Here is a 97,733-nt window from a genome sequence, read left to right on the forward strand (position 1 = left end):
TAAGCATAGTCATGATCACCCGAGGGAGCCGTATTTCAGACAGCACATACCAATGGGTGGTGTTTGCTGCCGTATTTTCTACCGTATTTGCGCCGCTAATGAAGTATCTAAGTTGCTGTTCGATATCAATTGGTAAACTGCCGCGGGTTAACCCCACATAAGCACAGGTCAACAGCAATAAGAGTAGTATTCCCATGCCAATACGTTTTCTCTGTGCGCGGGCATTAATAAGCTGAAGTACAACAGGCGTCAATGAGTAATCGCTTGGGTTATCGCCTAGGTTACCGCTTGGGTTATCACTGTGCTTAGCTGCGGAAGATAACTGCATTATTGACTCGTTCCACTGTAAGGAGCTTTTTGCGTTTGCTTAATTTCAATGGCTTTCTCTGCATACTCTGCAACATGCTGAAGCGCCACATGAAAGCGCGGTGAAAGCCCTAAGCTTATGCTGCTATCCATGGCTTCAACTAGGCAATGTTTACCAGCAAACGTGGCAGCTAACGCGTGATGTGTGCAAAGTGCCTCCTTCGCACTTTTGCCACGAAGCATGTGCCCTGCTGCAATTACAACATCGGGGTTTTGCATAAGCACAGACTCTGCATCCATCACTTTGTAACCTTCCACAGCTGAACCAATATTAACGATACCAAGAGTATCGAATAGCGCTTGAGGCACGGTATCTTTACCAGCTACCGTTATTCCCCTGTCATTGTTCGCCACCACAAAGAGCGCTTTGATTTGTGTATTGAACGCTGAGTTTTTATGAGCGTAACGCGCTTTTTGTTGCTCTATCTTCTTTTCTATATGGTGAATTAATTCAATGGCCTGCTCGCTAGCCGCAAGTTTTTTGCCAATGTCTATCACCAAGGCTTTCAAGCCGCTAAGGTTTTTATCCACGTCAAAAGTAGTAACATCTACGCCGGCATGGGCTATTTGTTCAAGCGCAACGCTTGGGCCTGATGCCTCAGCTCCTAATAGCATTGTGGGCTGCTGGGCCAATACCCCTTCCGTGCTAAGCTGACGAAAGTACCCAAGCTTAGTCAAACTTGCTGCTTCTTGTGGAAACATACTGGTACTATCGGTCGCGATTACCCAGCCGCCTCGCCCCAACGCGAACACAATTTCGGTGATACTGCCGCCAGCAGTGATTATTCGAGGCGGCGCAGTTTGCGTTTCATTTAAAGGGGCGCTAAACGCCCCTACAGCAAACAAACACCACCCTACCATCACCGTAGAAATAGCTTTTGCGGCTATTGAAGAAAGTGAGAGAGTGTGTTGCAGCATCATTTACTCTCCGGTCACAGGGTCAACGCGGAAGCTATAGGCACCTGATGTACCCTCTTCATCGTAATAGCTGGTAATTTGAAACTTATACGTGGTGTCGCCAGCCTGAATTAAATAAACCCCAAACTGTGAGTAAAGTAAGTGGCTGGTGCTGTCGTAGAAATACCAGTTGTTCGTACTCATCGCGTATTCACTGACCATCTCTTCACTGAAGCCATAATACTGCGCCGCTTCTGTGTCCACGCCGTTATACGTTTGTGCATCGGTGCGAAGTACAGTGGCGTCATCCGCAATAGTCAGTGTAAATTTGCCCGCGCCGTCTGCGCACGGAATAGTGAGGTCCCAGCCGTCAGCTTGTGTAACCACCTGCTGCAAATCAAAATCTACGTAGACAGCGTCGCTACAACCTACCGCATCAAGGGTCAGCGCGACTTCTTCGGCAAAAGTAGTTTGCCCATCAAGAACGCTTTGGTGCATAACACCAAGGGTTATTTCACCAATACCTCGCCCTTCAGTGACGATATCGGTAACGTGAAACTTTGTGTAGTTGCCGTCTGAAAACACGATGTAATACGTCTCTTCATTTGGCGTTACTACGTGAGTGGTAAAGTCGTAATTGTAAAAGGTATCGCCGATGACTTGGGTTTCTGTATCCGTGCTGAACGCTTCAGCTTCTGGGATATCGCTTTCGGTAACAGCCAAGTAATCGTCTAGTTCGCTGTCTGCGGTCGCATTTAGGAACAGTTCAGATACTGGCGCGCCAGTATCATCATAAAAGTCGCTGTTATTTCCAGTAAAATATAGGCTTACTGGCGTGTCTTGATGCGTATTTAAGAACACATTAGTACGTTTAAAACCAATATCCCATGTGGTATCCGTTGCGGCTTCTTCATCGGAAAGCGTAAGCTGCGTCTGCGTATCTAAGTCAAAGTAAACTGCAACAGGCTCTGATGTAGACCCTGTACTAAACGGCCCATAAATGGTTGCTTCTTCGTTTCCACCGTCAGTACTTCCGTCACCTGAATCTCCGCTGCCATCGGTTACTTCGTCAGGTGTTTCAACTGGGGTGTCATCGCTACTTGAGCCACCACACGCAGTTAGGCCGAATGTCATAGCAAGCAATAACGCTAAATAGGTCTTATTCATGTGTTTTCCTTTTTTTAAATTCGCTGTGTTAAGCAGCGGGTTTTATTTATTGGTTTAATTTGTTGGTCTAGGTTTTTAACCTAAGTTTTTGGTCCGATTTTTTTTGGGGCCGTTTTTTTTGGGGCCGTCTTTTTGAAAGTGGCGCCTTGTCAGTTTGATATCTGTCGTTAGGTGTTTTTTTGTTCTCAAACGTTTTTTCTATGTCGGTGCTTTCGTTTTATGGTCATTTCAATACTGGTAACTCACGCCCAAATATAATCGCCTTGCAGCAATGGGCCTTGCGTCGAAAGCCCCCGCTAAAAGTGCCTCGGTTGAGCGATGTTCATCGGTGAGGTTTTCAAGTCCGAGGCGCGCTTGCCACTGAGGCGTGAACTGGTGCTGTACGACCGCGTTTAGCGTGGTAAAGCTATCTTTCGCTATTGAGCTATAGCCAATAGAAGGTGACACATTTCCCTCATGCACACCGTAAAGCTGTAGACTGGTGTCGGTATGACTAAACTGATAGGTAACAGACGCTTTAACTAAGTGGGTAGGACGTTCAGGCAAGCGCTGCGAACTGCCGTCTTCGGCAACTAGGTAGCTGTAATTCAATTGCCACTGCCAATTGTCATCTTGCGCGCTAGCGCTTAAATCAGCGCCGTATAGGGTAGCTTCATCAATATTTTGATAAACAGAGATATCTAAACCCGCGTCTTGCGATGCATCGAGGTCTACCGCCGTGGTAATGAAATCATCAGCTTTGGTGTAATGAAGGTTTATATCGACCTGATATAACCAGTCACTTTTGGTAGGCGTTAATCTAAGGTTTGTGCCTACGTTAGCATTTAGCGCTGTTTCAGGCGTAAGTGCGTCGTTGCCAAGCACCATGTAACCTAAGTTACTGTGGTCGAATACGTAATAGCGCTCCTTAAGATTGGGCACGCGATAGCTACTGCCCACGCCAGCACGAAGTTGCCAAGAAGTATTTTCAGCGTTAAATGACTGGCTTGCACTTGCTTTAAACGCGGTATGCCAGCCAAAATCAGAATCGTTTTGTATTCTTGCGCCCGCTAAAAGCTGGGTGTGGTTTTGCTGCCAGTTCCCTTGTAAATAAAGCTCGGCACTTTCCCGGCTCACATCGTCAACTTCAACCGTGCCAGTACTGAGGTTTAGCTGGTCCAGCGAGTCGCCATGTAAAACAACCCCGCCTACCCACTCAATATCTTTGGTAGAATAAATTTTCTGCGCTTCTAGTTCCGCAAGCTGGATATCGGTTTGACGCAACCCATTGCTGTTACCGCTTTCTTCATCATGTGAAAGATAGCGCGTATTGATATGCCAATCGTATTGTTGCTCTAAGCGGATATCATGCTGCCATTGGGTAACATTAGAAAGGTAGCTGATGATAGTGGCTTGACCGGGTATTGATGATTGAGGCTTGTCTTTTTGTTCATCCAACCACTGCCCTTTGTATTGAACGCTCACGCTGTTTATCAATGTAGATAACGACATTTGCACGAAGGATTTATCTACCGCGCCTCCATCTTGTGATGTAGTTTCGCCGTCGTAATCAAAACCCGGGTTGGTAATCTTCTGAGCCGTTATGCCAAGCTGCCAATCACTAATTGCTTTCGCTGCAGTGATCCTAGCCGTGTGCCCGAATTCATCACCTTCAATTGCATCATCGGTAAAGTATGATGCCTCGTAATCTGCTGAGAACTGCGACCCTTCCACCTTCTCGGTAATGATATTGATAACACCACCCATGGCAGAGCTGCCGTAAAGTACTGATGCCGCGCCACGCACTATTTCAATTTGTTTAATATTGGCAACGCTAATTTGGTCAAGGTCGACGGAAGAGCCTGTGGGAGAAATAATAGGTTGGCCGTTAATTAACACCAACACATGATCGCCATTGAAGCCGTTTAGCTGAACGTTGTAGCCGTCTTTTTGACTTCGCCTAACCACAACGCCCGGCATCACCTCAAGCACTTGGCGCAAGGTACCTTTACTTAGTCGCGTAATCGCCGCTTTATCTACTACATCAACCTTTACGGGCGAAGAAGCCAATAGTTTAGGTGTCCTAGTACCTGTCACCACAACGCGCTCAAGGGCATCTTCTGCTAATACTGGAAAAGACAAAGGAAGGCTAACGACGACCAGAAGGGAAGGTACAAAGCGGGCTTGTTTCATCAATAATTCTTTTAATGCAAATGATAATGATTTGCGTTTGATCTTATTTATTTAAAACCGCTTTGCAAGGGAAATTGTTAACCGCTCTCATGAAAAATGCCTAAACCTCTAATAAATAAGACTTTTAAAATGCTATTTAGAGGGTAAAAAAAGAAATCGAGGAGTAAACAAACTTGGCAAGAAAATTGATTCACAAGGTAGGTATTAATGTAACAACAACGAGATTTTGACACTATGCGCCTACCTACTAAACAACTTATCAATAAAATCGAAAACCTGTCTAATGGCCTTACGCCGGCACAGTTATCTAGCTTCCTTGATATTATTGATGCTATGACAGCATTAGTTGAAGAAGCAGGCGAATTTAAGGAAAGCAATAAGGATAACAAAAAGGCGAAAGCTGCACCCACGCCAGTAGTATCTAACGCTGTTCATTAGTCGGATTGAGCGAGCCTTTTCAACCAAAGGTTGATTAAAGCTGTACATTGAAATACTTTAGCGCGCGTCTTATTTTGAAGAAGAGAATCGCGTGTTTTATTTAATAGCAGTTACCGTTCTATGGGCATTTTCCTTTTCGCTTATTGGTGAATTTTTAGCAGGCTCAGTAGACAGTTATTTTGCTGTTTTGACACGCATTGTGCTCGCCACACTGGTTTTCCTTCCCTTTCTTAAGCCGGCATTATTAAACCTTAAACAAAAGGCGATCCTGGCGAGTTTAGGTGCTGTGCAGTTAGGGTTAATGTACATCTTCTTTTATCACGCATTTTTGTTTTTAAGCGTGCCAGAAGTGTTGCTTTTCACCATTTTTACACCGCTTTACGTAGCCATTTTAAACGACGCACTCTTTAAGCGCTTCACCCCGTTTTACTTGTTGTGTGCACTTATCGCCACAGCAGGTGCAGCCATTATTCGTTTTAACGGCATTAGCGATAATTACTGGCTTGGCTTTGCCATTGTTCAAGGTGCTAACTTTTCCTTTGCGCTAGGACAGGTGGGTTATAAAAAACTTACCTCTACCTTCAAAACACAAGTGCCCTATCACAACGTGTTTGCGTGGTTTTATTTAGGCGCACTGGCTATAGCACTACCTGCTTTCTTCATTTTTGGTAACACTAGCCAACTGCCGCAGAATGCTCAGCAGTGGGGCATATTGTTGTGGTTAGGTATCGTGGCATCGGGGCTTGGGTATTACTTTTGGAATCAAGGCGCGCTGAAAGTATCAGGAGGCACATTAGCCATCATGAACAACGCGCTTATTCCAGCAGGGCTTGTGGTTAATTTACTTCTTTGGCAAAAAGACACTGACTTTTCTCGCCTATTTCTTGGCGGTGCTATCATTGCTTTTGCACTTTGGATGTCTCATCAGTACAGCAAGAAACAGCGGCTGTCGTAAACCGCAGCGAAGCGCTTGACTATAAAGGGCTATACTCGCTAATCATGGTATAGTCTTTGCGCGGGCCTTTGACCTGCCATGTTGAGCGCCACACTGGCAACTTTGCGAAGTCATAGCGCACTACGTAGTTGTCATCGCCGCATAAGTGTTCGGCATTCGGGTTGCTCGCACTAAATGTATGAAAATAACGTTCATCGTCAAACAAAACATCGAACACACCATGCTGTGACTGTTGCCAAAAATAGCGGCGCTCGGCAGGCATAATGTTTCCATTTGGCGCGGTTACTTCGCCCTGCTCGTAATAATTTAGCGTCGGTTTCTCCCACGCAGGCTCCCAACAAAAAGCAGCTGTCCCAACAAACGAAAAAGTATCCCCGTTTTGCTGGATAATTTCCCGACGCAAATGCCAGCGCCCTACGAAGTCGTCAAGAGACGCGGGGCCCTTAGAAGGCGCTGACAACGTCGATACGCTGGGGCTAGATGACACCTTAGAGCCTGTCATATAATACATCCAATCACTTCATAATTAATCAGACCAAGCAATAGTAAGCACTTACAATAAGCGTACTTCCCTACTACCAAAAATAGGTCACGGTAGCCGAATACTGTTCGCCCCGCCCTGGCGTACCGGGAATTTCTTCAAATCGTTCATCCCAAAAGTTATCAACTGCCAGTACTAGGTTTAACCCTTCAATTTGAGCCGGTGAATAGGTGAGCGTAACGTGTGAGAAGAACGCCTTATCACTGCCGTTTCTAAGCGCGTTGGTTTCTTGCTTGCGCCACTCGTTGTCTATGCGGATTTCAATCGTGTCGCTTGCAAACCATACCAGTCCAAGGGTTGCTCTATGCGGTGGATAGTTTAGCGCGTAAAAACTCGCATCCACACCCTCAATGCCGTAGTCTTCTGACTTATCAAGATAGGTATAACTGGCAACCACATCCGCATTATCAAAGCGCTTAATCGCAATTAATTCAAACCCTAGCGTTTCAATATCTACGGGGTTTGCGCTGCGTGCCGAGGTGGAATCGAAACTATAAGTCCAGTCGGTCAACTCGTTGTCCCAGCGATAGAAAACGGCGGTATCAACTTTCCATGATTGCTCATCAAACGACGCGCCAAGCTCGAGGTTTTTACTCACCTCTCGCTGTAGCTGATTATTACTTCTGAACAAGCCACTCGTGGTGCTGCCGCCCACTGCAGTATAGCCGGCCACTTGAGTCGCTTCTGCATACGAAAGGTATAAACTGCGCGAGGCATTATCGCCAGTTTGCGTAAACCAGTGAATATCGCCCACAAAAGACAGCCGGTCTTCATCGCGATTAGTATCATCAAACGCGCCACCTAAGCGCACGGTAATCGACTCCTTAGTGTTTAGCTGGGTACGATACTCTGGCACCACACTAATTTTGTAGTAGTCGCGGGAAGTGAAGTTATTTTCTAGCGTGGTCGATTCAATGTCGTCTGCGGTGATTTGCGCGGAGTAGTTGATACCCAATCTTGGCGATACGTTGTGCGCGCCAGAAAGCGCGAGTGATTTTACCTGCGTTTCGTGGAACGCCTGAAAACTTTCTGGGTTTTCGCGCGAAAATACATAGTGGTCATCGTTTTCCCTGTAATAACCCGATACCTCAAAGGCACTTTCATTACCCTTTTCACCGTAGCGCTGCTTATGATTTAGCATTACCAAACGCGTTTCAATATCTTCGGTTTCGTTAACGTCAAAGGGCGTATACAAATTAGGCCAACCGAAGAACTTTTGCTGATAACCATAAAACAAGTCGGTTTGCGAACGCTCGCTTGCTAACTGAACGCGACCTAACGCGCGTTCAAATTGGTGATCACCATTGGCAATAGTGCCATCGCTTTCAGAGCGAGAATACTCTCCTTCCACACCCACAGACCAAGCTGGATAGCTTTTAAGCTGTTGTTTTACTGCGCCGTGAACGCGCTGCAAATTGAAGTTATTGTTGCCCACGCCAACAGATACACTGCCAGCCTCTTGAATAGGTTTCCAACCGAAGGACACCGTACCAACAGAGCTATTTACACCATAAAGCGCGTTATCAACACCGGTGAAAATACTCGGCTTAGTCAACATTTCAGGTGCAATAGGAATTTCAGCAAAATAGTGACCGGTTTGCGGGTCGATTAGCGTTGCGCTACCTACGCGAAAGCCGGTATTTTCGAAGATACCACCGCGGATGGTGACATCGGCCTGTGCTTCAGCCATGTTTCTTGATTGCAAATCTACCCGCGGGTCGTACTCCAAATTTGAAATAGGCGAGTTAAACGTACCTACTGGCTTGTTATTCGCAGTCGCCGCCCCTTCAATCGTAATTTTTTCAACGTTCGCCTCAGCCGTTTCTGTAGATATAACATCTACGTTTTCCGTTGCGAAAACAGATAAAGGAAGCGCAGATAAAAATAGAGAAAATGTTTTATGAAACATTGAGTGTCCTAGTTCCTAGTGCTAGTTCATATTCACAAACGCTAAATGCTTTTCAGGCACCTGACTTTTGCAGGTGCGTAACACGTACTATCACCGATACTGACTTTTATTACGTCGGTTTATAGTGCGTAGTGTAAGTTATGGTTAAGTGTTGGCTTATCGCTTAAATAAGGTCGCGAAGTGTATAGCATATGTGAGCTTAGGAAAATGTCACTTTTCTGAGTTTAGACCAGTCTCCAACTATAAATTACCTTGCCAAAAGAAATGAGATAACATAACATTTGTAACCTTTACAAAACCTGTTGAAGACTCGTTAAACCTTCTTATGCTTAACATTAAAATACCGTTTTTATTTTCGTTAGTTGGACTATCTGTGAATGCCGCTGCGCAAAGTGATAGCACTCTAACTCAAAGTGCTCACGATGAACTAGAGCACATCGAAGTGAAAAGACACTTTCAGCCTTATCGTGGTAACGTACCGCTTATCGACACGCCGCAAGCAATTGACCGAATTACCGCCGATACATTAGCAAATGAAGGGATCACACGCTTCATCGATGCACTGGATTTTGCGCCGACTATCGTAAGGCAAAACAACTCGGGCGGTATGTTCGATAGCTTTGCTATTCGTGGCTTTTCTGGCGATGAAAACAATCCGTCGGGGTATCTGATAAACGGCTTTAACGTACGTGGCTACAGCGGCAATAGAAGTACGGTTAACGTTCAAACTATTGAAGTAATGAAAGGGCCAGGCTCTGCCCTTTACGGGCAAGGCGAGCCTGGCGGTACCATCAACATCATCACCAAAAAACCGCAGTTTGAAGAGCAAGGCTACGTTCAAGGCACAGTCGGTAATTTTGATAAGAAGCACGTAGAGTTCGATTACACGAACGGCATTAGTTCAGATATGGCGTATCGCGTTAACGGTTCGTACGAAGACTCTGATACTTATCGCGATAACGTGTTTTTCAAGAATTTAAACCTTAACCCTTCATTTATTTGGAACCTCTCTGATCACACCAGCTTAAGTTATCAGATGGAAATCTTAGATCAGGAAAAGCCTCTTGATCGCGGTGTATTTATCTTAAATAACGACTTTGATGCTGTAGATGCCGAAGACTTTTACGGTGATATCAGAGACGGTGCCCATGAAGTTAAAGCCTTTGGACATCAGCTAGTGTTAAATCACGAGTTGAATCACAATTGGCATTTTCTTAGTGGCTTTGCCTACAGAGACTCATCTTTTAAAGGACAGTCTTCAGATACCGAACTATCGGAAGGCCGTCAGCTTTTGTATACCGACCCATCTGTACTTTCAAGGCAGCGACGAACCCGCGACTATCAAGCGCAAGACTTATCGCTACGCTTTGAATTAAGTGGCGTGGTGGATATGGCAGGCTTTGTAAACAACGTCTTATTTGGTTTGGACTACTACAACTACCACATAGATACAGACTACCGTCGCTGGCGCGCGGCGTGGGGCGCGGGTGATACCACATATAGTATCAACCCTGAAAACCCAGACTACACCATTTTCAGACCTGACGTGACGCCCACTACACTCACGGCTGAAAAGCAAAAAGGGTTAGGATTTTATGCACAAAACGTTATAGAAATTACCGATGCCACCAAGCTTTTAGTCGGCTTTCGTGTGGACAAGTTCGAGCAAGACATTTTTAATAAGCTGAGCGAAGAAGGGCAAGAACAAGACCAAACGGAAGTGACGCCACGCTTCGGTTTTGTGTATGAAATCAATGACGCTGTAAGTCTATACACGAGCTATGCAGAAGGTTTCAGACCCAATCCAGGGCTTGATTCAGACCGCAACGCCTTTGACCCTGAAGAGACCACCTCTTTTGAAGTTGGTGCTAAGTGGGAAAACATCGCCGATAGGTTCTCAGGCAGCATTGCGATTTTTGATGCAGCAAAGACCAATATGCTAACCGCTGAACCTAACACGGGCTTTTCAGCCACGCTCGGTGAAGTTGAAAGCCAAGGGGTTGAATTCCAGTTAACCACTGACCTTACTTCAGACATTCGTCTTGATATGGCCTACGCATACATAGATGCTAAAACCGCGAATGAAGTCAACAATTTGGATTGGGGGGTGCCTATTCCAAAGGGTTCACGCTTAATCAATATTGCTAAACATTCGGGGTATATCTCGCTTAACCATTTCACCCGCGTATTTGAAAAAGAAGCGTTCTTTGGTGTGACCATGCGTTACGTGGGTGACCGCTTAGGCCAAACCACCGATCCAACATTCATTTTGCCGTCTTACACCCTTGTGAACCTTGCAGGGTCGGTGAATATTAGCGATGCGCTTTCTATGAGGTTTGACGTGAACAATCTGTTCGACAGGGATTACTTTGAGAACTCATACCACCAGCTTTGGACCATGCCCGGCTCACCGACTAACTATACGGTAAGCGTTAGGTATCAGTTCTAGCGGTTCATTGCGAAAACTTTTTGTTTGAGCAATGTTTTTCAACTGCGCTAGATGCAGGTTTAAAACCGTAAATAAAAGCCGGAAGTGTCTTAATCACTTCCGGCTTTCAGTTTTATAGCTTCAGCAAGAATAAAATTCGCTCGCCTTGCTACAAACGCTCTAAATCAAACGCGCCTTGCTTTGACAACTTTTCATTAAGCGGCTTCACTTCCTCACCAAACAAGGTTTCTAGCTGTACTTTATATTGCTGCCACTTTGACTCTAAGTCTTTCAATCGCTTCAGTGCACCAGCTTGTGCCGGCGCCCCCGTTCTGTCGAAGTTATCCATTAAGAAACGGACTTGTCTATCGAGCATATTCGGCCAGTTAATATCGTCTTCAAAGGTTTGATGTTTAGGCTGTATAACTAATGCTTCCCAGTCGTCGATTGCGCTAACAATACGCTCGATTGACGCCGACACATCGCTTGCCAGCATGACGTTGTCTTCCGAAACATCACTCAACTGCGCGCGCACATCACGGGCTTTTTGCAGGTGTGCAAACAAATCGTTTAACAAGGTTTCTGTTGCCTGAATGCTCTTTTCAACCACTTGAAGCTGCGCTTTGTCGGCCTCTTCTCTTGGGTCTGGAAGCACTTTAAACGCACGAGTTTGTGCAAGTTCTCCCAGGGTGATTTTCGCCTTGTAGTCGCCCGGCATCACGCGAGCACCTTTCCAACCGCCAAACAGTTTTACATTCTCAATGCAGTTTAGTGGCTCACGGCGAAGGTCCCACACGAACGTGTTGTACCCTGCTTTGGTCGATGGGTGTTTAAATTTGATAGGGCTGCGAACGTCTTCGTTACCTTTTGCGCATTTCTCAAAAGCACTCGGTGCTGATGACAGTGTACGAACCAACTCATTGTCTGCATTAAATATATCAATGCGTAGCGTTTGGTCTTCTTCTAATGCATCTTTCAGGTAATAGCGGAAAGTCGCGCCACGGGGTGGATTTTTCGCTTGTGGCTGATCGGTCATGCCGCCGCCAGATAACAAGCGAACGCCATCAACCGGTTCAAACTGAAACAGCGCTTCATCATCAAGGGACTTATGCACTTCGCGCAGGGGGCTAATGTCATCTAAAATCCAAAAGCCTCGCCCTTGCGTTGCAACAACCAGGTCGTCACCCTTTACCTGCATATCGGTGATCGCCACCGGCGGAAGGTTTAAATCTAGCTCTTGCCAGTGTTTGCCGTCATCGAAGCTAATAAACATGCCGCTTTCTGTACCCGCGAACAACATCCCTTCACGCTCTGTATCTTCACGCACAACACGTACAAAAGCGTCTTCAGGGAGCCCTTCGTCAATACGCTTCCAGCGCTTGCCGTAATTATCGGTTTTGTAGATGTAAGGTGTGTAGTCATTTAACTTATAGCCTGCTACCGCAACGTAAGCTCTGCCTTGTGCATGAGGGCTTAGCTCAATAGCATTAACCTGCGCTTCTTTATTATGTGGCGTAACATCTTTCCAGTTTTTACCTTCATCACGGGTAATATGAAGCTTACCGTCATCAGCACCAACCCAAAGCTCGCCTTTGTTAACCGCTGACTCAGCAATATAGAAAACCGTATTGTAGTATTCAGCCCCGGCTTGTTCATTGGTAATCGGCCCGCCGTTTAGCCCCTGTTTTTCAGGCTCGTTACGGGTTAAGTCTGGGCTGATTTCTTGCCAATTTACACCGCGGTCGGTGGTTTTTAAGATCATCTGCGTGCCGTAATACACCGTGCTAGGGTCGTGCTTTGAAACCAGCACTGGCGCGTTCCAATTCGTGCGGTACTTTTGGTCCCTCGCATTGCGTCCAAACACATATTCAGGGTATGGCATGATGGGGCGCGTAAGCCCAGTGTCGCGATTATACTCCGTTAACGTGCCATTGATGGTAGTGGCGTAAATAAGCGTTGGATCGTCAGGGTTAAACGCAATATGCGCACTTTCGCCACCGCCAACAGCAAACTGATCTTCTATACCCATACCGTCACCCCATGTCTCAGACGGCGTCGCCATAGTTGAGTTATCTTGCTGACCGCCATACACATAGTAAGGGTTTAAGTTGTCAGTGATTACACGATAAAACTGCGCCGTTGGCTGGTTGTAAATGCTTGACCACGATTCACCACCGTCGAAGGTAACCGTTGCGCCACCGTCATTAGCGTTGATCATGTTTAAGCTGTTTTCTGGGTTTATCCACATATCGTGGGTGTCACCGTGGGGCAGAGATTTAATTTCGAAGGTTTTACCGCCATCAATGGATTTATGCAGCTGCACATTCATCACATACAGGGTATTTTCATCTACCGGGTCAACCTTAATGTGATTGTAGTACCACGCGCGAGCTTTAAGAATATTGTCGCCGTTCATTAGCTCCCATGATTTACCTGCATCATCACTGCGGTATAAACCGCCTTCATCCGCTTCAATAATGGCGTAAAGACGCTTAGGGTTAGAAGCGGCAATATCAACACCTACTTTACCAATAAGCTTAGGCAGGCCTTTTTCAAGCTTGTCCCAGCTTTCACCACCGTCTGTTGATTTGTAAAGGCCACCGCCCTCGCCGCCTGATTTAATAAACCAAGGCGTTCTGCCGTGATGCCACATGCTCGCATAAAGAATTCTGGGGTTGGTTGGGTCAATAGCCAAATCAGCTGCGCCCGTGTCGGCATTCACTTTTAATACGTGCTGCCATGTTTCGCCGCCATCCGTCGTTTTGAATATACCGCGCTCTTCATTCGGCCCCCAGATATTGCCCTGCACTGCCGCCCAAGCTATATCAGGATTAGTGGGGTGTATGCGAATTTTAGGAATTTGACCCCGTTTATCTAAACCCACTAGTTTCCAGGTTTCACCGCCATCCGTAGATTTATAAACGCCTTTGCCGTGACTAGTGGTTACACCTCTAATAGGGCCTTCACCCGTACCTACGTAAATAACGTTAGGGTCTGATGGCGCAACCGCGATAGAACCTATGCTGCCTACTTTAAATGTTTTATCGGATATGGCTTTCCAGGATAAACCCGCGTTTTCGGTTTTCCAAACACCGCCACCTGCAGTACCCATAAAGTAAAGGTTGGTATTACCTTCAACCCCAGTGACCGCCACCGAGCGCCCACCGCGATAAGGCCCAATAAAACGATACTCCATTTTGTCGAAAAGTTCAGGGCTAACCGTATCTTCAAGTGCGAATGCAGAATGCGAGAAACTAGAAAGTGCGCTTACGCAGATAGCAAAAGCCGCCACCATTTTCCGAGAAACCAGTCTCTGTGAAACCATAGAAAGTGCCTTGTTGTGTTTTTATTTTTAATAAGAAGAACTTCTTATACTGCTTTGTTGAAGGCGTTATGGCAAAAGTTTTTATAACAAACGCTTTAGACGTTCATAGAAAGGGAATAGGAATAACGAAATATTGGATGCGGCGTCTTTTTACGCCGCTGCTGGAAACTAATGACGCAACTGCGCTACGGCAGGGCAGTTGCGTCTATAGAAAACTAAAGTGTGTGGCTTGCGAAGATCCAAAAGCCTACCGAAACAAGCACAATTCCACCAAATGCCTCTGCTCGTTTGCCAATCAGTGTGCCTAAAGCGCTGCCCAGCATAATTCCCATGGTAACCATCGAAAACGTCGCAACGCCAATTAACGCTGAGGCTATCGCAATGTTCACATCAATTAACGCGAGACTCGCCCCCACCGCCATGGCGTCTATGCTGGTGCCTAGGGCAGTAATACATAGCAAAATAAAGGATTGTTGTTGAGACGTTGACTCTTCTTCTGCGGGTTGGAAGCTCTCAAGTAGCATATAGACGCCCAATCCAGAAAGAATAATTAACGCAATCCAATGGTCCCACGCCTCAACATAAGAAGACGCTGCGCGACCAATCAGCCAGCCTATTAATGGTGTAATTGCTTCTATCGTTCCGAACAAAAGGCCAATTTTAAGGGCAAAGCTTAAGCGAGGGCGGTTGATTTTCACACCTTTACCGATTGCCGCGGCAAACGCATCCGTAGACATGGCAAAGGCTAGCAAGATGAGAGCGAAGATACTCATAGTTTTGAAACTCCGGCCAGGCTAATTGAGTCCACGATAAAACCACACGCCTGACCTTTAGGCATGGAATTATCGATGGTCTCGCCAACCAAGAGGTGTTTGTACCATGGTAATGTGACCAATTATGTTGATACAAACTTTTCCATCAGAAACGGAAACAGGCTACTCCCCAACGAAGAGTGCAAATGTAAAACCCTTGCTGTCAAATAATCAAGTAGATTGCGACAAAATGCCCACGTTGAGATATAAATGGCGAGATGTCTATGCTTTTGATTGGCGTATTTTTCTTCAAGCAACCTTAATATTAGTAATGTCAGGGTATGCATTTCTTTGATAGCAATATCCAGAGCAAAAAGAGGTCTAGCTAGTCTAAATACGGCGTTGCCTCAGCGCTTTAACGATTTCGTTGTGCATATCCCGTCTCAGCCCTTACAATGAGAGCTACTTAGTTGTTACAGCGTCAACACTTATCGCTAGCGTTGTGTAAATCAGCATTACTTCATTAAAAGAGATAATTTTTATGCTACGTCTAATTTCTTTAGCCTTTGCTCTAACTATTGCTGGCTGCGCCACCCTTTCTCAACTATCGGTTTATACCGTATCCAATGCTGAACTAGAGCAAGTGCTTGATAGCCAGATAAGTACATTACAAAAAAAGACATCACTTGCCGGTATACCTTTGTTTTTAGATGTTGAGGATATGACCGCAACCATAGGCCCAGATGGCAGAGACGTGGTGCAGTTAGGCGCTATTGCTACAGCCCGGGTGAGCGCGTTTGGTTTGAACTATCCGGCTAAAGTCAGCCTGTCTTTAGAAGGCACGCCTTATTACGATAGCGAAGAAAAGGCGATTTTTGTGCGCTCGCTATCGCTGCTTGACAGCACCATTGATGCGGGCGGCTTTAAAGGTAACCTAGCCCCGGTGAGCGGCGAGTTTATGCAGCTTATTAATGGGTACTTGTCGACTAACCCAGTTTACCGATTAGATTCTACCAATAAAGCCGTTAGCTTACTGTCAACGGTGCCATTGCAGCTGAGCGTAGAGAACGGTCAGCTTGCGTTAAGACCCAAGCAGTAAGCGTTGAGCCTTAACCTACAACAAAGGTTTAGAACGATAATGTTTCGTTCAAATGAGGTATTGTTGCTTCCCATCCCTTTTCTTTAATGGCGCTACACAAGGCTTGTTTAGCGCCCTCTTCACCATGCACCAAGTATATCTTCGGTGTCTTTTCGAAATGCGATAGCCAATTGATAAGCTGAGATTGACTGGCATGGGCAGAAAACCCACCTAAGGTGTGGATTTGCGCGCGAATAGCAATATCCTCTCCGGCCATTTTGATACGCGTTGCGCCATCTACCATTTTTCGCCCCGGCGTGCCCATGGCCTGAAAGCCAACAAAAATCACATGAGATTGCTTGCGCCACAGGTTTTGTTTTAAGTGGTGGCGAATACGCCCGCCGTTACACATACCGCTGCCGGCGATAATTATTGCGCCACTCACCACTTTATTAAGCGCAATCGATTCTTCTGTAGAGGTGGTATAACTCAAAATAGGCAACAAGGAGTGTAAGCTTTGGTTGTGACTGTGTGCTCGCTCGGCACTTTCTTCAATAGCGTCGAAGTCCTCTTCGTTGTACACATCTTGATAGCGATGGTAAATTTCCGTAACTGCAATGGCCATAGGGCTGTCTAAATACACTTTTTGATGGGTAAGTTTGCCCTGCTGATACAGCTCGCCCAGGCGAAAAATTATCTCTTGGGTACGCCCTACTGCAAATGATGGAATAAGAATGTTGCCGCCATTCTCACTAGCTTCAAGAATAACCTGTTCAAACTCATCGAGCGTCTCTTCCATTGAACGGTGATTGCGGTCACCATAGGTAGATTCAAGAAGTACCACATCGGCTTCAGTAACGATATCTGGGTCGCGAAGTAATGCAGCCTGTGAATTTCCAAGGTCACCAGAAAAGACCAACTTTTTACTCTGCCCATTTTCAGTGATAAATATTTCCACTATCGCTGAACCCAGAATATGCCCCGCATCGGCAAAATTAATTTCAACGTCTTGCGTGATTTTACGTTTGGTATGATAGCGAGTCGATTTACACTGCTTCATAACGCCGTCCACTTCTTCTTGCCGGTACAAAGGTTCGATGAGCGGTTTACCCGAGCGCTGGCGGCGTTTATTTTCCCATTCCGCGTCGCGCTCTTGTAAAGAAGCCGCATCCTTTAACAGCACCTCTATTAGCTCAACGGTCGGCCGTGTCATGTAAATAGGCCCGCAATACCCTTCTCGTAACAAAATAGGTAAACGGCCAGAATGATCTAGGTGTGCATGGGATAGAATAACAGCGTCAATTTGACTCACATCGATAGGTAGAGGCTCGTGATTTTTAGCTTCTTCATCTCGCCTACCTTGGTACAGACCGCAATCTAAAAGCAAAGTACTATGCTCAGTTTTTAGTAGGTGCATAGATCCTGTCACCCCCTCCACCGCGCCTAAAAAAGTTAGTGTTGCCATATCAGGCTCCTTTCATCATGCTAAGAATGCGTTTGATTATCGACTTGAATTACATTTGCTGTTGTTATGCTGTCCTCTACCTGTTGAATTCGATTAAATACTTTGACCCACATTTGAGCGATCTGTAAAAGGTATTCCATACACTCCGTTGCATCAGTCATTTGCACAACCGCAATATCACCTTGTGTCGCCCCCATCACCAAAGCTGACTTGAGTTTATGATGCTCTTTTTCTAGTAAATCAAACTGCAAATTTAACGCGTCACTACTATCAAACTGTCTCCAACGAACCATTCTCATAAACTCAGTGGTAACTGATAAATGATTCAGTAATTGCCCTTCTAATTCTGGTCTTCCAAGATTTTCTCTTCGTTTGCTCAACGTTAATATTGCTGAGGATTTTTGCGCTATGGAATAAACATAGTGCTCAACACGCATAAGCAACGATAATGCGTGTGTGGTTTCTTCGCTTAGCGCCGCTCGCTCAACGCCTACGATAAATTGCGACACGTGCTGACATAGCTTTTCCACAACACTAATGTCGTTTTCCACTGCGGTCACTTCGCTAACTTTCACGGAAAGTAATTTGGGGTAAACGTTTAAAAAGCGATCCGAAATTGACAACAGTTCAAGAATAAGTGCGTTTACTGCCAAATCCGGCGTCTGAGCGATATTTTTATCTAGGTGCTTAGGTTTGGAGGCCTCCTCTTCTAGCGACACAAAACGTCTTTCAAGAAAGCTTGCTAGCCTGTCGTTCATAGGAAAAACAATCGCAACGCCCAACACATTGAATAAGTTATGAAAAATGGCAAGGGTAATGCCTGGATTAGCTTCAATCTCGATTAGCGCGGTCAACCAATGAATAAAACCAAACAAGAGTGGCAAGAGCAATGCAGCCACAAGGGCAGTAAGGACGTTAAACACAACTTGCGCAGCGGCCACCCGTTTAGCACTTGATGTCGCACCTATTGATGCGAATATAGCCGTAGATGTGGTGCCAATATTGGCACCAATGACCATTGCACCCGCAGCATAAATGCCCACTATGCCAGACGTTGCCGCAGTAATGGTCAATGCAATAGACGCACTGGATGACTGCGTAAGTACTGTCATTACAAAACCAATGGCCAGGTACATGAGAAAACCTTCAACGCCAGAGGCTTTAAATTGACTAAAGTCGAAGGTACTTACTATTCCTTCAAAGGCAGTTTTCAAACTGTCTATGCCTACAAAAAACAGACCAAAACCCGCAATTGCTATACCTAAAGAGGCTAGTCGGGTATTCGGTTTAAGCAGCTTTAAAAGCATGCCTACGCCAATCATAGGCAGCGCGACGGCTTGAATATTTAACTTGAAACCAACGAGGGCAACAAGCCACCCTGTCATGGTCGTACCGATATTTGCACCATACACAATACCCAATGCATGCCGCATACTCAGTAAACCTGCGTTAACAAACCCTAGAGAGGCCACAGTTACCGCACTTGAAGATTGCACTAAAGCAGTCATCGCGGCACCAGACACCACACCTCTAAATGGCGTTTTACTCCACGTGGCAAGCAATGTACGTAAGGCATTGCCCGCAGCTAACTTTAGCCCGTCCGTCATCATGCCGATTGCAAGTAAGAACAGCCCTAGCCCACCAATAATATTGCCCAGCAGTAAGACGCTATCCATTGGCTTTCCTTTTTACGTTGTATATCGGCTATCGTTAGCTAAAGGCAAATACGCCCACCGGTATCATTCCCGATGGTTAACGAGAGTAGACCGGGCAATGTCGACACGTTGAGGCCCCGACGTTCAGATTAATGCTGCGCATTAAACCTATGCGGCGTGCCTTCATAAAAGTATAGATAAGAGTACAATGTCTAAACGCCGTATTGTTTGTTCTTAGTCAAACAATGTGTACATTAAACAAGCTTCAATGCTGGACGTTGAATAAGGCTCGCCATTGATGTGCTTTTCGCACTCAACAGCCTGTCAAACAGATGACATAAAGCGTTGCCATGAACATGAAAAAGGTGAGGAAGTGACAGAACGAATTGAAACGCTAGATGAATTCGCAAAGCATGTAGATTACTCATTGCTTGACACGCTTACGCCCGATCCCCAATCAACTAGCGACGGTAACGACCACAACCCTCGTCAAGTTTTCTCTGGTCACTATGTGCCGGTTACTCCGACCCCATTAACTTCGCCCAAATATATTGCGCACAGCGAGACCCTGTTTGCCGAATTAGGCTTAGACGACAGTTTGGCAACATCTAAAGCGTTCACGCAGCTCTTTTCAGGGGATATGTCAGCAGTACCTGCACCTATGAAATCATTCGGCTGGGCAACCGGCTACGCACTGTCTATTTACGGTACTGAGTACACGCAGCAGTGCCCGTTCAGGACGGGTAACGGCTACGGTGATGGCCGAGCAATCTCTATCGTGGAAGGGGTCTTCAACGGCAAACGTTGGGAGATGCAGTTAAAAGGTGCGGGACGCACGCCTTATTGTCGCGGCGCAGACGGTCGCGCCGTATTGCGCTCTAGCGTGCGTGAATTTTTAGTGCAAGAGCACATGCACGCCCTTGGCATTCCAACATCACGCTCGCTGAGCTTGTTTATGTCTGAATCTGACACAGTAGACCGCCCGTGGTATCGCGAAGGCTCTCACTCCTATGAACCTGAAGTGATGGTAGAAAATATAACGGCTATATCCACCCGCGTTGCTCCCTCCTTTTTGCGCGTAGGCCAAATAGAGCTTTTTGCTAGGCGAGCTCGCTGCAACGAACACAGCGAAGCGTTAAACGAACTAGAAGCCATTGTTAAACACCTTATCGAGCGAGAGTACTCTGGTGAAATTGACACAACTACGCCGTTTGAAGAACAAGTGATAACGCTGGCTGCACTTTTTCGAGACCGGCTAACGCGTCTTGTTTCTGATTGGGTTCGCGTCGGTTACTGTCAGGGCAACTTTAATAGCGATAACTGTGCCGCCGGTGGTTTTACGCTGGACTATGGGCCATTTGGTTTTTGTGAGTTTTTTGAAGCAGACTACCAACCTTGGACAGGCGGAGGTCGTCACTTCTCGTTTTTAAACCAGCCCATTGCAGCGCAAAAGAACTTTGATATGTTCTGCCGCTCACTAATGCCGCTACTTGACGGCAACAGTGAACAGCTCGCTAAGCTTAACGATATTAACGACGGTTTTTCTGGCGTGATGGAACGCGCAATGGAGAGCATGTGGGCAACTAAGCTTGGTATTGCGAGCTACGACCACGACTTGCTTATCAAGCTGCTGCAATTAATGCTGCGCACAGGCGTCGACTACAATCTGTTTTTCCGAGAGTTATCGTCGATACCTGAAGATATGACGGGTTTGACGAAAAGCTTTTACTACCCGCCTAAAGCAGAGGTGATGACAGAATGGGAGGCTTGGTTGCAAAGCTGGCGTGAGCGGATTGAAAAGGACACTGAAACACAAGATGATGTAGCGAGTGCTATTGCTACAACCGCAGAAAACATGCGCAAAGCAAACCCTAAATTCACATGGCGCGAATGGCTTATTGTGCCTGCCTATAAAACCGCCGAAAACGGTGACTTCACTCAAATACACGCACTTCAGAAGATCCTCACCGCGCCTTATGATGAGCAATCAGAAGAGATAGAGAATAAGTATTACCAACTGCGCCCACTTGAATTTTTCAGTGCAGGCGGTGTTGCGCATTACAGCTGCTCTTCGTAACGAAGAGCAGCTGCATCTCAGTCTACTTACAGCGAATCGATGGCAGAACTGGGTTCAGTAAACCACACTGGGCCCTCGTCGGTCATATAGAAGTGATCTTCTAAGCGAATACCGAACTCGTTTGGCACCACTATCATAGGCTCGTTACTAAAACACATCCCAGGTGCTAACGGATGAGGATTGTCTTTAACCAAATACGGCCATTCGTGAATATCCATACCAATGCCATGCCCTGTTCGATGGGGCAAACCCGGTAAATTATAATCTGGCCCTAAGCCGTCTTTCGCTAAGCTATCTCGGGCAGCTTTATCCACGTCACCACAAGGTACACCGACCTTTGCAGCGTTAAATGCCGCAAGCTGAGCGCGCTTTTCGCTCTCCCATAGTGCACGCTGTTTATCTGTCGGCTCACCGAAACAATAGGTTCGAGTGATATCAGAGAGGTAGCCATGTACTTTACAGCCAGTATCAATCAATACTAAGTCGTTTTTCTTTAATACTTGCGGGTCTTTAACGCCGTGGGGAAACGAGGTTGCTTTACCAAACAGCACAATGCAAAAATAGTTACCGCAGGCCCCCACCTTCTTATGCGCATCGTTAATAAATGCTTCAACTTCTGTGGTGGTAATACCTTCATAAAGCATACTGGCAGTGGCTTTGTGCACAGCAAGGGTCATGTCCATGGCCCGCTGGATTAGCGCAAGCTCATTGTTCGATTTGTGCATGCGGCAATGCGCGGTAACCTCTGAACCATTCACAATTTGCCAGGGCTTATTAAGCACCTTAGTAAACCCATCAACAATAAAAAACTGGGTTGATTCATCAACGCCTAATTTTATGCCACCCGCCGTATTGACGGTATTCAGAATAGACATGGCAAGTGCGTAAGGGCTTTCGTGCTCTTGCCAACCGATAATATCCCCTTCCACTACTTTGCGTTCGTTCAAAGAGTCAATTTCAAACGCAGGAGCTAGGTAAACAACGTTCCCCTCTGCGTGTAGAAGCGCCCCCACTAAACGCTCACTGGCGTACCACTGCATTCCTGTAAAATACGCTAAGTTAGTGCCCGCGTTTAAGTAAAGCGCGCCTATGCCATGCTGTTGCATATAATGTTGCGCTTTGGCAATTCGTGCCTGATACTCAGGAAGAGGGATGGGTGTTAGGTCGCTTGTCATGTCGACAAGACTATCTAGTGCTTGTTGCGCTGTCTTTGTGCCGATAGTTGTGTTCATCAAAGCCCGCCTTAGGTCTGAAATTTTAAAACGGGCTCACTTTACAACACTCAAGAATAATGTCGAGATAGCAGTCGCTCCCCCGATAATTCGTTTAGTTCTTGTGTATTAATTAGATTACACGCCTCACAGCTTGAACTTTAAAGCGCACCTTTCCAAGCTTTTTCTGGCAGTAAATATAGGCCCTTCTCGCTGGTCGCGCCTTCGTTGACGATATAGCCAATGCCCGCTGCCATGACGGCAAGGGTGACGTCAAACGCATTGATGCTGTCGCCATAGCCTGCGGTTAAGTTAAACATAGAACCATCAGCCAGCAAATAAAGCGTTTTATCACCCAGTTTATAAGCGTTTACATAAGGCATTGGCTCGCTGTGGGCCGCGTTGCTTTTAAGGTACGACACATCTATTTCTTGCGCCACATGACCTACGTTTAAAATAAACGCCCCGTCTTTCATGCTGTCCAGGTGTTTCGAATTTACTACGCCGTAGGCACCTGTTGCTGTGGCAATAACATCAGCTTGGCTAGCAGCCTCGTCTAAACCAACCACTGGCCAACCGTCGTATTTCGCTTGAAGGGCTCTTGCAGGGTCAAGTTCAGCCACTTGAACCTGTGCTCCAAACGCTTTGGCCGATGCCGCCACGCCCTGCCCCACTAAACCATAACCAATAACAACCACAACTTTTTCGTGCAGGGTTAAATGGGTGGTTTGGAAGAAGGTTTGCCATGCACTTAGGCCCACCATGTGCCTGTTGTGAAGCCCCTCTTTTACTGGCAAGTCGTCCCAGTTAAAAATAGGATAGTTTGGCGCCATTCCGTTTAATCGATTAATGCCAGAGCCCGTTGCCTCCAAGCCCGATACTATGCTTGGAACTGGCTTATTGGCTTTGATATTTTCATGCAGTCGGGTAGTGAGGTCCGCGCCCATTTCACATAAATGGGTAGGCTGCCACGCCAGTGCTTTATCGAACGATTCAGACCAGTCAGCGTCGCTCATATCACGCCACGCATGAGCTGTTGCGCCTTTATCTACAAGGTAAGACACAACGTCATCTTGTACTGTAGTAGGGTTGCAGGTAGTAAGGAATATATCGCAGCCACGTGACAGCAGCCCTTCAACTAAAGGTGCCATCTTTAAGTCTAGGTGCATGTTACATGCAAGTTTTACGTTAGACAGGTCAGGAAGTGATGCGATGGCTTTACGAGTGCGCGGCATATGCAGGCTAGCCCACGCCAACTCTGCTTGAAAATCTTTGTACATGAAAAGGATACTCTGAAGAAACGAAAACGAATAATACGTGAGAAACGTGGATTTATAAATCAGCGTTCGATTTCAGCCTCATTCCACAACACTACCCTATTTCTTCCTCTAGACTTGGCTAAATAGAGCGCTTGGTCAGCTTCTTTTATTAGCAACTTAATGTCTTCATCACCTGGGGAAGTGCCTGCAACGCCAATACTCACCGTGATTCTTACCAGCTTATTGATATCATGCATTGATAAGTGAACACGTAAGTTTTCAGCAATTTGTTTGGCGTATTGGGTACGAGTGTGGGGCAAAAACACCAAAAACTCTTCGCCGCCCCAGCGAAAGGTAATATCAGAACCACGCACTTGCCCTTTAATCTCCTCTGCTACCTTTTGAAGTACCTTGTCTCCCACGTCGTGACCGAAAGTATCGTTAACTTTTTTAAACCAGTCCAAGTCGATAAGCATTACCGACATATATTTATTACTGCGCTTTCCCAACTCCCAAATAGGATAGACTAAATCTTCAAACGCCCGTCTGTTGTAAAGCGAGGTAAGTGGGTCTAGTCGCGCATCTCGCTCTGCATTATTTCGAGCTTGTTGCACCTGCTTGTAGTTAAATGCCAACGAAATAGACAGCAAAGACATCTCAAGTACCATGCCTATTTCAATTCCCCTAAACGCCCATGTGGAATACGGAATAAGACCCCATGTCGCTAAACTTGAAACGGTAGCACCTCCCGTTCCACACAAAATAGCGGGTAGAAAAAACTTGGCTAGTGCGTCACCATTTCTATAGGCAAAAATGCCGATACATAGCATCCAAAACGCGATCGTTGTCAATACAACAAGCTGCGACATTACGGCAAATGAGCGACTGCCAATGGCGATAATTATCACGGCTAACATGAGCAACACGCCGTAAATATACTTTCTAAAACGATAGAGCTTTGGCAAGTAAAGCTGAGTATCTAAAAATTCGATGGTGAATCTTACCGCACTAAATAGATAAAAAAACATCAGTGTGGGCATTAACCATTGCTGAAGGAACACAGATTCTGACCACAACAACCAAAAGCCATGCCCTGTATAAGTGAAATTAAACACCAAAAACGACAGTAGATATAATGAATAGAGCAGGTATTTGCGTTCTTTTAGATAGGAATATAGAACCAGGTTATAAACGAGTAAAATGATAAGTGAACCGTATAACGCGCCATAAAAATAGGCATTTTCGGTAGCGTTGCCCTGTTCGTCTCTTGATGTGCCTATGTAAATAGGAATTGTCATGGGGTCTTGAGACGCAAAACGGAACACAATTAAGGTTTGGGGCGTTGTGACACGATAAAACGTGGAGGGCATTCTGGTGTTTTCAGCTTGGCTACTATGGACGTTGTCATCGCCAAGACTTACATGACTTTTTCTTTGACCATCTTCAAAAAAGTACACGTCAATTTGGTCAAGCCATGCATTATCTATTTTTATTTTAAGGGGTATGAATGCACTATCTAGAGGATTTTCTACGTCATTATTTGAAAAGTTAAGCTCATAAGCAGAGTGTTCGACAGGGAGTACACCCCATATTGTTTTATTAGTAAAACCCCAGCTTACTTTGCCGCTATCGTTAGCGATGAGTGTGTTTTGCTGATATTTATCGACGATATCCTCTGCAGTAAGGATACTCCCGTCTTCCTCAAAAATTTTTAAATGCTCATTAACCAGCAACATCGTTGGAACAGGCGTTGTATTTTTAGAGGCTCCGAAAGCGGGCCCGATCGCCAAGCTAACGAGGAGAATTAAACTGACGAAGAAAAGAAAACCATTCATATTTCTATTCTTTATTCTCTTTTATTTGTTCTAAAAATTTAAGTGCAGGCCGTACCTCAATCTCAATAACAACAAACGCCAGCCAATAATATATTAAGTTACGCTTATTCAAATGGTTTGTGAATAGATTTAAGCCACTAATAGCTACACGCAACCCTTTTTCTTATAACGACTTGGAATTTGTCTTATGCGCACATGAAAAACCTTGGCATACTATGGCTTAAGCACTTGCGGTTAGCTCAGCTTCGCTCACCCTCCTTAATAGATATAAAGGTCTCTTTCTTTTTATGCTTAGCTTTATCACCAGCACGCTCATTCCCGTTCTTATTCTTTTATTAATGGGATGGCTATTTTTCCGAATTAAATGGCTTAATGAGGGCTTTATTGAAGCAGGCTCAAAACTGGTGTTTAACGTGGCACTCCCTGCCTTGCTATTTTTATCGATAGCGCGAGCAGACTTTTCTAAAGCCGCTAACCCCACCCTCATAATGGTAGGGGTTATGGGAACACTTGCGGTATTCCTCGCCTTAATGATTTGCGCTCATTTTACCGTTCAGCCTTACAAAGCAAGGGGCGTGGTAGTTCAAGGCGGCTTTAGAGCCAACATGGGCATTATAGGCTTAGCTTACTGTGCCAATACCTATGGGCAAGAAGGGCTTGCTGTAGCTTCAGTCTATATGGGATGTATTACCATATTATTTAACGTACTGTCGGTCTTTGTTCTTAACTTTTACCAAGGTACGTCGCGCTCATTAATGGGCCAAGTTACCGGCATGGCGAAAAACCCGTTGATCTTATCTATTGCTGCAGCCCTGCCCTTTTCGTACTTCGAATGGCAGCTTCCAGATACCGTAGTGAAAACAGGGGAGTATTTCGCTCAGTTAACGCTTCCGCTGGCTCTTATTTGCACGGGCGCCTCGTTGCAGTTTCGCTCTTTCTCCAGTGACTGGTTTAATATCGTGCTTAGTACAGCCAGTAAATGCGTAATTTATCCAACTGTATTGGTTGCCCTTGCCTACGCTTTTGGTTTTAAAGGGATGGAGCTGGGTATTGTTCTTTTATTAGCAATCTCACCAACCGCTGCAGCAAGCTATGTCATGGTGAGAAACTTAGGTGGTGATTACCGCTTAGCGGCAAGCATTATTGCAGTAAGCACATTGGCGTCTTTACCGATTACCGCGCTCGCCTTTGGGGTACTGAGCAAATTACAGTTAGTTTAAAAAAGACACATCTTCGCTAGAGGTACTGCTGAGTAATGCAAAGTTAAAAGGTTAACAGACAGCTGCGGTGAACCCGTTGCCACATGGTTTAGAAACGAAAAACGCCGGGTAACTCGACGTTAACCCGGCGAAAAAGGCGTAGCAGTCACCTTAATCTGCCTCTATCTCACCCTCTTCAATGGCCACAACTCGGCGTGCTTCAACGTAGGTTTTTATCGCCCAAAGTGTCTCTTGATCTAGGATAGGATCGGTTTGTCCTTCAGGGATACCGCCAAGTGCGGGCATGCCTTTCGCCGAGCCAAACCGCAAGCGCTCAACAAACCATTCGTCATCTTCAAAGCTTTCTGGATCGAGCTCGCGAAGGTCTGGATTTATTCCTCCAGACTGTGCGTGTAAGCCATGGCAGCCTGCACAGTTATTCGCGTACGCTGATTCACCAAACTTGATGACTTGGGTTTTGGTTTCATCATCAAGACTGCGATAAGGGTTAGTAAATACCCAGCCATTTTCAGACTCATCGCCATCAGTAATTGGCGGCATCGCTGAGCTATCGGCTCCTTGAGGGATCACATTTCCGTGTGCTAGCACGTGGCCTGAAAAGCCAGTCACCACGAGCGCAGCAAACAATATCGATATTTTTGTTTTCATCATTAATACATCCTCAAAAGACTATGCTTCAAGTATACGTCCGGGGAAACAGGGGGTAACTCTACTTTGGTTTCGAAAGGCTCCTCCTTTGGTAGGAGGCCACTTTGATAGCTACTGAAAAGCGCGTGGCTCACACTTAATGCTTTATCTGCGATGTTAACGTCAGGGTCGAAAGTGATGCCCATCAGGATAGTGAAGCTTTAACGTACCGTCATGCGGGATAATAGGTGACGAAAAAGATGGCCAGCACACATCGGCGCTGGCCATGCATTTAGCACTGTTTGACGCTCATCGAAGATTAGTTTTTTGCCACCTGCTGATAACGCTTAGGCAATTTAAACGTCCACACGGTGCCGCCTTGGTTGAAATGCTTCACGCGTTTTGCAACTTCACCACCCCACAAAGGCACTGCGCCGCCCCATCCAGATAGTACAGAGATGTACTGCTCACCATCCATTTCCCATGTCACTGGAGAGCCAACAATACCTGAGCCAGTTTGGAACTTGTAAACCACTTCGCCGGTCTTGTCGTCAAAGGCCATGAGATAACCTTCAGGATTGCCAGTCCACACCAAGCCACCGCCGGTGGTTAACACCCCGCCCCAAAGCGGTGAATAGTTATTATAGCGCCACACGGTTTTGCCAGTTTTAGGGTCAATCGCTTTAAGCACACCAATAAAGTCTTCGTTCACTGATTTAATGGTAAAACCAGCACCTAGATACGCCGCCCCTTTTTTATAGGACGTAGGCTCGTTCCAAATATCCATTTCCCATTCGTTTGAAGGTACATAGAAGAGTTCGGTATCTTTTGAATAGGCCATTGGCATCCAGTTCTTACCGCCTAAGAACGCTGGGCGCGCTACTACTTGCTCACCTTGTTTACCATCAGCAGATTGCGCTGGGCTTCCTGGGCGATTTTCTTCAATGTAGATAGGTCGACCTTTTTCATCGAGTCCCTTTGCCCAGTTTACTTTGTCAACAAACGGGAAGCCGCGAATAAAGTCACCGTTCTCACGGTTTAGTACGTAGAAAAAGCCATTTCTATCGGCCGTGGCCGCCGCTTTCACTGTCTTGCCGTTTTCTTGATAATCAAACGAGATAAGCTCGTTTACACCGTCGAAATCCCAACCATCGTGTGGCGTAGTTTGGAAGTGCCACACAATCTTACCTGTATTAGGGTCGATAGCTAAGCGTGACGACGAGAAGTAGTTATCGCCAGGGCGTAAGTGAGAGTTCCAAGGTGCAGGGTTACCTGTACCAAAGAAAAGCAAGCCTGTATCAGTGTCATATGTGCCACCTAGCCATGTAGCTGCGCCACCAGTTTTCCATAAATCAGCAGGCCATGTTTTACCTGGTGCACCGCCTGAAATACCATTTTCGGTTTTCTTACCGTCTTTCCAAAGGTAACCCATGTGCCCTTCAACGGTAGGTCTAACCCACAGCTGTTTGCCAGACTTCGCGTCGTAAGCATACACTTTACCCACGATACCGAACTCACCACCCGAAATCCCTGTAATGACTTTTCCGTCAACAACGATAGGTGCAGCAGTAATGGCGTAGCCCGCACGGTAGTCTTCAACTTTCTTCGACCATACTGTCTTACCCGTATCTTTATCCAGTGCCACCAACTTGGCATCCAAGGTGCCGAATATGACCAGATTATCGTAAAGCGCGACGCCGCGGTTTATCACGTCACAGCAAGGCATTATGCCGTCTGGCAAACGCGCCTCATATTGCCATAGCTCTTCACCGGTTCTCGCATCGATGGCCCACACCCTAGAGTAAGATCCGGTTACATACATCACGCCATCTTTCACCAAAGGCTGCGATTCTTGACCCCTCTGCTTTTCACCACCTAATGAGAAGGCCCATACGGGGCGTACTTCTTCTACTGTATCGCGGTTAATAGCGGTTAGCGGGCTATAGCGCTGAGCTTTCAAGCCCATTCCATACGTCACTATGTCGTCAGTGGTAACGTGGTCATTCTGAATATCTTTGTCGGTGACAACAGCATGGACAGGAGTTAACGCACTTGCACAAATCAACATAGATAGGGCAAGTTTTTTAATTGGCATATTATTATTCATAACGGTTCCTAGTTGCATGTAGGCCATAAACGGTCTGTTTCAGACTATTCGTTAGGATTAGCATAGCTAGGGGGGATGTTAATGCCTATGCAACAGCGGAGTGATTTGACTCCTCCTTTAGGAGGAGGAATGAAGGGGAGCTTTCCTTTTGCGTAACGCCTCTTCGCTTTTACCTTTTTGGGTTTTTACGCCTTTACGAAGCAGGGTGTTATTGATCAGAATACTAGAAATAAAAAGACTGCTGTTCGGAAAGCTATTGTAGAGAATGATATAGCTCAGCGTGCTATTGACCAGAATAATAGGGCGGTATTTCATAAATGGTTTTGTATTTTTCAAATAGCCGTTGCATATCGCCCTCTACCACCATTCGCGTAATTACATCACCAATTTCATAGCCAAGCGCGCGATAATTAGTGTGTACAGCAAGTCCTATATCCCACTTTTGCTTTCCTATGAGCGGAAACGCGTTGCTCGCAAGGCGATATTGCTCATTATCAACAAACTGACTGAGGTAGGATATTTGCGAGCGCAATCCCATTACCGCTTCGACGGTTCCTGCTTTCATCGCGTCAAACGCTTCTGCGTTTGAGCCATAGTGCGATGTTTTTTCTCGCAATCGGCCGCCAAACGCTGACGTTAAGTAAAAGTGGGGAATGCTGTCTATTTCCGCACCAATCGTGTGATACTGAAACATGCCCATGGTTTCCACTTCGGGCAAGGTTTGCGTGTTGTGAATGATTTGCCAGCTTTCACGGTGATATGGGGCAAACATATGAACAAGCTCATTAACCAACAAGCCCACGTCGTCACGTTTTTGAGAAAAGCTAGGATCGTAAGGCGCACGCATCATCACATCGGCCTTAATTCGGTGGATAATATGGCCCTTCCATAGGTAATTCCTGAAGTCGTCTTCTGTCGTTTCACCTGGTGTCATCCATATCAGTTCTAGCTCAACACCAAGGGCGCTCGCGATTTCACGGGCTATATCAACATCAATGCCTGTGGGGCTGTCGTTTTCAATAAGGGAAAAGGGAGGATAGTCGGTGTACACCGCAATTCTTATTAAACCGCTATCTTTAATATCGTCTAACGATCTTGCCTCCCCAAACGCAGAAACCGTTATCAGGGATAAAAAAAAGAAAATAAAGCGAAAAGGTTTAACTAACTGCACGGTTTACCCACTTATTGAAACGAACTTCTTATGCATACTAAGGGGTTAGCGAGATTTTACTAATGCTACTTTAGCGCCATAGCATTCCTCCTTTAGGAGGATGTTCTTCGGGAAAATTGCCATATAACCTTGTATCAGACAAACAGATATCGGCAAAAGCATGCAGCTGAGCTCGGGGTGGTATATGGCAAAGGGTGTAAAAAGCACGGTTGAAACACGATTAACCGGTAAGCGCGATCAAAGGCGCCTAATGTCACTCTTTTGTTGCATTCTGTTGTCGCTTTTAAACTGCGCACTAGCGTTTAGTGAAACACAACCTTCACAGTCTCAACGAGCTGCACCACAGGCCTCTTCCGCCATTATTCCCATTACCTACATAAAGTTTGCAGGCACATCGCCTCCAGGCACACCAGACTACTTAAAGGCACCAAGCAATCAGGGGGTGGCTGGTGCAAGCGTGGCGATAAGTGACGCCAATATCACGGGAAAATTTCTTGGCTATCAATTTGAGTTAACTGAAATCAGTGTGCCTTCTATCGGCGAACTGCAAGCTTACTTAGCTCAAACACTTAAGAGCTCTAGTTTAAGTGCTAACACAAACCCTAAAGCAATAAGCAGCAATCGACAAAGCGACATCGCACCTATTGTATTACTGGATATGCAAAGCAGTAATAACTCAGAGGCTGCTTCCATTGAACAGTTGATTTCAGCTGTTCAGGGTACGCTTCCTAATGCCGTATTTTTTAACGTAGCGAATAGCGATGATTTGCTGAGACAAAATGCATGTCGCCTGCCCTTGTTTCATACAATGCCCAGCTACCAGATGAAAGCCGACGCGCTAGCCCAGTGGCTTCGCACAAAACGTATTAACGAGATACTCGCGGTTTACGGAAAAACCGCTGACGACGCTGCATATCTAGCCGCGTTCAAACGCAGTGCTAAAAAATTCAAACTTTCACTTGTTGAAACTAAACAGTGGCAGGAAAGTTTTGATTTACGCAGGGCTGCTTTTGCTGAAATTCCTCAATTTACGCGAACAAGACAAACCTATCAGGCTGTTTTTACCGCCGATAGCGCGGCACAATTTGCGTATAGCCTCCCCTTTAACACGTATTATCCCGTACCTGTGGTAGGCGCTGCCGGCCTAAAAGCACTAGGTTGGCATTTTACCCACGAACAATGGGGCGCCCGTCAGCTTCAAAGCCGCTTTAACGACGGGTTTAACAGACACATGAATGAAGTCGACTTCGCCGCGTACCTTGCGGTAATGGCAGTGGCAAATGCTGCGCAGCATGGAAGTGACTTAGAGCAGCAGGGAATACTTAACACCTTGCTTAGCGACGACTACACGCTGGGTGCCTATAAAGGTCGTCCCCTTTCTATTCGCCCCCACACCCACCAATTTCGACAGCCTATTGCGCTGGCCCATGAAGACGCATTGGTGACCCATGCGCCCCTTGAAGGCTTTCTTCACCAAACCAACGAACTGGATACATTAGGCGCAACACACACTACCTGTAAGGACAAGCTATGAGTTATCGCTTTGTACTGTTGCTTGGCAGTTTAATGGCAAATTTTGCCTTTGCACTTCCTCAAGCATTTGCATTTCCTCAAGCCTATGTCACTAACGAAAAAGACAACACCCTATCTGTGATTGATATGTCGACCTTTGATGTGGTTGAAACTATCGAGGTTGGCGAGCGGCCCCGTGGGTTTATTTTAAGTGCAGACCAGTCCCACGCGTATATCTGTGCCTCTGATGCTGATCGAATTCAAATTATGGACTTGTCTACCCATTCCATAGTGGGCGATCTTCCCTCAGGTGCAGATCCTGAAACCATAGCATTGCACCCTAACGGCACCACTATTTACACAGCCAATGAAGACGATGCCCTTCTTACCGTTATCGACATTCCAACGGCTCAGGTCATTTCTCAGATAGATGTAGGCGTAGAGCCTGAGGGGCTGGCTGTGAGTCACGACGGCAGCATGATGGTAGTCACATCAGAAACCACTAACATGGTGCACTGGATAGATACAGAAACTCACGAAAATATTGCAAATAGCTTGGTTGATGCAAGACCCAGAGATGCTCACTTTACCAAGGATGACAAGTACCTTTGGGTAAGCTCGGAAATAGGTGGCACCGTCAGTATTTTCGATACAGCCACCAAGCAAAAGGTGAAGACCCTGTCCTTTGCCATTAAGGGCGTTTATCGCGACAAGATTCAGCCAGTGGGTATTGTGCTTATGAAAGATAAGCCATACGCCTTTGTGGCGCTTGGCCCAGCGAATCGCATAGCGGTCATCAATACCGATACGTTCGAAGTAGAAGACTACATTTTGGTTGGGCGACGCGTTTGGCAATTAGCATTTAACCAGGATCAGTCTTTATTGCTGACCACTAACGGTGTGAGCGGCGATGTTTCTGTTATTAATACCCACACGTTAAACGTAGAGCATACGGTAAAAGTGGGGCGTTACCCTTGGGGCGTGGCGGTTAAATGGAAATAGCGGTTCAAGAGGTTTCACATCAGTACGGCAGCCACTGCGCGCTGGACAATATTAGCCTTTGCCTAAAGCCAGGCTTAACCATGCTGCTTGGGCCAAATGGCGCAGGCAAAAGTACGCTGTTTGCGCTTATTACGGGCCTTCAAAAACTTACGCAAGGTAGTATTACCTTTGATGGTGCTAGCCTGTCTCAATCTCGCACAAGTATTATGGCGAAAATGGGCGTGGTATTTCAGCAAAGTACCTTAGATATCGACTTATCAGTAAAACAAAATTTGTCTTACTTTGCTTCGCTTCACGGCATAAGCACCGCTAGCGCGCTTTCGCATATTCAAGGTTTGCTCGACGAACTCGACCTCACTTCAAAGCTCAACACAAAAATTCGAAACTTAAATGGCGGTCACAGACGGCGGGTTGAGTTAGCGCGCTGCCTTATTCACAAACCAACCTTGCTGCTGCTAGACGAGCCTACCGTTGGCCTAGACATAGAATCACGTCATCTTATTTTGCGGGTAGTACAGGCCCTAGCTCATTCACAAAACGTGAGCGTGCTATGGGCCACCCATTTATTTGAGGAAGTGAAGCACAATAACAATCTGATAGTCTTATCGAAGGGGCGAGTGTTGGCCCACGATCAATACGAAGCATTGTTAGCCAAGTATCATCAACAAGATATTGAGCATCTTTGGCAGCATTTGATGAAGGAAGGCTCCTGATGTATTGGCGCTGTTTTGTGGGTGTACTCACCAGAGAGATGCTGAAGTTCTGGCAGCAGCGCACACGCCTGTTGAGTGCATTGGTGCGCCCATTACTTTGGCTATTTGTCTTTGCTGCGGGGTTTCGTTCGGCCTTGGGCCTTTCAATGACCGAGCCTTACGAGAGTTACATTTTATACGAAGAATACATTGTACCCGGGCTTGCCGCCATGATCGTACTTTTTAATAGTATGCAAAGTTCACTGTCCATGGTGTACGACAGAGAAATGGGCAGCATGAAAGTATTGCTGTTAAGCCCGGTTCCCCGCCCTTTTCTGCTAGGCAGCAAGCTTATAGCCAACACCTTGGTAAGCGCTATTCAGGTATATATCTTCTTTGCTTTTGCGCTATTGCTAGATGTACGCTTATCTGCGTTCGGGTACCTTTATGCGCTGCCTGTTATCGCACTACTGTCATTGTTTTTAGGTTCGTTAGGCTTATTACTGGCAAACTATATTAAGCAGCTCGAAAACTTTGCAGGGGTAATGAACTTTGTCATTTTCCCATTGTTCTTTCTATCCAGCGCCTTATACCCGCTTTGGAAAATGCGTGAGGCCAGCGAATGGCTCTATCAAATTTGTGCCTTTAACCCCTTTAGTAGCGGCGTAGAATTATTGCGATTTGCGCTTTATGAAAAACTCGAGCACAACGCGCTTGCCGTTATACTTTGCCTTTCTGCTATCACGTTTATTTTTGCTGTCAGAAGCTTTCGCCCCAAAGCCTCAAAAGGGCGCTTCTCGTGATAAAAGCAAACCTAATTTGGGCTGATGAAAGCAATAAAAGTAAAACGCTAGACGACAGTGACTGCTTACTTATTTTAACTACGCCCGAGTTATTAGCGAGCCAACTAGTTCACTTTTCAACACCCGCTAAGACATACATTGAGCAGGTTTTTGACGATGAAGGTTTTGCAGGAAATAAAGGCCAATGTGTATTAGTACAAGGCCTTAAGGCGTTTAAAACAAGTTACATCTCAGACACTGAAAACAGCGGAAAAAACAAAATTAGCCAACAATTAGCTGATGTAAAACGGGTGCTGTTTTATGGTATAGATCTTCCGCTTTTTGAAGCGTCAGATGCCCCCAATTCCTCTAGCCGTGCCTCGATTTTATCTAAAACTAATGACCCCTCCATGGTTAACCGCTTAAGCTACGCTAGCGATTCAAATTCTGCGTTTAATTCAAAAAGCACCAGTGACGTGAACCAAACTAACGCGCTAGCTTTTCGCTATGCAGAACAGCAGTTCGATGCATTGTTTAAAAAGCTCGAAAGCGTGTCGGTAACCTTGGAAAAACTGTCGCTAATTGCGCTTTCTATCACTGAAACAACAAGAAGTGACCCCGTAAACACTATTGCGAGCCATCGACAATTTTTGAGTGCGTTACTTAGAAGCTATTTCAAACAGGGCTATCACTTTAGAGGCTATAAAACGAATAAAACGTCGGAACTCGATAATCGAATTCGCGATGCAAATAGCGACGCGATCAGTGCAACCGGGAGTAGCACTGACAAAGAGAAAAATAATGTCGAGATTAGTGAGTACAACAACAATGGCACGCTGTCTCTTGCATTAGATGCAAACCGTTTTAATGACGCACAAAAGCGTCTCGTTTCACACACTATTGCCTATGAATCAGCCCTTAATGCCGCGATGACCTGGGCTAAAGATCTCGCTCACATGCCGGCCAACTTATGTACGCCGTATTATTTGGCCGAACAAGCTCAGCATCTGGCGCAAACCTTTAATTCGGTGTCTTGCGATATCCTCAATGAAAGTACGCTGCAGCAGTTAGGCATGAACGGTTATTTAGCGGTAAATGCTGGTTCACAGTTTTCAGCCACCATGCCTATTCTTCGCTATACAGCCAAAGGTTTAAAGAATTCACCGCCAGTAGTGCTAATTGGCAAGGGCGTCACATTTGACAGCGGCGGCATCACGTTAAAACGCAGCCCGGATATGCGCCATATGATTTACGACATGGCAGGCGCAGGTTGCGTATTAGGCGTTATTCAAGCTGTTGCCACACTAGGGTTGAATGTAAATATTATTGGTATTGTGGCAAGCGCCGATAATGCGATTGATGGCAAAGCTTATCGTCCGGGTGACATTATTACTATGCACGCAGGAAAAACCGTGGAAGTAATGAGCACCGATGCAGAGGGGCGTATGCTTATGGCCGATGCAATCAGCTACGCGAAACAGTTCTCCCCTTCCGTTATTATTGATGTAGCAACCCTAACCGGCGCGGCCATTAGCGCACTGGGGCACAAGGCCAGTGCGCTTTTTAGCAACTCTTCTGCGCTTGAAAGCGCATTAATTGAAGCTGGGGAACTGGCTAATGACAGGTGCTGGCCTTTTCCACTTTGGCCAGAATATCAAGACGCCATCACTTCTCAACACGCGGATATGATGAATACGGGCATAAACTCTCCTGGTGCTATTTCGGCAGGCTGCTTTCTCTCTCGATTTGCTGACGGCACACCATGGGCTCATCTCGATGTAGCAGGAACCGCTTTTACCTACACCAAATCGTTGTCGGCAACCGGCCGCCCTATTCCTTTACTTTTATCTTATTTAAGCCGCTGCGCTAATCAAAAATAAGCAATAAATCATCAAAATTCATGACAGATATCCTCCCTTAGGAGGATATCTGTTAACACATATTCAACATATACTCAGTCATGCGTTTAATCATAAAGAAGAGGAACAACTATGTGGACTAAACCCCAATACACAGAAATGCGCCTTGGTTTTGAAGTAACACTTTACATCAATAACCGCTAGGCAACGCCCTCTGGGATGATGAACAAAAAGGCTGCCGATGCAGCCTTTTTTTACTTGTAGTATGGAGTTGTTATGCACGTATTGATTCTTGGTGCTGCCGCCGGGGGTGGATTTCCACAATGGAACTGTCACTGCCCAAATTGTAAGGGATTACGGGAAGGAAAAATAAACGCAAAAAGCAGAACACAGTCGAGCATTGCTGTCAGTAGCGACGGCAACCATTGGGTTCTCATTAATGCCTCCCCCGATTTACGGGAGCAGATAAATAGCCACCCGCAGTTGTGGCCCGAGGACCATGTGTCTCGCGGCACGCGCATTAGCGCAATCGTGCTTACCGACAGTCAAATAGACCATACTACAGGCCTGCTAACATTGCGCGAAGGCTTACCCCTTCCCGTTTATTGTACCGATGTTGTGGCCGAAGACCTAACCACCAGCTTCCCCCTTTTTACCGTATTAAAACACTGGCACGGCGGACTACAGCAGCATTCAATTAATACCGATTATCATCAACGCTTTGTACCAAAGGGGGCAGAAGGCCTGACTTTCCAACCTGTGGTATTAGAGTCTAATGCGCCTCCTTATTCGACGTATCGCGACAACATTGTGCCGGGCAACAATATTGGCCTGAAGATAACTGACGACACCACGGGCAACGTGCTTTTTTACGCGCCGGGATGTATGCAGGCAAACGACACAGTAAAACAGGTGATGCGCGAGTCTCACTGCGTGCTATTTGACGGCACGCTGTGGGCCAATGAAGAAATGATAGATCACGGCTTTAGCAACAAGTTGGGCACTGATATGGGACACATGCCGGTAAATGGAAAAGGCGGAGCCATTGCGCTGCTAAATGAATTTAACGTTGCGCGTAAAGTGCTTATTCATATCAACAACACAAATCGCGTGCTTGACGAAGACTCCAGTGCTTATCACAGCCTGTGTGAACAAGGCATTGAATTGGCTTACGACGGTATGGAAATTGAGGTGTAGTAATGACAGAACACGCATGGTCTAGACAAGAATTCGAACAAAAACTGAGAGAAAAAGGCGCTTACTACCATATTCATCACCCATTTCATAAACGTATGAATGAAGGACACTGCAGCGTTGATGAAATTCAGGGCTGGGTGGCCAACCGACTGTATTATCAAATGGCGATACCGGTTAAAGACGCGGCAATTTTAGCGAATTGCGAAGATCAATCGGTTCGCAGAACCTGGATCCAACGAATTATCGATCATGATGGACGAGAAGGTGAAGACGGACTTGGCGGCATAGAAGCCTGGCTGCGATTGGGCGAAGCGGTAGGCTTGAACCGCAGCGAGTTACTTGATGAGACCCACCTGTTGCCAGCGGTTAAGTTTGCAGTGAATGCTTATGTGAATTTTGCCCGCCGTGCGTCGTGGGAAGAGGCTGCCTGCTCATCGTTAACTGAAATGTTTGCCCCTGAAATACATCAAAGCCGATTAGATACTTGGCCTGGGCACTACACGTGGATTGATAGTGAGGGCTTTACCTACTTTCAAATGCGGTTAAGTCAGGCGCGCCGTGATGTCGAGCATGGCCTACAGATTACCCTAGACCACTTCATTACCCGACAACAGCAAGAACATGCGCTCAATATATTGCAGTTCAAAATTGATATTTTGTGGAGCATTGCAGATGCTATTTGCTTTGCCTACGAATATAAGAGAAAGCCGTTTGATGGTATCGCCGACCAGCGGGTGTGCCATAAAGGGAGGTTTTAATGATGTCGAAATTACAGTCGCAAGCCGAACGCCACTCAGATGCTGATAGCGGTGGCTCTGATAGCGTTGGTGCAGACAACATTGAAAACAACCGCAGTCTCAGTAACAAAGGCGGCGTAACAACAGACAAAATCGCCTCTTTAAACCCGCTTTTTCGCATGCAGTACGAAAAGGCCCAAGGTTGCTATGTTTTGCTGTTCCCCGAAGGAATGATCAAACTTAATCCTTCTGCGGCAGAAATTCTCAAGCGTGTAGATGGCAGTAATACGGAAAATGCTATTTGTGCTGAACTTCGCCAGGCGTTCCCAGATGCACCCGATGATTTAGAAGAAGATGTTCACGCATTTCTGGTTCATGCCGAGCAAAAGAAGTGGATCCGCTATGACGAATAATACAGACGCTGATTTGCACCTCGACGTAGAAAGCGACGCACAAAATCCTGCATCAGACCACATCACGCCCCCGCTATGGCTCCTTGCCGAAATTACTTATCAGTGCCCTTTGCATTGCCCGTATTGCTCCAACCCAGTAAACATGGAAGAAACATTCAATGAGCTCTCTACAGAGCACTGGGAGCGTGTTCTGCGTGAAGCGCGGGAAATGGGCGCCGTTCAATTAGGCTTTTCTGGCGGAGAGCCATTACTTCGAAAAGATTTGGAGCACTTGGTCGCTTATGCGCGTGCTTTGGGTTTTTACACCAACTTGATCACCTCTGGCATTGGCATGACAGAAAAGCGTATTGCCAAACTCAAAGAAGCCGGGCTCGACCATATTCAGCTGAGTTTTCAAGCAGCCAATGCCGAAGTAAACGACCTAATAGGCAATAAGCGCCACTCATTTGAACAAAAACTCAAAATTGCGAAGCTGGTAAAACAATACAACTACCCTATGGTGCTTAACTTCTGTATTACCGCGCAGAACATTCACGAAATAGACGACGTGATGGCGTTAAGCGAGCAGCTAAACGCTGATTTTGTTGAGCTGGCTACCGTACAGTATTACGGCTGGGCCTATGAAAACAGAGACCATTTGCTGCCTACGTTACAGCAGCTACAGGGCGCTGAGGCCACAGTGAACCGCTATCGAGCGCAGCAAAACGGTAAAGGGCCAACCTTCATATTTGTATCGCCCGACTACTACGAATCACGCCCTAAGGCGTGCATTAATGGCTGGGGCACAACGTTTTTAACCGTAACGCCAGATGGCAGTGCCCTTCCATGTCACAGCGCGAAGATATTACCTTTGTCTTTTCCCAACGTGAAAGAACGTTCATTGCACGATATTTGGCACCAAGATTTTAGCTTTAATCATTTTCGTGGCGATAGTTGGATGCCGTCGCCTTGTAGGGACTGCGATGAAAAAGACAAAGACTTTGGCGGATGTCGATGTCAGGCCTACCTGCTAACAGGTGATATGTATAAGACGGATCCGGTTTGCAGTAAGTCGCCCGATCACCATTTAATGAAAGGCATTACCGATAAAGCAGGAACTAACCCGTCGAAGGCGCTTCAGTATCGAAAAGTGGAAAAGCCGATCCCCATTTTAGAAGTAAGTGCTACGAGGTAAGCGCTACGAGACAAGTAATACGAGATAAATGCGCTGCGATAGGTACGAAACAAAAAAAGATACCGTTAACCCGTAATGATAAAAGTGTATGTCTGAATTTCATTTCATTGATGCCGGTTCTGGGTCAAAAGTGCACAGCGTTGTTTTTGCGCTCAAAACTCCCGCGGTAAGCCACTCTGGGCTATCTCATTTAGCTGAGCACATGAGCTTTCGACGCTCTCCTCAATACCCGGCAGCCCACGAGCTTTTTACGGCAAATACACTTCTGCCTGTCACTATTAACGCTACCACATTAGCTGAACACACCTTCTTTTTTGCCACCTCTAAAAAAGCGAGTTTGCTGCTTGACGCTATAAAATACCTGTACTGCGGTTTACTCAACCACGATTACGAGGACAATGAGGTAAGCTTAGAGCGTGACGGGGTTATTTTTAACGAGCTCGCGATGCTAGAGGCAAACAGCGACTATGCATTAAACGCCGCTATTCGATTAGCCGATACCCATAAAAATGCCTATCAACACGCGGGGGGGTTTACACACACCATTGGCAGAAATAGCATTCAAGCGATTCAAGACTACAAACGCCAGTGGTATCAGCCCAACAACATTACTACGCTGGTTTACAGTAATTCACCCCAATTTTTTGAACAGTGCAAGGACGTTGTTACAGCCCTGAGCGCAAAGAAAGCCCTGAGCGCAAAGTCAGCCCTGAGCGGAGAAACAGCCCTGAGAGAAAAAACGGCTTTGAGTCAGCACGTATCTCAACGCGAAGACTCACACTCAGACAAAGAAGCCTTCCTTTATCCACAAACAGTAAACGGCAAAAACGAATCAATAAGACACGTATTAACCTGGTGGTTTCCTCAATACTTTCTTAATGGATTACGACAGCAAGAAGCAACGCTTAACACTGTAGCAGGCCATGAAAACACCTTATTTATCGACCCTGAAATCAATCATCAAGGCAACTTTGCAATCCGCCTCGTCACAAAAGAAGCGATGAATGATGAAGAAAGCGCGCTTTCGACAGAAGCAGTACCAAGGCTTTCACAAAACCTGACACACAAGCAAGTAAAGGGCGATAACAATAAAAGGCTGGAACGCCTAAAACATGTCGTATCCACTTGTCTTGCCTCATTAGATATTGCACCTTCAACGCCTTTGCCAGACACTAATAAACACGCAGAGGGTGTGGGTGCAGCTATTCGTTATTTTGCGCAATTAATGAATGCGTTGTCTTCGAACGAGTGTGCCACCGAAGATTGTGCCACCAAAAATGCTTATTTAGCGAGTGCTAATAAGGTATCGCGCTCCTACCTGGGGGCACTACTTTCACCTGAAAAATCAGTCGCAAGCGAGCGTTTTACAAAGGCACGTAAGGCGCTTAACGCACGGGCAAGCGCTTTTAATAGCGCCCCATCACTTTTCAAACCGCGTCTTGCCTCTAAATATCGACATTTTATTGCTCTAGAGAACTTGCCTTCGCTCCCACGGTTGTTACATCCCCTCGCGAAAAACACCACTGCTTTAGCGCGATTTAAAGCTGAACATATTGCTTCGCACCTAGAACCGTTTTCAACCGCATCCCCACCCACAACAGTAGAATCAGCTTCTCTAAATTCAGCCTCTAGTTATTCAGCCTCGCATTGGGTGTATCGCATTGCGTTCTATCAACAGTCAAGACTACAAGCGGTACTGGCAAACCACCTTTTCTGGCAACCAAGAACCTCGGGGGAATGCTACGCGCTAGGCGCTGCGACCTATGAAAATAACCTGTATTTGTTTGGCGCAAGCGATACTAATATCAAAGAGCGTGAAGGCTGGTGCAATAACATTTTGTCGATGCCCATGTTGGGAAATTCGGGAAAAAACACTGCTACCAATTTATGACACTTCCTCCCACTTAAGGAGGATATTTTTAGGGAATGGTTAAGGCAATACTGAAAATATAAATAATAACGAAGCAGACAAGACCATGCCTACGCGAATTTCTACTAAAAGCTCTAGCCAAAACGTTGCACGTTTCCCATCACGCCAACTTGCCCGTTCACCATTTGCTCTAGCGGTTATTGCAAGCGCAGTAACCTATGCGTTTAGCCCTGCTGCAGAAGCTAACGATGCAATGGACCGCTACGAGGTAATAGAGGTGCAAGGGGCAACGCCGCTTAGCGCCAACAGCAACAACTCTGCTGTATTTGGCAACGTTCAGACACTCACTCAAGATGACATTGAAGGGAGCGTCAATCGTTCACTACCGGAGCTACTCAAAACTCAGCTTGCAAGCGTGAACCTAAACGATGTTCAGAACAATCCGTTCCAACCCGACCTGCAATACCGCGGGTTTACTGCCTCTCCGTTGCTTGGCCTACCTCAGGGCATTTCGGTTTACCTAAACGGCGGTCGGGTTAATGAAGCTTTTGGTGATACTGTGCATTGGGACCTAATGCCCCTAGATGCTATCGATACTGTTTCTTTGTACTCGGGTTCAAACCCTTTGTTTGGCCAGAACACGCTAGGCGGCGCTCTTGCGCTAACAACGAAAACAGGGTTTAGCTTCAACGCCAATGAAATCGATTTACAGGCTGGACAATTTGGCCAGAAAGCCGCGTCTGTGGAATCGGGTGGTCATAACGATCACTGGGCGTACTACGTAAACCTGAATCACTATGAGGAAGATGGCTGGCGCGACTATTCGCCATCTGAAGTGCAGCAAGTATTTACGTCCCTTGCTTATAAAAGTGACAAGATGTATCTCGACATGAACCTGTTTATGGCCGATAACGAATTACTTGGCAACGGTGCATCACCTATTGAACTGCTCGATATTGAAGGAAGAGAAGCAGTCTACACCCACCCCGATCAGACCAACAACGAACTTACGCACGTTAATATCACCGGTGATTTTGTGTTAACTGACACCTTATCTTTAACCGCCAATATGTTTTATCGCGACACACAAACTCAATCAATCAACGGCGATGACAGTGATTTTGGTGCCTGCCAGTTCGCTGATGGACGTGTAACACTGTGTGAATTTGAAGATGATGACGACGATGATGATGATGCTCCACTTGATAGTGATGATGATGGCGACGACGATGATGACGATGATTTGCCTGTTGTGGGCGAAGGTGATGATATAGAGGCGGTTGAATTTATTGGCTTTGATGACGACACCGCGCTTGCCGAAATATCAGATGTGGACGCAGATGAACTTGATGGTACATACAATACGGGCCGCACAGACACCAAAGCTACTGGATTATCTTTTCAGCTAGCAAAACAATATGCCTTAAGCGGCTTCAGTTCAGAGTTAATTGTTGGTGCCAGCTACACCAAAGGAGACGTTAACTACGCCGCTGATACTACATTTGGTATTTTGGAAAACGATTCTGCACAAGACTCACGCACCGTTTTACCCATTGACGGGCTTATGGCACAAGAAGCCAGGGTTAGATTAGATGTAGACACCACCGCATGGTCGCTATTTTTCATGAATAGTACACAGCTCTCTTCAGCCGTATCACTCAATCTTGGTGGACGGTTTAACCGAGACCATATTGTTATGGAAGACCTGATTGATGACGGTGAAGGTTCATTAGACGGCGATCACCGTTTTACACAATTTAACCCAGCGGTGGGCGTAGATATTACCATTGATGAGCAAAGCCAGTTGAATCTTGCAATCAGCCAGTCTTCAAGAACGCCAAGCCCAGCAGAGTTAAGCTGTGCAGATGAAGACGACCCTTGCCGCTTACCAAATGGGTTTGTGGCCGATCCTCCTCTTGATCAGGTGGTTACCCAAACTATTGAAGCGAACTACACCACGCGTATAGATAACATCGACCTGATGCTAAACGTTTTTCACAGTAGAAGTAAGGACGATATTATCTTCCAACAGGCTGGCTCTGTTGCGTCTCGCGGATACTTCATCAATGTCGATGAAACCCGGCGTCAGGGCGTTGAATTCAGCGTAGGCTCTACGTGGAATAAACTAACATACCGGTTAAACTACAACTATCTCAACGCAACCTATGAATCGACATTCACGTCATTCAGCCCCTTCAATCCTCAGGGGCCGGACCGGGTCGTAACGCCAGGTGACAAAATTCCAGGCCAGCCAGAACATTTAGTCAAGTTTTACACAGATTACGCCTTAACGGATAAAGCGCGTTTAGGGGCGGAAGTTATTTCAGCATCTAGTCAGTACTTTAGGGGCGATGAGGCAAACGAAAATGAAAAGATTGACGGGTACGTTATTGCAAACGCTTATGCATCGTACCGTTTCAACGACACATTTACCGCATCACTGCGTGTGAACAACGTGTTCGACAAAGACTATGAAACCTTCGGCACTTATGGCGAGGCGGATGAGGTGTTAGAAGACATTTATCCTGACGTAGAAGGCGCAGAATTCGTGGGCCCCGCACAGCCGCGAATGGTCAGTGTGAATCTAAAAGCAAGATTCTAATAAGATAGCAGTTGTTACCATACGCATTTTTATCGACATAAAAACTGAGACAAAAATTAAAAAACGCGACTTATTTTTTCACAGTAGTCGCGTTTTTTATTGTTTATACATTTAATTTTCCCACTACTAAAGAAGGAGATTAACACGCCTTACGACCGATGGTTCAAAATTCAATAAAACCTATTATCAATTTACTGGACACCGAAAGCATTAAAGCCAGTCGAAAATAAAAATAAAAAGCCACTGTAATTAATCAACACTACCAACATTGGGACAGTAAAATGAAAAAGAACGCATTGAAAAAAACCTGTTTATCTATTGCCATTTTAAGCGCAGTTAGTAGCCATAGCTTTGCACAAGACGAGCCCTATTCGTGGAATATTTCTGGATGGATAAATGAAGGCTTAACCTACTACGACGACGGTGTGGGTAGTGATGTGGCACAACTGTCAGACAATGGTACAACGCTAGGTAGCCGTATTACGCTTTCAGGGAATTACAAACTGGAAGAACAAGGCATGGACGTGGGCTTTGAGGTCATTATTGAACCTCTTTCAGGCGCACCAAACTACGCCGGTGGTGGCCATCAAACGCCGCTTTTATTTGCAAACCAGGACAACTTAGACACCTTCAATGGTGGCGACATAGGCTTATTAGGCAGCAGCCTCTACTTTGGCGGCGACTGGGGTAAAGTTACTATTGGTTTACAAAGCCTTCCCACCGATAACATTGCGGTTCTTGCCGATCCGTCTGGCACTATTTGGTCAGGCATTTCACCATTGTTTAGAGCTAATGGCTTTTTTATTCGAGGCGTGGAAGAAGGCTTAACCAATGTAGCGTGGGGGCAATTTGCCCAGTGCCTGGCAACGCCTGGTTTGGGTATAGGGCTAGATTGTAACGGTATTTATCGTAATGGCGTACGCTATGATCTTCCCCAAATGGGCAATGTGAGTATTGCAGTAGGTTATGCAAACGACGAAATTTACGATATTGCAGTCAAATATGCTGCTGAACACGAAGGTTTCAAAACCAATCTTCACGCAGGTTACTCGGTGAACAAAGATGGCGGCAGTAATGTTGGGGGCAACAGCTCAACTACGCTGCAATTACAAGCTGGCGTCATGCATCTAGAATCAGGGGTGTTTGGGGTAGCCACTTATCAGATGGAAGAAGCTGACGACGCGATTGTGGGTTCGGGTGATGATACGGATGCCTATTATTTTAAAGCGGGTATTAGAAAGCAGTTCAATCGCTTTGGTGACTCTGCGCTTTATGCAGAGTATGCAAGCTATAACGACCAATACGGCATGGCGCATTTAGATGGCGTTACCGGCTCAGAGCTAAGTCAGTGGGGCGTTGCAGCGGAACAATACTTTGGTTCTCGCTTCTTGCTATACGTGAAATACGAAAACCTTAGTTTAGATATTGAAGGTTCACAAGCTGCACAGGGCATCTATAACAGCGCAGAGGATTTAACCCTTATTCAACTGGGCGGCACGGTATTCTTTTAATCGTGATTTTAAAAAACAACGCATATTACAATATATGAAATTACATTTAATTTCGCTGAGATTTTATATTTATCCAATCGGATATTTTAAATTCAAAAATATTGAATAATTTAATTTTTAAAGTTGGAATTAAAGTAGATTTTTAAAAGAAAAGTAAAATTAAAAAAGCGAGATAAATTTTTCTCGCTTTTACTATTTAAGAGGAAAGCCCATGAAAAGCACGTCTCTATTTTTTTTAAATCTAACTCGACTGTTTTTTTTAATCATCGTTTTAATACCTTCAGCACGAAGTGCTGACGCACAAACGATATTTCAAGAGGACAAGAACAATTTCATTGCTCTTATTGAAAAACCAAACGAAACAGCAAGTAGCATGCGTGCCAACCAGCACCCCTTTACGCTGCAAGAGCAGGATGTATCCGCCATACTTAGCGCTATTCAGGTGGTTAAGAACAAAAATACGTCAACACCGCTTTTTACAAGTGAACAGGTTTCTTTGCTTGCAGTTTATTTACCAAAGGCGTTACGTAAAGCGACGGCTCAGCAAGACGTAATTTTTGCCCTTAGTAAAGAGAAGCGCTATTTGGCAGGCCTTAAAACCCAAACATATTACGTTGCAGGCAGTATTTTCGTTGCAGACGACCAGCTCAATATTCTTATTGGCGAGTTCGACAAAGTAGCTAATAAAGCCTATGAGATGGCTTATGATCCCACTTCTCAAGGCTTGATAAAATACGACTTTAATTTTGGTAATCGGAAACAAGCAAAGTTCTCATTCGATTCCCCACTCTCTTTTTCCGCACCTGATATAGAACTGAAAATGAAAAATCGCTTCGATTGGGTGGTTGCGCCTACAAAGCTCACGCTAGAGGCATCGGTAGAAAAGGAAACACTTTCCCCGTCGAATAGGGAAAACACGCCCAGCCAGAAAAACATATCCGACACGGCCACCTTACCAGCAGAAAACGATATCGTTGCCCGTTTTAAACGGTTAGATGCACTAAAAAAGGCGAACCTAATTAGCGAAACAGAATACGCCCAGAAGAGAAGGCAGTTACTTGACGAGTTATAGAACGAAAGTCCCGTCAGTACCGGTCTTACGTGCTTTTTTATTATAAGCCATTGGTCTTATTAGGCCTGACTCAATGTTATATTAATGTTAACATCGTGAGTACATGAAGTGACTGTTTAGCTTTAACGTTTCGGGGAACTTGGTCACTTTGAAGCGTTTCATATACGCCGTAATTTTGTCTTACTAAAAAGGCTTATGTGCGAATAAAACGTCAACCTAAACATGTCACAAGGCCAGCGGCAAATGTCGCTTTTTTAGCTTAGGGAAAGACCATGCACCGTATCCTGATAATTGACGATCACCCTATTTTTCGTCACGCAATGATTACTATTTTAGGGAAAAAGTTTCCCGACTCAGAAACCCTCGAAGCCAATTCAATTTCTGAAGCGTTGACATTACTTGAGCAAGACGACAAATTCGACTTGATCATGCTCGATTTAAATATGCCGGAAACCTGCGGCCTTAACGGACTGTTAGAAGTTCGAAACCAACACCCCAACATCCCCGTGGTTATCATTTCCGCGGAGACGGAAAAGCAAAACATTCTGCAAACCATTTCTTATGGTGCGGTTGGTTTTATTTCAAAAAGTAGCAAAATTGAAGAAATCGCTACGTCCATCGAAAGTATTTTTGAAGGGAATGTGTGTTTACCATCAGAGATATTGAGAACGCCGTCTACCAGAACCCGCAAGACTAATGACAACGGTATTTCGCCGGAGCAAATTCGTTCTTTAACCCGCAAGGAGCTGACTGTGTTGAAGTATTTAACGCAAGGACTAGCCAATAAAGTGATTGCTTACGAGCTTAATATTTCTGAAACCACGGTTAAGTCTCATGTCTCATCTATTCTCAAAAAGTTAGGAGCTAGCAACCGAGTGAAAGTCGTGGCCAGTGCCGCGAATATCGACTTTAACCAGTACGTATTTAATTAAGCGAGCATCAATGTAGCTAAAGACGGCCTATCTTTGCGGCGAACGGCTGTAGAGGTAAACGCAATTTCTTTGGCCCAGACCGTTCATTTGCTAACCTGCCAAGCTAGCGACAAGTGAGGCTTTAAGCACTGAAGAGTTAACCGGTTTGTGCAGCAGTTGAATATCGGTATCCTCAAGTTCATCCGCTAATGCTTTTGAATGGTTAGCAGTGCAAATCATAATGGGCATTGCAGGCGAGAGTTTTCTTACACGTTTGGCAATATCTAGCCCTGTTTCTTCTTCGTCTAAATGGTAGTCGACAATAAGCATGTCGCACTCGTCAAAGCTGCCTTTATTTACGGCAATACATTGTTCAAAACCTGAGAAGGTTTCTACTTCCATATCCCAGTTTGCGAACAAGGTTTGCATAGCTATACGCATATTGGCATCGTTATCAATATGCCAAATATGCTTGTCTAAAACGTAATCTGGTAATGAAGGCTCTAAGGTATAAAGATAATCTTGTTCTTGGTTCGTATCACACTCTTCTGCAACAGGAATGGTCACGGTGAAGCACGCACCTACCCCCTCTTTCGAGCGAACCCGAATATCGTGCTCTAGCAGCTTACTCATTTTATCAACAATGTATAAGCCCAGCCCCAAACTGTAGGAATAGTTAAAGTCGTTTTCTAACCTAGAAAACTCTTTAAAAATAACTTTCTGATCGTCTTCGCTTATGCCAACTCCTTGATCATATATGCTAATTTCCAGGTTTTCATTCACCTTTCTTGCAGCCAGTAACACCTTGCCGTTCGCGCCGTATTTCATTGCATTTATTAATAAATTTCGCAATATTCGAGAAAGTAAGTTCACGTCTGTTACTACGAAGGCTTCTTTCAAACGGTAGCGAAAGTCTACGCTGTAGTCTTTACTGATGTGCGTAAACTCTTCGGCTAACTGCATAAGTAACGGCAATACATTTTCATGCTGCTTATCGGGCTGTAACACCCCAGCGTCTAGTTTGGACGTTTCAATTAGCGTGCGAATAAGGCCATGTAAATCAGACAGTGAATTATCGAGGGCAGTAACAATAGGGCTAGATGAGCTATCCACCTGATCTTTTAAAGTTTCGTTAAACAATATAGCGGCGCTAAGGGGCTGCATAAGATCGTGGCTAATGGCAGCCAAGAATTTGCTTTTTGAATCGATGGCTTCTTGAAGAGCGATGTTGGCATGGTTGAGTTCACGAGTACGCTTTTCAACATTCGATTCTAACTGGTCTTTCGCCGCTTTAAGCTGTAGCTGGCTCTCTACTTGTTGTGATACATCGGTAGCTAGAACGAAATGCCCAGCGATACCGCCAGAGTCATTGAAGTGAGGCAGGTAAACTTTTTGCAAAAAACCAACGTCACCATGGGCATTTTTTTCCTTACTTTGAAAGCTCACCACCTCGCCCTGATTAACGCGGCGCAAATACTGAATAAGCTTGGGGTAAACCTCTTTAAGATGGCTGCGGTCCATTGGCATATCGTTAATGTCTTGCTCACTGACGCCATACCAATCGCGATAACCTTTGTTGGTGTATTGAAATTTTTTATCCGTGCCAATATAAGCAATAAGAGCGGGCACGTTATCGGTTATCATGCGGATCCAGCTTTCGTTTTGTTTCAGCGTTTCCGCGTAGTTATGCTGCGACGTGACATTGGTAAACGTGCACAGCGTATTGCCGTCTGGCAACGTGGTGATATTACGTTCAACCACCAAATGCTCGTGGATAATCTGGGTGCTCGGTCCTTCCGAATTTAGGTTTAAACCGCTCCAGTGACGATTATTTTGAAGGGCATAAATATTCTTACTGTTTACCAGTATGTGCTGGGGCACATTTGATTGGGTCAAAAACGTATTATTCCAAAACGCGATGCCGCCCTCTTTATCAATGAGCAATATTCCAACATCAATATTATCGATCAGGCTTTGCAGTAGCTTGTTTTTCTCTTTAATGACTTGCTCGTAGCGATTCGACTCAAGCAGCTTTACTTCAGTGATATCGTTAAACAGAATAACGTTCCCGCCTTCTTGAGTCGGTCGGTTTGTCAGCTGATACCAGCGTTTGTTCGACAACTGGTAAATCATCCTACCTTCCACGTCGGCAGGCAGTGCACGGCGAATAACCCCAGAATGTTTGGCAGCTTGGGTAATATCGTAATAGTTGTCACCAATTTTAGGGGTGATGGAAAGATCGTCCCATACGGTTTCGAAATGCCGGTTAAAGAAAATGATCCCGCCGAGCCTATCAAGCAACACCATCGCCTGATTGGTACTTTCAATGGCATCATGCAAACGCTGCTTAACCTGATGGGTTTCTTCGTGCGCGCGCACCAGCTCTGCATTTGACTGCTCGAGCTTTTGCAGTACAGATTGAAGCTCTTCTGTTTTCTGGCTCACTTTTTCAGAAAGTTGAACCGAGTGCTCGAATGCGCGGTAGCTATGATGATTAAAGCCCCCTTCCTCCATACGATACATCAGCGCAGCGTTTATCTTTTCGAGCTTTTCGTTTTCACGCTTTTGTTCATGCAGGGCTTTTTGGAGCGCCTCTACATCGGTAAAGTGATTACTGGGCTGCAAAGTACACCCCCGTAAACGTTTGATTTAGATGGATTGAATGAATATGTTCGCCATACGCATTAAAGCCTGCAACCTTGTATTTTTGCTGTAGGCGTTTTATCTCGTGGTCGTTTTTACCTTGTTGAATTTCAAGCCTTCGTAAGAAACAGTCGCAGGCATAGACGAACTCGGGCTCGCCAAGCTCTGTTCGCAATTTATCCAACTTGGTCTCTAATGCTTCAATACAATCGCCTAGCTGAATAAAGGTGAGAATAATGCCAATATCAACTGCGCAATAAAACGTAATAGCATTAGTAACTGGGTCTACTTTCTGAATTGAGCGAATAAAGTATTTTCCGCCCACCAATACCGCTAAAGGGAAAAGCGAAAACACGTCCGGCGTTAAGTCTTTTGCTTTCATTCCTAGCAGACTGGCGTAATATTGTGCCGCCGGCTCACCGTTAATCTCATACACGGTTCGCGACTCAGGGTCTGCATGGGTAACCACAAGCTTCGACACCGGTGAATTAATGTGATCGATTGAGAAAACTGTAAAGGGTTTCCCCGTGCCAACAAGCAATAATACAGCGGCGTCTCGGTGAAACGCGCCATCATAAAATACATAGGTAGCTTCTAACTTTAAATCGTCCCCAGCGCTGCCGCCTAAGTGCGGAATGTTGCCAAATGCAGTAGCAAAGGTTTCTAGAAAATGTTCTTCATGGCGGGTTAGTCCATCTAGCACAGAAATAACGAAGTGCTGTTCATTATCGTAACGGCGTTCTCGTCCTTTCAACGCTCTGCGCAAACCGCTGGCAATATCATGGGCTTCATCGAAATTCACCTCACCCAAATTAGCCACCATCGCAGTGGCGATGGAAAACTCGTTTTTCAAAAACGCGACGGCCAAAAGTTTTTCTGTTCCGTAGCCATTTTTATTAAACTCACCCGCACTGGTGCAGCCAACAATGTTCACGTGTGGAAAACGTGCGGTGATTTCCTGTGCTACGGTATCTAAGTCAAACAGCGTGCTGGTATGAAAGAGCAGTAGCTCTATTTCTTCACAATGCACTTGGGCCAAGATCTCATTGGCTACATCGCGACAGGCTTCTTTAGCGCCATAAAAATCAGCTTCATTATCACTATCAACATTGCTTTTCGCTGGTTGACTAAGTGCGGACAGGATTGAGGTTTTTGACACGCGTTGGCACCTTTTTCTTTTTATATTTATCGATTTTGCACAAGTCAGGGTTATCTAACGTAACCACACACTCAAGGCACTGAATACATTCAGCATAGTCAATGCTGCCGTCTTGTTCTATAGCATCAATACCACATTTCTTTTGTTTGCACAGCTGACACGGATTACCACAGGCGTCTTTACGTGTGAGCAACTTAACTAAAGGGAAACGACCCAGAATGGCAAGCCCCGCTCCCAAAGGGCATAAATAGCGGCAGTAGACTTTATGAATTTTTAAGCTGAGTAACAGCAATAAAGCCGAATACAGTACAAAGGGCCAATATCGAACGAAATGTAAGGTTATAGACGTTTTAAAAGGCTCTATCTCAGCGAGCTGCTCCGCAAGGTTTAGCGAGTAGAATGAGCACGCAACTAGGCCTATCAGCAACACATATTTAATTTTTTGCGCCCGTTTGTGGTGCTGATGCTTAATTCTCATTTGTTTTATCCTGAGCTTTTCAGCCAGTATTCCCATCATTTCCTGGAGTGCGCCGAAGGGGCAAAGCCAACCACAAAATAGTCCCCGCCCTACGATAAATAGCGAGACAAATACAAAGCACCACAAAATAAAAATAACCGGATCGAGAAGATATACCTCTAACGAGAAGCCATCGACAATATCCAGTAGCAGCGTGTATATGTTGACAACCGACAGTTGCCCTTGGGCGTAAAAACCAATAAAAAACAGTACGAACACAAGGGATAATGCCCGTACTGTGTGCACAAACTTCGTGTAAGGCGTAAGCCTTTGTTGGAATGCAAAAAACAACGACAGCGCCACAAGATAAACAACGGTGATGCTTATCACTAAGGTTCTGTCCCCCCAAATTTTCTGCCACAACGGAATGGGCTTCGCTAACTGAGCCTCAGGGTTTTCCATAAACAGTTCACTAGGCAGCGTCACTTTCAAAGGGAACAGGTGCTCATCTTGCTCGAAGAAACTTGGCTTAAACGGCACACTGATCGCGAGTTCCATTTCTTGATCAAGTGACAACCCGCCCTTCGACTTTACTCGTAGTACTTTAATCTCATTGTAGTCGGGCAATGTCTGTGAAAATGCAGGGTCATAGAAGCTATAAAAATCGATATCGCGGATAGCTGTGGGAAAACCGCCTTGTGATACCCGTAAATGCTCAGGTGTGGTCTGGGGAACAAACTCATCGCTAACAAAGCTGAAGCCTTTTGTATTCAACACCAACAGTGCCATTTCACCCGGATTTAAATTTTCTTGCAATCTCGCATACTCATCCTTATCGAGTAGATTTTTCCCCACGATGGGAAGGCTCAAGAACGCATAGTAATGCTCGGCAACAAGATCACCGTCAAGAGCAAGCTCGCTTTGAATGTCGTCAACCGCACGAATAACTTCTTTCGGCAGGCCTTTTGTATCTTCTCTGGTAATCTGGTGCTTTTGGACGTAGCCCTTATCCACCAGCTCGCTAAAAGAGAGAGGCTCGTAAAACTCTGGGTTGATTATATTGTTGCTAGGCGCAACAAACCCATCGAGCTTGGCTCTGGCAACCGCTAATGCAGACGTCACGATAGTGTCGTTGATGACCAGCACTGATACGGTGGCTTTCGTAACCCCGTCAAAGTAGGTAGCGTCTTTACCTACATTGCTTTTTCCACCAATGATAAAACGCTCTTTGATACTATGCCCTTGATATTGGGCAACGAAATCGAACATGGATTTCTCGCCGAGCCCGTGCAAAAAAATAGGTTCGCTGTGCTGCTTGACGAAAAGATCAATGAAGTTACCTTGGGGGTCTAACCCTATCACTACGTTAACGGGTTTACCTGAAAAGCCAATGAAGTCCACAAAGTCATTCGACTCAAAAACGTATCCGAGTAGCTGCTGAAGCTGATAGACCGGGGTTACCTTGATGTCAGTGTGCATTTCTCCCACGCGTGTAGCGTTGGGAAATATTTTGTTAATGTTTTCTGGAATGTCTGTGGCGTCAGATTGCGCCAACACATTGGTACTGAGAAACAGCAAGAAAATGATTGAGGTAAATGCGATGCGCATAAAGGTAGCGGGCGGCAATGAGTGCCGCCCCTTGACTACTTAGAAGAAACCAAGCGGATTGATGTCATAACTTACCAATAGGTTCTTTGTCTGCTGGTAATGATCGAGCATCATCTTGTGGGTTTCGCGGCCAATGCCAGACTTCTTGTAACCACCAAACGCGGCATGCGCTGGATAAAGATGGTAACAGTTAGTCCATACTCGGCCTGCCTCAATTGCTCTACCTACGCGGAATGCCACATTAGCATCCCGACTCCACACACCGGCGCCAAGTCCGAAGCTTGTGTTGTTGGCAATTTCGATTGCCTCTTCTTCGGTTTTGAAGGTTTGGACAGCGATAACAGGGCCAAAAATCTCTTCTTGGAAAACACGCATGTGGTTTTCACCCTTCAAGATAGTCGGCTGAATGTAGTAGCCTCCATCGAAGCCAGGTAGCTGCTCTTTCTCACCACCGGTGACAACTTGCGCACCTTCAGACTTACCGATATCGATGTACTTAAGGATTTTTTCAAACTGCTCGTTAGACGCTTGCGCGCCAACCATGGTTTCTGTGTCTAGTGGGTTACCGCGTTTGATCTTCTGAATTTTCTCCAACACTTTTTCCATGAAAGCATCGTAAATGTCTTCTTGAATAATCGCTCGGGAAGGACACGTACATACTTCGCCTTGGTTGAAGTAACCAAGCACTAAACCTTCCGCACACTTATCGATAAACTCTGGTTCGTGGTCCATTATGTCTGCGAAGAATAAGTTTGGCGACTTGCCGCCAAGCTCCACCGTTGATGGAATAAGATTTTCCGCAGCACAGCGAAGGATATGTCCGCCAACAGGCGTGGAGCCAGTAAATGCAATTTTTGCAATTCGAGTGCTGGTAGCAAGGGCTTGTCCCGCTTCTGCGCCAAACCCGTTAACAATATTGAGTACACCAGGTGGCAGTAAATCCTGAATGAGCTCTGCAAACAATAAAATAGATACCGGCGTTTGTTCAGCAGGCTTCAGCACCACTACGTTACCGGTAACAAGTGCTGGAGCAAGTTTCCATGCCGCCATAAGTAACGGAAAGTTCCATGGGATGATTTGACCAACCACACCGTAAGGTTCATGGAAGTGATACGCCACCGTATTTTTATCAATTTCGCCAATAGTGCCTTCTTGGCTGCGAATACAGCCAGCGTAGTAACGGAAGTGGTCGGCGCAAAGAGGGATGTCTGCATTTAGGGTTTCACGAACGGCCTTACCGTTATCCCAAGTTTCTGCTACGGCTAGTAGCTCTAAGTTTTCTTCAATGCGGTCAGCAATTTTGAGAAGAATATTCGAGCGCTCGGCTACTGATTTATCTGCCCAGCCTTTCTTTGCAGCATGAGCAGCATCTAGCGCAAGCTCTATGTCTTCTGACGTTGAACGTGGAATTTGCGCGATGTCACTGCCGTCAACTGGAGATGTTGCAGTGAAGTACTCACCTTTAACCGGTGCTACCCATTCGCCATTGATAAAATTACCGTAGCTTTCTTTAAAGCTTACGACCGAACCTTCACTACCTGGCTTTGCATAAATCATAAGAAATACCTTTTGATAACGTTGCGCGTACCACGCGCAGTAACTTGGTTTGTTGTGTAGTTTGATAATGGTACTTTTACGCGTTGCCTACCATGATGCGATAGACCGATTTGACTCCTACTTTAGGAGGGGAAACCTATGGCTATTTCTCACCATTCTCGACGAATGACACAGATTCAGATAAAGAAAGTTCTGTATCGCCGATATAACCGTGCTTGGCGGCAATGGCAGAAAACTGGGAAGGCACAGCATCAAGTTTACGCTTAATCACCGTAAGCGCATTAGACACAGTTTTAGCAGATAGCCCTAGCTCTTCAGCGATACCCAAACGAGATTTATTCGTCGCTATCGCAATAAAAATCTCAAACTCGCGCTTAGTCAATTTGGTTGCAATGTCGACATTCGTGTCGAGAAGTTGATTGGCTAAATTTACCGCCAGCCCGCGTTCGATATACTTCTGCCCTTTTGAGACTACCTTAATGGCAGAGATCAGTATTTCAGGCGAACTGCTTTTACTGATGTACCCCATGGCACCTGTTTGCATGGCACGATGAAGGATGACACTGTCTTCGAACATACTAAAAAAGATGATTTTTAACTCTGGATGGTGCTTTAAAAATATCTTCGCCAGAACAAGGCCGCTTTCATTAGAAAGGTTGATATCGAGAATTAGGATCTCAATGTCACTACTTGCCAATAAGCGATGCGTTTGCGCGCCGTTTTCAGCATCAAAAATACGGCAATCTGGCATCATGGCATTTAGCAATGCTCTGTAGCCCTCGCGCACCACAGCGTGGTCGTCGACAATAAGAATATTCACGCGGCATTACCCCCTAAGACTAGCGACGGCTGTTTAAGTGCTAGTTGCAACGATACGGTAACACCACTGCCCGTTGGCGATGTTACGCTGCAGCTCGCCCCTATGCATCGCGCCCGACTGCGCATTGAAGACATGCCAATATTTTCTACGATGTGCCGCCCTAACCCCCGCCCGTTGTCTTTCACTACAACCGAAACACGATGAATATCCCCATCAATTTGCACACTGACTTGGGTGGCTTTAGCGTGCTTAACAACATTGTTAATGGCTTCTTGGACAAAACGATAAAGATGGATATCTCGCTCGTTATCCTGCTGGTAACGTTTAAGGTTAATTGACACGTCCCACTGCGTATCAGGTTGTGCCACTTCTTGTTCGTATACCAGTCGCTCAAGCGACGCCTGTAGCGATACTCTGTCCAAAACGAGAGGGTGAAGGTGAGCAGTAAGCTTTCTAATTGCATCGCTTATTTGATGTGACATCACCTGCACTTTTTGCGCAGAAAGCTCTACCACAGCGCGTTCTCTCGCATTCACTAAAATATACGCGTGTGCCTTTATGGTTGTCAGCAATTGCCCCACATTATCGTGAAGTTCTCTGGCTAAATAACTGCGTTCTTGCTCTTGTAGTAGCGCTAACTGCTTATCAATTTTAATGAGCTGCTTCTCTTTTGATTTAAGCGCATTTTGCAGGTGCTTAAATTGGTCTAACACCCTGTTCATTTCGGTGATATCGGAGTGTGGCAAGGGCTGTGCGTCTTTTCCCTTCCTTAACTCAGACAACGCTTCTGCAAGCTGATTTAGCGGCACCAACCGCTGTCTAATCGCCACTTTTAACGTAAACAGAAGCAGAACGAAGGTCGCAAAAAACAGTCCCGCCACTAAGGCAAAGAAAGTGAGATTCTGTGTGAGCTCAGTAGTATCGAAAGGCGTAACGATAAGATACTGATTTTCCTGAATTGGGATGATAACTGGTGCCAGCGCATTGCGTTCAGTCGTCGACATCACTGAAGGCTGCTCTGCCTGAAGACGGCCCGTGAAATAATGGGCAGATAAGTGAGGACTAGGCTCTACAATTGCTTCGATATCAGCGACAGGGATATTGAGGTTTACCATTTCACGCACTTGATTGAGCGCGCCCGTCATCTCTTCCTCAATATTATTTTGTATGTGGAAGTAAACCAGATAGCTAAACATCAAAAAGCAGCTAATGAAAACGGCCACTATCGCTGTAGATATTTTTGTAAAACCCGACATAAGCGCCCCTGCAAGCCTTTTATTACAGGGTTATGCTATACAGACTGCCTTAAAAAACACATCCTGCAATAGGGGCGAATTTATCCTACCAAGGTAGGAGCAAAGACCGCTTAAACAGGTAAACATAGGGCTTAGTTGGTTCGACTAATCAATAAACCGAGACTGGTGCCGCTCGACATTTTCTCGAAGCCACTGCGTGAACACTTGGAAGCGAGCTTGAGAGTGGGTTTCCTTATGCGTTGCCAACCAAAACGTGCGCTTAATATGAATCTCGTTTTCAATGAGTCGAACTAAGCCTAGCTGAGTTTCAGCCATAAATTTAGGTAAAATGCCAACGCCCGCGCCATTAACAAGCATTTGATACTGCGCGTTAATACTGGTGCTGCGAAGGGCACTTAACTGCGACAGAGCGGTCTCTTCTATGAACTTTAACTGCGGAGCGTACACCAGATCGGGCACATAACTCACTAAATTGAATGAGGTAAGATCTGTTAATGTTCGCGGTATATTCTCGTTGATAAGGGACTGATGGGTATAAAGATAAAGATGATAGTCCGTCAGCTTTTGTGTAACCAACAAGCCTCTACTGGGCTTCTCCAACAAAATAGCCATATCGGCTTCACGTTTGTTTAGGTTTAAAAAGCCGCTGGTGGCCACAAGCTCAATACTTATGCCCGGATACCGCTTTTTAAAATCCGGTAGTAAAGGCGCTAAAAACCAGCTACCAAACCCTTCTGAAACGCTTACTCGAATAGTACCAGCTAAGTGTGAACGCTCATCGCCCAGTTCATTTTGCGCTTCTAAAAAATAATGTTCGGCTTTCTCAATATACGTGACCAACTCACTGCCATGCGTGGTAAGTACATAGCCTTTTTTGGTTAGCTCGAATAATTTACAGTTTAAAGAGTCTTCCAGCTTTTTTACACGACGAATGAGCGTTGTAGGATCTACCTTCAGCCCCTTAGCTGCAATATCTACCCGCCCATTTCTTGCCAAACCAAGAAACAAACGCATGTCATCCCAATTCATCTAAACACCTGCATTTTTACAGCACAATCCTGCAAGTATATGTATTGCTATTGCAAACACAAGGTTTCAATATTGTTAAAAATTACAGGAGCCAGATCATGAGAAAGATTGTTCACTTTATTGCAGGTAAAGACTTTGAAGATAGCAGCGAAAATACCGCACCGGTTTTTGCGCCTAACACCGGTGAAATTCAAGCAGAAGTAAGCCTCGCCAATGCGTCAACGCTAGCCCACGCTATAGAGACGGCCCAAGCTGCACAAGTTGAGTGGGCTGCAACGAATCCTCAGCGACGTGCTCGTGTCATGTTTAAATTTAAAGAGCTTGTTGAAGCAAACCGCGACCGCCTAGCCGCGCTGCTATCTAGCGAGCACGGAAAAGTGTTGGTTGATGCACAGGGCGACATTCAGCGTGGTCTTGAAGTGATCGAATTTGCTTGCGGCATTCCTCATGCGCAAAAAGGTGAATACACGGAGGGCGCAGGTCCGGGCATAGACGTATACTCAATGCGCCAAGCATTAGGCGTTGTTGCCGGTATCACCCCGTTTAATTTCCCTGCCATGATCCCTATGTGGATGTTCGGCGTGGCCATTGCCTGCGGTAATGCCTTTATATTAAAGCCATCAGAGCGCGATCCTTCGGTGCCTGTTGAACTAGCAAAACTCATGATTGAAGCGGGCCTTCCTGCTGGCGTACTTAACGTTGTACACGGCAACAAAGACGTGGTTGATGGTATTTTGGATCATCAAACTATCAAGGCGGTGAGCTTTGTAGGCTCTTCTGATATCGCCAACTATGTATATGAGCGTGGCGCGCGTGCTGGTAAGCGGGTTCAAGCCATGGGTGGCGCGAAAAACCACGGCATCGTGATGCCTGATGCAGATTTAGACCAGGTGGTAACCGACCTAGTAGGTGCTGCATACGGCAGTGCCGGTGAACGCTGTATGGCACTGCCGGTTGTGGTTCCTGTCGGCGATGAAACCGCCGAAAAACTCAAAGCTAAACTTATTCCGGCTATCAAAAACATCATGGTAAGCCATAGCGAAGATCCTAACGCCCACTATGGCCCTGTGGTTACCGCCGCCCACAAAGAGCGCGTTGAAAGTTATATCGACCTTGCTATAGAAGAAGGTGCTGAGCTTGTTTACGACGGCAGAACAAGTCAAATCCCAAGCGACAGCAACGGCTACTTTATTGGACCTACATTCTTCGACCATGTGACCAAAGATATGCGCTCGTACCAAGAAGAGATTTTCGGCCCCGTACTGCAAATGGTTCGCGCCAAAGATTTCAATGAAGCCGTTAATTTAGCTAGCGATCACCAATACGGTAATGGCGTTGCCATGTACACCCGAAACGGTCATGCAGCACGCGAATTTGCCCAGCGCGTTAACGTGGGCATGGTAGGAATTAACGTACCTATTCCTGTACCTGTTGCCTATCATACGTTTGGGGGCTGGAAGCGCTCTGCATTTGGCGATACTAACCAGCACGGTATGGAAGGGGTGAAATTTTGGACCAAGGTGAAAACCATTACCCAGCGCTGGCCTGATGGCTCAGATACGAACGACAACGCCTTTGTTATTCCAACCATGGGCTAAGCGAGGAGACTATTATGATCACAGTTGCATTTATTGGCCTAGGTAACATGGGCTCAGGAATGGCAGACAATCTAGTTAAGCACAATTTCAAGGTAATGGCCTTTGATTTAAGCGAAGCGGCACTGGCTAAAGCCAAAGATGCTGGCTGTATTATTGCAAAAAGTACCGAACAAGCCGTATCTGAAGCTGACATCGTTATCACCATGCTGCCTGCCGGTAAGCACGTAAAAGATATCTATTCAAATCAGATCCTCGATAACGTGCGTGATGGCACTTTGCTTATTGACTGCTCTACCATCGATGTAGAAACGGCCAAAAGCGTGTCAGAACTCGCTGATAAAAAGGGCCTTAAAATGCTTGATGCACCGGTTTCTGGTGGTGTTGCAGCGGCTGCAGGCGGCACACTTACCTTTATGGTAGGCGGTGATGCTGACGCGTTCGATAAAGCCCAAGGTGCACTTGGCGCTATGGGCAAAAAAATTGTCCATGCGGGCGGTCATGGTGCTGGGCAAGCAGCAAAAATCTGCAATAACATGCTGCTCGGTGCAACCATGATTGCTACCTGCGAGAGTTTCCAGCTTGCCCAAAAGCTAGGCCTAGATCCACAAGTATTCTTCGATATCGCGTCGAATGCATCTGGCCAGACATGGTCAATGACTACCTACTGCCCTGTGAAAGGTGTAGGGCCGCAAAGCCCTGCCGATAACGATTTTGCTGGCGGTTTCGCTTCTGCGCTTATGCTTAAAGACTTAGGCCTTGCTATGCAGGGCGCGAAGGGCGTAAATGCGCAAGTACCTATGGGTGAGCTTGCTGCAAAGTGGTTTGAAATGCATTGCGAAGAAGGCAATGCAGGAATGGATTTTTCTTCAATAATCAACCGACTGGCATAAGATAAACGCCCACCATTTCTCCAAGGGTCACTTTCCCTCAGAAGAGGTGGCCTTTTTACTGAGCGAGTAAAATTTTTACTCGCTCTTTTTTGTTACTAAGGGGAAGTGCTTTTACTCACCCTTCACGCTATACCCATAAGAACGTCACAATTTATCCTTTAGGCTGATTTAACATATCGTCATAGTCATCCATCTTCCAAGGCAGTTCACCTGGACTGGTATCAAGGAAGTGCAAATAACTTTCAAACTGATCTAGGATGTCTTTAGCAATACTTTCCTTATCATACCCGTAAATATCATACGCCTGACCGCCTCGACGAAGGAATACTTCTGCGCGAAAGTACTTTTCCGACTCGTCGTCTTCTGAGCGTAATTCTGCATAGCTAAAGCCAGGTACAAGATACTCGGTCATACGAATATCGTAAATGAAGTCCATATGATCGTGACGCTCTACTGTAAAGACAGCCCTGCCTGTTACCTCATCTAGCTTAACGAACGCCTCCCACTCTCGTGCTTTAAGTGCCGCTTGCACATCTTTCATCGCTGTAATCACTGTTTTATCGATAAACTCGTGCACCTCGCTGCGACTCGGATAATCGACCATTGCTGCGAGCCGCCCTTTCAGACTAGTTGAGCGGCCGTGATTTCTATTTAGCGTATTTGCCGTCAAACTATTATTGCGAAAGCCCTCTATGACAAGGGCTCGCCAAAGGCCTGCTGCAGACGCTAACATAATAAACGCGAAAGGTAAGGCGCTGGCTATGGTCATAGTTTGAAGGGCATTGAGTCCGCCCGCTATTAGAAGTACGGCAGCAACCGTGCCTTCTAAACACGCCCAAAATATACGCTGCCATACTGGACTTTCTTCTTTACCACCAGAGGCAAGAGAATCAATGACCAGCGACCCTGAATCTGATGAAGTAACAAAGAACGTAATAATCAATAACACGGTTAGACCCGACATGATTGATGCGCCGGGTAGAAGGTCGTAAAGCTTAAACAAAGCCACGGCTTCGTTTTCCTGAACATCACTAATGAGCGTTGTCACGCCTTGGTTCATAATGGCGTTGAGCGCTGTATCGCCAAATACTGAAAACCAAAGGAAAGTGAACATTGTTGGTACAAGCATTACGCCAAAGACGAATTGCCTGATGGTTCTGCCTCGACTTATTTTGGCAATAAACATGCCCACAAACGGCGCCCACGCAATAGTCCACCCAAAGATGAACAGGGTCCAGTTCCCAATCCAATCGCTGCGGCTATAGGCTTGCAAGTTAAACGTACGTTCAATAATTCCATTGAGATAGCTTCCCGTGTTTTGCAGAAAGGTTTCTAAAATATGTACCGTTTCTCCGAAGATAAAGACTGTACTCATAAGCGAGACTGCCAGCACCATGTTGAGAATTGACAGCCTCTTAATGCCTTTATCCATACCCGCAATAACCGATATAGTCGCAGCGATAGTCACAATGGCAATGGTGCCTACTTGCACCATAATGTCGATGGGAATGTCGCCGGATAGATAGTTAAGCCCCGCGTTTATTTGCGTAACAGAAAGGCCAAGCGTAGTTGCGATACCAAACAACGTGCCCAGAATAGCGAATACATCTACCGCATGACCAATAGGGCCATATATTTTGTCGCCTATGAGCGGGTACAAAGCAGAGCGAATAGATAACGGTAAGCCGTGACGAAAGGCGAAGTAAGCGAGTACCAAGCCCACCAACCCATAGATAGCCCAAATATGGAAACCCCAGTGGAAAAACGCGATTTGCATGGCTTGCTTCGCTGCATCTACGGTTTCAGCGGCCCCTGCAGGCGGCGATGAATAGTGGAGCACGGGTTCAGCCACACCGAAATAGAGCAGTGCCACACCGTATCCTGCCGAAAATAACATGGAAAACCACTCGGGAAAGCTATATTGAGGCTCTGCATGGTCTGGCCCTAATTTTATATTTCCCCAACTTGAAGACGCCACCGACACGATGAAAACCAAGAAGATGGCTACCGATAACATATAGAACCAGCCAAACGTTTGGGTTATCCATGCCAACGTACTGTCGAAGGCCTTTCCGGCAAGTTCGGGGTTACTAATTGTTCCGATAACTAACAGCAATATGATGGTAACTGCAGGAATAAAAACTGGAAGAAGAATGGTTGAGTTGTTTACTTGGCCTTTCATAACAAATCCCTTTTACTGTCAGCTAAGTTGAGCGCTTGTAAATATTAAGATTAATTTAGTTACTCTAGAGAAATTGGTTCGGTTCAGGTTTGCTTGTGTAAAGTAATTTGCGCTGTCAGGTTTGTACTCATTATTTTGATGCAGAAAATAAATTTACTATTTGTCGTATATGTCAGTAGAGAGAAACGCTATATTTTTACTTACATAATTCCTTTCGTTTAAGAACATGATTATTTCATCGCCAACTGACTATCGACGCGCTGCGCAGAAACGGCTTCCCCCATTCTTGTTTCATTATATTGATGGCGGCGCTTATCGCGAGCAAACGCTTAAACGTAATGAAGCAGACCTGGCTGACATCGCACTGAAACAACACGTGCTTAGAAATATGTCATCCCTTGACATCTCAACGACGGTCTTGGGTGAAAAGCTAGCGTTACCTATCGCGCTTGCTCCCGTAGGTTTAACGGGGATGTACGCACGTAGAGGGGAAGTGCAAGCCGCTAAAGCAGCAGCAAATAAGGGCATCCCGTTTACTATGTCGACGGTGTCAGTATGCCCGATTGAAGAGGTCGCGCCAGAAATTAAGCGCCCCATGTGGTTTCAGCTGTATGTACTTCGCGATCGGGGCTTTATGAAGAACGTGCTAGAGCGCGCTAAGGCAGTGGGCGTAACAACATTAGTTTTTACCGTCGATATGCCGGTACCCGGAGCCCGCTATCGCGATAAACACTCTGGTATGAGCGGCCCCTTTGCTGCAAGTCGCCGCGTATTGCAAGCCATGACTCATCCTCGCTGGGCATTTGATGTGGGCATTTTTGGTAAGCCCCATGACCTTGGCAATATTTCAGCCTATCGCGGCGAACCGACCAAGTTAGAAGACTACATTGGCTGGTTAGGAGCTAACTTCGACCCATCTATCAGTTGGAAAGACTTAGAGTGGATTAGGGAGTTTTGGGACGGCCCCATGATCATCAAGGGTATTTTGACCGAACAAGATGCCAAAGATGCGCTAAGCTTCGGAGCAGAGGGCATTGTGGTGTCCAACCACGGCGGTAGGCAACTAGACGGAGTATTATCAACGGCTAAAGCGCTTCCTGCTATAGCCAACGCAGTAAAAGATAAGCTAAGCATTTTTGTTGATTCAGGGATACGTAATGGCTTAGACGTGGTGAGAATGATTGCACTTGGCGCAGATTGTACATTGCTGGGGCGTTCGTTTATTTATGCTCTTGCAGCAGACGGCCAGCGTGGAGTAGAGAATTTGCTCGACCTGTATAAACAGGAGATGCATGTGGCAATGACCTTGTGTGGAGCAAAGTCAATCAGTGCGCTTAGTGACGCCTTCCTCGACTCTCAGCCTTGAAGACTAAAATCAGGTAAAGGGCCATAAGAATTTGTTTAATTTTCATGGCCCTAAATACCAGAGTATAAGTGAGGTAGTTTCTAGAGCGCTTACCTAGTGCCCGTTGCAACAACTTCCATCATGCTCTGCCCAATTTTTGAGCTTGGTAGTTTTACCTATGCCCGGATTGAAACTGTTGGTTGGGTCTAATTCACGATAGAAATTTTTAAGCGCATCTTTGGCAAAGTATTCATGACCCACATTATGTTCTGCAGGATACTCGGCGCTTCTTGCATCAAAGGTTTCTAATATTTTACCTTTAAGTTGTTTAGCATCAGCGCCTTTCTTTAGTACATAGTTCTGGTGCATAACGTGACAAAACAGGTGGCCGTAATACAGTTTGGTATCGATTTGATCGTCAATTTCTTTGGGGAGCACCTCAAACCAATCTGGATCGTTGCGGCGCAGTGCGACGTCAATAGTCATCATCGCACCGACCTCTTTACTGTGCATCACATGGTAACGACCTATCGCACCACCGGCCACAAAGCGGTGTAAGATAGCCTTATCAGCTTCTTCTTCTGTACATTCAAAATAACCACCTTCGTTGGTTTTGAAAAACTCATCAAGGTAGGCCTTAGCTTCATCCACTCCATCGTTGCTCATTTCCAATATCCAGTGGTGCTGGTACTTGTCTCGGTATTCTTCCATGCGCTTTGGCAAATGATTAGGAAAAATATAGCTCATGTACTGCATAACACGGTCCGACATCTTGTTGGGCAAAAAGCCTAACTTATCGGTAAATGCGTCGAATTTGCGCTTGAATGCAAAAAGCTTAGGGATAAATTTCGCGCCAAGTTTGCTAATGACGATGAACATATCTTTGCCGTATTTCTTAGATACGTCATAGCAATCGCGGTGAAGATATTCACCAGAGTCTGGCAGGTTCTTAAAAGTAGAAAGAATGTCGCGACGTACTTTTGTAAATACAGCGGCATCGTTAGAGCCCACATAGAATACTTGTTTCTTTTCAGGTATCGGGAACGTGTCTAGCCTTACTGCAAATACCGCAAGCTTACCGGCACACCCCGAGGCATCGTGTAGCCTTCTTCCATCGTTATTAAAGCGTGACGGTGTGTCAGAGTCTACATCGCGTACACGCTCGTCATATTCATTATCTGACGCTCGAGCTTCAGGGTGCTGCACATCGGTTTCTTTATAACGCTTATTCTCAAGATTACTTAAAATTTCTTCGGGTTCACTGCCTAAATTTATGCCTAAATTATTTACCAGCGACAAGTTGCCGTTAGCATCGATTTGCGCAAAAAGCGCCAGCTCGGTATACGCCGGGCCTCGCTTAACCAAAGCACCACCTGAGTTATTACAAATTCCGCCAACAATCGAGGCACCAATACATGATGAACCAATTACTGAGTGAGGCTCCCTTCCATATGGCGCCAAGGTTTCTTCCAACCCGAAAAGGGTGCTACCCGCTAGACCAACAATCTGTTTACCGCTATCGACGAGTTGAATATCATCAATACGCATAGTGCTGATTATAACTAATGGTCTGTCGTAATCTTTACCATCTGGTGTAGAGCCACCTGTCAGGCCCGTGTTTGCAGCTTGCATAATTACCGCAACATCAGCCTCAACACATAATTTCAGCACTCGCCAAATTTCAACCAATGTTCCGGGCCGCACCACTGCAAGTGCTTCGCCAGCGCCAAATCGAAACCCTTTGGTATAAGGCTGCTTTTTAGCTTTATCTGTTAACAAATAGGCTTGCCCTACTACATCTCGCATAGATGCAATCAAAGACTGTGTGTCAACGTTTACGGTCATGGCTCTCTCTGTGTTAAAGGGTGGAAGAATTGACTTGGTGATGAACTATACACTAACGCCATTTTTAACAAAGGGGGCAAACCTTTTTTCTAGATAAAATTTACTTATATTTAATTCGGTAATTATAAGTAAATATGACAAAAGAATGTGCTTTAAATTCTATGAACATATAAATACCACTTACAAACATCTGTATTTATCAACGACACAATCATCAACACTGCACACATCGAACAAGGTATTACATGGGCCAATGGCGGCTGTTGCTTATCTAATCGACTACGCCGCCTCACGCACCATTGCTCTGCCTAAAGGCCATATGAGTTGTTCCAGCGCCATTACCGTTATTCATATCACAAAGGCTGGCGCCACTTCATTAGTGAATTTCAAAAGTGTTGGCAATATTAAGATGAAGCTAGTTCTCACCATTGCTTAAACGAGTCTTGGATAAAGCGGTAATTTGTCACGCTTAATAACCGATTTTTCTTGGTTACTTGTGCTACATTGTCGTTGATTTCACAGACTTTTTGACAACCGTATGTATATTTTTCAGATTAACGCTTCGTCTTACACCCACCTTATTCGCTATATTAAGCCTCGATTGTTAATGATGTGGACTATCGCCTTAATTGCGTTACTTGGGGGTTGTGTTAGTACCCAAGAACTTAGACCTTACGCCTACACTGCCTCCCCTACTCCTTTTCAAGATGTTGTGCGTGCGCAGGAAAAGGCCGCAGAACAAGGTAAACTGTTACTTGTTGTGCTCGGTGCACAATGGTGTCATGACAGCACTGGCCTAGCAGAGCGTTTTTCAACTCAGGAAATGGATCTTATTTTACGGGCTCACTATGAAACCGTATTTATTGACGTAGGAACCCTTCAAGACAGAAGACAAATTACAGAACGATTCGCTTATCCCAATTATTATGCTACGCCAACGGTCATGGTTATTGAACCGAGTTCAGGCGCGTTATTGAACAGAACTTCCATGGATATATGGGGGCATGCTGACAGCATTCATTTAGATGATTACATTGCTTACTTCTCTCGCTATCCAGCAATGACAGAAATGCAAAAATCACGGTTAATTAATTGGAAACCAACAGACGAGGAAGCCGCCTACAATAAAGAGCAAGCGGCAAGGCTTCAACGTGCCTACGATAAGTTAGGCCCATTACTTGCTGAGGATCTCAATGGAAATACACCAGAAGGTTTAAATGCACTGTGGAAAGAAGCAAAAACCTATCGTACAGAGCTTCAAAAAACCTTGGTTAAGCGCGCCGAGCTAACGTTGGGTGAAAATGGTGATAATGGCGTTAACACGAAACCGGCGTTTAGACACTATAACCCTTTTTCTTGGGAGCAGAACTGATTCTTACTGCTCTGCAAATAGCTAAAGAGCAAAAAGGGCGTTCGAACAGACCGAGCGCCCCTTACATAAAAATATCTTATTGCAGATGAGTTAAACGAGCTGTTGGCTAGTTAGTACTTGAAACACTGCTCTGGCTTGAAGAATAATTATGTCGACGATTGGCTGAACGATGCGCACCGCCGCCTTCAGCTCCAGCGCTTCTGCGTCTAGCGGGTTTACCACCTGCACTTGACCTTCCGCTCGCATTACCGGAGCGATTACCACTGCTTCCTGCCTTGTTGTTTTGGTGTTGTCCACTTCTTCTGCTTCGCGCTTTTTTTTCATCTTGGCTATTCTCATCATCCATCAACGTTTTAGCAGCCTTTGGTTTTTTAGGCTTCTTTGGTTTAGACAGCGTTGTTGGTGGTACCGCCTGCTGAGGTTCAAAACCTTCCAAGGTTTCTCTAGGAAGCAGTTTTTGAATGAGAGTTTCAATATCTTTAAGGTTCTGCAGTTCATCGACACTTACAAATGACCATGCCTGACCGCTTGCCCCTGCACGTCCTGTACGTCCAATTCTATGCACATAGTCAGCGGCTGTATTCGGTAAATCTAGGTTTACTACTATCGGTAACTCACTAATATCGATACCACGGGCGGCAATATCCGTAGCAACCAAAACCTTAATGTCACCACTTTTGAAGTCAGCGAGCGCTTTCGTTCTGGCGCTTTGGCTCTTGTTTCCGTGAATTGCAGCACTTGGAATTTTTGAACGAGTGAGCTTTTCGGCAATTCGGTTCGCGCCATGTTTAGTGCGGCTAAACACTAACACCTGCTCCCACTTTTGCTGTTTTATTAAGCAAATAAGTGCGGTGGTTTTTTTAGACTTATCGATAGTAACCAAATGCTGTTCTACTGCATCCACCGTCGTATTTGCAGGCGTAGTAGAAATGCTCACAGGATCACGGGTGATGGTTCTCGCTAGTGCCGTTATCTCTTCTGAGAAGGTCGCAGAGAAAAGTAAACTTTGGCGATCTTTCGGTAATAACTTGAGCACTTTTTTAATATCGTGAATAAAGCCCATGTCTAACATTCTGTCGGCTTCATCTAGAACTAAAACCTCGAGCTGAGAAAACTTCACTGCGTTTTGCTGATACAGATCGAGTAGCCTGCCGGGTGTTGCAATTAATACATCAACCCCTTTACGAAGCTTCATCATTTGAGGATTGATACCGACGCCGCCGAAAACGACTGCCGTTTTGAGCGGCAAAAATTCGCTGAATGCCTGAATACTTTCTTCGACCTGGGCAGCCAACTCGCGGGTAGGCGTCAAAATAAGCGCTCTAATATTGTTACCCGATACCGGCTGACCTGACATTAGTCTTTGTAAGATAGGAAGACCAAAGCCCGCCGTTTTTCCGGTTCCCGTTTGTGCAGCAGCCAGCACATCCTTTCCTTGCAATATTTCAGGAATGGCTTTCTCTTGGATAGGTGATGGTGTGCTAAACCCACGTTTTTCGATAGCTTTCAATAAAGGTTCAGCGAGCCCTAAATGGGTAAATGACATTGATAAACTCCTGTCATAGGTATTTTAAAAAAGGTGCATACCGCAAAGGTATAAGCGCTAGTGCTTAATTGCTAACCATGGGGGTTATAGATTACTGGGAAAACCTAAAGAGATACGCCATTGCCGACTTGGCTTATTGGTGTTTGAAATCAAGAAAAGAACGTATGTTTTTACTCTTACAAAGTGCGGGTGAAGTTTACCACTAATCGAGCGCAGTCACCAGCGCATTTTTTGTTCAACTCCACCTGCCACTTTATTATTCAAAGAAAGCTATCACCAGCGAGTACAAAACATTAGGCCTTTTTTAGACTAATTGTTGATGCAGTGCGAAAGAAAACAAGATAAAACGTCTATACTCAAATGGTATCATTAATGTTTTAAATTTTGCTGATTTAAATTCGCTTAACGTACTTTTTTCCAGTATCAGCGACAACTAGAGTTTTTGTCTTGAAAAGTCTTCGCTCTAAAATTTCTTTCAATACTTTCACCTCAATCGCCGGTATTAGTGCGTTAATCATCACTTTATCAATTTATGTTTATGAAAAACTCTACATTGAATTTGTTTCCACCGAAATTAATGCCATAGGTGAAAACATCTCAGTTGATCTTATTGATTATATTAATGAACCTGCAGGCAGCTTTAATCAAACTGAAGTTTTGCTTAGGCTAGATGAGTATGAGTATGCGGAAACGGCTTATATTTTCAATAGCCAAGAAGAGTTACTAAACGTCTATATTGGGCAAGCGGGTTTGAAGACGCGAGCCACACCTGACACATTTGAAAGTAACGTAGAAGGTGACCAGATTTTTAAAATAGATACATCATCAAACGGGGCTAATGTGTCAGGGGAAGACAACTCGATTACCACCCTCGCCCTTGGACTACACCACATCAATAACAAAGTGGTTATAGTGAAAACAATAGGTGAGTCCATATATCCGCTTGGAAAATTTATTTTAATTTTTAACCTACAAGAGGCCTTAATAGATAGTCGAGCACGCTATATCACCCTAGTAACTCCTTCCGTTGTTTTTCTCATTGCTCTCTCTCTTCTTATCTCCGTAAGAGCCCAGCGCAAAGTATTCGAACCTCTTAATGCCCTTATCAAAACTATGGATAGTGTCGTTGACCACAAAAGTTACGATGTAAAAGTAGAAGAGACAAACAACGAAGAGACGCTCGCCCTTTCTCGCGCCTTCAACAACATGATGGTTAATATACAGGCCGAATCTGAAGCCAATAGGCAAAAGAATGCGTTGTTAGAAAAGCAGCAGTCACAGATGGAGCGCCTTGCAAATTTCGATGTGCTAACGGGTTTACCAAATCGACAATTTTTAATGGAAATGCTTTCTAAAGAATTGACTAAAGCTCGAGCCAAGGGCAGCGAGCTCGGTCTACTTTTTGTAGATATTGATGGCTTTAAGTCTATCAATGACTCATTCGGCCACGATACCGGCGACAAATTTTTATTACATATAAGCGCAACCATGAGCAAACTGCTCAGCGAAAATCACACGTTAGGCCGTTTGGGAGGCGATGAATTTGTCATTATAGCGCCGGAGATAGCCGATAATAAAACACTTGAAGATATCGCAGCCAAGCTTGTTTCAGCAGTGTCTCGCACCCATATTTTCAACACATTGCGATTAGACTCAGGCATAAGCGTGGGGCTAGCCCTCGCTAGTGACTGCAACTATGAGCTTTCAAGCCTCATTACCAACGCTGACGTGGCAATGTACAAAGCCAAAGGAAATGGTAAAGCAAGGTTTATGTGGTTCAACAAGGAAATGCTTGCCGATACCAAGCGCAAAGTACTCATCTCGACCCGTCTATCTAGCGCATTAGAAAAAGATGCTTTTTATCTTGTTTATCAAGCAAAAGTTGATGGCGAACAAAATATCACGGGGTTTGAAACGCTACTGCGTTGGCACGATGAAGAACTTGGCCACGTGTCACCAGCAGAGTTTATTCCCGTTGCGGAGCAAAACGACAAAATTTCATCAATTAGCATGTGGATTGTTAAGCGTTTAGAAATTGAAGCTCCCCGCTTAATCGAGACTTTTGGTTCACAACTTGTTATATCGGTAAACTTGAGCCCTCAAGATTTAAATAGCGAGAAGCTAACCCAATTCATATTGAAGAGAATGAGAGAAAACAAGCTACCCGCGACAAATCTTGAAATTGAGATTACCGAAACCGCATTTATGAATAACTTCAACATAGCTAATAGCTTTTTTTCATCGATAAAGCATTATGGTTGTCAGTTAGCGTTGGACGACTTCGGTACCGGTTACTCATCGTTAAGTTACTTGACCAAATTTGACATAGACACACTGAAGATTGATAGAAGCTTCGTGAGCAATATTGGCGTATCTAAGCAATCAGAGCTTATTACAAAAACCATTATAAAAATGGCAAAGAGCTTAGATTTCTCAGTTTGTGCTGAAGGTGTAGAAACCCATGAACAGGCAGCATTTCTGCTTCAAAACGGTTGTCAGTCGCTTCAAGGGTTTCTTTATAGCAAACCAGTTCCCCTTGAAGAAGTTTTAGCCAATTCACGAAAGCGCGCCTTGTAAGCAAGGCGCTTTCGTTTCATTAGGCTATTTAAAGGCTCTCGTATATCACGATTAAGTGTTCAGGCAATTCAATTTCAGCGGGCATATACCCCACAGCTCCTTCATTGTTGCTAATATACTCTAGCATCTCTTCCAACGTTTCGAACTCTTTCGGTGGTGTCATACGACCGCTAAAACGCATTTGTGCCCAATAAGACTGAATGCGAGATTCAGGCAGGGCGAGCACTTTCGCATTAAAAATGGAGCGTACACGATGTCCCGGTGACAAAGCGACCGGTTGTAATACTGGCTTCTGTGTAGAGCTATTATTCATAAACAGCGTTCTCACATCTGCTTTAGAAAATACGGAGTCTACCTCTGAAACATTGGCCACAACCCAAATATTGTCTTGGGCTATTGCGGTGCGAGCCCCCAGTAATAGCAGGATTATCAGTGTGTATCTACGCATCAAAACACCCACTCAACAGCAACTTGATAAAGCGTTGCATTCCTATCGAAGCTCTGCTCTTCAACATCAAAGAAAGATGTTTTTCCTTCTTTGCCATCAAGAAAGGAAATTTCACCTTTAAGCGCTAAATTTGTTTTAACGTCCCACCTTGCGCCCAGCGTCCACGTATCGAGATCATCGGTTGGAAGAAAGGCATTTAACGCCTCAACCGAATAATGGAGCAGGTCGAGTTCGGGCGTGACGCCAACGGGGATCGTATTATCAACAATATTAACTGATTGATTAGAAGAAGCGTAAGTGAGATGAAACAACACGCTTTCATAGTAATAACCGTAAGATACATAAAAGCTTTCTAAATTTGCTAAAACGTCGATATCGGATGATATTTTCATCCATTCGCCGCTTACATACCAGCTTAGTGTGTCGTAGCTTGCGCCTAACAAGACGGCATTGGCACTATCATTAATATCAAATCGCTCTGCAATATCGTCAAAACCGGCCGCTCTCAGCCCTTGAATGAGGGGCTCAACTTCGTCTATTGTTGTTTCTACCTTCGGGCCGCTGATGATAGCGGTTCTAAGCTGAAAGCCACCATAATTTAACTCGACGACGCCCCCATAGAGCTCGTCCAATTTAACTTCAACGTCAACTCCGTTTGAGATGATGTCGTCTTTGTATCTTCCATAATACACTTCGAAATCGACCACAGCATCGCCGTACGTGGCGCGATAGCGGGAATTAGCTCCTTCATACTGAGAAAACATGTAGCTGCTGTAAAGCTGCTGGGGCGCATTTATCCAAGGGTAAGCAAACCCTACGTCAATAACGTCAGAGTACTTCAAAAAGGGCGTGCGCAACCGGCCCACGTTAAATTGAAGTTCTTCAGTCGGGGCATAGGTAAAGTATAACCATTCTAAGCCCGATTCTCGATCTTCATCAGTGTGAAGTAAGAACTGGGCGGAAGCAGACAGCGTTGAGGAAAAATTATAATCAGCTTGAACAGCAATGAGTGATTTTTCAGAAAAGCTTACGCTGTCGTCGTAGCCTTCGTAAGTTGCTTTGTCTGTATCAACAAAGCCACCAACAGCCCTAGCGAAGCCTGAAAGCTCTAGCTTTTCTGACTCCTCTGCGGCTTGGGATGACATGACTATCAATAAAGCGGCTGTCAAGACTAGCAGTGATTTTAAATTGAGCATCTTATCAACTTTTAAGTATTCAATATGGAATTCGCCAACGGCTGTGATATTGGGCAGTGTGCCGCTACGCTAATGATAGTCCGCGTTAGCAAAATCACCAATACCAACTTTAGTCAGAAAAGCAGGCGAATTTACCGGCTTTCCTGAACGTTTCTAGTTATACCAGCTAGGGTCTACATCATGTTTAGATAGGGCGCTTACACTATTGCGGGCACCAACTTGCACACCTTCAACAGATGTATTACCGACAACAAAAACAAACGGGTATTGCGTAGAAGAATAAAAAAAGCTTTACCAAATCTGATATAACAGTTAAAAAACGCGCAATTAATCCACGCTCTAACCACATCTAAACCGAATGATGAGGTGAACTAGTGAAGAAAAAACATGAATATTGAAAGCTTAACCCTGCACTTTGAAGAAAAGATGGAGCTAATAAAAGCAACAGTCATTTCTGATAGCTTTTTTGTACAGCTGGCTACCATCGCCGTCATTTATTGCGTGGCTTTCTTGCTCGCCAGACAAGTGAAGAAGCCCTTTAGATTTACAAGAGAAAAGCCCCAGCAAGGCGCGCATACGATGCATGGTTTTTTATACAACCTCGGTGAAGCCCTGTTTCCGCTTATTACGATAAGCATGTTAAAGCTCACCACTGTGCTTGGTGCTCAATTTCAGTTCGATGCTTGGTTATTGGAAATCGCCGTTGTTGTCGCGCTGATGCTGTTTGTTAACTCGCTAATTACAGGATTTGTTGAAAACAAAATTATCGCAGCTTGCATGCGCTGGGTTGGTTTACCTATTTTGTTCTTACACCTAATAGGTGTGCTTCCGCTTATTACGTCAGCTTTAGAGTCTATGGCTATCTCAGTCGGGAATGTCCAAATTTCTGCTTATGGCGTTACTCGCGTATTACTGTTTGGCGGCTTATTGTTTTGGTTAGGGCGCAGCTCAAACGCCATTGGCCAAGATATTATTAGAAACCACAAGTCTCTCGATGTATCAACGAAGGAAGTTTTTGCAAAGCTCTTCGAGGTAGCGCTTTTCTGTGTAGTTTTTCTACTGTTACTTAATGTTATGGGCATCAATTTAACTGCACTTGCAGTTTTCGGCGGCGCTTTGGGTGTGGGTCTTGGTTTGGGACTTCAGTCCATTGCCTCAAACTTTATCTCAGGCATTATCATCTTACTGGATAAGTCGCTCACAGTGGGAGACTATGTTGAGCTAGAAGATGGTCAAAAAGGCATCGTTAGAGAATTTAAAATGCGCTATGCCGTGCTCGAAACCTATGATGGTAAAGATGTTCTCGTACCTAACGAAAAATTCATCAGTTCTTTACTCATTAATTGGACTCATAAGAATCAAAAGCAGCGCTATCGTATCGATTTCTCTGTTGCCTATAAGACCGACATTCGCGCTATGGTAGAAATTATCAAGGAAGCGGTCTCAAAACATCCACAAGTGATAAGCGGTGACGATATTCCTTTTGAAGAATTGCCTGACTGCGAGATTGATAGCTTTGGCGATTCAGGGGTAAACATGTTTGTAGAGTTTTGGATGGAAGGAATAGACGACGGCAAAAATCGTGTCGGGGGCGACCTTTTGCTCACTGTTTTTGAAACCTTACGCGAACATGATATTGAAATTCCGTTCCCTCAGCGCGAAGTTCGCGTTATCAACGAACAAGGTATCGGAATCAGAAACACCACCCCGTAAATCGCCTTACTTTACCTTCGCGCTTGGCTAAAATCGGGCGCGGAGGGTGTCCCATTGCCACTCTTGCGTTATTAACCCCAGTGTACGAGTAAACTTCTCGTAGTCGCTTTGCCCCATCGCAGTAGCTACTGTTTTAAGCTGAGATTTAGCCTTTATTGCTTTCACCTGAAGTAACTCAAGTCGCTTGTCTGCACTAGCGTCGAAGTTATCGAGAAGAATTGCGTTTGCCTTACTTGTCGCCTCCCAGGCAGTAACGACGTACCCAATGAGCTTAATATAAACTGCTACCATCCGTTTACGCTCAAAAATGTTTTCAAATATTGAACCTGTTATTGCGTTATGAAAACTCGACTCTGTCTCATAAGACATTAACGCATCCAGATCTTTTAGTTCTTTCAATACTTCGTTTAAAAGACGAATGTGAGCCGCAGTGTTAAGTGCTTCATAAGAGAGCGAAGTAATATCGTCACTTAGCATTTCTAAGTTAACTAAAGAACGTTGGAGACTTGCCATTTCGGTGGTGTTCGTAGAAGCGAAAAATAAGATTTAGTGTATCGAAATCGAGCCAAGTTTGCGAAGCAAACTATCGGATTCAAAGCGAGTGATCACATGCTTCATCAATAATCAGTTAGCCCCACTGCTATTTGCTTTCATTTCGCGCTCCGCATTGAGTTTGTAAAGTATTAACGCAATGTAGGTTAGGACATCCAAAAAAGGGCGCCGCAGCGCCCTCACTCTCTTTATAATTCTTTACGTTTCGCGAGTTTTAACCTATTTCGCCAACTTAGCATTTAAGTCGTGACGTAAGTCAAAACGGTCAAGCGTCATAACCTTTGTCCACGCATCGACAAAGTCCTCAACAAAGCGAGTTTTTGCATTATCGTAAGCGTACACTTCGGCGACAGCGCGTAACTCACTGTTTGAACCGAATACCAGATCTACCGGCGTTCCCGTATACATTACTTCGCCAGTTTTTCTGTTAAACCCTTCGTAAACAGAAGGATCGTCAGTTTTTCTCCATTTAACGCCCATATCAAGCAGCGTCACGAAGAAATCATTGTTGAGCGTGCCCACATTGTCGGTAAATACACCGTGTGTAGATTCGCCTGTATTTGCGCCCAATGAACGCAAGCCTCCCAATAGAACGGTCATTTCAGGCACTGTTAAGTGTAACTGATCAGCTTTATCTACCAGCATATCTGTTGGCGAGCGGTAGCTTGCCTCAGCGTTGTAATAATTTCTAAATGCATCAGCAGTCGGCTCAAGAAGCGCGAAAGAGTTCACGTCTGTTTGCTCTTGTGTCGCATCAGTGCGCCCTGGAACGACCGGAACAGTGATATCAACACCAGCATCTTTAGCCGCTTTTTCGATAGCTGCAGCACCACCGATTACTATTAAATCAGCTAGCGATACCCTTTTCTTAGAGAACATACGAGAGTTGTACTCTTCCTGTAGTTCCTTAAGTTTCGCTACTACCGCCTTAACAGTTTCAGGCTCATTTGCTTCCCAACTCATTTGAGGCTCTAACGCTATACGGGCACCATTTGCGCCACCACGCATGTCAGAAGCACGGAAGCTAGAAGCCGCTGCCCATGCAGTTTTCACTAGCTGCTGGACGGTTAAACCGCTATCCAAAATATCCGCTTTTAACTTCTTAACGTCTTTATCAGAAATGGTTTTATATTCCGCCTTTGGTACCGGATCCTGCCAGACGAAGTTTTCTTCTGGAATGTCGTTACCTAGATAGCGAGCCTTAGGACCCATGTCACGGTGTGTAAGCTTAAACCATGCTTTTGCGAACGCTGTTTGATACTCTTTCGGATCTGCCAAAAAGCGTTCAGCAATTTTGCGATATTCTGGGTCATATTTAAGCGCAAGGTCGGCCGTAGTCATCACCGGTGGGTTTTTCTTACCCTCAACGTGTGCATCTGGTACAGACGTATGCAGTGACTCATCGGTAGGGATCCACTGGATTGCACCTGCCGGACTGCGGGTTTGCTTCCACTCAAAACCGAGCAAGTTCTGCAGATACAAGCTTGTCCACTTAGTAGGTAGTTGTGTCCAAGCGCCTTCAAGACCGCTGGTTACTGTGTCTTCAGCATTACCCTTACCACAGTTGTTTTTCCATCCCAAGCCCTGCTCTTCAAGACCAGCACCGCCTGGTTCTGCTTCTAAGCAATCCGCAGGCTTGTGCGCGCCATGCATTTTACCGAAGGTGTGGCCACCAGCAATCAGCGCTACCGTTTCTTCATCGTTCATTGCCATACGGCCGAAGGCGGTACGAATATTTTTCGCCGAGCCCATTGGGTCAGGCACACCTTTAGGACCCTCTGGGTTTACATAAATAAGGCCCATGTGCGTAGCACCGAGTGGACGCTGGAGCTTGCCATCGCGCTCTTCACGGTCGCTCGCTAGCATTTCAACTTCCGGACCCCAGTACACCATATCAGGCTCCCAGTCGTCGGTACGACCGCCCGCAAAGCCGTAGGTATCGAAGCCCATGTTTTCCATACCTACAGTACCTGCAAGAATCATTAAGTCGCCCCAAGAAAGACTTTCACCGTACTTTTGCTTAATTGGCCACAACAATCGGCGCGCTTTATCTAGGTTTCCGTTATCTGGCCAACTGTTAAGTGGGTCAAAACGCATTTGACCACCATCGCCGCCTCCACGACCGTCCAGCGTACGATACGTCCCTGCACTGTGCCACGAGAGACGAATAAAGAAAGGACCATAATTACCGAAATCTGCTGGCCACCAATCTTGCGATGTGGTTAGCAATTCATTGATATCACTTTTAACTTGGTCAAGGTCAAGCTTAGAAAATGCCTTTGCATAACTAAAGTCGTTACCCAAAGGATTAGAACGATTGTCGTGATCTCTAAGCGGCGCTAGGTCTAGTTGATCTGGCCACCAGAATTGATTGGTTTTAGCTTGGAAAGCTTTTGCCATGCCTGTGCCTTTCGCACCGGCAGGCTTGCTGATTTGATCATTAGCAACTGCACATGTTGCGCTTAGTGAAAGTGCAACTAATGCTGACAGTGTGGTTTTTTTAAACCTATTAATAGTCATGGTTTTTCCCGTCTCGGTTAAATTTTGTCACTGGTATCGATGCGTAAAGCGCCGATCACCATTAACATCTTATTTACTTGTTTGCCTGATAGAAGATAGACAGTGTTGGCTACTTTTTACAGTTGATAAAATGGATTTATCCGATTAGAAAAACCAATCAAACAAATTACCTTGTGAAATCATGATGTTGAAACATCGCGCATTTGGGAGATTGCATTTATGAAAATGTCTTAGCGGAACAGCTAAAACGCAATTGTGGATTGTGAATCTATTTCAAAGCGTAGGAAATTTTTGCGCGCTTAAATTGGCACAAAACCGCGTTAGAAATCTAAGTGATTAATAATTGTTCATAAAATCCTCTTCTTTGAAAAAATTTCCTTGCTTTGAACAACAATTTGCAATTTCTACCATGGCACAACTGTTGAAGGGATGTTGTAGGAATCAATCACACATTCACTTCAATAAGAAGTCGATGGAATGTTATAGAAGTAATGAGGACGAACTTATGAAAAACACACTTAAAACACTTACTGGACTAGCTGCGGTTGCATCAATTAGTGCAATGGCTTCGTTTGGCGCAAACGCTCAATCTAACCAAATCGAAGCGAAAGACAGCGGTTTTTACGTAGGTGGTAATTACGGCTACCTACGAGTTGAAGGTGAAGATGACTTTGATGATGACAAAGACGTATGGCAAGGCCTAGTTGGTTACAAGTTTAATGAGTGGGTAGCGATTGAAGGTGGCTACATTGACTTTGGCGATTATGGTAATGATATTGCTGGCGCTGAAACTGACGGCTATACCGCGGCAATTAAAGGTATTTTACCGCTAACTGAACGCTTCTCACTTTACGCTAAGGCGGGTCAGCTATGGTCTGAAACCGAATATAACTTTGCTGGTATATCGCGAGATAACGACGATGAGAGCCTTTTCGTTGGCGCTGGTCTAAGCTATGCGATTACAAGTAATTTCCTAGTTAATGCTGAATACACTGTATACGATACAGAGTTGGACGCAGACGAAGCATTTGATGACATCGACGATACCGATTTTGAAACCGATCTAAAACAAGCCAGCATTGGTGTTGAGTATCGCTTTTAATTGCTAGTTGACGCTATGTTAAATTATAGCCAGTTTTGAAGGGAAGGCCTTCGCCCAACGGCGAAGGCTTTTTCTAAGCTAGTACATCTAAGCAACTAACCGTCAATGCGCTGAATCAGTTGCGCCAACTCCTCAATTTTTGAAACCGTCGCCTTGACGAGATTATCAATTTCGTTTGAAGAGGACTGAGAGTTTCCTGCTAACGTTCTCACTTCATCCGCTACCACTGCGAAGCCTCTTCCCATTTCACCAGCTCTTGCTGCCTCAATCGCAGCATTCAACGCTAATAGATTCGTTTGTTCTGAAATCGAGTTGATTGTGCCGACAATATTGCTAATCGTTTGACTGGTGACAAGAAGTTCTTTCATCGCATCTTGAGTATCGTTAACCGCCTGTTTTCGCGTCGTAATATTGATAGCAAAAAACACAAAGCGAGTTATTTGCCCATTAAAGTTTTTAAGGGCGCTAATTCGAGCGTCGAATGCTAGGTAGCTTCCGTTTTTCTCAAGTTCAATAATTTTTGAAACGAAGCCAGAGGTCTCCAACGCTGATTTATCTTCAGCAGATAGTTTGTCCATCACTTCGTTTGCGAACTCTTTAGTACTAATCACATCTTTCAAATTATCGCGAAGTAGCTTGTTCGCCTCTATAACTTCACCATTTGGTTCCATTTCAAGGAGAACCAGCGCACTCCCAATTGCCTTGAGTTTATTGGTAAAGTCTAGCGCCATTTGTTTTACGCGAGTGATGTCTGCCTGAACTGCGATAAAATTGACTAGGTTGCCATCTTTGAAGACAGGGTTTATTGAAAGTGAAGTCCAATAAGGCGTACCATCTTTTCGATAGTTGAGTACCTCATCATAAAAAGCTTCTCTGTTTTTTATTTTCTGTCGAATGACGCTTACTGTTCGTTGGTCTGTCTCTTCGCCTTGGAGGAAAGAGCCCGGTTTCTTACCTTTAACTTCGTCGAGTTGCCAGCCTGTGAGTCGATAAAATCCGTTGTTTACATATTCAATTAGGCCATCTGCGTCAGAAATGATGACGGCATTGTCGGTCTCGTTTGCGACGAGAGACAGCATGCGCTGTAACTCCCGCTGCTCAACTTCTTCAGTAACATCTTTTATAAACGCAGTATAAAGTGTTCTATCTGCCAGTCGAACTTTCGATAACGATAGCCTTCCCCATAAGCTTTTACCGTCTTTTCGCTCGACTTTTACTTCGCGACTTGTCCCTACTATTTTATCCTGACCGGTTTCCCGGTTCGCATTAACATAATTGTCGTGGTTTGCTTGTATTGCTTGAGGTACCAACATTTTTACATTGCACCCAATCACCTCTTCTCTTCGATACCCCCAAAGCTTTTCCGCAGAAGCATTGAACAAGGTCACATTGTTGTTTTCATCGATACAAACCACCGCATCTAACGCTTGTTCAAGGGTTTGCTCAACAATCTCGCGGGCCTCTCTTTCCTCTGTAACATCACGAACAAACGCAGTGTAATGCTTTTTACCGCTGACAATAACCTGGGACAGCGCAAGCTGCACCCAAACTCTCTCGCCGCTTTTAGTTTCTAGCTCTACTTCTCGTGAACTGCCAACTATTTTGTTTACGTTAGTCGCTCTATGGGTATTTACATAGCTGTCATGATTAGCTTGGTGCTCTTGAGGGACGAGCATTCTGATATTTTTACCAAGCACCTCACTTGGCGCATAACCCCATAGGCGTTGGGCAGCATTGTTGTAAAACGTAATATTGTTTTTTTCATCTATCGTCACAACCGCAAGTATAGACTGGGAAAGTGCCTGTTCTGCCGCATTTTCACGTGAAAAGAAATTCATTGCTTTGCCTTTAGTTCATCCAACAGCAAAGTATATAGTTGAGTTCCTTTGTTTTTTCCAGTAATGGAGACTAAAGCGGAAAAAACGTGAAAATATTACACATATCCCGCCTTCATTTTTTGAGTAAGTAACGAGATTAAAAATCTTAATATTAGATATCAGTAACTTACAAAATTCAGTGAGAAGTTTATATCAGGTACGAATTCTGCAATTTCATTCACTAATGAATAAAAGTGAAAAACAGGTATAAAAACATGCAATCAGGTAAGAGTGTATTTCAACCAGGCCAAAACTGTTGGGTAAAAAGTAAAGCCCGCTTCTCGACGCCACTCATTGATTGCGGTAATTACTACAAAGCGTTACATAGCTCCATTGTAAAAGCCAAGCACAGTATATTTATTGTGGGATGGGACATTGACAGTCGAATTCGGTTGCTTAGAGGCGATGATGAAGCCAACAGTGAAGCCCCAAGCGTAATAAGCGACCTTTTGAAATGGAAAGCTGAGCAAAACCCTGAAATTAACATTTATCTACTGCGTTGGGATTCCTCTCTTGCCTTCTTCGCCCAGCGCGAGATGTGGGCAAAAGAAGTGTGGGAAGAAAAAACACCGGACAACGTGCAAACCGAGTTAGACGACACGATCCCGATGGGAGGCAGTCAGCACCAAAAAATTGTCGTTATCGACGATGAGCTAGTGTTTTCTGGTGGAATGGATGTTTCCACCAACCGCTGGGATACTCGTGACCACCCAGTGGTATCAGAGGAACGTAACGGACCTGACGGAGAGTATGGTCCACTGCACGATGTTCAAATGGTATCAAGCGGCCCAGTCGTAGCTGACTTCGCAAAACTGGTAAGATGGAGATGGCAGCGCGTTGCAGAAAATACGCCTATCGACATTAGGGAAGATGCACTTATTGATGAAGACGCGCCTGTGCCTGAAACGTGGCCCGACAATTATCCGCCGCTCTTTGAAAACGTTGAGTGTGCGCTCGCAAGAACCATTCCCTTCATGGATGAGGTGGAACCGGCCCAAGAAGTTCGGCATATGTTGCTTGACCTGATAGGTGAAGCTGAATCTGTCATTTACATAGAAAATCAATTCACAACCAGGCAAGAAATTGCTGAAGCGTTAAATCGACAACTGAAATTAAAGCCTAACCTTTCGGTGATTATAGTAAGTTCTTATGAGCCTAAAGGTAAGTTTGAATGTGAAGCCTTCTGGGCGAGCCGAATTGAATTTAAAGCAATTTTAGAAAAGGGAGTTGATCCGAAACGCGTGAAGCTTACCTACTCTTCTATCGAAGATATGCAGGGGCGTCGCGCTTACAAACGCATTCATTCAAAGGTTATGACGATAGATAATAAATACCTTGTTATTGGCTCTTCAAACATCAGTAACCGCTCAATGACGTTAGATACTGAAATTGACACAGTACTGTTTGGCAACAATAAGGAAAATCAAGCCTGTATAGAACAAGTAAGAAACGACTTGCTCGCCGAGCACACGGGCAGAAATATTGAAGCAATGCCGGCGATATTTAATGAAGACTTGCCTGTTGAAGCATTGATGCATGGCCAAATAGCGCACGGATATGTACTTACAGAAGTACGCGATGAGATTTTTACCGAGCTTTCTGGAACAAACATGTTCCGCGCGCTATCAGACCCCGAAGAGCCTCTAATTTCTGTTCCTACCTTTGACGGCGCTGCTCTACCGGCTCGCAACCCAAAACGTCGGAGCATCATGATCTTAATGGGTTTGGTGATCATAGCGGTTTTAGGCGGTTTAATGTTTTGGGCGAGCCAATCAATTCCATGGTTAAGTTCAGACAGTATCAATGCTTTCTTAGAAAAAAGCAGGGGCACCTACTTCGCCCTACCTACCGTTCTTTTGGTGTATGTTGTAGGCGGCATTTTATTTTTTCCCGTCACGGTCTTATCTCTTGCCGTAGCCGCAATTTTCGGACCTATTTGGGGGCCTATCTACGGTATGATGGGCGCGCTCATGAGTTCAGCTATTATGTTTGGAATAGGCAAACTTTCTGGAAATGCTGGGCTTAAGAAGCTAGGCGGCCCCAAAGTAGCTGCGGTTGATGAGAAACTCAAGCGTAGCGGGATCGTGGGTGTGGCCGCTATCCGTATGCTGCCTATCGCACCTTTCAGTTTGGTTAATCTCGTAGCCGGCATTTCATCTATTGGGATTTTTCAATTCTTAATAGGCACATTTTTAGGCATGTTTCCTCCTATGATTGCAAAAGGTCTCGTGGGAGATTCTATTGCACAAATATGGCAGAACCCGTCTCCTAAGACCATCAGCTATTTAGTGGGCGGCATCGTACTGTGGGGTCTTATGATTTGGGGTTCACAAAAATTCGCCCGTTATTACCAGGCTCGTAAAGAGACTGGCAATGACGAAATCGATGAAGGTAGCAGAAGTAAAAGTGAGGCAGATAAATGTGCCGCATAATGACCTATAACATTCATAGCGGCGTTGGTAGAGACAAAAAGCATGATTACAAACGCATAGGGCAATTTCTAGCGAATAGTGGAGCAGACGTTGTGCTGCTGCAAGAAATGGATACCCGCTCGCCACATCGAGATACAGCAGAAGATGTGAAGAATATATGTGCTGAAAATACGTTTAAGCTTATTCCCTCACCGGCGATAAGGGAAGCAGACGGTTGGTATGGCAATGCCATACTTACCCGTTTCGATGTTATTACTCATGATACCGTCGATGTGAGTCAAAGCGGAAGACAACCTAGAAATGTTCAAATTGTCGAGTTAGAAACCGAAAAAACGCCGCTGACCGTCGTTAATACGCACAAGGGGCTTAAAAAATTGGAGAGGCGCTCACAATTTTCGTTACTCCATGAGCATTTATCGTCCAGGCTAACGCAGCACAAGACACCTCTTCTTTTAGCTGGAGATTTTAATGAATGGCAGTTTTTTTCAAGAGCGTTTCATGCTTTAAACGAACTTCTCAATCAACAAAAAGTGGGCGCTACATTTCCGAGTCACTTTCCCGTATTTTCTCTTGACCGTGTGTGGGTCTCTGAGGATATCAGGGTAAAAGCATGTCGAAAGTTGAAAAATGCAAAGACCCGCGTATTTTCCGATCACTTGCCAGTGCTTGTTGATATAGAGCTTCCTGAATACGTGGAGTAAAACAGCGCTAGCACCTAGCTTGGAGACTATCGCCTCTCATTAAGCTGTATGAGAAATAAACGATGACGTTGCAAATTCCAATGTTCCACTCCAATGGTTCAACGCATTTTCTAGTGCAACCACCTTTCTAATAATGTCTACGATTCGCAGAAGGTCTCTCCCTGGTTTGGCTTTCTTATTCATAGCCGCGAGCACTGTACGGTGCATTTCAGGTTGGACAATTTTCAGTGTCGATACAAGGCCAGACTCTCTTAGATGAAAGATAGCCGAAGTAGGTAAAATCATTACTCCTTCACCCTGCATAACTTGTCTGAGCCCGGTCATTAATTGCCCAGAGTAGGCTAAATCGTGTTTAAGGCTAACCCCGGTTGCCTTTTCATAATCGGCGATCAACTGTCCTAGCGCATCTTTATTGCCAGGAGATAAAAGCGGGAGTTCACTGATCTCCCAGAATTTAATCACCGACTTTTCTTTTAAATGAGTGTATTCAGAGTGGGCACCGGACGCTGAGAACACGAGATGTAGTTCCTCTTGAATCAAAGGGGTAACGCTCATAAACTTCGGGTCAATAGCCTGCTGATAAGTAAGCGCAACATCGATTTGTTTTGACGATAACCAATCATTGATCGCGTAAGAAGGACCGGTACTGATTTCTACCTTGAGATCGTTATGATGTTTCGCTATCTCGGTCAACAGCGGTAATGAAAGCACATTACCAATGGAAGGGAGCATTCCTATTTTGATTTTTTTACCTTGCCCGGCGTGAAACCCTTCCATTACTGTTTTCACGTTTTCAATTTCGCCTAGTATTTTCTCTGCGTGTTTATAAAAAACTTCACCAGCAGGCGTCAAATTAACCCCAGCAAAGCTTCTTTCAAGTAATGTTGTTTTTACCTCCCGTTCTAAGCTCGCTAGTTGTTGACTTATCGCCGGCTGAGCGATATCTAGCGCTCTAGCGGCTCCAGCAATGCTTCCCTTTTGCACTGTAGTTATGAAATACCGCAGCTGTTTAGAATGCACTGACTTCCCCTATGAGACAGACCTAAAGTTAAGCGATGAGCTATCGATGTGCTATTACAGTTGCAACGCAAGCTATATGCCATTCCAATAGGTTATATGCAGCAAAATTGTAAAATCGTGGGGAAAAATAAAAGCCAGCAAAAACTCATATAATTTAATACTTAAGTATGAAGCTTAGAAAAATGCGCGTTGCGCTTATGATCAATACTTTTCTTATACCCCTGAATATTCTTCTTTCTTCCACCAGCGCCCAAGAGTTTTTAGCCTAGTAGCTGAACACGAGTGACACAATAAGAACAACAAGATGCAATATGCATCAATGTGGTGCTCGTGCGTGCCTAAAAAGAGTGCAGATTAAAACAATCTTCATCCATAAATTAAGTAGCAATAAGCACGATTGGGAACGCTGATGAAACAAAAGAAACTCCACACCGCAGTTCGTTACGCACTTACTGGAATAACCTTTTTTACCACGTCTATGCTTGTTCAAGCACAAGAAGTAGCGGAAGAAGCTACTGAGGCAAAAGATTTAGAGCGCATCGCCGTTGTTGGAGCGCGAGGGGCGCCACGTTCAGTTACAAGCTCGCCAGTGCCGGTTGATGTATTAACCGCTGAAGATGTAGAAGCGGTTGCGTTTACCGACATGAATAATGTTTTGATGACATTAGTTCCCTCTTACTCAGTTGGCCGCCAACCTATCTCTGACGGTGGAACATTTATTCGGCCTGCAACACTCCGCGGCATGCCTACCGATAAAACCTTAGTATTAGTTAATTCAAAGCGACGCCACAGAGCAGCGCTTGTTTCAATCGGAGGCTCAGGCACTCAGGGTCCAGATATCGCTACCATTCCCACAGCAGCAATTAATACGGTTGAAGTTCTTCGTGACGGTGCGGCTGCGCAATATGGTTCAGATGCAATCGCAGGCGTTATCAATTTTCAGCTAAAAGACAACACTGAGGGCGGTTCTTTTACTATTGACTACGGTACCTATTACGAGGGTGACGGAGATCAGATTACCGTTACGGGCAATAAGGGCTTTGCGCTAGGTGATGACGGTTTTCTCAGTATCTCAGCAGAGTACTCTGACAGCGACGCTACGTTTAGAGGTGAGCAATACTGTGAACCTTGGTTCTGTGTAGATGAGCAATCTGAGCAATATATTGCTGATGCCACAGCCATGGCAAATAGCGTCCATGATTCAGACGTAGTACAACCCTGGGGCCAGCCTAACACGAGCGGCAAACGCATATTTTTCAATTCCGGCTATACATTATCTGCAGAAGCTGAACTCTACGCCTTTGGTAACTATTCAGAAAGTGAAGGTGATGGATCGTTTTACTACCGCTATCCGGGCAACGGCACAATTGAAGACCTTCGCCTAGAAGACGGTTCAATTTGGAATCCAACAGAATTTTTCCCTGGAGGCTTCACGCCTCGCTTTTTTGGTGATGTTACCGACTACTCTTTCGTAGGTGGGATAAAAGGAATGTCTGGCGACCTTACCTACGATATCAGCGGTCGTTATGGCAACAATGAAATCTCTTACACGCTAGCGAATACGATTAACCCTTCTCTGGGTAACGAATCACCAACGTCATTTCAACCAGGCGACCTTACCAACGAAGAAACTCAAATCCAAGCAGACTTCACTTACGATATGAGTGAGTACGTACTAGCTTTTGGAGCAAGTTATCTAGATGAGTCTTATGAAATATCCGAAGGAGAAGAAGCCTCTTATTTCGCTGGACCTTACGCGACATCAGATCCCTATGGATTTTGTGATGGCAATATAGCAACCGCCGCAGGACTTGCAGTTATAGCCACTGGCTCTACGTTAGATTGTTCTAACCCAGACGACGCAGTTTATACCGTGGTTGGCGTAGGTTCTAACGGTTTCCCAGGATACTCTCCTGATTATTCAGGTTCTTATGAACGTGATTCTTATGCTGTTTATACAGATATTTCAGGTGATATAACCGATGCGTTATTTGCACAGGCGGCGTTGCGCTATGAAGACTATTCAGACTTTGGTTCAGAAGTCGTATACAAAATTGCCGGTTTCTACCAACTCAATGATGATGTAGGTTTTAGGTCTTCATTTGGTACAGGCTTCAGAGCACCAACGCCAGGTCAGCAAGGTACGACTAACGTATCCACTCGCTTACCTAACGGTTTCCCAGTTGCGACTGGTTTGTTCCCAGCAGGTGGTGAGGTAGCACAGGCTCTGGGTGCGGAAGAACTCTCGCCTGAGAAGTCAACGAACTTCACTCTCGGTATGACGGCTAATTATGGCGACTTAACCCTCACCGTAGACTACTACAATATCAAATTAGAGGACCGCCTCTACTCCGTTTCCACGCGTGACGTATCAACGACGGTTGTCACCGATCCAGATGCCAGCGGTTACAGTGCTTACCAAAACTACCTTGCGCTTGCCGGTGCAAATGTATCCGGCGCAGAGTCTATTGGTGGTGTTTTCTTCTTCCAAAACGCATTTGATACGGTAACAGAAGGTGTAGATGTTGTTGCAACATACAAGATGGAATCTAAATATGGTTCAACCATATTAACCGGCTCCATAAACTACAACAAAACCGAATTTGATTCGGACCCTAGTGAGTACCTCGACCCCGAAGATCAATTCGACTTTGAGAATGGTACGCCTGAAATGCGCGGGGTGTTCTCTGTCACTCACAGTTATGACGTATGGTCTGCAGTGGCTCGCCTAAGCTATTACGGCGAGTACGAAAACGCAGGAAGTGATAACGGCGAAAGTGTCAATGCTGAAAGCATTCAAACTTTTGGTGACGAATTCATGTTTGATATTGAAGGCTCTTATCTTATCAATGAGAACTTCACGTTATCAGTCGGTATCAGAAACCTGTTCGACAACTATCCAGATTTGAGTACAAATGGTGACGCTTGCTGTGGCGAACTATACGACTCAGGCTCGATAGTTGATTGGCAAGGTGGGTACTACTACACCCGCCTAGCTGCCCGCTTTTAATGGGGTGCAGCAAACGCCGGCTCACGCCGGTGTTTGCGTTTTATATAAGTGTATATAAGTTAATTTTAAAAAAGGTCCTTCAATGTTTAAAGCTGTATTGTGTGGAGTAGAATGCAAATGGAACTAGAACTACTGTGGTTTGTAGTTACCTTGTGTATAACCGGTGCCATAGCTGGTATCACCGCAGGCCTTTTCGGCAATGGTGGAGGCTTTGTTGTTGTTCCAGCCCTGCTTGCCGTTTTTCCTTTTTTTACTCCTCCGTCAGAAGCGCTCGTAAAAGTTGCTATAGGAACATCATTAGCCTCCATTGTGGTTTCTAGCGCTCGCTCTGTCATGGCTCACCGAGCCAAAGGTGCGGTAGACTTCGATATTCTCCGCTCTTGGAGTATCTGGCTCGTTCTTGGAGTTGGCGGCGGTCTACTTATCGCTAACAACACAAGCGCCAACGGGCTTACCGTAGTTTTCGCAGCAGGCGTTTTACTTTATTCGGTGTATTTTTTATTTCCTGAATTCGTCGTAAGACCTGGTCTGGTTTTCAACATGCCAAAAGGTATTGGTAAAGCAGTACTGGCATTTGTTCTCGGCGGATTCTCAGCGCTACTTGGTATTGGCGGCGGCACGCCAACGGTTATCACAATGGTAATGTGTCAGCGCACTATCCAGCAGGCTGTGGCAACCGCAGCTGGCGTAGGCTTTTTAATAGGACTTCCTGGTGCTATCGGATTTTTGTTTATGACACACCCTGATACCGCCTCCCTCCCAGTTGGCACCATTGGTTACATCAATATACCGGCACTTATTGCAATCAGCATAGGCGCCATCTTCACAGCGCCTATTGGAGCGAAAATGGCACATAACTTCAGTGAAAAGAAACTAAAACGCCTTTTTGGCATTTATCTCGTCATTGTCTCAAGCGCCATGTTCTATAAAGCCATATAACACGTCTAAAAGGAGAGAATCATGAGCTATAGCCGTTCAAGACGCTTATTTATCGGAGGTTCGGTAGCAGCGTCAGCATTCGGAGTTAGCGGATTTAGTACATTTACTGCTGCACAAACAGCAGGAGCCATTTCCAGTCCCATTCCCGCTGTGACATATGGCCCCTCACCAGGTGTGGCAAAACTCAATGCTAATGAAAACCCATTTGGCCCTAGCCCGAAAGCGTTGGACGCCATTGCCCAAGCCTCGGCCGAAGGTGGCGCATATTATGCCTACCCTGCCGCAATGACACTTTTAGATATGATTGCAGAGCGCCACGGTATTTCACGTAAGAACATTTCTTTAAGCGCAGGCTCTAGCCCTATTCTCTCTTATACTGCGCTCGCAGCCAGTAAAAAAGGAAAAATTCTTGGGCCAGATCTCTTTTGGGATACCACATCAAAAGCCCCGGAGAAACAAGGCGCGCCCGAGATAGTAAGAATTCCTAATACAGCAGAACTCGACATTGACCTTGACGCCATGTACGCAGCAATTGATGATTCCACTGGCATGGTTCATATCTGTAACCCAAATAACCCAACAGGTAAAATACTCGACCCAGAGAAGTTACGAGATTTTTGCATTAAGGCCTCTAAAAAAACACTTGTATTGGTTGATGAAGCTTACAATGAACTGATTGATGAACCACCAAAACACACGATGATCCCGCTTGTTAAAGCAGGACACAACGTGGTTGTTGCTCGTACTTTTTCTAAAATTTATGGCTTAGCCGGCATGCGAGTTGGCTACCTTATAGCATCAGAGGAAAATACGGATTGGATTAACCGTTATGGTATGGGTGGCTATACCTTGAATCAAGCAGGCCTTGCTGCCGCCATTGCAAGCTATAATGATGAGGCTTTTCTGACGTTCTCGAAAGAGAAAATATACGAAGGTAGAGCAATGGTTATGGATGCTGTCAAAGCAAACGGTTTGACAGCTCTGCCGTCGAGTACTAACTTTGTCTTTGTTAATTTGGGTGACGGCAACGCTGAATATTTCCGTCAAGCCATGGCCGAAGAGGATGTGCTGATACGAGGAATTTATCGTACCTACACTAATTGGTCTCGCGTAAGCATGGGAAGAATTGCAGATGTAAAACGTTACGTTGATTCGATGCCTAAGGCGCTAGAAAAGATGTACGCTTTACAAAATAGCTAGCTCAGAACGGTGTGTACTGAACACTCGTACACGCCTACTCATCATCAGCTAACATCCTCTCATTTCAACTAAAAGTCTAATACGCATAAAAGTCACTTCTGCCATATACTTTATAAAAATCGTTATTGCGAAAACACTCGAGCAATTTTTTTAACGAGTTTATTGCGGTAATGCTAAAACTGCTCATACTTTATTAAAAGATATTCCTCTAAATGCCGCTCTAGGAGGCTGTAAATGTCACTTTCTGTTTTAGTTGCTGATGATTCAAAGTTATCGAGGCGCAGTGTTATTCGAGCACTCCCCCAGGATCTTGAATACGATATTACCGAAGCAACGAACGGCCAAGAAGCTATTAATGAGCTATCAGAGAGGAGTTTTACACTTGTTCTATTAGACCTTACCATGCCGGAAGTGGATGGGGTGGGCGTGTTGGAATTCTTGCATGAGAGGCCCGATGCACCAAACGTTATTGTAATAAGTGCTGATTTTCAGCCGGAAAAGCAGAAAATTGTAATGTCTCTAGGAGCTAAGCGTTTTCTTCGCAAGCCGCTAGATAAAGAAGAGTTAGCAATGGCATTATTTGAACTGGGGTATCTATGAGTATCGTACTACCGCTAGATGAAGAGCAAAGAGATGCGCTTCAGGAATTGTTAAATATTTCTATGGGGCAAGCCGCCAATTCTCTCGCACAGTTGATAGAAACCAAAATTGATATTTCTATTCCAAAGATTTCAGCAGTTACCCCTACTCAGCTCTATAGCCTTTTATTTGAAACAGAAGATTCCTTCTATACTCGACAGTCTTTTTTAGGAGATGTACATGGCGAAGTAATGTCTGTGCTCTCTAGGGCTGGCTTGACGGAAGTGGCTACGTTGATGGACTACGACGACCCGTTGAGTAAAGAAGACATTCAAGAGATTATTCTAGAACTTTGTAATATTTTGGCAGGCGCTTGTCTGGCAGGCCTCTCCGATCAGCTGGAACTGACGACTAATCTAAACATGCCAACCTTGTTTCAGCCACATAAAAGCAATTTCGATGACCTGAAATGGCAGCACAGCCTAGTTATGGAAGTGCAATTTGTCATTGCAATTTCATCGTTCAGTATGCGCGTAGTTTTCTGTTTAGACGACGAGTCTCTTGCGCGAATGAAAGCTACATTGGATGAGTTGCTCGCATAATGTTTGAACAGCTGGTAGGTAAATTACCGGTCGGGATAGGTATTGTTGACGAGAGCTTCAATGTTGTTTATTTGAATGATTTTTTTTTGGACAGACTGCCCCATGAATTGCGTAAAAATTATAAAGAGACGCCGGTTACTGATTTATTCCACGGCCAAGGCAAGTTTTTAAAACGCAGACTTAAGTCGGTCTTTGTATTACAGCATCCCAGTTTTAGCTATTGGGAACAGCGGCCTCACATATTTCCATTTAAAAGTTCTCGCCCAATAACGGGTGAAGAAACTCAAATGTATCAAAATATGGAAATTCTGCCCGTCAAAGATAAAGCAACGGGCCAGAGATACGCATGTATTTTTCTTCAAGATGTGACAGCACAAGCAAGTTATTTCAGAGCACAACAGAAACTATCAGAAGCACTAAAAAAAGAACATGATGCGCAAAAAAAGCTGATCAGAAAACTGGACACCGCACAAAGTCAGCTGATTCAAGCAGAGAAAATGGCGTCTACTGGCCAGCTTGCTGCGGGTATCGCTCACGAAATCAATAACCCAATTGGATTTGTGAATGCCAATCTCAACACACTTGGGCAATACGCCTCTCATCTCATTTCTATATGCGATGGTGTTTACTCACACCTTGAAAGCTTTAACGACGAACTAAGTGAACAAATAGAAGCGCTCTATCAATCAAATCACTACGACCTGGTAAAAGAAGATATTACCGAATTAATCGAAGAGTCCACGGACGGATTAACACGAGTAAAAGACATCGTAGAGAACCTAAAGAATTTTTCGTTAGAAAATTCAGAAGGTGTTCAAACCGTTGATATTTTTACCGTATGTAATCAGCTCATTACTCTAATTTCGGCTCAATACAGCACACCTCAGTATAAATTTGACTGTGAACGAGAAAAAGTTGAAGTCATGGGTAATCCCGGCCCGTTAAAGCAAGCGTTAATGAATGTAATGATAAATGCCGCTCAAGCCATCGACACAAAAGGTGTTATAAAACTCAGCGTTCAAGAGTCAGGCGATCAAGTTATCATTAAAATACTTGATTCAGGGTGTGGTATTCCAGCCCAGCATTTGAAGCGTGTTTTCGAACCTTTTTTCACCACAAAGCCTGAGGGACAAGGGCAAGGCTTGGGCTTATCAGTCGCCTATACTGCAATAGAGCAACATCAAGGCAAAATATCAATAAGCAGCAAGGAAGCAAAAGGCACGGTAGTCGAAATTTCTATTCCTAAACAACCATCTAACGTGACGGGCGTTAGCCCAGAAAACGACAGTGATCCCTCTGATACTGTGCCAGAAGGTGCCTAAAAAACTGCGTTAACAGGCAAGCTGTTTGGCTTCTATGGCTTTAAACTCGTAGTGCCCTTTATCGTTAACACTGCGAGAGATCTCCCCCTTATGATATAAGTAATTTAAATGAGACAGGCATTCTGCTACAGCAAATACCATATTTCGGCTTGATAACTTTCGTTTAAACATAACGGGCAAAAGAGCTACAACCGTTTGAGGGTGCTCACAAGCTTCAAGCAATGCGTTTAAATGTTCATGATGATGCTCTATAAGCATATCGACCCTTTCGTGTAGACCGACGAAAGGTAACTTATGAGCGGGTAGCACAGTGACGTCTTTTGGCAGCGATTTAAACTGAGGCAAGGTGCTCAGATAATCATCTAATGTATTCGCATCGGGTTCGGTGGAATAGGCACCTATGTTAGGGGTAATAATAGGTAGAATGTGATCACCTGAAATTAGGATATTTTTCTTTTCGTTAAAAAGGCATGCATGCTCTGGAGAATGTCCACGCCCGATAATTACTCGCCATTCATCCTTTCCTAAAGACAATGTCATGCCATCTATAAGTCGTGTGTAGCTGATTGGTAAGGGAGACACAACGCTACTGTAGCCATTTCCATCTCCAGCCGTAAGCTTTTCAATTAAATCATCGTCGAGGCCTGCACGCTGATAATAAAGTATGTCTCTCTCATTTGTCGCCCCGTTTCTGCCAGCAGCAAAGGCTCTAGCAGTAAAGTACTCGGTTTGCGTCATATAAAACGGGACGTTGTACGTGTCAGCAATCCAACCCGCTAACCCGACATGGTCAGGGTGTAGATGCGTCACAATCACACCGACAATAGGTGCGTTTAACTGTTCAAAAACACGCTGCCACAGTGATTTCGTTGTGGCGGTTCCTAAGCCAGTGTCAAGTACCACCCAGCCGCCTTCGCCTTTTAACAAGTAAAGGTTAATATGGTCTAGATCGAAAGGTAAAGGCATGGTTAGCCATAGTACTCCTTCCGCAATTTCTATAAACTCGCCAGGCTCTACCTGCTTGTCATATAGATATTCCATACCGCCCTCGCTGAAGTTATTAGCCAACGGTTCGATGACTCATATAAGTAACCTTAAATGCCATAGCCAGAGAAAACCGCTTAAAGTACTACGTTTCTACCCTGCTCCCTACGTAAAGACAAACATATCTGTCGAATAGAGAACTATAGGAGTTGGTGATAACAAACGGTATACTCAAGAGTGGTGGCTTGTTGACGAATACAAGAGTCATCAGTATCTCATCTTATAAAATGTCGCTTTTTCTAAACGGAATCATGCCAAGCACTTCAATACATCAAGGTTTCATACTCAATAAAAGCACGTTCACAGTACGGGGCAAAGTGTATGTAGAACTGTGGGTAAAAACTGCAAACCAAATTGTGAAGCTCATCTCGTCCCCCCAAAATCCAACTTGTTTTGTAGCAGAAGATCAGGAGCCGTTACTAAGAGAGCTAGCAGATCATATCTCGCTTAAACTCTTAGTTTCCGACGATGGTTTTTACACCCTAGAACAAACCAAAGTATCGACCGTCAAGACCAAAACCGAATCGCAAATGCATCAGTTGCGTCAATTGGCGCGGGAAAAAGACATTATTTTATATGAAGCTGATATTAGGGTGGCCGACCGTTATCTGATGGAGCGTTTTGTTTACGGCGCCGTTGAATTCGTTGCCCCTGCGCTTAATTCTGCGCGCAAAAATAATGAACCGTTTGTTGATACCATAGAAAATGCGCAAATAAGACCTTGCCAGTATAGAACGACATTTACGTCCCTCAGTATAGACATTGAATGTAATGAACATGAAGAGCTGTTCAGCATCGCTTTGGCCGGGGACCGTTTAAATGTTGTACTGCTAGTTCGTCCACCTGGAATGTCAGAACGACAGCTTAGTGCAGCGAAGGAGACTGCCTATCAACTCACCGTTGTCGATTCAGAACGGGAGTTGCTTAATGCATTTTTCACGCATATAACGATATACGACCCTGACATTATCTTAGGGTGGAACGTTAAGCAGTTTGATATGGCTGTGCTTGCTCGCAGAACGAAAGTGAATAACTTGAATTTCCACATTGGACGCCGCGCGCGAGAGGCTTCAGTGCGACAATGGGAGGACCAGACACTCGTCGATGTGCCCGGTCGCTGCGTTATCGATGGTATTGAAGCATTGAAAACCATGACTTACCAGTTTGAGTCTTATTCACTCGATCACGTTTCAGAGGCACTACTGGGTGAAAATAAGCTTATTCAAGAAAGCGACAAACTTGCCGCAATAAAGCGTTTATATTATGAAGATCCTATTGCTTTAACGAACTATAACTTTAAAGACACGGAACTGGTAAATCGTATTCAAGAAAAAACCCAGTTTATTGACTTTCTTGCTTTGCGAAGCATTTTAACCGGTTTAGATATGAGCAGGCCGGGCGGATCAGTTGCGGCATTTCTGAACGTTTACCTACCCAAGCTCCACCGCAGCTCCTATGTCGCCGGGGTTAGGCCAGAAAATGGAGGGCTGGCGAGCCCGGGGGGATACGTTATGCGTTCTCAGCCTGGCTTATACAAAGACGTATTGGTTCTCGACTTCAAGAGCCTATACCCGTCTATCATACGAACATTTAAAATAGATCCTGTAGGACTCGCAGAAGGATTAAAGTCGCCGGAGAACGCGATTGAGGGCTTCAAAGGAGCAGTATTTAGTCGAACCACGCACTTTCTCCCATCAATTATCGAAAACCTCTGGCTTCAGCGTGATGAGGCGAAGAAACAGAAAGACTCCCCCCGCTCCCAAGCAATTAAGATATTAATGAACTCATTTTATGGTGTATTAGGCAGCGGCGGCTGCCCTTTTTACGACCCTCGACTTGCCAGTTCAATTACTTTGCGTGGTCATGAGATTATGCAGATTACAGCCGGCTGGATTGAAGACTTAGGTTACCAAGTTATCTACGGCGATACCGACTCAACCTTTGTTCACGTAGAAGGAAATGACACCTTAGGTACACCAAAAACAACGGGAATAAAGCTTGCTGAAATTATCAATGAAAAATGGACGGCCTTACTAAGGGAGAGTTTTGATATAGATTGTCACCTAGAAATTGAGTTTGAATCGCATTTTTCTACGTTTTTTATGCCTACAATCAGAGGCTCAACGGAAGGAAGTAAAAAACGCTATGCGGGGATGAAGGGTGACGAACTCATTTTCAAAGGCTTAGAAAATGTGCGCTCTGACTGGACTTCCTTAGCCAAATCTTTTCAATATCAGTTATACAAGAAGGTATTTTCAGGCCAGCCGGTAGAAAGGTACATTGGCGACACGCTAAATGCGGTCAAATCAGGACAAATGGACGACGAGTTGGTTTATAAAAAACGTTTGCGAAAGCCGCTATCATCCTATACCAAGTCCCTTCCACCTCATGTGAAAGCAGCGAGACGTGCAGATGAACTTTTCAAGGATCAGGGCTTGCCCTTACGCTATCAATCGAATACCACAATCGCGTATGTCATTACGGTCCAAGGCCCGCAAACGATAGAGACGGTCTCTGCGCCATTACACTATGACCACTACATAGAAAAACAAATCCAACCTATAGCAGACAGTATCTTACCCCTTATTGGCGCAAGCTTTGAACACATTGCTAACGACCAACTGCCCTTATTTTAGACGTAAATATTTTGTATGAACATCTTTCATAAAATGTGACAAATTAACAAAAACAATCAGCCCTCATTCATTTAAAAAAAACTTTTTATACTGCTTTTCAGTAATTTAACCCTTTGGCACAAGAAGTGAATTAAATACGTTGAGTAAATACTTTGAATAGCTAAATCGGTTTGAATGAAGTCACAACTTCAATCAACATGCGTTCTATTTAGTGGTTAGGGCAATTGAGAGCCCGCGTTCGCAATGAAAAACAGAAGGAATTTGATTATGAAGATCACAAAATTTAGTTTGATTACTAGTGCAATTGTTACAGCCACACTTTCTGCATCAGCTTTTGCAGGACATCACGAAGAAAAAATTTCAATGGGCTTCGATGCCTTAGACAAAGATAGTAATGGTTACATCGTGGGTTCAGAATCCTCTGGAGTTATGAATAGCAAATTAGTGTCTAAAATGGATACAGACGGCGACAGTATGGTAAGTCGCGCTGAGTTTAATGCGTTTGTTGATGAAAAGCCTTCAATGTTCAGCGATGAAATCATTACACAGGTCCAGACGGAAGGCACAAACGATGCAGTGTTAAGCGAAAAAGGTAACCCTGAACTATTTTCGAAAGACGATGGCGAAATGATCTCGGAGAAGAATAAGGAATTACGTACTGAGATGTCAGCAAGCGCGGACGACAAATTCACAGAAATAGATATGGACAGCGACGGTAGAATTAGTAAAACCGAACTAGAAGCCGCCAAAATAGAGGGTGACTTTGATTCGATGGACGGAAACGATGATAAGTACATTACACGTATGGAGTATAGAACTTATTATAAAAACCTTGATGCAGAATAGTCGCAATAGTAGTTGACTCGAACTAGGGAAATACTGAGGCAGCTAATGAAATAAAGTACTCTGACCCTGAGGGATCCCCACGAATTTAATTTCATGTGCCTGCGGCCCAAGCCCCGTCTAC

At 45.1% G+C, this 97,733-nt stretch carries 71 protein-coding genes, 1 pseudogene and 1 riboswitch; of the genes and pseudogenes, 39 read left to right on the forward strand and 33 right to left on the reverse strand.

Annotated elements, in window-relative coordinates; translation table 11 throughout:
• From JC525_RS12360 to JC525_RS12375, 4 genes and pseudogenes are all read right to left on the reverse strand, one after another.
• Nucleotides 1-328, reverse strand: a pseudogene (locus JC525_RS12360) (FecCD family ABC transporter permease); the annotation flags it as partial.
• Nucleotides 328-1,287: a heme/hemin ABC transporter substrate-binding protein gene (locus JC525_RS12365; protein WP_198816114.1), complete on the reverse strand. Its 960-nt coding sequence runs from the start codon at nt 1,285-1,287 to the stop codon at nt 328-330. The pseudogene JC525_RS12360 and the gene JC525_RS12365, both read right to left, overlap by 1 nt.
• A complete protein-coding gene (locus JC525_RS12370) occupies nt 1,288-2,430 on the reverse strand; it encodes an HmuY family protein (protein WP_198816115.1) in 1,143 nt (380 codons plus the stop codon).
• A 228-nt stretch (nt 2,431-2,658) separates the two neighbouring features.
• Complete coding sequence (locus JC525_RS12375; protein ID WP_198816116.1) at nt 2,659-4,602, reverse strand: TonB-dependent receptor plug domain-containing protein; 1,944 nt, start codon at nt 4,600-4,602, stop codon at nt 2,659-2,661.
• A 234-nt stretch (nt 4,603-4,836) separates the two neighbouring features.
• Here JC525_RS12375 and JC525_RS12380 point away from each other — a divergent pair, with 234 nt between their 5' ends.
• Together JC525_RS12380 and JC525_RS12385 are read left to right on the forward strand one after the other, a co-directional pair.
• A complete protein-coding gene (locus JC525_RS12380; protein ID WP_198816117.1) occupies nt 4,837-5,040 on the forward strand; it encodes a hypothetical protein in 204 nt (67 codons plus the stop codon).
• Nucleotides 5,041-5,131: 91 nt separating this feature from the next.
• Complete coding sequence (locus JC525_RS12385; RefSeq protein ID WP_198816118.1) at nt 5,132-5,995, forward strand: EamA family transporter; 864 nt, start codon at nt 5,132-5,134, stop codon at nt 5,993-5,995.
• Nucleotides 5,996-6,014: 19 nt separating this feature from the next.
• On the opposite strand, the gene JC525_RS12390 is transcribed toward JC525_RS12385, so the two are convergent.
• Nucleotides 6,015-6,497 (reverse strand): DUF6314 family protein, encoded by a 483-nt coding sequence (locus JC525_RS12390; RefSeq protein ID WP_198816119.1) that lies wholly within the window; start codon nt 6,495-6,497, stop codon nt 6,015-6,017.
• A gap of 73 nt (nt 6,498-6,570) precedes the next feature.
• The gene (locus tag JC525_RS12395; RefSeq protein ID WP_198816120.1) at nt 6,571-8,445 is read right to left on the reverse strand and encodes a TonB-dependent receptor plug domain-containing protein; all 1,875 of its coding nucleotides are present in this window, start codon (nt 8,443-8,445) and stop codon (nt 6,571-6,573) included.
• A 325-nt stretch (nt 8,446-8,770) separates the two neighbouring features.
• On the opposite strand from JC525_RS12395, the gene JC525_RS12400 reads away from it, so the two are divergent.
• On the forward strand, nt 8,771-10,894 hold the full coding sequence (locus JC525_RS12400) for a TonB-dependent siderophore receptor (RefSeq protein ID WP_198816121.1): 2,124 nt from the start codon (nt 8,771-8,773) through the stop codon (nt 10,892-10,894).
• 148 nt (nt 10,895-11,042) lie between these two features.
• Here JC525_RS12400 and JC525_RS12405 read toward each other — a convergent pair whose 3' ends face one another.
• Together JC525_RS12405 and JC525_RS12410 are read right to left on the reverse strand one after the other, a co-directional pair.
• Nucleotides 11,043-14,198: a WD40/YVTN/BNR-like repeat-containing protein gene (locus JC525_RS12405; protein WP_198816122.1), complete on the reverse strand. Its 3,156-nt coding sequence runs from the start codon at nt 14,196-14,198 to the stop codon at nt 11,043-11,045.
• A gap of 215 nt (nt 14,199-14,413) precedes the next feature.
• Nucleotides 14,414-14,971 (reverse strand): manganese efflux pump MntP, encoded by a 558-nt coding sequence (locus JC525_RS12410; RefSeq protein ID WP_198816123.1) that lies wholly within the window; start codon nt 14,969-14,971, stop codon nt 14,414-14,416.
• Nucleotides 14,972-15,011: 40 nt separating this feature from the next.
• A riboswitch (yybP-ykoY riboswitch) is annotated at nt 15,012-15,154 on the reverse strand.
• A gap of 337 nt (nt 15,155-15,491) precedes the next feature.
• Between JC525_RS12410 and JC525_RS12415 the strand changes: the two genes are divergently transcribed.
• Nucleotides 15,492-16,049, forward strand: coding sequence for a DUF1439 domain-containing protein (locus JC525_RS12415; RefSeq protein WP_198816124.1), 558 nt, complete (start codon nt 15,492-15,494; stop codon nt 16,047-16,049).
• A gap of 28 nt (nt 16,050-16,077) precedes the next feature.
• On the opposite strand, the gene JC525_RS12420 is transcribed toward JC525_RS12415, so the two are convergent.
• Nucleotides 16,078-17,493: an MBL fold metallo-hydrolase RNA specificity domain-containing protein gene (locus tag JC525_RS12420; RefSeq protein ID WP_071952594.1), complete on the reverse strand. Its 1,416-nt coding sequence runs from the start codon at nt 17,491-17,493 to the stop codon at nt 16,078-16,080.
• A gap of 20 nt (nt 17,494-17,513) precedes the next feature.
• On the reverse strand, nt 17,514-19,169 hold the full coding sequence (locus JC525_RS12425) for a Na/Pi symporter (protein ID WP_198816125.1): 1,656 nt from the start codon (nt 19,167-19,169) through the stop codon (nt 17,514-17,516).
• Nucleotides 19,170-19,446: 277 nt separating this feature from the next.
• Here JC525_RS12425 and JC525_RS12430 point away from each other — a divergent pair, with 277 nt between their 5' ends.
• Entirely contained in the window at nt 19,447-21,225 is a 1,779-nt protein-coding gene (locus tag JC525_RS12430) for a protein adenylyltransferase SelO family protein (RefSeq protein ID WP_233095170.1), read from the forward strand.
• A 26-nt stretch (nt 21,226-21,251) separates the two neighbouring features.
• Here the strand turns inward: JC525_RS12430 and JC525_RS12435 are convergent, their stop codons facing one another.
• From JC525_RS12435 to JC525_RS12445, 3 genes are all read right to left on the reverse strand, one after another.
• Entirely contained in the window at nt 21,252-22,457 is a 1,206-nt protein-coding gene (locus tag JC525_RS12435; protein WP_198816127.1) for a M24 family metallopeptidase, read from the reverse strand.
• Nucleotides 22,458-22,597: 140 nt separating this feature from the next.
• Entirely contained in the window at nt 22,598-23,716 is a 1,119-nt protein-coding gene (locus tag JC525_RS12440) for an adenosylhomocysteinase (RefSeq protein WP_198816128.1), read from the reverse strand.
• 59 nt (nt 23,717-23,775) lie between these two features.
• On the reverse strand, nt 23,776-25,530 hold the full coding sequence (locus JC525_RS12445) for a sensor domain-containing diguanylate cyclase (protein WP_198816129.1): 1,755 nt from the start codon (nt 25,528-25,530) through the stop codon (nt 23,776-23,778).
• 287 nt (nt 25,531-25,817) lie between these two features.
• On the opposite strand from JC525_RS12445, the gene JC525_RS12450 reads away from it, so the two are divergent.
• Nucleotides 25,818-26,750, forward strand: coding sequence for an AEC family transporter (locus JC525_RS12450; protein ID WP_198816130.1), 933 nt, complete (start codon nt 25,818-25,820; stop codon nt 26,748-26,750).
• 150 nt (nt 26,751-26,900) lie between these two features.
• Here JC525_RS12450 and pedF read toward each other — a convergent pair whose 3' ends face one another.
• The 3 genes from pedF to JC525_RS12465 form a co-directional block, all read right to left on the reverse strand.
• A complete protein-coding gene (gene pedF / locus JC525_RS12455; RefSeq protein ID WP_233095171.1) occupies nt 26,901-27,401 on the reverse strand; it encodes a cytochrome c-550 PedF in 501 nt (166 codons plus the stop codon).
• A 295-nt stretch (nt 27,402-27,696) separates the two neighbouring features.
• Nucleotides 27,697-29,484, reverse strand: a complete 1,788-nt coding sequence (locus JC525_RS12460; protein ID WP_198816131.1) for a PQQ-dependent methanol/ethanol family dehydrogenase — start codon at nt 29,482-29,484, stop codon at nt 27,697-27,699.
• Between the two features lie 283 nt (nt 29,485-29,767).
• Nucleotides 29,768-30,655, reverse strand: a complete 888-nt coding sequence (locus tag JC525_RS12465) for a substrate-binding periplasmic protein (RefSeq protein WP_198816132.1) — start codon at nt 30,653-30,655, stop codon at nt 29,768-29,770.
• 184 nt (nt 30,656-30,839) lie between these two features.
• Between JC525_RS12465 and JC525_RS12470 the strand changes: the two genes are divergently transcribed.
• From JC525_RS12470 to JC525_RS12540, 15 genes are all read left to right on the forward strand, one after another.
• Entirely contained in the window at nt 30,840-32,189 is a 1,350-nt protein-coding gene (locus JC525_RS12470; protein ID WP_233095172.1) for a hypothetical protein, read from the forward strand.
• Nucleotides 32,186-33,169 carry a PQQ-dependent catabolism-associated beta-propeller protein gene (locus JC525_RS12475; protein WP_198816133.1) on the forward strand — a complete coding sequence of 328 codons (984 nt, stop codon included), beginning with the start codon at nt 32,186-32,188 and terminating at the stop codon, nt 33,167-33,169. Before JC525_RS12470 ends, JC525_RS12475 begins: the two co-directional genes overlap by 4 nt.
• Nucleotides 33,160-33,882, forward strand: coding sequence for an ATP-binding cassette domain-containing protein (locus tag JC525_RS12480; RefSeq protein WP_198816134.1), 723 nt, complete (start codon nt 33,160-33,162; stop codon nt 33,880-33,882). The genes JC525_RS12475 and JC525_RS12480 overlap by 10 nt, the downstream gene beginning before the upstream one ends.
• Entirely contained in the window at nt 33,882-34,664 is a 783-nt protein-coding gene (locus JC525_RS12485) for an ABC transporter permease (protein ID WP_198816135.1), read from the forward strand. Before JC525_RS12480 ends, JC525_RS12485 begins: the two co-directional genes overlap by 1 nt.
• The gene (locus JC525_RS12490) at nt 34,661-36,523 is read left to right on the forward strand and encodes a leucyl aminopeptidase (RefSeq protein WP_198816136.1); all 1,863 of its coding nucleotides are present in this window, start codon (nt 34,661-34,663) and stop codon (nt 36,521-36,523) included. Before JC525_RS12485 ends, JC525_RS12490 begins: the two co-directional genes overlap by 4 nt.
• A gap of 111 nt (nt 36,524-36,634) precedes the next feature.
• On the forward strand, nt 36,635-36,706 hold the full coding sequence (pqqA, locus tag JC525_RS12495; protein ID WP_071953288.1) for a pyrroloquinoline quinone precursor peptide PqqA: 72 nt from the start codon (nt 36,635-36,637) through the stop codon (nt 36,704-36,706).
• Nucleotides 36,707-36,778: 72 nt separating this feature from the next.
• A complete protein-coding gene (gene pqqB / locus JC525_RS12500; RefSeq protein WP_198816137.1) occupies nt 36,779-37,699 on the forward strand; it encodes a pyrroloquinoline quinone biosynthesis protein PqqB in 921 nt (306 codons plus the stop codon).
• A 2-nt stretch (nt 37,700-37,701) separates the two neighbouring features.
• Nucleotides 37,702-38,457, forward strand: coding sequence for a pyrroloquinoline-quinone synthase PqqC (pqqC, locus tag JC525_RS12505; protein WP_198816138.1), 756 nt, complete (start codon nt 37,702-37,704; stop codon nt 38,455-38,457).
• The gene (gene pqqD, locus JC525_RS12510; protein WP_198816139.1) at nt 38,457-38,849 is read left to right on the forward strand and encodes a pyrroloquinoline quinone biosynthesis peptide chaperone PqqD; all 393 of its coding nucleotides are present in this window, start codon (nt 38,457-38,459) and stop codon (nt 38,847-38,849) included. The genes pqqC and pqqD overlap by 1 nt, the downstream gene beginning before the upstream one ends.
• Complete coding sequence (gene pqqE / locus JC525_RS12515) at nt 38,839-40,023, forward strand: pyrroloquinoline quinone biosynthesis protein PqqE (protein WP_198816140.1); 1,185 nt, start codon at nt 38,839-38,841, stop codon at nt 40,021-40,023. The genes pqqD and pqqE overlap by 11 nt, the downstream gene beginning before the upstream one ends.
• 88 nt (nt 40,024-40,111) lie before the next feature.
• Entirely contained in the window at nt 40,112-41,914 is a 1,803-nt protein-coding gene (locus JC525_RS12520) for an insulinase family protein (RefSeq protein WP_198816141.1), read from the forward strand.
• Nucleotides 41,915-41,999: 85 nt separating this feature from the next.
• Nucleotides 42,000-44,495, forward strand: a complete 2,496-nt coding sequence (locus tag JC525_RS12525; RefSeq protein WP_198816142.1) for a TonB-dependent receptor — start codon at nt 42,000-42,002, stop codon at nt 44,493-44,495.
• Between the two features lie 281 nt (nt 44,496-44,776).
• On the forward strand, nt 44,777-46,006 hold the full coding sequence (locus JC525_RS12530; protein WP_198816143.1) for a porin: 1,230 nt from the start codon (nt 44,777-44,779) through the stop codon (nt 46,004-46,006).
• Between the two features lie 211 nt (nt 46,007-46,217).
• A complete protein-coding gene (locus JC525_RS12535) occupies nt 46,218-47,078 on the forward strand; it encodes a hypothetical protein (protein WP_198816144.1) in 861 nt (286 codons plus the stop codon).
• Between the two features lie 272 nt (nt 47,079-47,350).
• Entirely contained in the window at nt 47,351-48,010 is a 660-nt protein-coding gene (locus tag JC525_RS12540) for a response regulator (protein ID WP_198816145.1), read from the forward strand.
• 90 nt (nt 48,011-48,100) lie between these two features.
• On the opposite strand, the gene JC525_RS12545 is transcribed toward JC525_RS12540, so the two are convergent.
• The 7 genes from JC525_RS12545 to JC525_RS12575 all read right to left on the reverse strand — a co-directional run bounded on the left by JC525_RS12545 (nt 48,101) and on the right by JC525_RS12575 (nt 58,518).
• Entirely contained in the window at nt 48,101-50,614 is a 2,514-nt protein-coding gene (locus JC525_RS12545) for an ATP-binding protein (protein WP_198816146.1), read from the reverse strand.
• Nucleotides 50,601-51,791, reverse strand: coding sequence for a nitric oxide-sensing protein NosP (nosP, locus tag JC525_RS12550; protein WP_198816147.1), 1,191 nt, complete (start codon nt 51,789-51,791; stop codon nt 50,601-50,603). The genes JC525_RS12545 and nosP overlap by 14 nt, the downstream gene beginning before the upstream one ends.
• On the reverse strand, nt 51,760-53,856 hold the full coding sequence (locus tag JC525_RS12555; RefSeq protein WP_198816148.1) for a 4Fe-4S binding protein: 2,097 nt from the start codon (nt 53,854-53,856) through the stop codon (nt 51,760-51,762). Before JC525_RS12555 ends, nosP begins: the two co-directional genes overlap by 32 nt.
• 39 nt (nt 53,857-53,895) lie before the next feature.
• Nucleotides 53,896-55,413, reverse strand: coding sequence for an acetaldehyde dehydrogenase ExaC (exaC, locus tag JC525_RS12560; protein WP_198816149.1), 1,518 nt, complete (start codon nt 55,411-55,413; stop codon nt 53,896-53,898).
• Between the two features lie 142 nt (nt 55,414-55,555).
• Nucleotides 55,556-56,233, reverse strand: a complete 678-nt coding sequence (locus JC525_RS20195) for a response regulator (protein WP_198816150.1) — start codon at nt 56,231-56,233, stop codon at nt 55,556-55,558.
• Entirely contained in the window at nt 56,230-57,489 is a 1,260-nt protein-coding gene (locus tag JC525_RS12570) for a sensor histidine kinase (protein ID WP_198816151.1), read from the reverse strand. Before JC525_RS12570 ends, JC525_RS20195 begins: the two co-directional genes overlap by 4 nt.
• Nucleotides 57,490-57,633: 144 nt before the next feature.
• Complete coding sequence (locus JC525_RS12575; protein ID WP_198816152.1) at nt 57,634-58,518, reverse strand: LysR family transcriptional regulator; 885 nt, start codon at nt 58,516-58,518, stop codon at nt 57,634-57,636.
• Between the two features lie 98 nt (nt 58,519-58,616).
• Here JC525_RS12575 and JC525_RS12580 point away from each other — a divergent pair, with 98 nt between their 5' ends.
• Nucleotides 58,617-60,116 carry a CoA-acylating methylmalonate-semialdehyde dehydrogenase gene (locus JC525_RS12580; RefSeq protein ID WP_198816153.1) on the forward strand — a complete coding sequence of 500 codons (1,500 nt, stop codon included), beginning with the start codon at nt 58,617-58,619 and terminating at the stop codon, nt 60,114-60,116.
• A 14-nt stretch (nt 60,117-60,130) separates the two neighbouring features.
• Nucleotides 60,131-61,006: a 3-hydroxyisobutyrate dehydrogenase gene (mmsB, locus tag JC525_RS12585; protein WP_198816154.1), complete on the forward strand. Its 876-nt coding sequence runs from the start codon at nt 60,131-60,133 to the stop codon at nt 61,004-61,006.
• A gap of 151 nt (nt 61,007-61,157) precedes the next feature.
• Here the strand turns inward: mmsB and JC525_RS12590 are convergent, their stop codons facing one another.
• Entirely contained in the window at nt 61,158-63,188 is a 2,031-nt protein-coding gene (locus JC525_RS12590) for a BCCT family transporter (RefSeq protein ID WP_198816155.1), read from the reverse strand.
• Nucleotides 63,189-63,414: 226 nt separating this feature from the next.
• Between JC525_RS12590 and lldD the strand changes: the two genes are divergently transcribed.
• Complete coding sequence (lldD, locus tag JC525_RS12595) at nt 63,415-64,554, forward strand: FMN-dependent L-lactate dehydrogenase LldD (protein ID WP_198816156.1); 1,140 nt, start codon at nt 63,415-63,417, stop codon at nt 64,552-64,554.
• Between the two features lie 93 nt (nt 64,555-64,647).
• Here lldD and dld read toward each other — a convergent pair whose 3' ends face one another.
• The gene (gene dld / locus JC525_RS12600) at nt 64,648-66,378 is read right to left on the reverse strand and encodes a D-lactate dehydrogenase (protein ID WP_198816157.1); all 1,731 of its coding nucleotides are present in this window, start codon (nt 66,376-66,378) and stop codon (nt 64,648-64,650) included.
• A gap of 253 nt (nt 66,379-66,631) precedes the next feature.
• On the opposite strand from dld, the gene JC525_RS12605 reads away from it, so the two are divergent.
• On the forward strand, nt 66,632-66,814 hold the full coding sequence (locus tag JC525_RS12605) for a hypothetical protein (protein ID WP_198816158.1): 183 nt from the start codon (nt 66,632-66,634) through the stop codon (nt 66,812-66,814).
• A gap of 102 nt (nt 66,815-66,916) precedes the next feature.
• Entirely contained in the window at nt 66,917-67,750 is an 834-nt protein-coding gene (locus JC525_RS12610; protein ID WP_233095173.1) for a thioredoxin family protein, read from the forward strand.
• Nucleotides 67,751-67,856: 106 nt separating this feature from the next.
• On the opposite strand, the gene JC525_RS12615 is transcribed toward JC525_RS12610, so the two are convergent.
• Nucleotides 67,857-69,296, reverse strand: a complete 1,440-nt coding sequence (locus tag JC525_RS12615) for a DEAD/DEAH box helicase (RefSeq protein ID WP_198816159.1) — start codon at nt 69,294-69,296, stop codon at nt 67,857-67,859.
• Nucleotides 69,297-69,743: 447 nt separating this feature from the next.
• Here JC525_RS12615 and JC525_RS12620 point away from each other — a divergent pair, with 447 nt between their 5' ends.
• The gene (locus JC525_RS12620; RefSeq protein ID WP_198816160.1) at nt 69,744-71,873 is read left to right on the forward strand and encodes an EAL domain-containing protein; all 2,130 of its coding nucleotides are present in this window, start codon (nt 69,744-69,746) and stop codon (nt 71,871-71,873) included.
• A gap of 28 nt (nt 71,874-71,901) precedes the next feature.
• Here the strand turns inward: JC525_RS12620 and JC525_RS12625 are convergent, their stop codons facing one another.
• Nucleotides 71,902-72,321, reverse strand: coding sequence for a hypothetical protein (locus JC525_RS12625; RefSeq protein ID WP_198816161.1), 420 nt, complete (start codon nt 72,319-72,321; stop codon nt 71,902-71,904).
• On the reverse strand, nt 72,321-73,466 hold the full coding sequence (locus JC525_RS12630; RefSeq protein WP_233095174.1) for a hypothetical protein: 1,146 nt from the start codon (nt 73,464-73,466) through the stop codon (nt 72,321-72,323). Before JC525_RS12630 ends, JC525_RS12625 begins: the two co-directional genes overlap by 1 nt.
• A 438-nt stretch (nt 73,467-73,904) precedes the next feature.
• On the opposite strand from JC525_RS12630, the gene JC525_RS12635 reads away from it, so the two are divergent.
• Complete coding sequence (locus JC525_RS12635; RefSeq protein ID WP_198816163.1) at nt 73,905-75,230, forward strand: mechanosensitive ion channel family protein; 1,326 nt, start codon at nt 73,905-73,907, stop codon at nt 75,228-75,230.
• Between the two features lie 27 nt (nt 75,231-75,257).
• Here the strand turns inward: JC525_RS12635 and JC525_RS12640 are convergent, their stop codons facing one another.
• Both JC525_RS12640 and katG read right to left on the reverse strand, forming a co-directional pair.
• Nucleotides 75,258-75,743 (reverse strand): hypothetical protein, encoded by a 486-nt coding sequence (locus JC525_RS12640; RefSeq protein WP_198816164.1) that lies wholly within the window; start codon nt 75,741-75,743, stop codon nt 75,258-75,260.
• Between the two features lie 258 nt (nt 75,744-76,001).
• Nucleotides 76,002-78,302, reverse strand: a complete 2,301-nt coding sequence (gene katG / locus JC525_RS12645) for a catalase/peroxidase HPI (protein ID WP_233095175.1) — start codon at nt 78,300-78,302, stop codon at nt 76,002-76,004.
• Nucleotides 78,303-78,807: 505 nt separating this feature from the next.
• Here katG and JC525_RS12650 point away from each other — a divergent pair.
• Nucleotides 78,808-79,404: a porin family protein gene (locus JC525_RS12650; RefSeq protein WP_198816165.1), complete on the forward strand. Its 597-nt coding sequence runs from the start codon at nt 78,808-78,810 to the stop codon at nt 79,402-79,404.
• Between the two features lie 95 nt (nt 79,405-79,499).
• Here JC525_RS12650 and JC525_RS12655 read toward each other — a convergent pair whose 3' ends face one another.
• Entirely contained in the window at nt 79,500-81,242 is a 1,743-nt protein-coding gene (locus JC525_RS12655; RefSeq protein WP_198816166.1) for a PAS domain S-box protein, read from the reverse strand.
• 254 nt (nt 81,243-81,496) lie between these two features.
• On the opposite strand from JC525_RS12655, the gene JC525_RS12660 reads away from it, so the two are divergent.
• Complete coding sequence (locus JC525_RS12660; protein ID WP_198816167.1) at nt 81,497-83,713, forward strand: VTT domain-containing protein; 2,217 nt, start codon at nt 81,497-81,499, stop codon at nt 83,711-83,713.
• Complete coding sequence (locus JC525_RS12665; protein WP_198816168.1) at nt 83,701-84,414, forward strand: endonuclease/exonuclease/phosphatase family protein; 714 nt, start codon at nt 83,701-83,703, stop codon at nt 84,412-84,414. Before JC525_RS12660 ends, JC525_RS12665 begins: the two co-directional genes overlap by 13 nt.
• A 39-nt stretch (nt 84,415-84,453) precedes the next feature.
• On the opposite strand, the gene JC525_RS12670 is transcribed toward JC525_RS12665, so the two are convergent.
• Nucleotides 84,454-85,434, reverse strand: a complete 981-nt coding sequence (locus JC525_RS12670; protein WP_198816169.1) for a LysR family transcriptional regulator — start codon at nt 85,432-85,434, stop codon at nt 84,454-84,456.
• Nucleotides 85,435-85,843: 409 nt separating this feature from the next.
• Between JC525_RS12670 and JC525_RS12675 the strand changes: the two genes are divergently transcribed.
• From JC525_RS12675 to JC525_RS12700, 6 genes are all read left to right on the forward strand, one after another.
• Complete coding sequence (locus JC525_RS12675) at nt 85,844-88,444, forward strand: TonB-dependent receptor plug domain-containing protein (RefSeq protein ID WP_198816170.1); 2,601 nt, start codon at nt 85,844-85,846, stop codon at nt 88,442-88,444.
• 117 nt (nt 88,445-88,561) lie between these two features.
• Entirely contained in the window at nt 88,562-89,383 is an 822-nt protein-coding gene (locus tag JC525_RS12680) for a sulfite exporter TauE/SafE family protein (RefSeq protein ID WP_198816171.1), read from the forward strand.
• Between the two features lie 21 nt (nt 89,384-89,404).
• The gene (locus JC525_RS12685; protein ID WP_198816172.1) at nt 89,405-90,583 is read left to right on the forward strand and encodes a pyridoxal phosphate-dependent aminotransferase; all 1,179 of its coding nucleotides are present in this window, start codon (nt 89,405-89,407) and stop codon (nt 90,581-90,583) included.
• A gap of 234 nt (nt 90,584-90,817) precedes the next feature.
• Nucleotides 90,818-91,183 carry a response regulator gene (locus tag JC525_RS12690; protein ID WP_198816173.1) on the forward strand — a complete coding sequence of 122 codons (366 nt, stop codon included), beginning with the start codon at nt 90,818-90,820 and terminating at the stop codon, nt 91,181-91,183.
• Nucleotides 91,180-91,764 (forward strand): chemotaxis protein CheX, encoded by a 585-nt coding sequence (locus tag JC525_RS12695; RefSeq protein ID WP_198816174.1) that lies wholly within the window; start codon nt 91,180-91,182, stop codon nt 91,762-91,764. The genes JC525_RS12690 and JC525_RS12695 overlap by 4 nt, the downstream gene beginning before the upstream one ends.
• Entirely contained in the window at nt 91,764-93,086 is a 1,323-nt protein-coding gene (locus tag JC525_RS12700) for a sensor histidine kinase (RefSeq protein WP_198816175.1), read from the forward strand. Before JC525_RS12695 ends, JC525_RS12700 begins: the two co-directional genes overlap by 1 nt.
• Before the next feature lie 9 nt (nt 93,087-93,095).
• On the opposite strand, the gene JC525_RS12705 is transcribed toward JC525_RS12700, so the two are convergent.
• Nucleotides 93,096-94,127, reverse strand: a complete 1,032-nt coding sequence (locus JC525_RS12705; protein ID WP_198816176.1) for an MBL fold metallo-hydrolase — start codon at nt 94,125-94,127, stop codon at nt 93,096-93,098.
• A gap of 254 nt (nt 94,128-94,381) precedes the next feature.
• Here JC525_RS12705 and JC525_RS12710 point away from each other — a divergent pair, with 254 nt between their 5' ends.
• Nucleotides 94,382-96,766, forward strand: a complete 2,385-nt coding sequence (locus JC525_RS12710; RefSeq protein ID WP_198816177.1) for a DNA polymerase II — start codon at nt 94,382-94,384, stop codon at nt 96,764-96,766.
• A gap of 267 nt (nt 96,767-97,033) precedes the next feature.
• Complete coding sequence (locus JC525_RS12715) at nt 97,034-97,612, forward strand: hypothetical protein (RefSeq protein ID WP_198816178.1); 579 nt, start codon at nt 97,034-97,036, stop codon at nt 97,610-97,612.
• Nucleotides 97,613-97,733: the final 121 nt, after the last annotated feature.

Source organism: Alteromonas sp. IB21, assembly GCF_016405965.1.
GTDB lineage: Bacteria > Pseudomonadota > Gammaproteobacteria > Enterobacterales > Alteromonadaceae > Alteromonas.

What these genes read in the sequence shown, in the direction of transcription:
- JC525_RS12365 (WP_198816114.1), bottom strand. Translation starts at nt 1,287, where the DNA reads ATGATGCTGCAACACACTCTCTCACTTTCTTCAATAGCCGCAAAAGCT.
- JC525_RS12370 (WP_198816115.1), bottom strand. Translation starts at nt 2,430, where the DNA reads ATGAATAAGACCTATTTAGCGTTATTGCTTGCTATGACATTCGGCCTA.
- JC525_RS12375 (WP_198816116.1), bottom strand. Translation starts at nt 4,602, where the DNA reads ATGAAACAAGCCCGCTTTGTACCTTCCCTTCTGGTCGTCGTTAGCCTT.
- JC525_RS12380 (WP_198816117.1), top strand. Translation starts at nt 4,837, where the DNA reads ATGCGCCTACCTACTAAACAACTTATCAATAAAATCGAAAACCTGTCT.
- JC525_RS12390 (WP_198816119.1), bottom strand. Translation starts at nt 6,497, where the DNA reads ATGACAGGCTCTAAGGTGTCATCTAGCCCCAGCGTATCGACGTTGTCA.
- JC525_RS12395 (WP_198816120.1), bottom strand. Translation starts at nt 8,445, where the DNA reads ATGTTTCATAAAACATTTTCTCTATTTTTATCTGCGCTTCCTTTATCT.
- JC525_RS12400 (WP_198816121.1), top strand. Translation starts at nt 8,771, where the DNA reads ATGCTTAACATTAAAATACCGTTTTTATTTTCGTTAGTTGGACTATCT.
- JC525_RS12405 (WP_198816122.1), bottom strand. Translation starts at nt 14,198, where the DNA reads ATGGTTTCACAGAGACTGGTTTCTCGGAAAATGGTGGCGGCTTTTGCT.
- JC525_RS12410 (WP_198816123.1), bottom strand. Translation starts at nt 14,971, where the DNA reads ATGAGTATCTTCGCTCTCATCTTGCTAGCCTTTGCCATGTCTACGGAT.
- JC525_RS12415 (WP_198816124.1), top strand. Translation starts at nt 15,492, where the DNA reads ATGCTACGTCTAATTTCTTTAGCCTTTGCTCTAACTATTGCTGGCTGC.
- JC525_RS12420 (WP_071952594.1), bottom strand. Translation starts at nt 17,493, where the DNA reads ATGGCAACACTAACTTTTTTAGGCGCGGTGGAGGGGGTGACAGGATCT.
- JC525_RS12425 (WP_198816125.1), bottom strand. Translation starts at nt 19,169, where the DNA reads ATGGATAGCGTCTTACTGCTGGGCAATATTATTGGTGGGCTAGGGCTG.
- JC525_RS12430 (WP_233095170.1), top strand. Translation starts at nt 19,447, where the DNA reads ATGTGCTTTTCGCACTCAACAGCCTGTCAAACAGATGACATAAAGCGT.
- JC525_RS12435 (WP_198816127.1), bottom strand. Translation starts at nt 22,457, where the DNA reads ATGAACACAACTATCGGCACAAAGACAGCGCAACAAGCACTAGATAGT.
- JC525_RS12440 (WP_198816128.1), bottom strand. Translation starts at nt 23,716, where the DNA reads ATGTACAAAGATTTTCAAGCAGAGTTGGCGTGGGCTAGCCTGCATATG.
- JC525_RS12445 (WP_198816129.1), bottom strand. Translation starts at nt 25,530, where the DNA reads ATGAATGGTTTTCTTTTCTTCGTCAGTTTAATTCTCCTCGTTAGCTTG.
- JC525_RS12450 (WP_198816130.1), top strand. Translation starts at nt 25,818, where the DNA reads ATGCTTAGCTTTATCACCAGCACGCTCATTCCCGTTCTTATTCTTTTA.
- pedF (WP_233095171.1), bottom strand. Translation starts at nt 27,401, where the DNA reads ATGATGAAAACAAAAATATCGATATTGTTTGCTGCGCTCGTGGTGACT.
- JC525_RS12460 (WP_198816131.1), bottom strand. Translation starts at nt 29,484, where the DNA reads ATGAATAATAATATGCCAATTAAAAAACTTGCCCTATCTATGTTGATT.
- JC525_RS12470 (WP_233095172.1), top strand. Translation starts at nt 30,840, where the DNA reads ATGGCAAAGGGTGTAAAAAGCACGGTTGAAACACGATTAACCGGTAAG.
- JC525_RS12475 (WP_198816133.1), top strand. Translation starts at nt 32,186, where the DNA reads ATGAGTTATCGCTTTGTACTGTTGCTTGGCAGTTTAATGGCAAATTTT.
- JC525_RS12480 (WP_198816134.1), top strand. Translation starts at nt 33,160, where the DNA reads ATGGAAATAGCGGTTCAAGAGGTTTCACATCAGTACGGCAGCCACTGC.
- JC525_RS12485 (WP_198816135.1), top strand. Translation starts at nt 33,882, where the DNA reads ATGTATTGGCGCTGTTTTGTGGGTGTACTCACCAGAGAGATGCTGAAG.
- pqqB (WP_198816137.1), top strand. Translation starts at nt 36,779, where the DNA reads ATGCACGTATTGATTCTTGGTGCTGCCGCCGGGGGTGGATTTCCACAA.
- pqqC (WP_198816138.1), top strand. Translation starts at nt 37,702, where the DNA reads ATGACAGAACACGCATGGTCTAGACAAGAATTCGAACAAAAACTGAGA.
- pqqD (WP_198816139.1), top strand. Translation starts at nt 38,457, where the DNA reads ATGATGTCGAAATTACAGTCGCAAGCCGAACGCCACTCAGATGCTGAT.
- pqqE (WP_198816140.1), top strand. Translation starts at nt 38,839, where the DNA reads ATGACGAATAATACAGACGCTGATTTGCACCTCGACGTAGAAAGCGAC.
- JC525_RS12520 (WP_198816141.1), top strand. Translation starts at nt 40,112, where the DNA reads ATGTCTGAATTTCATTTCATTGATGCCGGTTCTGGGTCAAAAGTGCAC.
- JC525_RS12525 (WP_198816142.1), top strand. Translation starts at nt 42,000, where the DNA reads ATGCCTACGCGAATTTCTACTAAAAGCTCTAGCCAAAACGTTGCACGT.
- JC525_RS12530 (WP_198816143.1), top strand. Translation starts at nt 44,777, where the DNA reads ATGAAAAAGAACGCATTGAAAAAAACCTGTTTATCTATTGCCATTTTA.
- JC525_RS12535 (WP_198816144.1), top strand. Translation starts at nt 46,218, where the DNA reads ATGAAAAGCACGTCTCTATTTTTTTTAAATCTAACTCGACTGTTTTTT.
- JC525_RS12540 (WP_198816145.1), top strand. Translation starts at nt 47,351, where the DNA reads ATGCACCGTATCCTGATAATTGACGATCACCCTATTTTTCGTCACGCA.
- JC525_RS12555 (WP_198816148.1), bottom strand. Translation starts at nt 53,856, where the DNA reads ATGCGCATCGCATTTACCTCAATCATTTTCTTGCTGTTTCTCAGTACC.
- exaC (WP_198816149.1), bottom strand. Translation starts at nt 55,413, where the DNA reads ATGATTTATGCAAAGCCAGGTAGTGAAGGTTCGGTCGTAAGCTTTAAA.
- JC525_RS12570 (WP_198816151.1), bottom strand. Translation starts at nt 57,489, where the DNA reads ATGTCGGGTTTTACAAAAATATCTACAGCGATAGTGGCCGTTTTCATT.
- JC525_RS12575 (WP_198816152.1), bottom strand. Translation starts at nt 58,518, where the DNA reads ATGAATTGGGATGACATGCGTTTGTTTCTTGGTTTGGCAAGAAATGGG.
- JC525_RS12580 (WP_198816153.1), top strand. Translation starts at nt 58,617, where the DNA reads ATGAGAAAGATTGTTCACTTTATTGCAGGTAAAGACTTTGAAGATAGC.
- mmsB (WP_198816154.1), top strand. Translation starts at nt 60,131, where the DNA reads ATGATCACAGTTGCATTTATTGGCCTAGGTAACATGGGCTCAGGAATG.
- JC525_RS12590 (WP_198816155.1), bottom strand. Translation starts at nt 63,188, where the DNA reads ATGAAAGGCCAAGTAAACAACTCAACCATTCTTCTTCCAGTTTTTATT.
- lldD (WP_198816156.1), top strand. Translation starts at nt 63,415, where the DNA reads ATGATTATTTCATCGCCAACTGACTATCGACGCGCTGCGCAGAAACGG.
- dld (WP_198816157.1), bottom strand. Translation starts at nt 66,378, where the DNA reads ATGACCGTAAACGTTGACACACAGTCTTTGATTGCATCTATGCGAGAT.
- JC525_RS12605 (WP_198816158.1), top strand. Translation starts at nt 66,632, where the DNA reads ATGGCGGCTGTTGCTTATCTAATCGACTACGCCGCCTCACGCACCATT.
- JC525_RS12610 (WP_233095173.1), top strand. Translation starts at nt 66,917, where the DNA reads ATGTATATTTTTCAGATTAACGCTTCGTCTTACACCCACCTTATTCGC.
- JC525_RS12615 (WP_198816159.1), bottom strand. Translation starts at nt 69,296, where the DNA reads ATGTCATTTACCCATTTAGGGCTCGCTGAACCTTTATTGAAAGCTATC.
- JC525_RS12625 (WP_198816161.1), bottom strand. Translation starts at nt 72,321, where the DNA reads ATGCGTAGATACACACTGATAATCCTGCTATTACTGGGGGCTCGCACC.
- JC525_RS12630 (WP_233095174.1), bottom strand. Translation starts at nt 73,466, where the DNA reads ATGTCATCCCAAGCCGCAGAGGAGTCAGAAAAGCTAGAGCTTTCAGGC.
- JC525_RS12635 (WP_198816163.1), top strand. Translation starts at nt 73,905, where the DNA reads ATGAATATTGAAAGCTTAACCCTGCACTTTGAAGAAAAGATGGAGCTA.
- JC525_RS12640 (WP_198816164.1), bottom strand. Translation starts at nt 75,743, where the DNA reads ATGGCAAGTCTCCAACGTTCTTTAGTTAACTTAGAAATGCTAAGTGAC.
- katG (WP_233095175.1), bottom strand. Translation starts at nt 78,302, where the DNA reads ATGACTATTAATAGGTTTAAAAAAACCACACTGTCAGCATTAGTTGCA.
- JC525_RS12650 (WP_198816165.1), top strand. Translation starts at nt 78,808, where the DNA reads ATGAAAAACACACTTAAAACACTTACTGGACTAGCTGCGGTTGCATCA.
- JC525_RS12655 (WP_198816166.1), bottom strand. Translation starts at nt 81,242, where the DNA reads ATGAATTTCTTTTCACGTGAAAATGCGGCAGAACAGGCACTTTCCCAG.
- JC525_RS12660 (WP_198816167.1), top strand. Translation starts at nt 81,497, where the DNA reads ATGCAATCAGGTAAGAGTGTATTTCAACCAGGCCAAAACTGTTGGGTA.
- JC525_RS12665 (WP_198816168.1), top strand. Translation starts at nt 83,701, where the DNA reads ATGTGCCGCATAATGACCTATAACATTCATAGCGGCGTTGGTAGAGAC.
- JC525_RS12675 (WP_198816170.1), top strand. Translation starts at nt 85,844, where the DNA reads ATGAAACAAAAGAAACTCCACACCGCAGTTCGTTACGCACTTACTGGA.
- JC525_RS12680 (WP_198816171.1), top strand. Translation starts at nt 88,562, where the DNA reads ATGGAACTAGAACTACTGTGGTTTGTAGTTACCTTGTGTATAACCGGT.
- JC525_RS12685 (WP_198816172.1), top strand. Translation starts at nt 89,405, where the DNA reads ATGAGCTATAGCCGTTCAAGACGCTTATTTATCGGAGGTTCGGTAGCA.
- JC525_RS12690 (WP_198816173.1), top strand. Translation starts at nt 90,818, where the DNA reads ATGTCACTTTCTGTTTTAGTTGCTGATGATTCAAAGTTATCGAGGCGC.
- JC525_RS12695 (WP_198816174.1), top strand. Translation starts at nt 91,180, where the DNA reads ATGAGTATCGTACTACCGCTAGATGAAGAGCAAAGAGATGCGCTTCAG.
- JC525_RS12700 (WP_198816175.1), top strand. Translation starts at nt 91,764, where the DNA reads ATGTTTGAACAGCTGGTAGGTAAATTACCGGTCGGGATAGGTATTGTT.
- JC525_RS12705 (WP_198816176.1), bottom strand. Translation starts at nt 94,127, where the DNA reads ATGGAATATCTATATGACAAGCAGGTAGAGCCTGGCGAGTTTATAGAA.
- JC525_RS12710 (WP_198816177.1), top strand. Translation starts at nt 94,382, where the DNA reads ATGCCAAGCACTTCAATACATCAAGGTTTCATACTCAATAAAAGCACG.
- JC525_RS12715 (WP_198816178.1), top strand. Translation starts at nt 97,034, where the DNA reads ATGAAGATCACAAAATTTAGTTTGATTACTAGTGCAATTGTTACAGCC.